Raw genomic sequence first — 115343 nt, 5'->3', positions numbered from 1 at the left:
GAATTAGTTCTACCGGATGTAACAATTATTCACTTTAGGTTGTCTTATGGGTAGAAACCTAGTTTACATGAAAAATATTTTGATGCCGATTGCTTTTCTGGCAGGTACTTTCAGTTTTGCCCAGGCCGGAAAGGATACCCTTCAATCAAAAGAAAAAGCCATCGAAGCCGTTACCGTAACAGTGCGCAAGCCAACCATCGAATCCAAAGTCGACAGAACCGTCTTTAATGTGGCCAACAGTTCCGTCCTGGCAGGAAATACCACCTGGGACGTCCTGAGAATGACCCCACTCGTAAGCATTGATAACAACGATGCCATCAAAGCGGAAGGTGAAACCGTGACCGTTTACATTAACGACAGGAAATCCGTATTCACCGGAAAAGAACTGAAGGAATATTTAAAAACCATCCCTGCCGACAACCTGATGAAGATTGAAGTGATTACCAGCCCGTCTTCAAGATACGAAGCCACCGGATCCGTCATTAATATCGTGCTGAAAAAACGGGATGATGAAGGATTTAAAGGAAGTATTACCTTAAATAACCGTCAGAATACAAAAAATTCCCAATACACCAATTTTAACGTTAATTACCATAAGAAAAACTTTACCCAGACCGTGATCGGAGGCTATGGCAACAATATCAATGTACAGAGCAATTCCAGTATACAAACGACCTATGACGATAATTCCACCACGTACCGGGATTCCAGAACCGTCATGGAATCCAGAAGCCCTTCCCTGTCCTCCACTTCGGAATTTGAGCTGAACAGCAAGAATACGGTAGGGGTGATTCTCGAATATTACCAAAGCAATTCGTTATCCGGTTCCGAAGCCAGCGGAATGAAAAACAAAAACGGTGAAGAATTTGTCAACTCTTACACCCAAAGCCAAAACACTACTTCCCTCAACCGGAACTTCGGCACCAACCTTTTCTACAAATGGTACGATAAGGAAAAGAACAAGATTCTGGATGTCAACCTCGGGAGCAATTATTACGGTAATTCGAGTGACGATTACTTTAATAAAAATATCATTGAGGCGACAACGCCCAATCTGGTTAAGAATCAGGAAATCGGCGTTCTGACCGATACCGAAAACCGCAACTATTATCTGAAGGTGGATTACACTCAGCCTCTGGGAAAGTCTGGCGGGAACTTTGAAGTCGGGGGGAAAATGGACTTCAACAACAATGCCGTGCCGAACAGCCTTTACGGCAATATGCCGGCAGGGCTCAGCAGCCGGGATGTTTTTCATTATGAAGACAACATCAATTCGCTTTATGCCAACTACAGCAAAACTTTTTTCAAAAAACTGGAAACCCGGATCGGACTGCGTTATGAGCACATCGATTATAAAATCCGCCAGGATGTTGCTGGAACTTCCCGGAAAGATGCTTACGGCAAACTCCTGCCGAACATCCTGCTGAAATATTCGTTTTCGGATAAATATGACCTGAGCTTAACCTACAGTAAGAACATCTGGCGGCCGTGGTATTCGGAATTTAACCCTTTCCTGATTCCGAACAGCGATGGGTTCTACACCCGTGGGAATATCAGCCTGGAACCTAATCCAAGCGACCGGCTTTATATGAAGCTGGGAATTCTTAAAAAATATTTTATCTCGGGAAGGTACATGTTTACCGATCAGGATTACTGGACCAACTATGTTACTGAAGGAGACAAAACCATTTCCCAGGAATCCAACTTTGCCGGAAAGGTGCATAAATATTATGTCTTTGCCAACACGAACCAGACCTTTTTCAAAAATAAATTCACCGTGAATCTAGGAATTGGCTGGTACTATATCGATAACAGCGATTTCAACCGCAGAAACGAGTTGGAGAAAGCCAAAGATTATATCAGCTACCTGAGTGCTTCCACGAATCTCTCCTACACGAATCTTTTCAATAAGAATATTAACATCAGCGCCTGGGTGGAAGTTTCCAACCAGAACAACGGTAATTCGACCACCAACAAGCCCAATATTTTCCATAATATTTCGGCAACCAAAATATTCCCGAAAAGCCAGATGGAAGTCAGCCTGCAGCTGATGAACATCTTCCAGCGCCCGAATTACGATGCGACAACCTATGTCCAGGGCGGAACCTTCAGAAACACCTCTAAATGGGATTGGTACGGTGCTTCGATCTCGTTCGTAAAACGTTTCGGAAACCAGAAAGTGAAGGAAAATACCAAAACCGATGTTGAGAAAAACGGCGGCGGAAAATAATTGAGGAACAGAATGCATTCGGATGAATATTGCGTAACGATCCAACAATTGTATCAGAACAGAAGCAGGCCTTGAATATATTCAGAATATCAGGAAGAAAATCTCTTATTTTCTTCCTGATTTGTTTATCAGCCAGATCGGTCTTCTTTAAAGAATCCGGATCTTTCCGGACGGTTTCTTTAATGGGATGCTTAAATATCCTGAGAAAAAGAAAGATAAGACGTTTAAATTTTAAACCAATAATAGATAACCTGTTCCGGTGAGTTAAACAGTTGAAAAACCAATAGCTTCAGTTGTAATGTCGGGAGGAACGCCCAGCATCCAGTTTCCCTCTTCCAACCCCTCAACCGGTTCACACCAATCCTTCCGGATCCCATTACTTTTAATCAAACCGTAATTTGCATACAACCTTCATGGTTTTGCTTACATCTGCCTGATGATTTCTGCGGAACTTTGTTTAATAAAAATCAGAATATGAATTTAAAACACATTGCATTAGGAAATCAGGGATTGGAAGTGCCTGTCATCGGTCTTGGATGTATGGGAATGACCGGCTTTGAAGAAGCCGATACCTATGGAAAATCCGATGAAAAAGAAGCCATTGCCACCATTCACCGGTCGTTTGAACTCGGGGGAAATTTCCTGGATACCGCGGATCTCTACGGCCCGCTGAAAAACGAGCAGCTGATCGCCAAAGCCATCGGTAAGCAACGCAATCAGTACATCATAGCAACAAAGTTCGGCTGGGAAATCGATGACAGCAACAAAATCACCTGGGCTATCAACGGGAAAAAAGACTATGTGAAAAAAGCGGCGGAAAGATCCCTTAAAAACCTGAATACAGATTACATCGACCTCTATTACATGCACCGGCTGGATAAAAACGTTCCGATAGAAGAGACGGTAGGTGCCATGAGCGAGCTGGTACAGGAAGGAAAAGTAAAATACATCGGTTTATCTGAAGTTTCTTCCGAAACGGTGAAAAGGGCTCATCGGGTTCATCCCGTTACCGCCGTACAAAGCGAATATTCCCTGTTTGAACGAACAGCGGAAGAAAAAGGCGTCCTGAAAACCCTGCAGGAGCTGGGCATCGGTTTTGTAGCGTATTCGCCTTTGGGAAGAGGGTTCCTCTCCGGTCAGATTAAGACTGTTGATGATCTGCCGGAACATGATTTCCGGAGAGCCATTCCACGTTTTCAGGGTGATTATTTTCAGAAGAATATTGAATTGGTGGAAGCGATAGAAAAAATGGCTGCTGAAAAAAACATCACGTCTTCCCAGCTTGCCCTGGCATGGATCATGAGCAAAGGCATTGTACCGATCCCCGGAACCAAGCGCAGGAAATACATTGAGCAGAACATGGCATCAGCTTCGGTAGAATTAAGTGAAAATGATCTCGGGAAACTGGAAAGTATCGTACCTTTAGGAACCGATACCGGAGACCCGTACGACGAATTCAGCATGGGACTTCTGGATTATTAACTAAATTGACAGACTATGAATACCATTCAGTCGCTTTCCGCTTTTCACCGCCTGTTGCGCTTACCGGAACCGAAACATCCGCTGGTGAGTGTCATCAATTTATCGGAAGCGGTTTTTGAAGAAGATGAAATGTGGAAAGGCTTTGTCAGCCGCTTTTACTGTATTGCCCTTAAACGGGAAGCCACCGGAAAGATCCGGTATGGCCAGCAGCATTATGATTATGACAAAGGGATGTTAAGCTTTACGGCACCCAACCAGGTGCAGTATCTGGACATCCATTCGATGGACTGCCATGGCAAAGGCTATCTTCTGGTGTTTCATGAGGACTTCCTGCTGAAACATTCTCTTGCGCAAACCATTTCCGGCTACGGATTTTTTTCTTATGCTGTAAACGAAGCCCTTCATTTATCGGAAGATGAAGAAAATGACCTGATGGAAATTCTTTTTAAAATCGATAAAGAATGCCGCCATATCGACCGTTATACCCAGGAAATCATTTTGTCCCAGATCGATCTGCTGCTGAATTTTTCCCTACGCTTTTATGAAAGACAGTTTATCACGAGAAAAAGCGGGAACCACCGGCTGCTGGCTAAATTTGAGCAGTACCTCATTGATTACCTCCGTGAAGAAAATCCGGAAAAAGGGATTTTAACGGTACATCAGGTGGCGGAAGCCATGAATTTATCCCCGAATTACCTGAGCGATCTTCTGCGCATCCATACCGGGCAGAATACGCAGCAGCATATTCATGAGAAACTTATCGGGAAGGCAAAAGAGAAACTGTCTGCCACACAGATGTCGATCGGTGAAATTGCTTATGCCTTAGGATTCGAGCATCCGCAGTCTTTCAGCACCTTGTTTAAAAAGAAAACAAATATGGCACCGCTGGAATTCAGGATGAAATTCAAGTTTAATTAATTAACGGTTCACGGTTTTGGCAGTATTGTCCTATCCCGTGGAAAGCCGTTCTACGTCGGGTTCTCGTTAATTGAAAGCGAAAGAAACCGGATGCTGAGGTTTTAGATTTCTCTAAACCTGAGCATCCGGTTTTCTTCCGGCCTGTACAATAGGGTTCACCTTATTTATTGCTTACGGATGCGGTACAGTTTGCCGCCATCGGTTACCGTATACAAATTATTGTCAAGGCCCTGGGTAATATCCCTGAAACGCTGGTTTTCTCCGGCAAGCAGCCGTTCCTCCCCGACTACTTTATTGTTTTCAATCACCAGTCTGGCGATGTGCATTCCGCTTAAGGAAGCTACAAAAAGATTGTTCTGCCATTCCGGAATCGTATTTCCTTTGTAGAAGGTAATTCCGCTTGGCGAAATAACAGGATCCCAGTAATACACCGGCTGTTCCATGCCTGCCTGCTGCTGGATTCCGTTTCCGATGGTCGCCCCGCTGTATTCGATACCGTAGGTAATGGTCGGCCAGCCGTAATTTTTACCGGCCTGTACCCTGTTGATCTCATCACCGCCTCTCGGTCCGTGTTCACTCTGCCACAGTTCCCCGGTTACCGGATGGATGGCAATCCCCTGCGGATTCCTGTGCCCGATGCTGTACAGTTCAGGTAATGCTCCCGACTGCGTAAAGGAAGGATTTCCCGGTGCCGGCTGTCCGCTTGTGGTAATTCTTAAAATCTTCCCTAAAGCTGCCGTTACCGACTGGGCCAAAGGTCTTGTCGAAAGATCAGAACGCTCTCCGGTACTTACAAACAGATTTCCGGTATTGTCAAACAGGATCCTTCCGCCGTAGTGAAGGTTTCCGACATTGGCCGAAGGTGCCGCCCTGTAGATGACCACCGGATTTTCAATGGTTGTTTCATTGTTTGAAAGTCTTCCTTTGGCTACCGAAGTCATATTCCCTCCGGAAACATTTTCAGAGAACACCCAGTATACCATCCGGTTGGAAGAAAACTGCGGGTCTGCACAAACGCCCAGTAATCCGCCCTGGCCGCCCGAATTGACAGCAGGAAGCCCTGTAATGGCCCCGCTCACTGTCCCGGTAGTGCTGACGATTCTCATGGTTCCTGCTTTTTCTGTAATCAGTAAACGGCCGTCCGGTAAACCGGTAATTCCCCAGGGTGCAGAAAGGGATGAGGTCAATACTTCCCCAACATAAGCAGTAGACGTCCTCACCCCGTTTGCGCGGGTCTGTCCTGCAAATGCAGGCTGATAATTGGTGTTGGCCGCATTATTTTCCACCGGGGGCAATACAGGCCCGCTGTTTTCGTTTTCATCGATGGTTTCGGAGCATCCTGTAAACAGCATGGATGCTGCGATCAGCATTTGGTAAGTGGTTGTTTTCATAATTCAAATTTTGGTGATTTGTAATAATTTCATTTTTGGTGTAACAAATTTTTTGCCGCAAATCATTTTTGGATAACTTTTTGCTAAGTATAATCAATTGGCTGCACAGAATCATTTTATTAAATAAAAGAAAAATAATGTTCAGCCTGATTAATTGGATTTATCCTAAAAAATTAAAGTTTCCGAAATTCTTTTTAATGACGTCCGGAACAATTATAATTAAAGACAAGAGAATTACAGTAATTTTCAGATAATTAATGATTATGGCATGAATATTATTGTTATACAGCAAACACCCTAAGCGATGGAAAACTTATCAGAAAACAAAGAATTAATCAACAAGTATATCAACTATATTATTCAGCAGCAGTTCAGTGCACCGGTTGATCTTACCGGCGAATATACTTTTACAGAGAATCTGGTTTCAAGAAAACCGATTATTGCGACAACCTTCTCAGATAAAATCCTGTCGGACCCTGAGATGAAGAGGTTTCTTACTTCCCTTATTACGGAAATCAACACCGGAAACTGCAGCATACAGTCAATGAAAATGAAGCTTACAAATTTTCCCGGTGAAAACTGGAGTTCATTAAGAAGAATTGTTTAGAACAGAAACTTATATAAAACAGAAGTCCCTGCATCATCTGCAGGGACTTCTGTTTTCAGAAACCTTTGTATTTATTGCAGGTATTGCGCTACTTTATCTTCAAGGTCTTCCAGATTGAAAGGCTTTGCCACATAATCATCCGCCTGCGCCTGCTTGGCCAGGGCCACAATGTCGTTGTTGGCCGTTACATAAATAACAGGAATGGTCTTAAATTCCTCATGGTTCTTCAGAAGCCTGGTAGCCTCCACACCGCCGATCTTCGGAATCCAGTTGTCCATCAGGATAACGTCCGGCTGGTACCGGGCAACTTTCTCCAGAATATCATGCGAGGTTTCTGAAATTTCCACATGATAGCCGTTTTCTTCGAAGATGATCGTAATCACCTCAAGAATGGTCTTATCATCATCGAATATCAGGATTCTCTTTTTACTCATACTTATTTACTGATTTTTATATTTTACTGTAGTTAGGGATTTCACTTTTTATTTTTACAGCCGGTTAATGTAATCTGCTAAGTTACCGGAATTAATAATTAAATCATAATCAATTTCTTCCACCGCCTGTTTCGGCATATAATTTACTTCCGCCGTTTCAGGATCCTGGATCCATACTTTACCTCCGTTCTTTTTAATATAGGCCAGGCCTTCCACTCCATCCGCATTGGCTCCGGAAAGCAGGATACCGATGAGGTTTTCGCCGTAAATCTCCGCTGCCGACCGGAAAGTAACATCAATAGAAGGACGCGAATAATTCATTTTCTCCGAACTGTCCAGCGACATGGTTTTTTTATCTTCAAACAGCAGGTGGTAATCTGCCGGCGCAATGTATATTTTATTGTTCCGAACGTCGGTTTTATCTTCAATTTCAATGACTTCCACCGGAGAAAACTGCTGAAGCAGGGTCTGCAGTATATTGGTCGTATGCGCCTTTCTGTGCACCACCAGCAGAATCGGAAAACCGAGCGGGTCGTCCAGCTTCTTGATCATCTCCATAATGACCTGCAGGCTGCCCGCAGAGCCGCCTATTACAATTAATTCAGTATCCGTGTCATTTACTTTCATGAAAAGAATTTTATTGGTGATCGACCTTTTTCCAGATTTTCTGATCATCAACCTGATGGTAATTCCTGTCTAATTTAGAAAATCTTATCGTTTCTTTTGCACCCAGTGCCAAAAATCCCAGATTTTCCAGACTGTTGTCGAACAACCGGAAGACGCGCTCCTGCAGACCGCGGTCGAAATAAATGAGGACATTGCGGCAGATGATCAACTGAAAACTATTGAATGAACTGTCTGATACCAGATTGTGTGTCGAAAGAATCAGCTTTTCCTGCAGGCTCTTATCAAATTTCACACTGTCGTAGTTGGCGGTGTAATAATCCGAAAAATCTTTCTTACCGCCCGACTGGATGTAGTTTTCGGAATACAGTTTCATCTGCTGCAGCGGAAAAACACCGGCTCTTGCCGTCTCCAGCACCGACGGATTAAGATCCGTTCCGTAAATCAGGGATTTCTGGTACAGATTCGCTTCTTTCAGCAGGATTGCCATCGAATAAGCTTCTTCTCCCGTTGAACATCCCGCTACCCAGATCCGGATAAGCGGATAGGTGCCGAGCTGAGGCAGAATTCTCTCCCTCAGGGTTCTAAAAAACTGGGGATCCCGGAACATTTCGGTTACATTCACGGTAATCTCTTCGATAAACCGTTTCAGATAATCAGCATCATTGAGGATGGTATACCTGAGTTCCGCAAAACTGGTAAACCGGTCAATGAGGCATATCCTGTTTACCCGGCGCTTGAACGAAGCACGGCTGTATTCCGAAAAATCGTAGCCGTACATATCATAGACATCCTTGATCAGATATTCTATTTCTTCATCTTTTATTATACTCGGCTCCAGCATTTACATCAGTTTTTCAATCGCTGTTAACAGTTTATCTACGTCTATCGGCTTGGAAATATAATCCTCCGCTCCGGCGTCCAGGCATTTCTGCCGGTCTTCCGGCATCGCCTGTGCCGTAACTGCGATGATGGGAATATTGCTGAGGGACGGCATTTCCTTAATGATTTTTATAGCCTGGTATCCGTCCATTTCCGGCATCATCATATCCATCAGCACCGCCTGAAACCGGTTGTCTTTTTCCAGGACCGAAATGGCTTCCCGGGCCATGGTACAGCTTTCAGTCTGATAGCCCCGGGCTTTCAGCGTGAGTTTCAGGGCAAATATGTTGCGTGGATCATCGTCCACAATTAAAATTTTCTTATTCATCAGAATTCTGGCTGTTTAACTTTCATATAACCAAACACGAAGCAGGGAGAGCAGCTGGTCGATATCCACCGGTTTTGAGATATAATCCGAAGCTCCTGCCGTAATGCATTTTTCCCGGTCACCGATCATTGATTTTGCGGTGATGGCAATAATGGGGAGTCTTGCAAATTTAGGCATTTTCCTGATCTCCTTTATCGTTTCGTATCCGTCCATTTCCGGCATCATCATGTCCATCAGGATCACATCAACGTCCGGGTTTTCTTTAATCTGCTGCAGGGCATGTTTCCCGTCCATGGCTACTACGGCTTCCACTTTGTACTTCTCCAGGGCTTTCGTCAGGGAGAAAATATTCCGTACATCATCATCGGTAATCAGGATCTTTTTACCGCTCAGTACTTCCGTCAGAGATCCCAGAGCTTTGTTTCTCACGGTATCGATCGCATTGTTCTTTTCTTCAACCAGATGTAAAAACAAGCCTACTTCATCCAGGATTCTCTGGTAAGAATGGGCGGTCTTTACCACGATGGAATCCGCATATTTCTTGATTTTCAGCTCCTCGGATTTGGACAGGTTTCTTTCCGTAAAAATAATGATGGGTAAGTTTTCCAGTCCGTCATAGCTTTTGATGGATTCCACGATCTGGTATTCATTTCCCTTTGAAGAGCCGATGTCCAGGATGACACATTCTACGTGATCGGAAGTCAGGGCTTTCACACTGTCTTCCACATTATTTTCTACCGAAAGCGAAATATTGAAATTGCTCAGGAAATAAGACAAGGCACTGGCATGCTTTGCATTTTCTTCCACAATTAAAACTTTCTGCGGGCCTTTTTTCAGCGCTTCCTCAATGGTTTTGAAGACCGCGGTCATCTGATCGAGGGCTACCGGCTTGCTGATAAAATCGATGGCCCCTTTCATGAGGCTTTCTTTTTTTACATGCAGGGAAGACATCATGTGTACCGGAATATGCTTGGTATCGGTATTGGATTTCAGATCGTCCATGACCTGCCATCCGTCTTTCACCGGCAGCTGTACATCCAGCAGGATCGCATGAGGCCGGTATTGCAGAGCAGCTTCCAGACCACGGTCTCCCCTTACTTCAATTACCGCTTTATAGTTCTGGAGATGCGCATACTTCAGTAAGGCTTTGGCGAAATTGGTATCGTCTTCGATAATCAGGATTACCTTATCCTCTTTTTTGATCCGGTGACGGTCGTCATCCACATTTTCCGGGATTTTAAGCGTATTGACTTCCTCTTTTACTTCTTCATCGCCTTCGTCCAGGATATGCTGGATTTCTTCCACTTCCTCACGGATCGTTTTCACCAGGTTCTGATCATTCTCCGCCGGCTTGATTTCCGTTGCTTCTTTTACAGGAATGATGAGACTGAATTCACTGCCTTCATTTACCTTGCTTTTCAGAATCAGTTCACCGCCAAGCAACCTCGCGATTTCGCGGCTGATGGATAATCCGAGACCGGTTCCCCCGAATTTTCTTTTGGTAGAACCGTCTGCCTGCTGGAACGCTTCGAAAATAATTTTCTGCTTGTCTTCCGCAATTCCGATTCCGGTATCTTTCACCGAGAAAATAATAAAGTCTTTTTTTTCGGGATCTTTTCTGATATGCAGATCGATGCTGCCTTCTTTAGTAAATTTAAGGGCATTCGACAACAGGTTCCTCAGTACCTGGTCCACCCGTAGGCGGTCGGTCTGGATATTTTTCCATACGTCTTTCTCAATATCGATATTAAACAACAGCTTTTTATCCTGGAAAACAGGATTAAAGAGATCTTTCAGTCCCTTTACCACATCATTGACAACAACATCCTGATATTCAAGCGTCATTTTACCGGATTCTATTTTAGCCAGATCCAGGATCTCATCAATTAAGGTCAGAAGGCTGCTTCCTGAGCTTTGGATTACCTTAGCCGATTCAATCTGGTCTTCATTCAGGTTTTCATCCGGATTTTCAGCCATCAACCTGGAAAGAAGAAGAATGGAATTCAGCGGCGTACGCAATTCATGGGACATATTCGCCAGGAATTCCGATTTGTATTTGGTACTGAGAGCAAGCTCTTCCACCTTTTTCTGGATTTCATTGTTGCGTTCGGCAATAAGATGGTTTTTTTCTTCCAGCAGCCTTGAGCGTTCTTCCAGTTCGGCATTGGCCTGCATCAGCTCTTCCTGCTGTACTTTCAGCTCTTCTTCCGAAGCCTGGAGCTTTTGGGTCTGGGCTTCCAGCTCAGTATTGAGATTCTCAAGTTCGGAATGCTGTACCTGCAATTCCTCAGACTGGGCCTGTGTCTCTTCCAGCAGCTGCTGTTCTTTTTCCCGTCCTTTGGCAGCACTTAAGGCAATTCCGATATTCCGGCTGCACTCTACGAAATAATCGATACGGTCCTGCTCGTAGTTGGAAGTTGATCCCAACTCCATAATTCCGATAATGGTCCCGTCGGCAAATATCGGGATCAGCATGATGCCGTAGATCTGGATGGTGCTGCTTGCAAAGGTGACTACAAAATCATCTTCGTGCAGGTTATTGTATACCTGGGTTTTCTCGCTGATGAAAGTCTGGCCCACCATTCCTTCTCCAGGCTCGAAAACTTTCTTCATGTTATTTTCCAGTCCCACTGCTGCCGTCAGCCTTAATAACCCGTCATCATACAGGTAGATCGAACCGTTGATACATTTCCCGTATTCAATCAGCTGCTTCAGCGAAGCGGCAGCAACCTGTTTTACGGTTTTATTGCCTACAAGGGATTCGTTTAAAACGGCAAGGCCCTTCTGTCGCCAGTCGCTTCTGTTGATGGTATCAAAAGAAAATTTCAGTGATTCGGTCATGTGGTTCAATGATTCCACCAGCTCCCCGAGATCATCTTCAGAAGTATCCACCACTTTCTGGCTGTAGTCTCCATTGGCGACCCGGTTGGCAATTTTCTGGATGGCACTTACCCTTCTGGAGATTTCGAGGTCTTTGGCCCTGAGCATCTTTTCCAGTTTTTCCCGCCGGATAAGATCCGACCGCAGTTTAAAATAGAAAAAGGTGGTTACGATGATTGCCGCAATGGCAGAAAATATAATGAACATTACCGTTGTACCTGAAGAACGGTTGAGATCCCTGTTTTTTACGGCAAGCTGGTTTTCTTCATATTGAGAAAATTCTTTAACGATCTGCCGGCTCCGGTCCATATATACTTTACTGTCCAGAATCTGCTCCTGGGTCATCATCAACCCTTTCCTGCGGTTCTGAACAAAAAGCTTCAGACTGGCAATGTTGTGGTCTGCATTTTTTTCCAGCTCATTCAAAAGGCTTTTCTGGTGAGGATCCGTAATTTCCAGGCTTCTGGCATACTGGAAGGTTTTGGAATATTCGGCAACGCTGCGGTTGAAAGGTTCCAGAAAGCTTTCTTTTCCGGTAAGCTGGTATCCCCTGTTTCCGGTTTCGGCATCCAGCAGCGACAGCATGACATCCTTAACAGCAGTTACTGCCCTCCTGCTTTTTCCGACGCTTTCACGGTGGTTCATCTGGTTCTGGATACTGAAATAGGAGGCGATCGAACTTGCAATCAGGATAACAAGTGAAAGTCCGACTCCAAACTGGAGATTTCGTATAATTTTTTTCGGCATGAAAACTAATTTAATGGTAAAGTAAAATAGAATGTTGAACCTTCGTCAACTTTACTGGAAACCCCGATGTTGCCGTGGTGCTGCTTGATGATTTCAGAACAGATGAAAAGGCCGATGCCCATTCCCTGAAACTGTAGGGAAGATTCTTCGACCCGGTAAAATTTATGGAACACGGCCTCCTGTTTATAATCCGGGATCCCGATTCCGAAGTCGGTGACATTCACTTTTATTTCCTGCTCTTCTTTGTCGAGAAAGGTAGTGACGATTACCTGATTGTTATTCGGGGAATATTTAATGGCGTTGGTGAGAAAATTGATCATCACCTGCTCAATACGGATTTCATCAATCGGGATCAGGATATCCGGAAGGATTCCGTCGCGTTTAATTTTCACCCTGTTTTCATCATGAGTCTGCAGAATCGTATCAATCGCATTATTGATGACGTTTGCCAGATTGGTAGGTTTGCGGGTGATTTTCAGTTTACCGTTTTCAATTCTGGAAACATCCAGCAGGTCGGTAATCAGGGTATTGAGTTTTTCAATCTGGTCCTGAACTTTGGTAACGAATCCGGCTTCCGCGCTTTCTTTATCCAGCTTCAGCTTTCTTTCAAGAAGCTGAACGTAGGCTTTTATACTGGTCAAAGGTGTTTTCAGCTCGTGACTGGCTATGCTGAGGAATTCATCTTTTTCCTTCTCCACTTTTTTCTGGTCGTCGATATCCGTAAAGGTCCCGACCCAGTTTTTAATGCTGTTTTCCTCATCTACAGGGGTAATGCGGAGAAGGTGGTACCGGTAATTCCCGGTTTCCCTGTTCCTGATCCGGACTTCCATTTGCAGTGCCTTGCCTTTTTTCCTGCAGCGTTCCAGTTCTTCCCTGATGTTGAAATCGTCAGGATGGGTTTCCGGAAATTCCTTATCGGAATCCGAATACTCGTACCATTTCACGTTCACAAAATCCACAATTCCGTTTTCGTTAAGGGTAAAAGCAATCTGCGGCAAAGATTCGAGCATCAGATGGAAGTGTTCGATCTGGGATTTCATGGTAACCTGGGATTCCCTCCTGCCTTTTACTTCGAGTTCCAGACTTTGCTGCGTTTTTTTCATCGCAATATTCTGTTCCTGGAGATTATAGAAAGTCTTCACCTTCAAAAGCAGAATTTCAGGATCTACAGGTTTCGTTACATAATCCTTTCCGCCTGAAGCATATCCTTTCGTAATGAATTTTTTTTCAGTATTTACTGCAGAAAGAAATATAATCGGCACTTCTTTTGTTTTACTATATCCGGCTAACGTTTCGGCTACTTCGAAACCATCCATGTCGGGCATCTGAACATCCAGAATGATTAGGGCGTAATCGTTTTTAAGAGCTTTCCCGAGTGCTTTTTCACCTGAATCCGCAGTATCTACCTGGAAATTCTTGGATTCAAGCAACTTTTTCAGTGAGTAAAGATTACTTTGGTTATCATCAACAATTAAGATCATAGAAACGTAAAATCAATAATTAATTATTTTAGAGCAGTTTCAAAAATACAGAATATATTGAGAAAAAGCCATTCTGTATCCTGCATCAATAGATATACCAGACTGTTAAAATTGCAGTTATTTTATCACAAAAAAAATGATTAAAAAAGTGGAAATATTTTTTCTTACGCTGTTTCAGGGATTTAAGTGTAAAAATTTAATCAAATAATATATTTCCTTCTAAAATTTTCTTTCATAAAAATTATTCACGGCACGGTGTTTGAATACAAACAGGTAACACTTTTTCACTTAAATATATTTTTCAAATTTAAACCCCTGCTTTTGCGGGGGTTTACTTTTTTGTTTATATATTTGCACCGAATTTCTCATGTTTAATTTGAGTTTTCATGGTTATTAGTTTTTAATCCCCGGCGAAAGTCGGGGATTTTTTTATGATAGTGCCTTCTCATTTTTTACAGATAGTTTCCGGTTCGCCTCAAAATTTTATTCACTAAAAATTCAATTGATTTAAGATTCTACCGGGTATGGCACAACTTGTGATATAGGAGAAGTACACCACTAATATCAATAATACTATGTCGATCAAAATACAAGTCGCTGTATGCACAGAATGCAACGGTTATTTCTCAGCTGCCCCTCTGGAACAAAAAAACGCTACCCACCCGGATATTACCGATCATTTTTTCTATCATGGTGAGCCCTGGTTTACTCTGGACTGTAAAACTTTCGACAAATCCAAAAATCTTGAAAACACAAAGATTATTATTACTGATCTGAAAGAGCATGCAAAAGACGATCACAGGTATTGCCACTGCAAAAAGAAACAGGTTTCAGCCAGAATAAAATATGCCTACGAGCCGCTGGCGACTGAGAAATCCCTTCCTTATCTTGAAAAGAATGAAATGGAAACGGAAATTTATTTTAAGGACCTGTATTACACTTACAATAATTTCCACGGGATTGCAGGCTCGGGCCATCGAAATTCCGGAACCAATTTCCGATAAGATATAATAAAATACAATGAAAATTGCCACCTACAATGTAAATGGCGTAAATGGTCGGCTTCCCGTTCTCCTTCGATGGTTACAGGAAGCCGACTCTGATATTGTATGCCTGCAGGAACTGAAGGCACCGCAGGAAAAATTCCCCTATGCTGAAATAGAAAAGGCCGGTTATCATGCGATATGGAAAGGCCAGAAAAGCTGGAACGGCGTAGCCATCCTTGCTAAAAAAAATTATGAAATTACCGAGGTCCAGAATGAACTGCCGGGTGACGAGGATGATCTCCAAAGCCGTTATCTGGAAGCTATTATTGATCAGATGGTCATCTGCTGCCTTTACCTTCCCAATGGAAATCCCTATCCCGGTCCCAAATTCGATTATAAAATAAACTGGCTGAAACGATTTAAGAAAAGGACGGACGAAATGATAAAAATGGACCTTCCTGCCATACTCACCGGTGATTTCAATATCATCCCTACTCCACTGGATGTGTATAAGCCTGAGCGCTGGGAAGATGATGCCCTGTTCAGGCCTGAAGTACGGAAAGCCTTCGCCAGTCTGATTGAAATTGGATGGACGGATTCCATCCGTACTTTATTTCCAGACGAGAAAATCTACACCTTCTGGGATTATCTCTATAAATCCTTTACGCGGGACGCAGGCATCCGTCTGGATCATCTGTTGCTGAGTCCTTACCTGAAACACAGATTACATTCCGGTGGTGTGGATAAACATGTCCGCGGCTGGGAGAAAAGCAGCGACCATGTTCCGGTTTGGATTGAACTTAAAGATTAACCGGAATTCCGCGTAAATCGGGTGGACTTTTTATTTTCCAATCTGATTTCAAATTATCAACGGCAAAGCAAAAAATAAAGTTATCCTGAAATTCAGAATAACTTTTAATTCATATAAAATCTTTTCGGAAAATACTTATTTCACGGCAGATTTGGCTTTTTCAGACTCCATCAGGTGATGTTCCAGGGTAGGAAGTGTTTTGCTGGCAAAAGATTTCAGCGAAGACTCCATTCCTCCGGAAGCTTCTTTCTTAAATTCAGCGATATCCATTTTGTGATCACTCACCATCAGATCCGTATAGGCACGGTCGAATTCTGCCCCTTTTTTCATTTTCAGGTCATCGTATTTCTTCTGTTGGTCCGCATCAAGGCTGGTTGGCAAGGTATATTTTGCCATGGAAGCCCATGATTTCAATTCTTCATTAGCTTTACCATGGTCTGTAACCATCATTGCACCTAATGATTTTACAGCGGCATTCTGGGCATTGGTTTTGGCCAGTTCTCCCATCATGACTTCCATCATGCCTCCTTTTGCTGCAGCGTCAGCAAATTTTTTGTCCTGATCGTTCAGGGTTGTGCTTGCAGCTGCATTATTCTGATTCATGGTTGAAGCGGAATCGCTTCCGGACATGGCCATTCCTGAATCTGCAGGTGCAGACATCGCTGTACTATCGGCTGATCCGTTTGCAGTTGTCGTTTCGTTTTTCTTACAAGCCACCATTGTTCCAACGGCTAACAGGGCTAAAATTGTCTTTTTCATAATATTAATAAATGGTTGATAAATTTTCAGTGTGTAGTCCCGATAAACTTAACGATAAAACTACCGTTGGTTTATGCGCAGGATCATATTGGTTAATTATTTTTAATAAAGATCGTCATTTCAAGATCAAAAATAAAAGAAGCCCCTTCATTATTGAAGCAGCTTCTTCTATTTATTCTTATACAAAATTATTGTATTTGATATTACCGGTAGCTCCCATAGGAAGATAGACCACTTTTCTTTTGATCATCTTTGCTTTTTCAAGAGCTTTCAATGCTTTCTGGCGTTCAATTTCTCTGTTCAGGGATGATGCAGTCTCCCATTCGTTAAAATTTTTCATACTGTAATATTTAAGTGATTGGTGTGTTGATGTTAAAGCTTTACAGCTATTATTGTCTTTACATAAAACAGGCCATTTTATTTATTTAATGAAAAAAAATACGAATTTTTACCTTTTTAATTAAAATAAAACAGATATGCCGATGATCAGGGGTTTTCTGCCGGTTCTTTCTTCATGAATTTCCGGAAAAAGAAAATATTCCATAAAATGAGTTCATAGCCATAAACGGTATCTTCGACAGGGATGGTCAGGATCCTGATGCCCATAAAATCTTCGGGATTATAGTTAACGATAGGCGACTCCAATCCTGTACCGGTTAAAATTCCGTTTACCATTAAAAATCCAGGCATCAGAAGAAGATAGATAAAGGATGCTTTTCCGATCCAGTTTACTTGTAGGGCAAAATGAAGAACCGCCAGGCTGAATGCAGTTGTAATGAAAGTGATGCTGGTATAAATTTTATCGTTAAAATACATTCCGATAATCAGGGCTATTACAATACAGATGATAACAAACACTTTCTCGCGGAGTGGCTGCCAGTCCAGCTTAAAAAACTTATCCAGGCAGAAGTAGGTGAAAATGCAGGCGAAAGGGATACAGAAAAAGAAGAGAATTTCCTCGACCGGAAGTTTCAGGAATCTGATCCCGAGCATATACTTGTCATTGAACCACCATACCCCTATTTTCGTAAACCAGGCGTCCCATATAATAAAAATCACGGCCACGATAAATGAAGCCGAGAAAAATGCCCCGAAATGCCTGCTGAATTTTATTTTAGGGTGAAAGGAAAAGATAAAACAAATAATGACGGTGAAAAAATTAATCAGAAGGTAAGTATACTGCAGCATCCGTTATTTGTTTTTATTAAAGTACATTTTAAAATATTTTACCGGAACCCAGAGAAAGCCGAAACATTCCCCTTCTTCTTTTCCGGTATGCTTGTGATGTTGCTTATGCGCTCTCCGGATAGCCAGCAGATAAGGATTTTCCGTATTGCGGAGCACCTTTAGGCGCTGATGGATAAAAATGTCATGTACAAAAAAATACGCCATTCCGTAAAGGGCAATTCCCAAAGCGATATAAAACCAGTGGTTGAAGCCCTGTACGGTCCCGTAATACATCAGCATAATCGTAGGAAGAGCAAAGATCAGGAAAAAATAATCGTTTTTTTCCATCGGCCCGTCGTTGCTGTGATCATGATGGTCTTTGTGCAGGACCCAGAGAAATCCGTGCATGATATATTTATGGGTAAGCCAGGTGATTCCTTCCATAACGAAGAATGTGGCGGCCAGGATAAGAAAATTCATATCAGTAGTTTAAGTAATAATTCCAGCTTATAAAAAAGATGTTTTGTATTGTACATAACAGCTCATCATTAAGGAGAGTTTGGCTCCGTTTGAGATCCTTATTCTTTCATTCAGGATTTTGTCTGCTGATTTTCTTTTGATTTTTTTAAACAGGGAAACATAATACTTGTAGGCAAGATACACCCCGAACCGGGATGATGCCGGAAGTTTTTTAATCCCGATAAGAGCCTGTCTGAATTCCTCTTCGATTTCTTTTTCGATTGAAAGCTTGACGTTATTATCAAATGAGGACATGTCCAGATTCGGGAAATAGCTTCTTCCCAAAGTATAATAATCGTCTTTCATATCCCTCAGAAAATTAACTTTCTGAAATGCGGAACCCAGGATCATCGCTGCCGGCTTCAGGGCCTCGTACTGCTTTTTGTCTCCGTTTACAAAGATCTGCAGGCACATGAGCCCGACAACCTCTGCAGAACCCAGGATATACTCTTTATAAAGATCCGAATTGTAGTCAATTTTCTGAAGGTCCATTTCCATGCTTTTCAGAAACTGGATAATCAGCTGCCTGTCGATATCGTATTTATGTACGGTTTCCTGAAAAGACTGCAGGACGGGATTCAGTGAAATATGGTCTTCAAGAGCCTGAAACGTTTCTTCCTTAAATTTTAAAAGCAGTTTTTCTTTATTGTAATCATGAAAGCTGTCTACGATTTCATCTGCCAGACGTACGTACCCGTAGATGGCGTAGATCGGATTTCTGATGGAAGACGAAAGGGCAAGAATCCCTAGCGAAAAGCTTGTACTGTACTGTTGGGTGGTCTGTTTGCTTACTTTATAGCAAAGTTCGTCATATAGTTTTTTCATGTCGGTTAATTTTTAATGGCTTCGGTGGCAGCAATTTTTCCGGATATAATGGAGGGCGGAACTCCCGGTCCGGGAACCGTGAGCTGGCCCGTATAATACAGGTTTTTCACTTTTTTATTTTTCAGGGAAGGCTTCAGCACCGCAGTCTGAGATAAGGTGTTGGCAAGACCATAGGCATTTCCCTGGTAGGCATTGTAATCTTCCTTAAAATCTTTTACACAATAGCTTCTCTTGTAATCGATCTTCAGCAGGAGATCGGAAGCGCCGGTATGTTTTTCCAGCCTGAGAACCATCTCCATAAAATACCGTTCGCGGATTTCCTCGGAGTCTTCGATCCCCGGGGCCACCGGCATCAGCAGAAACACATTCTCACAGCTTTCGGGCGCTACGGACTCATCTGTTTTGGAAGGACAACAGGCATAGAACAAAGGTTTGGTCGGCCACTTCTTATCTTTGTAGATCTCTTCGGTATGAAGACCCAGATCATTCTCAAAAAAAAGGGTATGGTGCTTCAGGTTCGGTATTCTTTCCTTAAATCCAAGATAAAAGATAAGACAGGACGGCGCAAACACCCTTTTCTCCCAGTAATCTTCATCATAATTCCTTAATTCCTGCGGAAGCAGGTTGGATTCGGTATGGTGGTAATCTGAAGAAGCAATAATGGCATCAAAATCGATGTCCTGATTATTAACCGTCAGGGATGATACTTTTTTGTCCCGGACATTGATTTTCTGAACATTGGAATTGACATAAAAATGGGTTCCCTGTGATTCGGCAACATTTTTCATTGCGTCAATAATTTTAGAAAAGCCACCCATCGGATACCAGGTCCCTAACTTGTATCCTCCGTAATTCATTAAACTGTATAACGCAGGAATGTCCTTCGGTGCAGCACCTAAAAATATAACAGGGAACTCCATTAATACAATCAACTTAGGGTCCTTAAAATATTTTCTTACGAAACGCTGAAAATTGGTCAGTAGATCAAGCTTCAGGGCACTTTTTGCAATTTTTGGTGAAAAGAATTCAAACCAGGAATGGCATGGCTTATTAACGAAATCCTGCATTCCCACTTCATATTTATAGCGGGCATCTTCCATAAATTCATCAAGCCTTTTTCCTGCACCCGGTTCCGTACTTTCAAAAAGTGCTTTCATCTCCTGGTAATTCTGCGGAATATTCATTTTGCCATCCGAGAAAACCATTTCAAATTGCGGATCGAGTGGAACAAGATGATAAAAATCCGAAGCTTTTTTACCGAAATCATTGAAAAATGATTCGATAATATCAGGCATCCAATACCAGCTGGGCCCCATATCGAAGGTATAGCCGTTCTCGGTTTTGAAATGCCGTGCCCGGCCACCGATGTCGTTATTTTTTTCGAAAAGATGTACTTCGTGTCCTGCCTTTGAAGCATAAGCTGCTGCAGACAATCCCGAAAACCCTGATCCTATAACCGCAATTTTCTTTTTCATGATTAGTTTTTAAATGGATATTCTTCGTAGACCGTTTTAATGAGATCTTTACTGTCAATATTTCTGGAGAAAATCGGATAATGGAACCGGTCCAGCTTATTCAGGATTCTTATGAGTTCCATCTTTTCATGGTGATTCAGATTTCCTGCAACAATCTCTGTAGCAATCCTGATTTTGCCCATATGCTGTTCGAGTGCGGCAATTCCTGCTTTTGTAATACTGATGAGCTTATTCCTGCGGTCTGCATCGGATTCAGTCTGTTCAATCCATCCATTCTTAAGCAGTCTGGTAATGATGAGCATCCCGACCGGTTTGTCGTGAATATTTTTCTTAATAAGTTCCATTTTAGTGGTCCTGCCGAAAGCTCTGAGATTGATGAGATAGATAAAGTCTTCCTGAGTAGCAAAATCAGAGTCTGCAATGGCGGATTTCGAATAGGTACGCGCATACCGGTTGAGGTGTACAAGCAAAGTACTGATCGCACTTTCAGCAGTTCTGCCGTTTTCTTTTCCTTCCCAGTAGGGTTCATTACTTTTTGCATATTCACTGGATTCTTTGTCGCAGATCCATGCCTTAAAACCTTGAACCGTATCCGGATAATAATGATTGGTGTTTTCTTTTCCGAACTGTTCCAGAAGATCAATTACCTCTTTAGTAAGTTTGTAATTCATGATGAATTTTAATATATAAATAAACTAAGCCTTTTATAGATAGTTTACAAATAAACTTAGCAGCATTTTTTATGCCAAAAATTGTTTAAAAAAAAATTGAGATTCCTGCCGGAATGGGCATGCTTATTGTAAACTATCTAGCACACCAATTAAAAAATTTAATATGAACAACGAAAAAACAGTATCAACATTAAACGATTTACTGAACATCACGAACGACAGAATTGAAGGATTTTCAAAAGTAGAAGAAAAAGTATGGGAAAACCATTCAGGCTTAAAAGCAGATTACGATCAGATGGTTTCTCAGTCTCAGCAGATGAAGTCAGATCTGATCAAGATGATCAATGAGCACGGAGGGGATGCAGATAATACGACAAGTACTGCGGGCGCGTTGCACAGAGCATGGATTGATGTAAAAAATGCATTTTCCGGCGATAACAGCGAATCTACATTAGGGAATGTGGTTTTCGGTGAGAAAGCAGCCATCGACGCTTATCAGGATGCATTGGATAATGAAGGTCTGGATCCTGACTGCGCAAGAACAATCTCTGATCATTTGCACCAATTAAAATCATCTTATGCTAAGTTCGAAAACTTGGATGAGCTAAAATCATAATCTTTATATAAAAGATCATTACCGGGAGGGCCTTTTTAGGTTCTCCTTTTTTTATTTATTTGGTGCTTAAGTTCCTGAAATGACAAACCAATGATTAATCATTTTCACTATCAGGGTGTACCGAATTTTTTGACCCTTATTCTCTTTTCTTTTACTTTAATGACAAAAGGCTTCAGGGTAAGGATCTTTCCGGCTGTCACATCTGCCTCGCTGTCGGTACGTTCTACATAGGTGTTTTCAGGCAGTGAATTCTCATTCAGCTCGATCCTGTATTTTCCGGATTCAAGGAAAAAGACAAATTCTCCGTTATCATCCGTCACCATGCGCTGCAGAAGCTGATCGTTCCTGTAAATATTAAATACAATCCCACCAAACTTAGGATCAAATTCCATGGCTGTTTTCTCATTGAAATCATAGCTGATACTTCCTTTTAAAGTCCCGTTCTGATGCAGGGGGATCTGCAGAACATATTGGTAGTTGTTTAAATCTATTTCCTTTTCATCATAATACCACCCTTTCTGTATAATCTGCCGGAGGGGATACTTTCCGAAGGGAAGGGCTTTATATTGGAGGTATCCTTTACTATCGGTACGGAAGGATACTTTATCCAGCATTACCAGATAGTTTTCCGCTGCCTGATCATCCGCATCATAAATGCCGTTCATATTCCGGTCGTAATAAACAAAAGCGGTAATATTTCCTTTTTTTCCGGGATCCGGAGTATTGGTTTTAAGATTCACCGTTATACCGGCTTCGAGGGTAAGCAGGCTGTTGTTACTGCTTCGTGAGGAATAGTAAAACCACGAGGTATTCAGATAAACGGCACAGGTTTTCCCGGAATATTTCAGATTGACAAAAGCCGACGGTGATTTTCCATAAAAAATATCATCGGTATAAGTCGCACCGGAGGCAACGGCCAGCCGTCTGTCTAAAAAATTTTCATTCACGAATGCGGAGAGTGACAGTTTTTTATAGGTGCTGTTTTCATTAAGCACCTTTGAAAAAGCATACTCAGAAAGGAAATAGCTGCCATATTGATACAGCAGGTTAAAATTAAACCATTTATAGCTGTAATTTCCAAGAGTTTTCATCTGGAATCCGACATATTTACGGTCGGGATATTCCACAAGGCCGCCTTCCAGCCCCAGTACGGCTGAGTGCCGGGCATTATGACTCGACCATGTCATATAATCGGTGACCCTCTGTGCTGTCAGGGTCTTTTTCTCAAGATTGGGTGCCGTAGTAAAAAAATTGTTATAGGCATTGGATTTTTCATCCTGATATTGCACTCCCAGTGTAAAACCGGTATTCCCGATTTTGGGTAAGCTGATCCCGGTATCCACCCTGAAGGTGTCGGAGATCAAATTATTATTGAAAAAATAAAATTTAGGGGAAAAATTAGAGATGAGGATATTTCCATAAACACTGTAATCTTTATTGATATTGGCGGAAATATTCTGTTGTACCTGCAATATTCCGCGCCTGTTTCCGGGATAGTAATCGGTACTGTAGAAATAATTTCCGTTCAGATTAATCTTGCGGATGATTCCAGAATACCGGGATTCGACAGCCATTGAAGGTTTCGTGATATTGATCTGGTCATAGACACTCAGCCCAGAATATACTTTTGCCGTCATGTTCCAGTCTTTATTAAACACGTACTGCATATCGGTTCCCACCAGATTATGCCTAGCTTTTTCATAAGGATCATTCCTGAAAACATAGGTAGCGGAGAAACTTCTGGCCGCATCCTGCATTAAGGAGCCCCGTGCATAAAACCCGTAACCATACTCCAGAAAGGAATGCCGCTCTACAAGACTGAAGGCCTGATCCACAAAACCCAGTTCCAGCTTTTTATCCTTCGCAGAAGAATTCCACGCATATTCCGCCCCTCTTCCGAACATAGACATTTCCATCATCTTGCTGATGTTTCCTATCGTATATTCGTTATTGGTATTACGGTAAGTCACATAGGTGTTGGTAACCACCGGTTCTCCCTGACCGTTTAAGGTATAAATATTTCCCCGCACAGAAACGTATCCCGAAGGCAGATTAAAACTACCGGCTCCCCTCATCTGATACATATTGAGATTCTCTCCTACCCTTCTGTAAGCTGCGGTAATGCTGTTCCTGCTGTAATCGGACAGTACAGTATTCTGTGGATCCTGATACTTCTGTGAGGAGGCGACATTCTGAACGGATACGGAAGCATTTCCGAAAATCTCTTTTTCAGGATCCCTGAAACCGGCAATATTCACGCTGAACTGCGAAGTCCTTGCCAGAGGGCCGGAAGGCATAAATTTGAAAATAAATACAGAATCTTTCTGCATGGATACACTCCCTTTTTTCTCCACAAAAATATTTTCCTGGGTAATTTCCGGAATTTTAAATACCACTGTGATATTCTGCCGGATATTGCCGAGATTGGAAACCCTGGCCCTCACCTCTACCGAGTCCTTCATATTGTTGATATACAATACCGGATTTTCCGCAAGGATTCTCAGGGAAGTATTTTCGGCTACTTTAAAAATGGCTGATTTTTCCGATATGGTATTGTTCTGAAGATCGGTAAGATGGAAAACAATATTTTTTTCGCCCGCCACGGCATTATTGCTGACGATAATTTTTACCGGCAGGAAAACCGTTTCCCCCGGATCGAGCTCCGCTTTAATTCCGTTTGCTGCGGCCCGGATGCCCTCCGGGGTACGAATGTTTATTTTTCCTTTGAACGGAACCTGTTCTTTATTGTGAAGAACAACCGTCAGATCCATAATATGCTGTCCTTCAGTACCGGATTCATTTCTGATTTCCATCTCCACCATCGAAGTGTGCTGTGCAGATACCATCATATAAGCAAACAGGATGAAAAAAACAGGCGTTATTCTTCGGAGAAGGAATCGGAGCATGACGGATAATTACTGTGGGATGATCTCAAACTGCAATGTCGTGGAATAGTCGGCCGCTTTGGCACTGACAAACCGCTGGTCATTGGCATTGGTGGAATAATTGATGTCGAAATAAACGTTGGAACCCTGGGTATAGGATCCTCTCGCTACAAGCTGCGATAAGGAACTTAGAGAGATGGGATATACGGTGGCATTATTTCCGTTAACAGGAACCAATGCAAATTTTACCGCGTCCAGAGGTAGCGTATTACCGGCAGCCGAATTAAAGGTATTCTGGAGGGATCTCATTTTTATCTGATAATTCGTATTGCTGCGGACGGTGAGGGCACTTGCATAGGAAGCACTTACCCCGTTGTTATAGTCAGTCGTGCTGTTGAACTCCAGCAATCCGTTCATCGCAGCTGCTGAAAACTTCAAAGACATTTCAGGGCTGTCCGGAGGAGTTCCGGAAAGCAGGCCGATCTGGAACTGGAATAGATGATCCATCCTCCCGATAACGTTATTATAGCGGTCATAAGCGGTAAACTGTATGGGCGCTGAAAAGGTAGTCCACGCCGGATAGTTGCCTAGATAGGAGCCTCCCGCCAGCGTAACGCTGTATTTGAGCTGAAGGTTATAATAATAGCCGAAAAACAGGATAGGAAGATTATAGAGAGCTGCATTGGACTGAGGAACCAGAAATACCTCCTGCCCTTCCTGCATGATCACATTCAGCGGCATACCGATCTGTGAAATGGTAGGAACTCCGTTGGGGCTGGCATTTCCGGAAGCCGATACGGGACTGAAGGAGATCTTATTGGCCGGCAGGGTATAATTTCCGTCGGCAGAAGTTGCCGGTTGCTTCAGCCTTGCCGATAATCTCCAGTACGGAACATTCAGATAGCCGTTTCCTGAGAAATTTGCCGTGTAGGCGTCCGGAGCGGTATTCCCGCCGTACGAACTGATGGACAGATAACCATTGGTCCACGAATTATAGGATACCTGGCCCGGACTATAGATCCACCATAAAAGCAATACGATCAGTGAAAAATTTTTCTCATTAGTCATACGTAAAGTTTAATTCTCCTAATTCCAGATTATCCCGGTCTCCGTAATCAACAATAACTGAAGCGGTATATTTTCCTTTTTCGAGACCGGCAGGAAGCGGAATACCGATTTCCCTCTTATTTCCCGGCATGGTATAAAAAATAATATTTTCCAGGGTTGTCTTCTTACCATTCCGGGTGTTGACAAGATCCGTGGATATTTTACCGTCTGCCCAGACATCTCCAAGGTTAATGAAGCTCAGATCAAGCATTCCCTTTGATTTCCCATAAGATAAATCCTGGATCTCAAGTTTTTTGTTTTTTGCTGCAGGAAGCTTGTGAAAGATCTTGATTCCCGACCGGATGCTCACTTTAATGTTGGCACCCTTGCTGTCTATATCGTCTACCGGATTTATCTGGCTGACATATAAAACAGCAGTATGGGTTAAAAGTTTATCCGAAAGTGTTGCGGGAACGGTAAGCGTCACGTCAATATCTTTTTTCTGCCCCGGAGCAAGGGTAAAATAATTATCTTCCTTTTTTACAGAAATCCAGCCGGCGCACGAAGCAGGCAGGGTATTGGCTGCAGACATGATATTTTCGCCTTTTTCGTTATACTCCCAGTCACCGAGGCTTACGGCAAGGTCCAGGGAATTCTTGGAACTTACGTTGGTTACCGTTATCTTTTGGGTGCTGCTGCCTCCGGGTCCGGATTCGAAATAGACCCGTGGCGGAGATACGGAAATCCCGGTCTGAGCATCTAAATGACAAAAAATACAGCTTAATGAATAAAGAAGTATATAAAAGAGTTTTTTCATTACTAAGATTTAATACTAAAATACATAAAAAGTGTTACAAGTTAAGTTGTAACACCTTATATATTGTAATATTTCAGTAAGTTTTTTTCAGATTATTGAGGAGTAATAGTGTAGGTAAGCTCGACAGTGTATACCGACACGTTCTGGCCTGCCACATAATTATCCAGGTACGTATTTTGCGATGCTCCTTTATAATCCACACTGATTGTTCTATCTACTCCTCCTGTGGCAGAAGTTACCAATGTAGTTTCAGCACCAAGAGCTGAGAAAGGCGAATATTGCGCTCCGTTTACAGGATTGGTTCCGGCACTGGCTTTTACCTGAATCGTATTGGCCTGAATGCTTTTCGATCCGTTCTGTAAAGCAGAATTTCCGCTTTTAACTTTTACCTGGAATCCTCCGGTACTGTAAACGGTTAAATGATCTGCATTTTGGGAGGTAACTCCGTCTGCATAATCTTGTTTTGTGTTATAGTCTAAATTTACCGTTTTCTGAGCCGTGTTGACAACGAGGGTCTGAATAGGTTTTAATCTAACGTTTAAAGTAGCCGTCTGAGCATTTAAGGAAGCTAGACCGCCAAGGGTAAGAGCGGTAAAAATGAATTTTTTCATGAGGGGGATGATGTTTTTATTATTAGTTAATTGAAATTGTTCTAAATTCTGTTGCAAATTTAAAGACATCATCAAAACACCCATTTGTAAAAAAATGCGCAAAATTTGCAAATATGGTTTTTGGAAAAAATATGAAAATTTTATTGCATTTAAGATAAAAAAGCAAAAAGTAGAATTAAATAATTAATTATAATTACAAATTTCATAACTATATTAATATTATATTAACAATAAATTAATCTTAGCCAACCATTTAACTAATAAAAAGTGGTTTTTTTCACATTTACAATATAATTTACAGCGTGCTTTTTGTTAAAAAATTTATTGAGAAATTAGAGTTAATATAATATCTGCTGAATTTAGGGATTGATCTGCATATATCTCGCGGGAGGTTCTGTTCGTATGATAGTCGATGGCAAAATCTTTATGAGCGGCCCCTTTATTGCTGTTGATCACTTTAAGATTTCCGGCATCACTGGTTCTTCGGTCTACATTAATTTCAAAACCCGTTGTACTGGATACCGTAAAATATTTCTGATCCGCCTTATTTGCAGATTTAGGACCCTCTCCTACAGAAATTATCTGAACAGGATAAAGATTTATCCTGAGATGAACAACGTCTGTCTGTCCTGATATTCTTAAAAAAGCAAACAGCAAAATACCTAATAAAAAAAATCTGCCCCCCATAGCAATTTATTTTTTCACCAATCGGCTACATAAGTAAATATACAATATTTTTCTTATTTATTTCATCTCTGAAGGATTTTTTCCGGTATGCTTTTTGACGAAATTGCTGAAGTTTCCTTCATCGCTGAAACCCAGATCGAAAGAAATTTCCGAAATGGTAGAATTGGTGAAAGCCAGGGTTTTCTTGAACTCGGTAATTACTTTTTCAATAATAATATTCTTCGCCGTTTTGCCCAAAACGTACTCTGTCATCTCCGTTAGTTTCCTGGATGTGATATTAAGTTCACCTGCATAATGGGATACTTTTTTTTCTTTTTTATAATCCCGCTGAAGAAGGACCTTGAAACGATTGACGTAATGAAGATAATCGAACTTCACATCTTTTTTGATTTCCTCATTCGGAATATACAGAAAAGCATCCAGAATCAGTCTTTCAATAGCATTATGCGCAGCAGAGACATAAAGGTTTTCATCTTTCTGCCGGAAAGCTTCCATTCTTTCCATGAAAATAACGCGCATATGCTCGGTATTCGAGAAAGGCGCAATAAAAAAATCGGTATGGTAATTAAAGAACAGCTGGGAATGTAAAAAGAGACTGTCCCTGGAAGATCTTTCATAAAAGCCGGAGGAAAAGGAAATAGACAAGATATGGGCTGCGCTGCCCTTTCCGAACACGATCTGTTTCTGAGGACCCAGAAAGGCAATATGCCCGGCCCTTATCGAGTAGGGGATGTTTTCTACTTCAACTTTAATATTTTCCAGGAAGATATAAATACAATAGTATTCAAGGGTACTGAATTGGCGGTTATTGTTATTCCTTTCGATCAGATGATCCATACGGTTCAAACTGACGCCTAAATTTTTTAGCTGATCTGTTATAATATACATAGTACAACAATAATAAAATTTTCACATATTTGTTTTATAAAATCTTTATTTTAATTATCAAAATATCAACAAATAGATTCTTTTAATATAAGTGAAAATTCCCTGTAATATACATCAAACACTCTGCAAGAACAGGGCCGGGCTGTTTAAAAGGAATTCATCAATACCATTTTTTTCCTGCTTTCCGATGGTTATCCTTAAGCTGTTCTTTCACATTATTTTATTAATATAAAAGAAACTCTCAACTTTTAACGGGGCCCGCTACTCTATCAAATAATTGAATTCTTTTCTGTATTGTGAAGGGCTCTTTTTAACGTATTCCTTAAATGTTTTATTGAAATAGCTGAAGTTATTAAAGCCCGACTCGAAACAGACTTCCGTAATGCTTAAAGGCTGTTCCGCCAATAATTTCAGGGCATGGGTGATCCGGTATTCATTGACGAAATGGGTAAAGGTCTTATTGGTAATCTTCTTAAAATACCTGCAGAAAGAGGGAACTTTCATATTTGCCAGGTCTGCCACCTCTTCCAGTGTTATCTGTTCCCTGAAATGGTCCTTTACATGATTGAAGATAACATTAATCCGGTCATTATCCTCTACCTGGGTCTGCAGGTAGTACTTTCCGGCATTCAGGATCCGGTAATCCTGGGTGGCGGCCAGGTCTTCGAGGATTTCCAGGAAGCAGATCAGCTTTCTGAACGATACGGCTTCATGCATCGCGGCAATTTTCCCGCCCGTTTCTTTTTTTATTTTTTCCCCGAACACGATCCCGGCCTTGGATTTTTCAAGAAGGCCGGCGATTTTCTGCATCTCCGGTGTTTCCCAGATGGGCCCGCCTAAAAAATCAGGCTTGAACTGCAAGACCATCTCATAATCGTTATTGGTATTTTCATTGGTCATCCCGCAATGCGGAAGGTTACTGCCGATGAGCACGAGATCGCCGTCGGAAAAATATGAGATGTTGCTGCCGATCTGCCTTTTTCCCGAACCTTTACAAACGAAAATAAGCTCAATCTCAGGATGATAATGCCAGACATGAGACTTCAGGTTTTCATTTCTAAGGAATTTAAGACTTGTAAAACTGCTCCCGATATCAGGCTTTACCGCTTCGAATGCCGGATGTGTATGTTTCATATATTATTGTTTACCTATGCAAAATTAACAATTAATATTTAATTAACATTCAGCCTATGTTAAAATAGCACATATATATGAAAATTGTATTGTAGAATAAACGTATAACCTGATGTAGATTTGCAGTATAAATTATTGGTAACAAAACTTATCTTTATGACTACATTATTAAAATCCGGTTTTCTTGCAGGTTTCTTATTGGTTTCCTCAAGCATGATGAGTAAAGACAAAGACTTTTCTATTTCGGTAGGAAATGTAACGGCGAAAACAGTGAACTTCGAAATCGCCAACGCAAAAAATGTTTCCCTTTTTGTATACAATGATATCGACGGTGAACTTTTTTCTGAGAAACTGGATGCAGACAACCCCGTAATGAAGTCGTACAACCTTCAGGATCTTGCTTCCGGAACATATTATCTGGTAGCAGAATCCGATACAAAGGTAGAGAAATACAAAATCAGCATCAACAGGCTGAACGGAATGGAAGTGGAAAAGACGCCGGTAAGCTCAGTCAGCAAACCTGAATATACCGTTTCCGGAAACAGAGTGAAACTTCACCTGGCAGATGTAAAAAATACAGTCAATGTTTCAGTATATGATTTTGCCAACAACATGTTTTACAGTGCCAATAAAAATGCTGAGAACGGTGAGCTGGACATGACTTTCGATCTGGATCCCAAAACCTCATCCAATTACATCATCAGGGTAGAAGAAAACGGAAATGTTTTCAACAAGATCATTCCCCTGAAATAATCCCGAATATATTTCACATATATACTATTTTATATAGACTTTCCGGGTCATACCGGATAAAATTTTACGTACAGTTATTTTTTTGAGGCATTTCTTTTTTGTAATCACGAAAAAAGGGGTGCCTCATTTTTTTGATTTAAGATTTAAAGTTTAAAGTTCGATTTTATCTCTGCCACTTCGAGTGTTTTTTAGCACAGCGGAGAAAGATCCATCGGAAATTCTGACTAAAAACCAGGATTTATCTTTTGTCAATTTCTGATATCCTTCCGTCCTATGATAAATCCTTTCGCTACCCAATACTTTACAACAGCTTTCATATAAAAATCTAAAAAAGCATCGCCGGTCGGCGATGCTTTTTATTTATTTTATGTTTCAGATTGTATTATCCTTTCGCTTTTTCATCGGTGAAGAACATGAATCCTTCTTTTGGCCGGATCAGCTGCAGCGGGTAAAGCTGAGGATTGTATTTTCCGTTCACCACTTCATTCAGCGCATGCTTTTTCGATTCCCCGAAGGCTACCACCAGAATGTTTTCGGCTTTGTTGATGACCGGCGCCGTCAGGGTAATCCTGAACATTTCCTGAGGTCTGAGGTAATAGGCATCCACCCATTTTTCCTTTTCTTCCAGAACTTTTTCTCCCGGAAATAAAGACGCGGTGTGGCCGTCATCTCCCATTCCCAAAAGAATAAAATCAAAAACGCCTTCCTCACCCAGTATCTTTCTGATCTGCTTTTCATACTCTTTTGCATACTCTTCAGGCTCTGTTCCTTCTTTATACATCGGGAAAATCTGGTCGCCGTTCACGGGAACCCTGTGCAGGAGGGTTTCAAAGGTCATTTTAGCATTGCTTTTTTCATCATTCAAAGGCACCCAGCGTTCATCGACCCAGAAAAAGAAGACCTTGCCCCACTCAACTTTCTGCGAATATTCCGCCGTAGCCAGCAGGCTGAAAATCGCTTTCGGGGACGATCCTCCGCTTAATGCGACAGTAAAACGGCCCTTTTCGGCAATCGATTCTCCGGCTAATTCTACGAAGGTATCGGCCGCTTTTTTATATAAGGTATCTAAATCGTTAAATACGGTAATCTCCATTTCTCTTCAATTAAATCATTAAACTTACACCCAGTTGTGTCCCTGTCTTTCAACCAGGCTGATGCTGTCTTTAGGTCCCCAGGTTCCGGCCTCGTAATTCGGAAAAAATACGTCCTTGCTGTTTTCCCAGGCTTCCTGTATGGTCTTTACCACATCCCATGCTTCTTCCACCTGATCGGAACGCATGAACAGCGTAAGGTCGCCCATCAGCGCATCCAGCAATAAGGTTTCGTAAGCTTCCGGTGTATCTTCCTGGCAGGCAAAATTATCAAAAATCATTTCAACGGGTTTCAGCACCAGGGATAATCCCGGCTTTTTCGTCATAAACTGCAGTCTGATATCCATCAAAGGCTGGATATTGATAATCAACCGGTTGGCCGACAACTGCTGTTCGCTGTCCGAAAACGTAGAATGCGGAAGCGGCTTGAACTGGATGGTAATGTAAGAATGCTTTTCTTTCATTCTTTTCCCGGTACGCACGTAAAAAGGAACCCCCTGCCATCTTTCGTTATCCAGGTAAAATTTTACAGCGGCAAATGTTTCCGTATTGGAGTTCGGCGCAATGTCTTCTTCCTGGCGGTAGCCTTTTACTTCCACTCCGTTTACAGTTCCTTTTCCGTATTGTCCTCTTACGGCATAATGGTCCACCTTATCCGGGGTAATCCGCCGGATGGATTTCAGGACGTCCACCTTACGGTCCCTGATTTCTCCTGCTTCCAGGGAAACCGGTGGTTCCATCGCCACCATACAGAGGATCTGCAGCAGGTGGTTCTGGATCATATCCCGTAATGCTCCGGTCTGCTCGTAGAAGCTTCCCCTGGTTTCCACGCCCACTTCTTCTGCAACCGTGATCTGTACCGATTCGATGTGTTTGTAATCCCATAGGGGTTCGAAAATAGAATTCCCGAATCTGAAAGCCAGAATATTCTGTACCGTTTCTTTACCCAGATAATGGTCGATGCGGTAAATCTGCTCTTCCTCAAAAGTTTCTGCCAGAAGACTGTTGAGCTCAATCGCCGACTGCTTATCATGCCCGAAAGGTTTTTCGATAATAATGCGGTCCTTTTCAGGATCCGAAGCCAGTGATGAACTTTTGATATGGTTGGAAATCGTAGCTACGAAATTCGGTCCGATGGACAGGTAGAAAAGCCTGTTTCCCCGCATTCCGTAGATCTCATCCAGGCTGTTGAGCTTTTTCTGCAGGCTCTGGTAGGAGCTTTCCTGGTCAAGCTGATGCTGGAAATAGGTAATGTGTGCCTGAAAACCCGCCCATTCCTGCGATGTTACTTTCTTTCTTGAGAAATTTTCAAGGTTTTCCCTGATATAGCTTTTGAAACTTTCATCGGTATTTTCCGATCTTCCTAAAGCTACAATATTGAAGCCTTTGGGCATTCTTCCGTCAATATATAAATTATAAAATGCAGGAAAAAGCTTTCTTTTGGCCAGGTCTCCCGTAGCACCGAAGATAATGATGGTCGTCGGCTGCAATTTTTTATTGTCGTTCATTTTTTTTACCTGAATTTTAATTGTTTGCGCTTTCCCAGGAAGTGTGGAAGATTCCTTCCCGGTCGGTTCTCTGATAGGTATGCGCCCCGAAGTAATCGCGTTGTGCCTGAATCAGGTTTACCGGAAGGGATTCTGTAGTGTAGGCATCAAAATACCCTAAAGCAGTCTGAAGTCCGAGGCTTGAAATCCCGTTGGAAACAGCATAAGCTGCCGTATTCCTTAAAGCTTTGATTTTTGATTTTACGATCCCGGATATTTCTCCGTCCAGCAGGATGTTGCCTAAACGGTCATTTTTAGTATAAGCCGAATAGAATTTCTCCAGCAATAACGAACGGATGATACATCCGCCTCTCCAGATTTTTACCACATCCTTCACAGGAATATCGAAACGGTACTCTTCAGAGGCTTTTACCAGAAGGGCAAGTCCTTGCGCATAGCTGATGAGGGTAGCCAGATATAAGGCATCACCGACTTCCTTAATGAACAATGTTTTATCTTCAGGAGCCGTGATTTCCTTTTCCGTATATAATCGGGAAGCCATAATCCTTTCGTCTTTATAGGCCGATAAAATTCGTGAAGTAACGGCAATATCGATGGTCGGAATAGAAACGCCGATTTCCATCGCCTGCTCGGAAGTCCATTTCCCGGTTCCTTTTGCGCCGGCTTTGTCCAGGATATGATCCACCAGGTAGCCGTCTGCCAGAGAATCTTTCTGATGGAAGATATCTCTCGTGATTTCGATCAGGAAAGAATTCATTTCCCCGTTGTTCAAGTCTCTGAAAACTTCATAAAGCTCGTTATTAGTAAGGCCGGCTCCTTTTTTTAAAAGATCATATGCTTCACTGATGAGTTGCATGATGGCATATTCGATTCCGTTATGGACCATTTTCACATAGTTTCCGGCGGAGCTTTTCCCCATATAGGCCGTACAGGCTTCACCGTCCACTTTGGCAGCGATCGATTCCAGCATCGGTTTCAGCAGGTTGAAAGCTTCCCGGTCACCGCCCGGCATGATGCTCGGTCCTTTTCGCGCCCCTTTTTCACCTCCGGAAACGCCCATACCCATAAAATGCAGGTTTCTGGCAGCCAGATCGGCAATGCGCCTTTCGGTATCCCTGAAGTAGGAATTTCCTGCATCAACCACAATATCCCCTTCGCTCAGGAGCGGCGTCATATTTTCCAGGACGGCATCCACCGGCTTTCCGGCAGGAACCATTAAAATAATTTTTCTTGGAGTTTCCAGTGCGGCAACGAAATCCTCAAGGGAACCGATTCCTTTAAGTTGCATTTCAGAAGTTGCCCCTTCATGCAGTTCGCGCACTTTTTCCGTATCAAGATCGAATCCTGCGATTGAAAAACCGTTCTCTGCAATGTTGTACAGCAGATTTCTTCCCATCACTCCGAGCCCGATCATCCCGTAATTATATCTTTCCATTTTATCCTTATTTATATGAATTCTATTATACGGAGTATAAAATTACGCAAATGCTGTTTAGTAAAAAAATAAATTGGATTAAAAATTATGGGCCATGGAGGTTTAAGACTCATTTACAGGAGGATATATTATTTTCACTGATCACCTTATCATAATTTACAAAGCGGAAAAATCCATTGTTTCAGGGAACTTTTCCATCGGGTTATCGTAGATTGATAATAGGTTGTGATGCCACTCACGGTACGGCAATATTTTTTTTAATACCTTTAATAGAGCAATTCCTATATTGTATAACAGCAATTGGTACTCAGCCTTATTTAAGAGGCTTGTACTCGATCATCTCCTGTAGATTACGCTGGCAGACAGATATTAAAATTATTTTCAAAAATTGAACAAAAATGAAACGGAAACTGAAGTCTTCCTATTACCGGAGCCCCGATGTTGAATTTCTTGCCAAAGATTTGCTGGGTAAAATCCTGTATACCTGTAAAGACGGACAGGTTACCGCAGGCCTTATTACCGAAACGGAAGCTTACTTCGGCGACGAGGACAAAGCTTCCCATGCTTTCGGCAACCGCCGGACGGCAAGAACTGAAATTATGTACGGCCCCGGAGGTTTTGCCTATGTTTATTTATGCTATGGCATCCATTACCTCCTGAATGTGGTGGTTTCCGGCAGTGATGACCCGAAGTGTGTCCTGATCAGAGCTATTGAACCCTATTCCGGACAGGAAATCATGGAAGAACGCAGAAAAATGCCGGTTACCCATACAGCGGTCTCTTCCGGTCCGGGATCCCTTTCAAAAGCGTTAGGCATTGATGTTTCGTTCAACAGAAAAGATCTGACTGAAGATGAGATCTGGATCGAAGATATCGGGAAGCGGTATGCCGCGGATGAAATTGCCGCTGTCCCGCGGGTCGGGATTGCTTATGCCCAGGAACATGCCCATCTGCCGTTGAGGTTTTATTTAAAAGACAACAGATTCGTCAGTAAAAAATTGAAATCGACCTGAAATTATGTTAAATTTTTCTGGAAATGATCTCCTTTAAAAGTAAGGGAATGCCCCTGTTCATAGGCTTCAGGATGCCTGTTACCTTACTGTTTTCCTGATGATTATAAAATATATCCCGGAAGAGTGTACTTCAATTGCCGGAAATTGTTTAACTTCGGAAAGAACCAAATCTTATGTTTATGGAAAATTTAAAAAAAGTCAACAGACAGGCCATGAAGGCCATTACAGGAGGGATTACCTGCCCGGGAGGACAGTTATGTTTTATCAACGGTAAATGGCAATGCAGGCCATACGACGGATGCGGCGGCGGAAACCAGCCTTAATTATGTTTAACCCAAATTCTTTGTTATGAAAAATTATAAAAAAATTTCAAGAGACCAGCTGAAGGGAATCAACGGCGGTGCATTAAGCTGTTCGGAAGAATGCTGCCCGCCTGAAGGGATCAAAAGATGCCCCTGGGTCTACTGCATTATCGCTTGCCCGGTAACCAGTTAGCATCCCGCTTTAAGTACATTAAAATCCTGCAGAAGTATCGATTCTGCAGGATTTTTTTCGATAAAATATCTTACGCCCCGGATTTTCACAATGATCGTGCTGAAGAATTCACTGAAAACTTCCGGCATCCGGCACCCCTCTTCCAGCCTGTTTTCCATCAGCCGAAAAAGCGCTCTCCGATTATTAAAGTTGATAGTTTACAGTTAATTGGGATTGACAACTCAGGTTGTAAGGGCTCATAAGAGATAAAACTCCTCCGGAGTTCATGTTTTGCGGAATTCTGATAATTCCTACACAGATTTTCTCCTCCGGATCAAATTCAACGACTGATTAATCAATTAGCAGGTATAAACTTCCGGCATCCGGCATCCCTCTTCCAGCCTATTCGCCGATATTATGAACCCATTTTATCTTTTCCAGGAACCTGAAACAGGCGTCAAAATCATAATATTTGGTTTTCAGGATTTCAGCCTGGAATTTCAGAGGCAGGTACGGCCCCCATTTGGACAGTTTGATCAGCGCAGGATTCTTTTTCAAAGCCTCGCATAAAGCCTCATTAATCTGATCTTCCGTAAGCCGGATGGCTGCGAGACGGGTAAACGGCTCCTGTTCCGGTGGCCTGCAGATCAATGCGGACGAGTGATCGTCATAGACATATTCTGCACCGGCCAGGTCGAGCAGAAAACCGATCGTTTTATTGATCCTGCTTCCGGCGAACGAATAAAATTTGGTATACCCATTACCAAATAGCAAGGGCCTTTCCTCCTTCAGATTTGTAATCGGGAATACCGAAAATTCTTTACGCATTTCTTTCAGGATCCGTTTAGCTTCCTCGTCCAAAAAATCATATTCCCCATCCGAATACAGGATCTCCAACATCTTTTCCCTGATGCGGTGGACGGTGTCGGCGGCATCCCCGAAAAACAGAGGCTTTTTTCCGTCTTTAGCCGGAATCACTTCAATTCTGGAAGTTTCATAATCAACATATTTAATCTTCCAGATTTTTGCCGAGAGATACACGTTCTCATCTTCCCTGATCTGAGGACTCAGAGGCAGTTCGCCAATTTTTACTCCCTGGCTGGATACTTTGAAGAAAACAGGCGTCTGGAAAAAGCTGTAAAAATCTTTATTATTAACCACTTTTTCACCTTCTACGCCGATAATATACTCGTGGCCTAATTTTTCAAGAAAACCGATTTCCTGTAGATGATTCACGATCTCTTTTGCCTCCCCTTCGCTGATGAGGCTGAAGGTAGGGTTTTCATTGATTTTAGCTAAAAGTTCATGAAGGTATAATCCCGAGCTTCCTTTGATAACGGAAAGGATCTGATGCAGCAGAACATCGTAAGGCTTTTCGATGACCTCGACAGGCTCGATGTACTGCTCCGAATAAAGCAGCCAGCAGGCAAGAGACTGCAAAAGGCTCCACCGGTCGGTTGAATACAGATAAAGATTACTGGCCCTGCCTTCCCTTCTGCCGCTTCTTCCGACCCGCTGGATTAAGGAAGCGATGCTGTTGGTGGCGTCAATCTGCACCACCTCATCCACATTCCCGATATCGATCCCGAGTTCCAGCGTTGAGGTGCAGGAAATGCAGAAATTCTGCAGGCCGGCATTCTTTGCAAAAAATTCCACATATTCTCTTACTTCCTTGTCGACGGACGAATGATGGGAAAAGTAATTCTGATGCCCGCCGACCTTTTCCGAAAGCCTCTTAAGCTTTACCGCCACTTCTTCCACCCTGCCTCTTGCATTGGGAAACACAAGGGCTTTGGAATCACGGGTTCTTACGTAAAGATCTTTCAGTAAGCCGATCGGCAGCTCCTGCGTATCGCTGTGGAAATACCTGAAAACGGCATTGATGGGTTTGGGCGTATGGTCGCGGATGATCTTTGTATTTTCAGTATTGCCTAAAAATCCTTTAAGCTCAACATAAAGATTTACATCGCTTACCGTCGCCGACAGTCCTACAATGCTGAAACGGTCATGATTAATCTGCTGAAGCCTGCTGAGCAGTGATTTCAGATGCATGCCACGGTCCGAGCCGAGAAAAGAATGGATTTCGTCGATGACCACATACTCAAGGGACGCGAAAAGATGGCTGACGTGGTACGGCTTATTCACAAACATCGCCTCGAGAGACTCCGGCGTGATCAGGACAATCCCTTCCGGATTTTTCAGAAGCTGGTCTTTTTTTCCTTTCGATGCTTCGCCGTGCCATTTGGTTACCCTGACGTCCAGATGTTCACAGAGTTTTTCTACCCTTGCAAACTGATCGTTGATCAGTGCAATCAGCGGTGAAATGTATAAAACCTTCACGCCTTCTTCCCGGAAATTCACTTTGGAAAGAATGGGAAGAAAGGCCGCTTCCGTTTTACCGGAAGCGGTTCTGGAAATAAGGACGTAGTTGAGATCCGTATTCAGGATGCGCGGAATGGAAGCTTCCTGTATTTTTCTCAGGCTTTCCCACTTTTGTTCCCGGATGTACTTCCTGATGGGTTCCGACAATAAATCGTAGGCACTCATATCTCTTCAATACTATCGAGAATGGCAAGATCATTGGGCCTTTCGTCTGAAATTTCAATTTCCCCGAAAAGGCGTGCTTTATCCACTTCAGGATTCTGGCGGATGATGTTCAGGATGTTCAGGAAATCGCGGATCACTTCCCGTGGCGTCAGGAACTCCGAAGCGCCGGGCTTGTTGAACATTTCTTCCATGAATGCGGAAATCTCATCATCGGTGATGCTGAGGTCGGTTTTATAATTAAAATCAAAAATTAATTTCAGCTTTTTCAGCAGAACAAAAATTTCATTGTGGTCCAGCGGCTGTAATTTGATGACGGGCTGGGCATAATCCCGGATCCCCTGGCTTTCGAATTTATTGCTTTCCAGTCTTGATTTCAGGGCCTGGTAGCTGAAAAGCCCTCGCCTTTCGTTTTCAAGAAACTCTTTGGTGCCGGCAAAATTGATGAACAGGTTCGCTACTTTACCCTGGAAACAGTCGTTGTAGATCGACAGGATTTTTTCATAATTTTTCTCGCGGGCGGCGGAAGTGGATATTTTATACAGGTTGATGGCCTCATCCAGGTTGATCATAAAACCGCTGTAGCCCATATTCACAAACAGCTTACAGAAGTTTTTCAACATGTCATAATAATTGCCGTCATTGATGATCTCGCGGATGCCCAGATCCTGCCTCGCTTCAGTTTTGGTGGTGTATTCGCCTTTCAGCCACTTCAGCGCGTTTCTCCGTAACAATTCGTCATGATTGATGAAGCCTTCGTAATATTTTACGATGACAAAACCGAAATCGAAGCCGCCGGTTTCTGTGATTTCATTGACGGTTTTCATGATGGCATTCCCGATCAGGGTTCTGTACTGGTCGTTCCGGATATCCATCAACGATATCTTGTTTTCCTCGGCAGTTTTACTGATCACCTGCTCGATCCATTTTTCCAGAAGAACGGGCAGTGCGCCGCCTTCAGGTTTGGTCTGTATCGCAATGTTATCCATAATGGCCGAATACAGGATGACGCTCTTGCCGTCGTTGGCATACAGCCGGTTATCAGGCGTAAAATCGGCATTGGCCACGACAAATTTCTGTTTCATCGCAACAGTATTCAGCAGGTGAAGCATAAAAGACTTGCCGCTCCCAAAATCACCGATCCAGAACTTGGCAATGCTGTGCCCCTGTTTCACTTCTTCCAGAGCAGAGATGGCCGCCTGTACTTCTTCGGAACGGCCGACGGCAATGTGTTGCACCCCTATTTTGGGAACTACGCCTCCGGTGAGCGAATTGATGATGGAAGTGGCTTCTTTCGGTTTGATATTATTGATCATTGTTTAAAAGTTTTTTATAGTATTCGGGGTTGATGGTTAAATAATCATCTTCTTCTTCAATCAGGACATCATCCAGCATATCATAAAGCCGGTCGTTGACGGATTCAATGGCGGCATTCATAAAAAGCTGGCGCGACCTCATATAGTCTTCAAGATCGGATTTCAGGACCGTGAGGCTGTTTTTTTCGAAATACGTCAAAAGATCCGTCTGGGCGTCATTCAGGCCGGGTTCCGGCAGGTATTTCTGAATTCCGGCAGCATCTCCGGTATCGACTACTTCAAATTGAATATCGGCTGTATTTTCCGTAGCGTACAGTTCCGGTGATCCGGTAGGTTCTTCCTCATCGGCCAGCAGGTCACCCAGAATCTGCGAGGTCTGCGAATCCAGCTGCTGTACAAGGTCGATGGCATTCCGGTCAATCATAATTTTTTTCCGCTTCGGCAGATATACGGTATCCAGTTTTTTTGTTGCGGTTGCCAAATCCCGGGTCAGGACAAATTCATTCACGATCCCTTCAAACTCCGCTAACTGTTCCGGTGTGGAAAACAGGTTTTTCCGGATGCTCCTGGTGAGATGTTTACGGTCGGATCTTTTGCTTTGAAGGTCTTTATCAAGGTAATGCAGGTACAGCCTCAGGGCAGCATTCCGGTCGTGGGCACTGATGAATTTTGACGCTTCCAGGTAGATATCGTCCAGAGAAGGATTTTTTACATTCACTTCGGCCAGCCTCCCGATCTCTCTTTCGAAGGCAATGGCATTGGTGTAATCTGAAGTGATAATGGCAAATTTATCTTTCCACCGGTTCGTATGGGTTTCATTCAGGATCAGATTGGTCCTGTAGTCGGCATCCAGGATCAGATGCCGGTGCCGGCTGAGAAATGATTCCACCGGCAGAATGATTTTCTTATGAAACCGGCCTGTGATTTCGGGATGGGTATATTTAAAATCGGTATTGATTTTCCTTTTAATGCCATAATAATCCCTGACGCTGTTTTCGCATAATTTCAGAATGTGGTTAAAGATCTCGGATCTGATGGAATCAATGGTGTACTGATAATTCAGGCTGTCTTTACGGTAGTTGTATTCCAGGACAATAATGATTTCCGAAACCTCATCAATCACTGTGGGATAGGTTTTATTGACGGGAATGCAGTTTCTTTCCAGATATTCGGCCGTCCGCAGAAACTGTCTGATGATCTGGATCCGGCAATAATCGATCTCATTAAACACATTGGTGCTGAAACTTAATTTGTTCACCAGTTCCGTCTGCTTCCCGTCCAGTCCGAGTTTTTTCCTGAATTTTTCACCGGCACTCTGAAAAGGCATTACGGTATCCTTTTCCTGTGCTGCCTTATAAGGTATCGGGATCTCAGCGGCACCGGAAACATCAATAATAAAATCTGACGGATCCTCATTTACCGGGTTCATCTCTCTTTCCATGATTATTTATGTTATCGCATCGATGTTAAACACATTTAACTGCAAGATGCTTATCAACCATTATTCAGTTATCAATAGACTAAGATATAAAAATTCATCGTAGATTGAATTAAAAAATTCAGTTTTGAATTGTATCTGGGAAGTGAATGATGGTTTAGGAAAGAAATGGTGTTTTAGGAAAGGAATGGCGAATTTTGCATTGCAGGTGAGCACGAAGACCACAGAGTTTTTTAATACATTCTGCTTCAAGTCTCACAAAGCCGTTTCACTTGGAAGAGCACACCGGGCTATCGCATACAGATAGTATTGCAAAACGCAGGGCCGCGAAAGGTTTTCAATGCTTTATGTTGTAAGGAAAGAAGATTTTATCTCTGATAAAATTGTGTATCTTTTAGTATTAAGCAATTATCCAACCTTTCCGCCAGACTTTACTGTCCCGGATCTTTATCAACGACCTTGAAAAATAAAAATCAGTAATTTAGCCTTACCAAACTGTACATTTATCATTCATGCAAAACGGAAATCCTTTGAACAGGCAGCCGACCATCGATTTTAAGCTCATCCAACCCGAGGATTCCCTCAGGGATTTTATCTATTGCTTTTCGTCGATGCGTAATTTCTCCGGTATTCAGCAGGCGGTGGTAATTCCCAACGGGAGGATTGATCTGATCTTTTCAAAAACGGAAGACGGCCGGATCAGGGTTGCACTCCTGGGATTGGAAACCATGCCCAAATATCCGGACCACGAATTTTCACACTTCTGCTCGGTCAGTTTCAATCCGCTGGCTACGGAATATGTTTTCGGATTTCCGGTAGCCGGAATGATCAATAACGGAATGCGGATGCCGGATGATTTCTGGGGTTTCGAACCGGACGACCTGAATGATTTTGAGGAATTCTGCCGGAAGATGTCCGGGAAAATAAAATCACTCCTGCCTGAAAAAGTGGATGTACGGAAATGGAAATTATTCGAGCTGGTTTTTGCATCAAACGGTGAAATTCCCATCGCCGAACTCGCAGAAAAAATTTCCTGGAGCCCGCGGCAGATCAACCGGTATTTCAACACCCGGTTCGGCCTTCCGCTGAAAAGCTATTGCAAGATCCTCCGCTTCCAGGCTTCCCTTTCACACATCAAAGACGGAAACCTGTATCCGCAGCTTAATTTTACCGACCAGTCCCATTTCATCAAGGAAATCACCAGACTTTCGGGCGTCTCGCCCAAAGAACTCCACAAAAATGAAAACGGCCGATTTTTACAATTTTTAGTCTATGGCGAAAACTAACTTTGGGGTCTAAATTTAAAATATGATCTTAAAGAATAAAAAAACAGCCATCATCGGCGGCGGTCCCGGCGGACTGACCCTGGCCAAGCTTTTACAGATGGAAGGCGCAGATGTTACCGTTTACGAAAGGGATTCCGACCGTACCGCAAGGGTACAGGGTTCCCCACTCGACCTGCATGAAAATTCGGGACTGGCTGCGATACGCAAAGCCGGACTGCTGGAAGTTTTTAAGGAGAATTATATGCCGGGTGCCGACCGGACCACCATTACCGACCCGCAGGCAAAAATAGTTTTCAGTGACCATGACGCCGGTAAGAATGAGGATTTCGGAGCTGAATATTTCCGTCCTGAAATCGACCGCGGGACGTTACGGAATATTTTACTGGACTCCCTGCAACCCGGGACCGTAGCCTGGGACAGCCATTTCCTCTCCATGGAACCACAGGGGGAAGGCTGGCTGATGCACTTCAGAGACCGTCCTTCAATCTACGCCGACCTGGTGATCGGTGCAGACGGAGCCCGTTCTAAAATCCGGCCGTACATCACGGATATCAAAGCCTTTTATTCAGGCATCACCATGCTGGAAGGCGATATTCCTGATGCTGAAACACGGGTTCCGGAGATCAGCGGATTGCTGCGCGGCGGCAAATTAATGGCCTTCGGAAATGGGAAAAACATTCTCATGGGACAGAAAGCGGATGGGGAGATCGGTTTTTATGCCAGCTTTAAAACCGGGGAACATTGGATCACGGAAAGCGGGCTTAATTTTTCGGACCGCCAACAGGTATTGGAATGGTTTAAAGACGAATACACCGGATGGACTGAAACCTGGTACCCTCTGTTTGAAAGCACTTCCCTGCCGTTTATTCCGAGACCGATTTACTGTATGCCCCTTGACCAGGACTGGCAAACGCTTCCCAATGCCACCCTCATCGGCGATGCAGCCCACGTGATGCCCCCGTTTGCAGGAGAAGGCGTCAATATGGCCATGCGGGATGCCCTGGAACTGAGTGAAAATCTTACTGCTGACACCCATCTTTCCCTGCAGGAAACCATCGCATCTTATGAAAAAAGCATGCGGAAAAGAGCTTCCGGAGCGGCAAAGGAATCGCTGGAAAACGGTGAAACGATGCACAGCGAAAATGCTTTAGCAGTCATGACTCAATTTTTCAGCGGAACGTAAAAGATGCAGGTGCTCATGCAGATTTTGAAGATTCCACAGCTTGTCTGATCAAAAAGCAATATTCATCAGGCATCTGACCCAGATGAAACGCTAGATTTAAGTTTTCAGGAGGCTGAGGCTCTCGAAGCCCGTATATTTTAGAACACATAAGAATAAAAATCAAAGATTTTTATGTCCGTGATTAAATGAAGGCTATTCCGGTGGCTGAATGGAGTCGAAGTCACGCCCCGGTTGCTGATATTTAACCACAAAAGTAGCAAAAGATACTTATGCTGCATCAAAGTTTAATAACCTCGCGCTGAAACAGCGCACAAAAGCTTTTTAAAAACCTCGAAGAGATTCGTGAATTCCTTTGATAATTTAAATAACAGATGAGACAAATCAAGATTTTCATACTTTGTAATCAGATGACGGCTGTTCCGGTGGCTGAACGAGCCGAAGCCATCCCACATTTGTGAAAATCTGTAATTTCCTTAATTATCCACGCGTAATCTTTCCATGCGGATCTCTAATACTATGCTGAGATCAGTACGGAATGACCAACAGGACTTTAAAGTTTTGCTTAAATTAAAATATAAAAACAAAGGCACAGATTCTATCTGTGCCTTTGTTTTAAAATAATCTTTTCATTTTCAGACGGGTAATTATAACTGTAGTTTAAAAAATTTAGTGATGACAGGGCTAACAAACTTCCCTCATCCAACATCCAGCTTCCGGCATCCCTTTTCCAGCTTATACCGGAATCCTCCGTCACATCTCCGGTTCCTGCCCTTTCCAGGTATTGGTGGCAGCAATACCGTTGATCTTCACGGGTTTCCCTTCCCTGGCCGACTGGTAAATGGCTTCCATGATGATATGGTCCTGAAGGCCTTCCTCGCCCGGGGTAAACGGTTTCTTATTGTTCAGGATGCAGTCTGAGAAATGGTCCATTTCTGCGGCAAACTGGTTGTTCTCGGCAAGACCGATTTCTTCGGTACGCTTCATCAGGCCGTCTGCCTTTGAGGTGGTGAGTTTCTGGCCTTTGTAGGCGTAGGCCTGATCGATGTTCATCCATCCGGTTTTACAGTTCACCCGGTAGCGCCGGCTTTCATGGACATCGTAATCGGTGGCGCAGTTGGCAATGACACCGCTGGGAAAACGCATCTGCCAGCTCACCAGTTCCTCGATTTCTTTAAACAGGGGATTTCCGGGGGTGCTGTACTGATAGGCAAACACCTCTACCGGCTCTTCGCCGAGAACAAACCGGGTCGTGTTCAGGCAGTACAGGCCGATGTCCGGCAGCGCTCCTCCGCCGGCCAATGCTTTCTTGTGCCGCCAATGGTTGACGTTGGCGGTACTCTGCGAGTTATGGGCTTCCACGAATTTGGCCACCCCGAATTCTTTTTTCTGAATCATTTCCCGCAGCTTGCGGTTGTGCGGCTGGTAATGGATCCGGTAGGCCACCATCAGCTTGACACCTGCCTTACTGCATGCGGACAGCATGTCCCTGCATTCCGCGGCGGTATTTGCCATGGGCTTTTCGCATAAGATGTGCTTGCCGGCCTGTGCCCCGCGGATCACATATTCTTTATGGAGCCCGTTCGGCAGGACGATGTAAATAACGTCCACTTCTTTGTTGTTTTTGATCTGGTCATAGGTCTGATAGCTGTAGCAGTTTTCCGGAGCAATACCGTACTGTGCGGCTACTTTTTTCAGCTTTTCAGGACTGCCGCTGACCAGTGCCGTCAGCTTCGATTTTTTACAGTTGCTGAGTGCCGGCAGGATTTCTTCCAGCGCAAGATGGCCCAGTCCGACCACGGCATAACCTATTCTCCGGGATGGAGGAAGCGGCGTGGGTGTCGGGGCCGACTGCTGATCGGCATCGGATTTCCATGGTTCGAGCACGATCGGTTCTTCCACGTCGGCCGGGATTTCAGCCGGCGGGGAAAGGGCGACTTTCCGGTCCTGGCCATACGCGTTGTTTGAAATAACGGCACCCAAAGCGAAGGTGCCGGCGGCCCCGGCCAGCGATTTGCCGGTAAGGTTCAGAAATTCTTTACGGGAAAGACGGGATTTTACAGGTGGGTGATCAGAGGATTCCATAAGATTTATTTTTGTGATTGGTTTGATATTGAAAGGAAAAAGATTGGTTATTTCCGGCCTCTCGGGCCTTTCTCAGAAATTCAATAAAAATGCCAATATCATTTTATTCAGATGATTACCCTGATGTGATTCGTCGTGTTTTTTAAACGCAAAGTTGTATGTTTTTACGCATACGTTCAAGGAAGCAGAGAAGGGATCAGCAGGCTGATGTGAAGAAGCAGGTGGCAGCTTCGATCGGGTATAAGTTTATCTCCGGCTTTTAGAACATGTTTAAGTTCACCTTTTATTTTTTAACATGAAGAAATTAAGGTATTTTAGCCTGGAAAAATCAAAGTTTAGGCTACTGAACTTTATTCATTTAATTCGCTGAAACCATCGTTTTAAAGTGAAGAATAAACAAGGTTTATTTAATTCAGAAATTTAAGCGGAATGACTGAAAGGTTTCAGACTTAAGATTCAAACAGGCTTTTAGTGTATTTGATGAATTTCAATTTTTGGCACAAAGCCATACAAAGGTTTCTGTCATGCTTTTGGTTTTTAAGGTAAACAAAGCTGTTCTGCTTAACAAGGAAATACAAAGGGAAAAACAACAGAATAAAACGTCCGCTTCGCGCAACAGATTCATCTGCCTTGGCTTCCTTTAAAATAACCCGCACTGTGACTTAAATTTTGCGTTAAAAATAAAATCTGCGCCATCGGCAAAATCTGCGTGAGTACATTTAAAACCTACCTGTCATTCAAATAAAACGTACGCTTCGCGCAGCAGGTTCATCTGCCTTGGCCTCCTTGAAAATAATCCGCACCGTAATTTAAACTTTGCGTTAAAAATAAAATCTGCGCCATCAGCAAAATCTGCGTGAGCACATCAAAATCGGTCTGAACTTTCTGTAACCTTAAGCGTAAAAGGGCTGCGAAAATGAAAACACGCCCTCAGCCGCTGATAAAAAAAAGCCCGGCAATGCTGAGAATATAAATCAGCAATACCGCCAGGGAATCCATCCCCATCCGGAAGTATTGTTTTTTGGATCTGAAAATCAATCCGATGCTGTAGACCAGGGTCAGCAGGATGGCCACACCGGTCAGGTATAGGTCCGACGGATGTGCCTGCGGAAGGGCCGGCTTTCCTGCAATGGCAGAAGCCAGCAGAAAAAGGACCGGAAGAAATGCATTGCCACCAAGGATGTCGCTCATGGCCAGTTGGTAATCGCCCAGCCGGATGGCTGCCATGCCGGTGGAAATCTCAGGCAGCGAGGTCGCCAGGGCCAGGACTGTTGCCCCGAAGATCAATCCGTCCAGATGGAAATGTTGGGCAATGGCATCCCCGCTGGCTTCAAGCAGAACCCCTGCGATTAAAGTAAACAGGGCACAAAGCAGGAAAACAAAAATGATCTTACCGGTGCTGCCGCTGTTTTTCTTTTGATCCCTGGAAGATGCTTTTTTATCATCTGCAGGCGCTTGCTGCTCATCGGTTTTTTTCCAGGGAAGCCCTTTGCCGGCTTTGTTGATCAGGATCAGACTGAAAACCCACACCCCAACGATGGCAAAGCTCGCCGGTGAAATGTGAAAGACCGAGAGCGACGCCGGCAGCTGGTGGCCGATAACCACCAGGATAAGGACCATCACCAGCACCAAGGATTCCAGCAGCAGCGACATGGATGAGGCCATGTACGTCAGCGCTCCTTTTTTTCCGAGCACCAGGGCATCAAGAAGCACCAGAACGACGGTCTGCAGGGCAATGCCGCCCAGGATATTGCCGATAGCCAGGTCCAGGCTGCCTTTGAGCGCGGCACTGACGGTAATGGCGATTTCAGGCAGATTCGTAACGATAGCCAGCAGAATGGCCCCGCCCAGGGCCTGCCCCAGATGGAAACGTCCGGACAGGGTATCCACCGATTTTGAAAGATGGATGCCTGCTACCCAGATGACGGCGGCAGCGGCGGTAAAGATCAGGAAAAGCAAAGGCAGGGATAAGGTCGTTAGCTCCATGGTGATAAATGGTTGAATGATGATGTAAAAGGCAGGATGGCCTGCCGGACAATTTTAATCAATACCTTCAAAACTAGGACCATCCTGTGGCAGCAGTCTTTGCGCTTTACATTTCCCACAGACGGCACGGATTTTCACAGATCATAGCGTGGCTTCGGCTCCGCTCAGCCACCACCGGTAGGATCATCCTGTGGCAGCAGTCTGTGCGCTTTACATTTCCCACAGATCGCACGGATTTTCACAGATCACAGCATGGCTTCGGCTCCGCTCAGCCACCGTAGCAGTTGTACCAACTATAAAAATCTCTGATTTTTAATGTTATGTGTTCTAAAACACACTCAATGAGAGCCTCTTCCCTCTCATGTGCCTGATGTGTTAATCTGATCCGGTTTAAATTTCCCACAAATCGCCCAGGTTTTCACAGATCATGGCGTGGCTTCGGCTCCGCTCAGCCACCGGAACAGCAGTCATTTAATCAAAAGGTGTAAAAATCTCTGATTTTTTTAAAGCTTTTGTGCACTTTTTTAGCGTGTGCATGAAACTTTTTTTACAACCCGTATGTATTTTGTATCTTTTGTGGTTGACCATCAACACGTTGTGAACTTAGCTTCTGGAGCCTTAGCCTCCTTAGCCTGACTTAAGCTGAACATCTGAAAAGAATCTTTAATTTTTTACTCTGATGTGTTCTAAAATATACGGGCTTCGGGAGCCTAGCCTCCTGAAAACTTAAATCTCATGTGCCTTAGGTGTTAAAGGTTCCCCGTCTGACGTGCGTTTCACGATCAGCCACGCGGCATCCAGCATCTTCATGAGGTGGATGTACGGAACCACGAGCTTCTTTTCTTCTTCGCAACGGAATTCCCCGAGGGAGAAATACGTCACCGTGGCCAGGAAATCCTCCAGTTCTTCCCGGCGGCAGGCTTTGAAGGCACGGCGGAATACCGAGACCGGATCCCGGTATTCTTCCTCCGGAAGCGAATGGAGCAGGATTTCTGAAGCACCGGCTTCCGAAGGGGAAAATACCGGCCCTTTCCCGGCCTTGCCCGCGATCACCTCGCCGGCCCGGACCAGCGAACGCAGCGACTGGTACAGGTGGAAGACTTCGGCAGGATAATCCGTGATCCGGGCTTTTTTCCCTGACCGAACACTGCATCATCGCGCTGAGGACCTCTTTTACGATGGCCAGGTCATTGAACTGGAAGAACGCCTCCAGCAGCTGCAGGGCGGAATGCTTTTTTGTGCCGGACCAGAACCGGGCATCGAAATTTCTTTTTTTCTTTTTCATACAAAAAGGTTTTGTGTTTTTAATTTTTTCATCAGGTCCCGTTCCCGGAACCGTTCTGTCCATCGCCGGCTCTATCCTTCCGGCAAGAGGCAGCCTGCAGGCTACCGGCCTCCGAAACCCGGACTGCAGCTTTCATTATTTGAATGTTTTTACGGCATCGAAGAAAACTTGTCTTGCAAATGTAGTAAAAATTTTAAAATAAGGGCATATATGCCCATAATATTTATTTTTTATAAATGCAAATTGGCTAAAAACATACTGTTAATGGATTTTGATAAAGACCTGCGAATTTTAATTGGAAAACGTATTTCTGAAATTAGAATAAAAAATAACCAGACCCAACACGATTTAGAATTCATAACCGGAATTGATTCAGCTGATATCAGCAAATATGAAAGAGGCAAGAGAAATCTGACGCTTAAGACCATGATTAAATTGGCCATCGCTTTAAAAATCCATCCTAAAGAATTGCTGGATGTGGAATTTGATGTGGAGAAATATGGAATCGACGAATGATCCTGATAAAAGACAGGAGGATGAGGGTATCAGACAACTCATCCATTCCCTGAAAACTAAAAAATTCAAATCACATGAACTGAATTATAACCAGTGAATTCCCAAATAGGGAATGATACAAGCTTCTTTAAAGCATTCATTCATTAATCTAAGTCTGGTTCGGCTGACCATTTACTTTTAAAAATGTGCACAAAAACAATCCAGATTACCAAAAACCATATCGACTGTAAAAATCCCAAGTTGGGAAAGATACAAACTCGCTCCGGCTGAATATTGAACATTCCTCATTGATACACTACTATAATGCACCATAATGTCTGTTAATTTCCGGGAAAATGATCCCAGCTTAGAATCACAGTGGAGAGCGATTATCCTGTTCGGGAAAAATTCGGCAGCCTATAAATTTGCCTTCGGAAAAGCACTGTTGGAACTGGCTTCCAGAGAGACCAATACGGTTTCCCTGAAAGAATTTTCGCCCTTATTTGTCAGTCACATTGTAGAACATCTTAAAAAGAATGATAAACAGGGGAACGCCCAGTCAAGTACCTTTCTGAATGCCTGCCGGAAATACAACAATGAGGAAATCGATTACGACCACCTGTTGCATATGACGGAAAAACATGGATTTACCAATGTTGTCGATGCTTTCCAAAACGTAAACGGCGGAATGATCCCCAATCCGTTTTACAAAAAAGATTACCATGGAACCCGTAAAAACATTGTGATCACCGATGAATTGCTAAAGCTCACGGAAAGTTTCCAGTTCACCAATTTTAATGAGGAAGTGGAAGCCCGTTGGAACCTTGTGGAAACGGCCTGGAATTTAGACCTTAGCCCTCACCTGCTTGAGGTGAAATTTGATGATGACCTGCAGACCCTTTTTATGGAAAGCGATTTTATGAGGAGAAAAAACATCACATCTGCCAGAGCCTCATTAAATGGCTATCAGAAAGGCAAATGCTTTTATTCTTTTCAGGACATCTCGATCAACTCAGGGGATCGGAATCTGTGCGAGGTTGATCATTTTTTCCCTCACGTCCATAAAATTAAAATGGGCCAATCGGGCGCAAATGTCAATGGGATCTGGAACCTGGTCTTATCCGATCAGTGGGTCAATCTTGACAAGGGTACGAAAATTCCTGAATTAAAATACCTTGAACGGCTTTATAAAAGAAATGAATTTTATATTGCCAGCAGGCATCCATTGGGCGAAACGATCATCAATCAGACCGGAGCTACCTCAGCAGACAGGAGACGTTTTTTACAGAAGCAATACGATTTATCCGTAAATTTATCCATCCAAAAATGGAGTCCGTTAACGGAATCCGAACCGCTGTTCTAATGAAAGATTTCACAACTATACCCGCCGGTAAAATCCTGTACCGGGATGATTATTTCTTCATCATCGAAGACGGATTTCCCGTCTCGCCCGGCCACCTTTTGATCATCTCCAACCAGATCCGGACAGATTTTTTTGATCTCACCGAAGAAGAGCAAAATCACCTCCCGCAAGTGATCGAAAAGGCCAAAGCCATTATTTCTGCCACCCATCAACCCGATGCCTACAACATCGGGATGAACTGCGGAGCCGACGCCGGACAAACCGTCTTCCATTTCCACTGCCACCTCATCCCGAGATATAAAGGCGATATGGAGAATCCGAGAGGCGGCGTGAGGCATGTGATTGCGGGGAAAGGGGATTATTGAATAAAAATTTTGTTGATAATCCGAATGAAAGCTAAGACTGCTATCGCATAAAAACCAATTAATTCATTTCTTAAAAACTAAACTATGAACCATTCAGATGAATAACAATCAAATCACCATTATAAAAAGCCCAAATAGGGAAAGATACAAATTCATTCTATCCCTGTCTCTTTAATCTTAATTTGAAATTCAGCTAAAGAGAAATTACATCTCTTTAAAAATTGACATTATAAATAACTCAACTACTCAAACGAAACAAGCGGAAAAATCCCAAGTTGGGAAAGAAACTGAACTACTCTAGCAATATCTTGATTTTATTTCAAAAACTCGAGAAAATTGTTTTCAAGAATCAAAAAACTAAATAATTATAATTTACTATGAACTATCTTATTATAACTGAGAACGATGAATCACAATGGGATGATAAAACCGGCGAATATTATCATTTCCCCTCTAAGTATAAAAACAAGCTCGTTAAGGGCTCGAAAGTTATCTATTACAAAGGGAAAAGAAAGAATAAAAACTTTGTAAGATTATCCAATGATCCTCATTACTTTGGAATTGCAGAAATTGGTGATATCGAGAAAGATCTGTCAGAAAATTCAAAAAATTCGTTTTATGCACGCATAGAAAATTATCAACCCTTTATTTCTGCTGTTGATTTTAAAGATGCAAACGGAACTTATCTCGAAAACGTCCTTACTAAAAATTATTTTAGAGATGGAGTAAGAGTAATTGATGACACAATTTATTCTAAAATATTGGTAGCGACTAATTTATTTAAAGACTCAAGTCCTGAAGAAGAAATTACGGGTAAAAGTTTTGTCAGTTTTGGAATAGAAGGTAGAAAAAAAGTGAGGTACAGCACCACATACGAACGAGATTTGAAATTGCGTAATGCAGCCATTGCCATACATGGTACAACATGCAAATGTTGTCATTTCAACTTTGAAAAATCTTATGGTGATCTCGGCAAAGACTTTATACATGTACACCACATAAAACCAATTTCTGAATCCGGTGAAACAATTGTTAATCCTGAAACCGATCTTACGGTCCTCTGTCCCAATTGTCATTATATGATTCACAGAAAACGTAATTATACGTTATCCGTTGAAGAACTTAAAGATATGTTGTTACATAGTATTCGCTATTAAGCTTCCTAAAAAGTTATTTCAACTTCTTATTCGAAAAGATTGTAATTTAAAAATAGTACAAAAACAAGGGACTTATATTTTATCATCCTTTCGATATGTACTGAATACTTCTAATGTAATTTTTGCAACTCTTCTATTATTAAATTAATAATTTCAGCCTTACGGTTTACCGTAAGGCTATCTTATTTTATTTGAGTAATTTTGATCATATTTTACCAAATATATACAAGAATAATCGATTATAAATAAATTTAAAGAATTTTATTTATTGTTATGATTTTATTTATAAATTGCGAATACTAATACATATATCATGAAAGCCAAATATAAAATTCTTATTTAACAAACAGTTATTAATTGTTTTACAAACATACATTTATAAGATTATCGCTTTAACATATTAACGAAAAAGGAGTTATTGTATTATTATCAATAAAAATATATAAAATACAAATACCGCTTAATAGAAAATGAAATCAACTCGCTGAAATGACAGACATTCCTCAACTCCTAAACACACTAAACACTTCCCCGAGTGTTGAGCTGTTGCGTTTACGAAACAGAACAATGATTGTTGAATTTCTTGTAAATACTTTTTTAAACAAGCAAGGTGCAATTTCTTTCGAAAATATGCATACGCAATTAGCGGATTTTTTGGAAGGACACGAAATCGAGAATGACGAAGAAAGCGAAATCAGTGTGTTCGATACATATGAAGTAAAAGCCAAAAAATACATTCAGAAATGGACAAATAGTGGTTTTTTAACGAATTATCCCGATGAACAAGGCGAGGTTTTCTATGACCTATCTTCCCATTCAAGTAAAACCATAGACTGGTTAGCAAGTTTGAAGAAAGAGGAATTTGTCGGTACGGAATCAAAATTCAACAATGTTCTAAATCAGTTGAAAGAACTGGTGGAGTTTACCAACGAAGATGCAGAGAAGCGTATTCAATTACTGGAAGAAAAGAAACTAGAAATTGAACAACAAATTCAACGCATAAAAATTGGCGAAGACGTAAAGGTGTTTGAAGAATTTGAAATCATTCCACGTTTCAATCAGCTCAATCAGTCAGCAAAAGAATTGTTATCCGACTTCAAGGAAGTAGAGGACAACTTTAAAGAAATAACAAAAGGAATTTATCAAAAACACGCAGAAGGAAGTTTAACGAAAAGCGATATCCTGTCTTTTACTTTCGATGCTCTTGATGAACTGAAAGACAGCCAGCAAGGAAAAAGTTTTTACGCTTTTTGGTTATTTATTCTTAATCCTGACTTGCAAAACAAATGGGAAAGTTTGACTAAAGAATTGTATGACACTTTAGAAGAAAAATCTATTCCTGTCAACGATTCATTTCTTAAAGGAATGAAAAACCATTTGTACAATTCGGGAAGAAAAGTCTATAAAGCCAATGATAAGATGGCTGAAAAACTAAGTCGTATCATTCGGGAAACTGAAAGCACAAAATCAGAAGCCACGAAAAAGTTAATTCAGGAAATCAAAAAAAAATTGATAGAAATTAGCAAAACAAAAAAGAAGCCTAATGTTTCGTTTGAATTGGAAACCGAAATTGAAATCAATATCCCATTTGATCGTAAATTAACCACCGAACAAACTGAAGAAATTACCTACACCAACAAACCAAAAATAGCAGACGAAGACATTACGACCTCCAATCATTTAGGGAAATTGTTTTCACAATCCAACATTGACAAAGAGTTGCTAAGGAAAAGAATAAAAGATATTTTAAAAGAAAAATCGCAAACAACACTTTTAGACGTGGTTGAAAATTATGGTGGACTCGAAAAAGGATTGCCCGAACTGTTCGGATATATTGGAATTGTAAAAGAGTTTAAACACGTTATCAATCCCGAAAAAACACAGAATATAATCTTCGATGTGAAAAGAGGGAAACACATAAAAATTCCTGAAATAATTTTGACCAAATGAGTAGTTTAGAACAACATATTACCCCATATAGCAAAGCAATTGTGAGATTGCTTAAATCGTCAGTTGAACGTACATCAAACGTATGGGATGATATCATTCTTTATCAAAATGAAATTCAGGATTATATCAGCCAAATTGGTTTAGAACTTATCGTAAAGAAAGACGAAGGATTTGCTTTTGTAAAACAATTGGAAAACAGCGAAGGTAAAACGCTTGGCTTGGTAACAAGACGACAAATTGGTTTTGAAACATCCATAGTTTTGGTCGTTTTAAGACAAAGTTTAGAAGATTTTGATAGCAATCCAACACAATTGGCAAGCGAGAAATTTATTACTGATACAGAAATTAAAGATGAATTAGAACTTTTTCTGCAAGAGGGTTATAATAAATTGAAATTTCAAAAAGATTTAGATAAATATATTCGGAGTGTTGTAGAATTAGGTTTTTTAAAGGAAATCAGCAAAAAAGAGAACGAAACAAAATACCAGATACACCGCATTATCAAAGAAAAAATAACACTGGATATATTACAGGATTTTCAAACAAAACTGAAAGAATATGTTGAGTCTGTTTAGTACAAGTTCCGACAAAGCAGGTTTCAGACTTCAATATATGGAAGTTTACAACTGGGGAACATTTAACGAAAAGGTTTTCAGAATCAATCCGCAGGGAAATAATTCATTGTTGACAGGAGCAAACGCTTCGGGAAAAAGCACCTACATTGATGCCTTGTTGACGTTAATTGTTCCCGCAAAAAAAGACCGTTTTTACAATCAATCATCCGGTGTTGATAGGAAAGGCGACCGAACCGAAGAAACGTATGTATTAGGGCATTACGGAAACATTCAGGAAGAAGGAAAAACATCCTCTTCTACACAAAAACTGCGTGATACCAATACCTACTCGGTTATTCTTGCTCATTTTGAAAATACTGACCAAAAGAGGATTACATTGTTTCAAGTTCGTTGGTTTTCTAATAATGAATTGAGAAGGCAATTTGGAATTGCCCACATTCCACTTACAGTAGAAAAAGATTTCCGTGATTTTGATGCCAAAGGTTTGTGGAAAAGAAGATTGGATAAAATTTACAATGCGAACGCAACTAAAAATAAAATTGAATTTAAAGAAACAATAACCGATTATGCTAATAGAGTGGTTGATTTATTCGGTATGCGTTCTATTAAAGCATTGAGCTTGTTTAATCAAGTTGTGGGTGTAAAAGTTTTGGAAGATTTGGATGAATTTATCAGAACAAATATGTTGGAAGAACAAGATGCAGAAGCCGAATTTATCCAACTGAAAGATAGTTTTTTGACTTTAATGGATGCCAAAACCAATATTGAAAAAGCCAAAGAACAAATCAAACAACTTACACCAATTAACGATACTGCAAACAAATTAAATGAAATTCAAAATGATTTACAGCAATTAGACTCATCAAAAGAAACGGCTGTGTATTGGTTTGCCAAAAAAGGTGTTGAACTGGGCGAAAAGGAATTGGAAAAATATAAAGAAGCATTACAACTTTCACAGGATAAATTAGCCGAGTTGCGAGCGAAAGAAAATGACTTAAAACAAGAAGAAAGAACCATTTCTATTGCTATTGAAAAAGATGAAGTTGGAAGTAAAATAAAAGATTTAGAAAAGGAAATAAGAAATTTCCAAACTTTAAAAGACAACAGAAGTAAAAAACTTGACGAGTACAATAAAATCGCTCAAAGTATAAAGCTAAACACCAATCCAGGTGAAGAAACTTTTATTGAAAACCGGGAAAAAGCAAAACAATTAAAACAAAGTATTCAACAAAAAATAGAAGAAGAAAATGAAAATCTTCGTGCCTTTAAAAATGAAGAAGACAAACTAAAACAGGATACGGAGGAGTTAGTAAAAACTATTCAAACACTTCAAGAAAACAAAAATAACATCGCTGGTCGTGAAGCAGAAATCAGAGATGAAATGATTGCGCACATTGGAGCAAGTAGAGAATTGATTCCTTTTATTGGCGAATTGATTAAAGTAAAAGAAGATGAACTGCATTGGGAATCTTCTATCGAAAAAGTGTTGCATAATTTTGCTTTGCGTTTGATTGTTCCGGCAAAATATTATTCACAAGTAAATAAATATGTGAACAGCCACAATCTGAAAGGTAGAATCCGTTATGATAAATATGAAGAACAAGATTATCTCAAAAATTTTCAAAATAAAAATATCGGAGAAAAATCCTTAGTTCATAAAATTGACATAAAACCCAAAACTATTTATGCCGATTGGATTGAAAACTATTTGGAAGCACAATTTAATTTTTCTTGTGTAGATAATCTTTCGGAATTTGAGCGTCATTCGGAAATGGCAATCACTCAAAACGGATTGATAAAATTCAAAAGAGGGAAACACGAAAAAGACGACCGTCCGCACATTTCAAGAAAGGAAAACTATGTTTTGGGTTGGGATAACAAAGAAAAAACAGCTGTTTTAAAGAAAGAATTAAATAGTCTGCAAAATCAACAGTCCCAAAATAAAAAAGCAATTTCAACCAAAAATATTGAGATTAAAAACTTAGGAACTTTCAGAGACGAATGTCATAATTTGTTTTCAAAGTTTGACAAATACGATGAGATAAACTGGCAATTTTATGCCAATGAAATTCAGGAAAAAACAGAACAAAAAGAAGGATTAGAAAAAACAAACGACCGGGTAAAACAGTTGCAAGACCAATTGAAGAAGGTGCAAACCAACTTAAAACATCTTGTTGAAGTTGATATTTTCAATAAGGGACAGGAAATTTTTATCAAAAAAAATGAGATTGAAAACATTGAACAATCTGTGAAGAGCAACAAAGCCATTATTGAACCATTTGGAGATATTGATGTAATTATATTTGAAGTTCAAAATTCGGATTTGCTTAATATCGAATACGCAAACTTTGAAATAACACGTAAAAATTTTCAAGAGGAAAACCAACGCCAAACATCTGAGCTTTATAAACATAAAAATCAGAAAGAAAGTGAAATAAGAATTAAAATCAATGCTTTCAAACAACCGAACGAAACCATCACCAACAGATTCAAAGATTGGCGTTCGGATGTTAATTCATTGCCCGATTCTACAAATCTAGATTTAATCAGTGAATATCAAACCTATTTAGAAAGGTTAGAGAAAGACAATCTACCGAAATTTGAGAAGAAATTCAACGACTATTTACAGGAAACCATTACTATCAAAGTGGGCGACTTCAGAATGTTTTTTCAAAACTGGTCGGATTCTATAAAAGATAATATTCAACATCTGAACACATCCTTAAAAGAGATTGATTTCAAAAGCAATCCTAAGACCTACATTCAAATCGTTGCACCTAATAAGATCAGCGATGAAGTAAAAGAATTCAGAAGACTGTTGGATAATGCTGTTCCGAATGTGCATCAGATGAACGCTACGATTGACGGAAGAAAGCATCATTTTAATGAGAACATTCAACCTTTTATTGAAAAATTAGACAAAGAAGAATGGCGTAAAAAAGTAATGGATGTTCGTTCTTGGTTCAGTTACAAAGCCGAAGAGTTTTACAAAGAAAACCACCATAAATTCAAAACCTATGAAGCTATGGGACAACTTTCCGGTGGAGAAAAAGCACAACTTACCTACACGATTTTAGGTTCTGCCATTGCATATCAATTTGGTTTGACAAAAGAAGGGTTGCAAAGTAATTCGTTTCGTTTTATCGCTATTGATGAAGCGTTCAAGGCTCAGGACGAAGACAAAGCCAGATACCTGATTACGCTTTGCAAACAGCTTCATTTGCAGTTGTTGGTAGTTACACCAAGCGACAACATTCACATTGTAGAAAATGATATTTCATTCGTTCATTTTGTAGAACGTAAAGAAGAACGACATTCTTGGCTGTACGATATGCCGATTGAACAATTCAAAGAAGAAAAATCCAATTACTTGAACCAATGATTACAGCACAGGAAATAAGAAACAAAACCAATAAAAAGTACATTTCTTTTCTTCAATCATTGGTAGAACAGAGACCTTTTGAAAAATTGGTTATTCGTGGGGATAAATCATACACAAAATCATCATTACCTGAATTTGAAAAAGAAATTCAGCAAATCGTGAGTCGATCAAAAGAGAAAAAAGGGTTTGGTTACACATTGAAATTTCAATTAGTAAAAACAAAATTTTTAGCCTCACAAAACATACCCATTTCCATTTATTTCGACACAGAAAAGGATTTTTTGAAATTTTTGGACAAAGAGAAGGAAACAGAATTATTCAAGTCAGATGTTGAAAAAATTACCAATTTGTTTCCTAAATTAAAAGAATGGATAATCAAAAATCCTTTGCGAGTAATTACAAATCAAACAGAATGGGATAACGTTTTGAAAGTTTGCCAATATTTCATGGAAACACCCCGGCCCAACCTTTACCTACGGCAGCTACCCATCGAGATTCACACAAAATTTATTGAAGAAAATAATGCGCTAATTCAATCTTTACTCGATTTCTTGATTCCAGATCATGTGCGTTCAACTCAACAAAAACGTTTTGCCGAGCGATTCTTTTTGCGGTACGATGAACCATTGATTAGGCTCCGCTTTCTGGATGAAAACCCGCATCCGGATTTCAAATTCAGAGACATCAGCATTCCACTCTCCGATTTCGAAGCCCTTGAACTGCCTGCAGAAAACATTCTGATCGCAGAGAATAAAATGAATTTTTTAACCTTACCACTATTACGATTCACTGTCGCCATCTGGAGCGGAGGTGGGTTTAATATTTCTTATATCAAAAATGCAACTTGGCTGTCAGATAAAAAAATATGGTACTGGGGCGACATCGATGAACACGGTTTTCAAATCTTACATCAATTAAGATCATATTATCCTCATACAAAAAGTGTCTTGATGAATCGAGAAACTTTTGAAAATTTTCAAAACTATACGATAAAAGGTGCAAGAAATAAAGTTCAAATATTAAACCTCCTGACCAAAGAGGAAAATGATCTTTTTCAGCATTTAAAAAGTATAGATAAAAATAGGCTAGAACAAGAAAAAATCACTCAAGCATATGCCGACGAATATTTAAAAAACTTATTTGAGCAATAGTAGATAAATTAAATAAATGATATAAGTCTTATAGCTATTTCGTGTAAATAGTGTTACTAAACTCATTCATTTATTTTACTACCAAATTCAAAAATCCTCCCCGGCCCACCCACCAAAAAAACCTGGACCGCTCACGAAACCAACTTGCTTCAAAACCCCTTACCTTTGAATTATGAACAACATCACAAAAATACAATTGGGACAGGACGGTCCCTGGGTAGCGGGGCTTGGATTGGGCTGCATGCGGATGTCTTCGATCTGGGGCGGACCGGTGCCGGATGAGGCGGAAGGTATAGCCACGATCCGGCAGGCACTCGACAATGGCATCCGTTTCCTGAACACCGGCGATTTTTACGGGGCCGGGCACAATGAGCTGCTGATCGGAAAGGCGATCAAGGGCAGAAGAGACGAAGCGTTTATCAGCGTGAAATTCGGGGCGGTCTTCCACAACGGGCAGCCGATCGGGATGGACCTCCGGCCGGTTTCGATCAGGAATTTCATCAATTATTCCCTCACCCGGCTGGGGACCGATACGATCGACCTCTACCAGCCGAGCCGGATGGACGGCAGTGTGCCCATCGAAGACATCATCGGCACCGTAGCCGACCTGGTACAGGAAGGAAAGGTAAGACACATCGGCGTTTCGGAAATCACCGCCGACCAGCTCCGGAAAGCCAACGGAATCCATCCCATCAGCGCACTGGAAATCGGTTATTCCCTGGCCGACCGCCAGATCGAGAAAGACCTGCTGCCTGTAGCGGAAGAGCTGGGCATTGCCGTTGTCGCCTTCGCCAACACGGCCGAAGGACTGCTGACCGGCACCCTAAAGGCTCCGCTGCCGTCAGATGATTACCGCAACGCCTTTTCCCGGTTCCGGGGCGAGAACCTGGTTCACAACCTGGAAAAAGCGGAACTGCTGAAGCAGCTGGCCGGGCAGAAAGGCTGCACGGCGACCCAGCTGGCCATTGCATGGGTAAAAGACCAGGGCCGGAACATCATGCCTTTGGTGAGCATGAGCCGGCCGTCGAGGCTTCCGGAGAACATCGCAGCGGTCCAGATGACCCTCACGGCGGAGGAACTGGCGTTCTTAGACCAGGCCTTTGCCATCGGCGAAATCCGTGGCGACACCTATTTACAACGGTAAACACCATTTGTTTTCAGCAGCTAACATGAGAAAATGAGCATTCATTTCAACGTGAACCCGGAATAGCAGCCGGGCTGAAGGACTTGAGGGCTGGAAGTGGGAAGCCGGATGCCGGAAGTCTCTCCTGTCAAAAATATAATGAATGGCTTGATCATCAAACTAAACATTTTACCATTCTATCAGAGGAAATTCTCGTTTAATCCTGAATAAACAGCCTTAAATCATGATCTGATTTATATTGTTTTAAAATCCCGAAGGGATGACTTATTACAGGATAGGATAAAATCCCGTCAGAAGCGTAAACCGTTTATTCATTTTACCAAGAGCAATTCTATCCATCATCCCGACTGAATCAGCATTAATTTATTTTTAAACAATTAAAAGACTGAATATAAGTCAAATACTACCGGATTCACGTTAATTGAACTGAATAACGCCGGGCCGCCGGGCATTGATTTTTCAAGCTACAATACCTTAAATTATCAGAGCCTGTTTAAATTTCAACTCAGAAAGTTTTTCGTCATTTCTCTTCATCTTAATTTTCTGAATCAAAATAAACTTTGTTTATTCTTAACTTTTACCATTGCATAACCTTTTGCCTGAATCTAAGTTAATAAATTTAAAATCAATAAATTGGCTATTTATAAGCTAAAAGATCTTAATCGCTTAATGTTAAAAAGAACTCAAAATTTAAACAGGCTCTTCATGTTAAAATATAAATGGTAAATTTATACAGGCTTTAAATATGTTTAACCTTATTTTAACCGGAGGTACATCCGGCACCCCACTTCTGGCCTTTTACCATGAGCGATAAAATACAATGGATATGACCGACAGTCCGCAGGAGATCCTGCCAGGCGTTATTTTCTATTCTTACCTTTCGGCGGTGCGCACGGAAAAGGTTTTCCTGTGGAACCACCCCACCCTGATCTTCCAGGTGTCGGGGCACTTTACCCTGGAAACTTCTGCGCAGACGGTATTCATCAACGGCGGGGAACTGCTGCTGATCGGGAAAAACCAGGTCGGCACCATGACCAAGGTTCCGCCGACCGGCGCACCGTATGAGACCATCGTCATTTCCCTGCAGGAAAGCTTACTGCGCACCATCGCCCTGGAAGAAGGCATCCAGCCTGACGGCGTTGATCATGGGTTGCCCAACCGGCAAATCCCCGTCAATGATTTCCTTAAAGGCTATCTGCAGTCGGTGGTTCCGTACGCCCGCCATGCCGGACCGGAAATCACCGATGCCCTGGGCCTCCTGAAAGTGAAAGAGGTCATCCTTCTCCTTCTCCAAACCTTACCGGAACTCCGGAATTCCCTGTTCGACTTTTCGGCACCGCATAAAATCGACCTTGAAAAGTTTATGCTGAACAACTTCAGGTTCAACATTCCCCTGGACCAGTTCGCGCAACTGACCGGCCGCAGCCTGTCGGCCTTCAAACGGGATTTCCGTCAGGTCTTTGGTTCGGCACCCCGGCAGTGGCTGCAGGACAAAAGGCTGGACCAGGCCCGATACCTCATCGGCACCAGGAAGAGGAAAGCCTCGGAAGTGTATCTGGAGGTGGGCTTTCAGAGCCTGTCGCATTTTTCTTATGCGTTTAAAAAGAAGTTCGGGCATCCACCTTCGGGAAGGGTTGCTCCGTAACTGCAGAAGATTAACACATGAGTCACATGAGATGGAAAAGCTTTAAAAAAAATTAAGATTTTTTATGCTGTGATTAAATGACGGCTGTTCCGGTGGCTGAGCGGAGCCAAAGCCACGGTCACAGTGCCCAGATATTTAACCACAAAGCAACAAAAGACATTGATGCTGTAAAAAAGCCTTTTCCAACCTGTCAATCCAGGTTTTTCTTGGGGTCTCAGTTAAATACGGCTTATTGTTCCATATCTTCCATTTTAAGATACAGGCCGGATAACCTGAGCAACGGTTTTGGCTGATTTTCCTGGCCATATAGGGTAAGATCCATTTTCAACATCGCATTTTCTTTACCGGGATTGTTGATCTGCAGCCATTCATTGACAGCGGCAGCCAAAGGTTCTGAAATTCCAGGATGAGGTGCATGCCGGTTGTCCGGGCCGGTAAGCACGCCTACGGGTCTCAGCACTACAGGAAGCTGAACGGGAATCCCGGTACCGGCGATCGTATATTCGTAGCTGACAACCAGTTGGAAATACAGCTTAGGATGCTCATTCTTCTGCAACAACCCGGTGAACAAATGGCTGAGGTGCTCCGGCAACGTATATTTCTTACCTTTATCGGGAGCAAAGGAAGCCATATCAAGGGCATCGGGACAGTCGATCATCATGGAAAAAGCAGGCAATAGACCCGCCGGACCGGTCATCTGAAATACAGGATTTACTTTTTTGCCGGGAACAAGCTCCAGGTTCCTTTTTATCACGGCTGATACCGCAAGATCAGAGTGGCAGGTGATATTCAGGGTGCTGAAAATCAGGGTGCGGGAAATGATGCCGGCCGCTTCAGCTTCTGCAAAGGATAATGGCTTCCCGTCCCGGGTGAAATAATAAGTCCCGCTGCCCGGGATAACTTCAGTATTTTTATGCAAGACCGTCTGGTATGCTTCAATTTCTATTTCGGGAAATCCGTATTTTTCAGTGTCTTCTGTTGACAGGGCAATGGTGACCGTCACAGCATCTTCCGTATTCCCGATGGTGGTAATGCCTTCTTTAAGGGTAAAGGAAAACAGCCCTTCCGGAGCGCCATTTTCGTAGCCGGAAAGATTGACTCCCCAGAAATCGTCAATGGCAATATGATTAATGAAGTTTTCTACCAGTCCCGTGTACGCATTCAGCATCACTTTTGCTGCGGAAACGGCATCATCCGGACTTTCCCCGGTGATACCGGTAAGCGCGCCGATAGTTTCCTGCATCCGGGGCTGCAGGTGAAGGAGCTGGGCCAGATCATCGAAGGCCCCGAAGTTCTTCTGTCCGGAACCGCTTTCGAAAGGTTCGGGCTGATGATCGTAAACCGTGAAATCCATACGGTCGTGCCGGTTAATTCGGGAATAAGAAAAACGGAATTCCCATTGCAGGAGACCGGCCAGGTTTCCGTCTCTGAAATCCACAGCGTTTCCGGATGGCGAATGTAGTAACGGCGCAACCGGACACCGGCTTAAAGGAAGCGGGACCCGTTCCGGGAGGGCCGGAAGTTTTCTCGCCGACAGGAGCGGATTGTCCTTTGTGAAAAACGCCAGCGACACCGGCGGCGCGTCTCCGGTTTCCGGCTCTACCCTGCAATTTTCCAGCGAAGTAACCTGATAGGAAAGATCTGCAGGAACCGGGAGGTCTGGGAGATCTTCCGATATTTCCGGGCTGTACAGCATGACCTGCAGGCCGGCGGTTCCGGCCGGATGCAGCGGCAGGTCTGAAGCGGCGGTCCTGATTTCAGGAATACGGCCATATTCAGGCTGATCCGCAAAAATATGTCCTGATAAGCATCCCGCAATAAGATTATTGGGAGCTATTTCGGCACTTAGCTGCAGCACCGATTTCAGCTCATAAAAATGGGACAGCCTTTCCGACACTGCTTTTCCGAACGCCTCCTGGGCATCTCCGGCAAAAACGGTTTCCTTCTCAAAAACGGGAACGAGCAGGTTTTTAAGGCGATCCGCCAATCTTTCGCGCTGCCCTTCCAGCTTTTCCCGGAACGTCATCCCCTGATCTGCAGGGCCTTCTTTTAATTCCAGAGCTCCGGCATAGGCAGGATCCGACAGCGAATCAAAATACCGGAAGAAATCCCGGAACCATTCGTTCAGGTCAATATCATTGAAAGCCATCGTGCGGCCTTCGCTGAAATCCAGTCCGTTAACCGGATCAAACACAGGAAGCGGAACATTGCTTTTGCCAAGCAGGTTGTTGAAAACGGGTTTGGGTGCGAGAACAACGGCCGCTTTATCTTCTATTTGATACCCGATAAAAGGCTGCGAATCCTCTGCAATGATCCGGATCGCCCAGGCTGAAGGATCTTCACTGCGGTCCTTTCCAAAGGCTACCTTCAGTCCGTTCTTGGGCAGGAAGATCTTCTCAAATTCTTCTACAAATCCGGCACGGCCCGAATCTCCGTCCGGAAAACCGGATAAAGGTTTGATCTTTATCATCTTTCCACCTGACAATGCTTTCAGATTGCCATCCGTAAGGTAAGGCGTAAGAAAAAGTTCGAGCACGCTTTTTTTATCTGCCGAAGCAGGATCTACGGGAAAAGTAAATTTGTACGTCCGTTCAGGGATTTCATTAACCGGACCTCCCTTCAGGCGGGCTTCCAGGAACAGAACAATATGTTTTAGCCAAAGATGAAAACCGGCCTCATTAAGGGTAAAGGCCTGCTCCGGAAAAAGGCTGGCTTTCAGTACGACCGTAACGGGTTGTCTGGGATCAAAACATGTTGAACTTCCCTCATACAGGTTTTTAGCGGCTGGCATTTCAGCATTTAATAGAGAAATATCTTTAAATTCAGCATCTGTAGAAAAGCCGGCCGAACCGGAATACGTATCTTTTATTCCGGTAAATTCCATTTCGTTTACCCAGAGGGTAGCCACCCCGTCCTCCGGGATCTGGCCGACCGCAATATCAACCGAATTTTTATCGTCATTCAGCGTAATGCCGAGGATGCTGATGTCTGCATCAAAAGAATACCGGGCTTTGTCAACGGCCGCATCCGGATCCGGGGGTAAGGTGTAGGCAACCGTCAGTATCTTTTTCTCCGGATCCTTGAGAACAACATTCAGGAGGCCATAGTATTCCGTTTCATTAAAGAGAAAATCAATTTCCAGCGACGGTTTGTTGTCGATCAATGTGATGTTCCAGCCGGTTTTCATAGCAGGCCAGTTGTTGAAATCCGCAATAGGATCAATGAGGGTGATTTCTGTTTCAGACATAAAGTATGGATTTGAGCAGGTTATTTATTTTTAATCATGAACAGGCTTTTCAGCCTGCTGAACGGTCGGGTTAAATGATCGGTGTACTTCTTTCGGGAGCAACTCCGGCCGGGAACCGTTTAAGGATCTGTTCCGTTTCCGGAATGCTGAAGTTTATGGGATGAAATTAAGCAAAGATATCGGCATGGGCAATGTATTTTTATCTCATTGTCAATGGTTAACCGGTATCCTGAACTTTTCATTCGTCTGAACGGGGATATGAAACAGGAACCGACCGAAATTGGCTTGTATCTGCACGTTGCGTCTGTGCTTAACCGGATTAATTTTTAAACACACAATTTATTTTTCCTGATGCATAATTTAACGGGGATTCGAGATACAAACCGCAATATAAAGGCTGGAAGAGGAAAACCGGATGCCGGAAGTTTCTCTTGCCAGATACAGGATCAAAGGTACTGATCATCAAACTGAATAGGTTACCGCTTTATCAGAGGAGTTCTAATTCAACCCTTAATAACCAGCCATTTTTTCAATCAGGGGACGGATTTCTTTTGTTTTTAAAGTCCTGGAAGAACGGCTTAGTACAGGATAGGATAAAACCCTGTCTGAAGCATAAACCGTGTATTTGTTCCGTCAAGATGAGTGTTATTTAAAAGCCCGACTGCATCAGTCTCATTTTTATTTTCTAATTAAATAATCGACTGCATATGATGTTGATACGGTCGAATCCACGTTAATTCAACGGGAATTCGGAAGAGAAACCCGATTAAAGGGCTGGAAGAGGGAAGCCGGATGGCAGAAATTTTCAGTTAAAATGCTTCCGGTGGCTTGAATATCAAAATAATTTTCTTTGCTCCCTTAAGAATACGCGCAGCAAACATAAAACTCTGCATTAAATTATTTCTTAATTCATCATTAAAGATCGCACCGAATTTAAACAACCCTCTGCCTGCAACAGCCCTAATCAATTGGAACGGGTTAACCTGCCCTAACCTATTCACTATGAAAAAAATTTCAGCTGAAAATTACCTGAATCTGTTGAATATAAAACCATATGAATTACGAAAGGCCGGCGTTCTTTTTTTTCAGATAGCCTTTTATATACAGATCATTGACCAGTACGAAAATAACGGCCAGCAAAGGAGTGGCCATAAAAAGCCCGATCCCGCCCAGGAAAATTCCAAGGAACACCTGCCAGGCCAGCGTCAGAGCCGGCGGAAGGTCTACGGCTTTCTTGTTGATGTACGGCGTAATGAGATAACTTTCCAAAGTCTGGACAATCATATAAAGTGCAGCTGCATACAGGGCCTGCTCGGGCCCGTTTACCAACCCGATCAGCATCGCCGGAACCATCGCAATGATCGGTCCGATGTTGGGAATAAAGGTCAGGACCATCGCAATAAGTGAAAGTACGAGTGGGATCGGAAAATCTAAAATAATGAGTCCGATATACGTCAGCACCCCTACGACCATCATCGACAGGAATTTCCCTTTGAGCCAGTTGGCCAGGGTTTCATAGCATTTGTTAATGAGTTCATCCGTCTTCCGTACCGACCGGTCCGGGATCAGGTACAGGAACCCTTTCTTATACAGATGCGGATCTGCGGCAAAGAACAGCGCGATGACCAGCACCACAAACGTATTGGCCAAAGAGGATAGCGTAGCCGAAAATACGGCGGTCGTGCTATTCACAATATCTTTTTTATTGTCATTTACCATTTCACCCGGATCCTTGATGTTTTTCAGCAGGTCTTTTCCCCAGGACGTGTGGGATAAATTCTCCCTGAGCTGATCCACCGACTGCGGAATGTCCTTCTGCAGCTGTGCAGCCTGTTCGTTAAGCGAAGGATAGATCAGGAAGCCGGTTCCGGCAGTGAGGACAACAATCAGCAGCACGGTGATAGTCAGTGCAAAACCGTATTTTATTTTCAGCCAGCCTTTCATTTTCATAGCAATCGAAATGAGCAGTACCGCCAGAACGACCGAGGCAAAAAGCATAAAAAAGAAATCGATTCCGAAGGTAGCCAGAAGAACGGCCACGACCAGCGAAATCACGAGAATACAGCGTTGGGTAAAGGTTTTAAAATCCAAAATTCAGTTTTTTAATATTTATATGATAAAATGTATGAATGTCTGTGGATCATCTTAAGATCATCATTTTATATCTGCCGCAAATAAAAGGGTTTAAAAAGCTAAAAATCAATGGTATCTGATCTATTAAACCTGTATCTGCAGTTTGATGCCCCTATGATCTTTCAGACCGGATAAAAGAGCAGGAATTATAAAACACCTTTATTCCGGCACCTGCGGATACGTGCAATTACTATGCCCCTGTAAGCAGTGAAGCAGTGAGCCGCCATTATACATTATCGAATTAATCAGGTTTAAATGCATGAATAATAGAGGGTTTGACCTATCCGGGATAAAGGGCTGCTGCCGAAACTTGCCTGTCCCTTTTTTTAAACGCAACGTTTATTTTTACCAATACATAATCTAAGGAAGCAAAGAAAGGATCAGCAGGCTGATCTGATAAAGCGAGCGGAATATGTACATACTTTTCCGGCAGCTTGCCGCCTGCTTTGCTCCCTTAAAAACAGACGCAGTACCCATAACGTGAATTCGGCCATATTAATATCATATCCGGGCATTTATTCAATTCAGAAATAAAATTTAGGCCGGTAGTCTGGATTATGAATAGAATACCTCTGGATAAAATGAGTAAACGGTTAACGCTTCTGATAGGATTTTGTCCTATCCTGTAATAAGCCATTCCTCCGGGATTTTAAAACAATATAAACCAGATCTTGGTTTAAGGCTGTTTATTCAGGATTAAGTAATAATTTTCCTGATAGAATAGCAAAATGTTTAGTTTGATTATCAAGACCTATCATTATATTTTTGACAGGAGATACTTCCGGCATCCGGCTTCTCTCTTCCAGCCTGTTTACTTCGTTTCTTCTTCGAGTTTACGTTAACCATAAAACTTTACATTAAATTATTCCTCGCAATTTATCATTAAAAGATCAGGCTGAATTTACATCAACAACCGTCTGTGTGCGACAGCCGTAATCAATTGGAACGGGTTTTACCCATTCGGCCGGAAAATAAAATTCATCTTATAAAATTTAGGCATTGGATTGCGGTTTGCATTCCAACTGATCATGAACTTCAGACCATTTAAAATCATACGATGACGAATGAAAAAAACAACACCAGCGATCATCTGGCGAACGAACGCACTTTCCTTGCCTGGCTAAGGACTTCCGTGGCCCTGATGGGTTTCGGGTTTATCCTGGTGAAATTTTCCCTGTTCCTGAAACAGATTGCTTTGCTGAATACCGCACAGCACCTGGTGCATTACCAGAAAGAGTATTCCGGGGTGACCGGACTGGTCCTGGTAGCCGCCGGTGTCATCATTCTGCTCCTCTCCTACCTGAATTACCGGAAAACCAGGAAACGGATCATGGAGAATGTATCCGTGGGAAACAATTCCCTGATTTTGATCGTAACGGTCCTGATCATGTCCATCAGCATTTTCCTGATCGGTTATCTGTTTAGCAGCCTGTAAGGCGATCAGCAGAAACCGTTGTTCCGCCCGTCCGGGACGCTGGCATACATTTGGTAAAGCTTACTTTTTAATATATAGCCTGAGTATCCCTTATTTTATTACCATCCATGGCCAATAACCGCAAATCCATTTACAGTGCCCTCGCCGCCAATCTGCTGATTGCAGTGACCAAATTTATCGCAGGGGGATTTACCAACAGTTCTTCCATGATCTCCGAAGGAATCCATTCTACGGTGGATACCACCAACCAGATCCTGTTGCTGTACGGAATCAAAAGGAGCAAAAAAGCGGCTGACGAATCGCACCCTTTCGGCTATGGCAAAGAACTGTATTTCTGGTCTTTTGTGGTTTCGATCCTGATCTTCGGCCTTGGGGGCGCCCTTTCCGTTTACCAGGGAATTCTGCACATCATTGAACCCGAAGTAATGAAAGACCCGTTCTGGAACTATATTGTCCTCATTCTTTCGCTGATTTTCGAAGGTACCTCGCTGATTATTTCCGTAAAGGAATTCAACAAGACCCGCAACGGTGTACGGTGGTGGGATGCGATCATCAAAAGCAAAGACCCGTCGAGCTTCCTGGTGGTTTTTGAAGATGGTGCGGCGGTAGCAGGTCTGACGGTCGTGATGATCCTGATGGGCATCAGCCATGCATTCGGGATTCCGGAACTGGACGGGGTGGCATCGATTATCGTCGGGCTGATTCTGGTCTTCGTGTCATTGATCCTGGCGCGGGAAAGCAGAAGCCTGCTGATGGGTGAAGGAATATCGCCTGAGACCAGGGAAAAAATCACCCGACTGGCAGAGCAGGATGATGCGGTCGTCAGGACAAAAAATATTTTATCCACTTACCAGTCGCCGGAAGAGATCGTGCTGGTTCTGATCATCGACTTTGAAGACCATCTCGATACGGAAGAAATTACCGAGGCCGTCCTTCGCATCCGCCAAACAGTAAAACATGCGTTTCCATTGGTCCGGTATGTGATCATTCAGCCGGAATAATCACAGACTGAGGGGGGTTGTTCTAAATCTTAAAGTTTGATTCCAAAATAAACCTTTTAAACCTGTTGAATTTTATTGGTTGAACTATAGACTTATAGCCGTATTCCAAAGGTTTTCCGGAAATATGTTTTGCCGGTATTGAAAATAATCCTATATTTGCACCACTGAAAACAACGGCAATCCCGGTGTTGAAGGAGAAATGGCAGAGTGGTCGATTGCGATAGTCTTGAAAACTATTGACTGTAACAGGTCCGGGGGTTCGAATCCCTCTTTCTCCGCAAAAAATTAGTCCTGTACGGTATCCGTGCAGGATTTTTTATGTAAAGACCTTCGTTTAAATATTTTCATGTTTAAAACTTTTATTATATTTAATGCCGGGGACTTAAGCACAAATTTTACCTAATTATGAAACTGCCTACCGACATAGAGGACCGATACCTTAACGAAGTTCTTGCCAACCGATCTCTCGAAGATCTTCCTGATGAAGAATGGAAACTGATCGAAGATTTCGAGAACTATGCCATTTCAAATTACGGCCGGATCAAGAGTCTTGAACGTATAGTAATCAATTCAACGGGCGGCGTATGGAGAATGAAAGATACGATTAAGAAACTTCGTGTCTACAAATATTTCAACAAACAACTGAATAAGGATTTTTACACGGTCCGGGGTAGTTTGTGTTCAGAAGGAAAGGATTACGGAAAGTCGATTCCCCGTCTGGTGTACTATCATTTTGTCGAAAAATTTGATATGGAAGACCGGTCATTTCTTATATCGTTTAAAGACAACAACCAGTTTCACGTACATGCTGATAACCTGGAAAAATTATCCGTCAGTGAGCTGCATTATAAAACCATGAAGCTCAAAAGGGGTAAAAAAAGGGATTTTGACCGGCCCGTAAGCCAGTATACGGTGGAGGGTGATTTTGTTGCTTCTTACGACAATATGGATGCTGCCGCAGACAGCGTGGGCATCAGCCGGACCAACATTCTGGATGTCATTGAAAAAGAACATCTTACCGCAGGGCAATTCCGGTGGTTTTTAAAAGGTGATGGTCCTTCGGAAAAGGATCTGATACCGGCTGCCAAAAAAAAGCCGGATAAAATCCTGAATACTTCTGTCTGGAACAGGCTCGGCCGGCCTGACATTGATATGAACAATCCGCCGGCATGCATGAACCTTTCCCTTGCAGATCTTCCGGATGAGGTATGGAAGCCGATTCCCGGGATAGAGGACCGGTTTCACATTTCCAGTAAAGGAAGGATAAAGCGCCTTAATACCTGGACCCATGCTAAGTGCAAAAGATTTATAAGTGAGCACATTATGGCTCTTTATCTGAATTTCTATTCGGATGAAATCTATTACTTTTTTGTCGATCTCAACTATAAGGGCAAACGCGTCCAGGTAAGGATCAATAAATACCTTTATTATTGTTTTATAGGAGAGTTTGATCTGAAAAACCGCACCAACGTCGTCATCAATGAAAGTAAACCGCTGTGGAATATCGATCTGGCCCACCTTTCTTTACGTCATATTTCTTCGCATCTCAACAAAAAGAAAACAGAATAAATAAAGTTTTTCCCATACTTTGGTAATGGCTCAGGATCTTTCCTGATTAATCGGTATTAAACTCCCCTGGCCGTAAAGCTCAGCGGATGACATGATCAAATTGCAGATGATCATATTAAAGCCTTACCGGTCTGCAAAGACCTGTGTGGTTTATTTGTTTCAATATTTCTGATGTACACCGAACCCGTTTCATCTGCATTCATTTGGTTATCAAAGTAAAAATCAGGTTCTGAATAAAGATGGAAACAAAGCCTATCCCGGATAAGGCAGTTAATGATTTCACAGAGCAATCAATAACTTTAATCGTAATTTTGACCTAAGGAACTGCCGGCGTCAGGCATTCCTCTTCCAGCTTCTACTTTAGGTTCAAGTTATTTATTCCGGCACTCTACGGAAACCCGTAAAAACCGCTTTTTAAATATCCCTACCTTTAAAAAAATAAAATTACTAACCGAAAACAATCTGATTATATGGGATTTAGTTACAGAAAAAGAGTGAAACTGATGCCGGGTGTCCACCTGAATATCAGCCAAAAGGGTGTTAATACCACGATCGGTAAACGGGGTGCCAGTGTCAATTTCAGTTCGCGGGGAACACGGGTGAATAATAAATGGGTCAGCCTTTTCAGGAAGCTGTTTTGATTTTTGTTTGTTTGACAAAGGCCGTATCCTATTGATCACGGCCTTTTATAACTTGCATCGGCTTAAAAAAGTCACCGAACGCTCAGATTTAAAATTCAGGAATTTGAATTTTACTTAAAACCGTTTTATTTTCTTTCAATTGCTGTACCAGCTGCGTATCCGCTTTAAAAAATTCCGTTTGCAAAAAAAGGTCTTCATAATACGCAATTCCTTTCAGCAGGTTACCTTTAAATGTATTCCATTTTTTGATCTGCGAATTCGTTAGGGTTCCCGAAAAATCCCCGATTTCTTTTACCAGGTGATCGATATACATTTTCAATTCATTGATAAACATATTAGGACGGCCGGCGGTGCCCAGAACATTGTCATTCCCATAGATATGCTTCACCATTCTGGAAAGTGAGATTTGTTTATTGAAATAGGCAAGATTGGGTCCCGGACAGATCACCACACCCTGTTTTTCGCCTTTGATCTCAAGGCCGTTTTCCAGATAGGCCGCGTTTACCAGCCCGACACAAAGGCAGGCTTTTTCTGCAATTATTTCTCTTTTCTTTTTATAAAGCGTCGCAGAAATCTGTTCTTTTTCCTGTTCCAGTTCAGCAAATTTAAGGTCCTGGTATTTTTTTGAGGCAGTACACATTCCTTCCGGAGAATACTCTCTGCTTAAGGCCAGCAGTTTCTTCGGGCACGAACTTCCGAAACGGTCTTTCTTTTGCCTTTCGTGTCTGAATCTTTCATTCGAAGTTCCTGTTACGGTATTGAAAGGTACGCCCAGCGGTGAAAGGTTGCTGAGGTAAAAATCCTGTTCTTTGGAAACGGCCAGCAGCTCCCTGGTTTCCTCATCTACCGAAGTAGCTTCCGGAACCAGAAGGAAAGGCGATCCCCAGCCGATACTGTCGGCACCGTATTGCTTCAGCAGAAACGCGTGTTCTTCGGCGGTTCCTACCCCGCCCTGCACGGTAATCTTCATCTGAAGAGGTTCTGCTACCATGTTCCTGCCTTTTTCTTCCAGTGCTTTTATCATCAGCGAATGGGCAGAAGTTAAAAGTTCTGTTTTCTTATGTCTGAATTCTTCCATGATCGGCCCCAGCAGGAGGCCTTCGGTAGCAAAAGCATGGCCACCGCAGTTCAGCCCGGATTCCACCCGGTATTCAGAAACCCAGAGCCCTTTTTTGGCCAGGAAATTCCCCTGGATCATGGCCGACCGGAAATCACTCACTTTCAGGATAATCTTCTTTTTTAACTGTCCGGATTCATCCGGGAAAAAATCGTCGAATTCTTCCAGGTAGCTGTATAAACGCGGATTCATGCCTGCCGAAAGGACCACAGACGAAGACAACCTGCTGTTGGCAAAACCCCTTAACGAAGCATGGGCATCATTATAAATAACGGGAAGCGGCTCCCCGTCCCGGAAGTTTTCTTTATCCACTTTCGTCATGATATTGACGTCGATACTGCCTTTCGTAAAATGGTTATCGATGAAGATTTTCAGCGATGAGGAAATGCGTTCCCTACAGTTCAGGAACGGCGCCAGGTTTTCTTTCAGTGCGGAGGTATCGGGAAGCATCTCGATAAAGCTTTTCAGGGCCGTCCGGTTTCTGGAAATTTCTTCTTTGAAAGCTTCGAATTTTTCATTCACAATGTCGTCCATCATGTCCAGATACGCCGTAATTCTTTTTGCACGGCAATCATCCGTCTTTGCTGAAATACGGGGGTAATTCAGGTTGAACTTTTCATTGTAAAAATTTTTCATTTTCTCTATGATCTCATCATCGATAATAGAGACTACGGATGAAATACCGTATTGTGCTACACGGATAGGGCTGTCTATCGTGTACGCCAATCCCATCACGGGAATATGGAAACTGTGTAAAGGTTTGCTGTTCATTATGACATGAATTAAATATTACTTACCTCTAAATTCCCATTAACTGATTCCCTGCAAAAATACCGGTTTCCTACCAATTATGCAGTAAATAATAAATAATTCTTTCAAATAACGATAAAAATCATTCCGTCACCGGACAAAATTTACTCATGTAAAAAGATAAGCATGATCTGAAATATTCAGCATAATTCATTAACCAACGTCGGTCACCAAAGAATAAATCATTATGTAAACCTTTATTAAATTTGTTTAAACTGCGCAAAAAAATATAATTTCCGTTTTATTATTGTTACATTTACAGATTATTGATATTTAGAGCGAAAAATTACAAATGTATGACCAGTAAAATCACCGGGACCGGCAATTATATTCCTTCAGAAACCATCACCAATCTGTTTTTTGATCAGCATGTTTTCATGAGTGATGACGGTGTTATCCTTAAAGAAGACAATGCTTCCATCACCAGCAAGCTGCAAAAAATCACCGGTATTGAAGAAAGAAGATATGCAGGCAGCGGACAGGTTACTTCAGACCTCGGGCTGATTGCCGCCCAGGCAGCTATTGAAGATGCGGGAATAGATCCGGAAACCCTCGACTATATTATTTTTGCCCATAATTTCGGTGATGTAAAAGCAGGAACGGTTCAGTCCGATGCAGTGCCGAGCCTTGCGGCCAGGGTAAAACACTTTTTGAAAATAAAGAATAATTTCTGTGTGGCTTACGATGTCCTTTTCGGCTGTCCCGGATGGATCGAAGGCGTCATCCAGGCTAATGCGTTTATCAAAGCCGGAATTGCGAAGAGATGCCTGGTCATAGGGGCGGAAACACTTTCCCGCGTCGTGGATATCCATGATCGGGACAGCATGATCTATGCCGACGGAGCCGGCGCTGTAATCCTGGAAAGCAGTGAGGACGGATCAGGACTACTCTCTCATCTTTCGGCTTCCCATACTTTTAAGGAAAAGGATTTCCTGTATTTCGGTAAGTCTTACAATAATGAAAGCTGTCCTGATACCCGCTACATCAAGATGGACGGAAGGAAAATTTATGAATTTGCCCTGGTGCACGTCCCTGAAGCGATGAAGCAATGCCTTGACAAAAGCGGCTGCTCCATTGACCAGCTGGATAAAATTATCATTCACCAGGCTAATGAAAAAATGGATGAAGCTATTGTCAACCGTTTTTATCAGCTCTACAATACTCCTGTTCCGGACGGTATTATGCCGATGGTCATCAATAAGCTCGGGAACAGCAGTGTGGCCACAATCCCGACCCTGCTGACGATGATCCTGAAAAACGAACTTGAAAACCACACGATCGGAAAAGGCGATCTTGTGCTGTTTGCTTCCGTAGGAGCCGGCATGAACATCAATGCCATTGTCTATAAATTTTAAAAATAAAATCCGGGATCAGTTTTGATTCCGGATTTTATTTATTTTCAAATGTCTGTAAAACGTAAAGAAGTTTCTTCTAACTGATCTGATTTTTTCCTGATTTTCTGGATTTTAAGAACAGATACGTTATGCCAAGCCCAAGCCCGGTTAGTAAAGCTATTTTTGTTTTTCTGGAAGGAACGGGAAGAATCGTTTCCCCGTAAATGCGGTGAGGCGAAGGAGAAGGTTTCAGCACATTCCCTGAATCCGAAGGGGCTTTTTTTAATTTCATCATCAGCCTCATTCCGGCAGAAGCGGTATTGATGACCGGTTTCGGAAAAAACTTGTACATCCCGGTGAGTACTCTGGACATAACATCGGGAAACATTTCCTTTCTCGGTTTTTTTGCCAGTTCCACCATTTTGGCAGCCGTATCCCGTGGATCTGCGGCAAATGGCGGAATCTTAAAATCGAGTCCCGAATATTTTGCGGAATGCATATTCCCGGTAGAACGCTGGATCTGAGGAAACAGGTTACAGATGTAGACCTCGGGGAAATCTGAAATTTCACCATGAAGGCATTCCATCATTCCCCTGATTCCGAATTTTGTTGCCGAATATACGGCACTGTAAGGTGCCGGCATAAATCCGCCGATGGAGATATTGTTGATTAAAATTCCGTCATTCTGCTTTTTAAAGACCGGCAATACGCTGTAAGCACCGTGCATATAGCCGAAAAGATTGGTTTTGATAACCTGCTCGTTAAGGTCCATCGGGATATCTTCAAATTTCCCGCTGGCCATTACGCCCGCATTGTTGATCCAGATATCGATCCGGCCGTTGAACTGCAGCGCTTTATTGGCAAGGTTCTGAACTTCACTGGCAATAGACACGTCCGTAGGTACCGCCATCGCCGAAACTTCAAGGTCACGGCATAAAGCAACAGTTTCTTCCAGTGCTTCTTTCCCTCTGGCAGCCACCACAATATTACAGCCTTCGAGGGCAAAAGCTTCGGCAGCAGCCCGTCCTACCCCACTGCTTCCTCCGGTAATCACAACGGTTTTCCCTCTGAGGCTTTTTTCTGATTGGTCTTTTAATTCCATCTCGTGATTGGTATTTTTGATTAATTACCTAAAAGGCACCTATTTTTATGCCAAGAACCGGTTTAAAAGTACTTTCAAACTTATTATTTCACCACAGCTTCAAAGGCTTTCATAAATGATAAAGTTACTCGGGATCTGCTCAGCCACCGGAATTGCTTTTCGTCTAAACAATGGAACATAAGTTTAAAGCGATTGCAGGTTGTTATGAACACAGGGCACACAAAGAAAAAATTCATGTATACTGCTGAAAGGTTCACAGAGCCATTTCATTTATAATGAGCTCACTGAGATTTATCAACTTAAGCATGTAAGTTTTATTAACCACGGATTTACGCAGATTTTCACAGATGATTGTGTGGTTTCGGATACGCTCACCGGAACAACCTTTGTTTAATCACAGCATATAAAAATCTTGATTTGTCTCATCTGTCATTTAAATTATCGAAGGAATTCGCGAACCTCTTCGAGGTTTTTAAAAAGCTTTTGTGCGCTGTTTAGCGTAAAGTATCAAACTTTTTTACAGCATGAATATCTTTTGTTGCTTTGTGGTTAAATATCAGCGGCCGGTACGTGGCTTCGGATCCGCTTAGCCACCTTACCGAAGTTAAGACATACACCTAAAAAATCTTCGATTTTTTAATCTCATGTGTTCTAAATATACGGGCTTCGAGAGCCTCAGCCTCCTGAAAACTTAAATCTCATGTGCCTTATGTGTTTAATCCCTTACAATTACAGCATCCGTTGGTATAAAAAAAGCTGTCTCATATAAGAAACAGCCTGATGAATTGATTACAAATCAAGTTTTAATGTCCGGATTTGGCGTCAGCATCCTGCTTGACATGGCCAAGATATTTCGTACAGTAGCCCCCGAAAATAAGGATGACCACATAACAGAATACCGGAATGATAAACGAGTGCTGAACCCCGAACTGATCTGCCAGAAAACCCTGGAAAATCGGAACGATGGCACCGCCCAGAATCGCCATCACCACCAGTGAGGAACCCTGACTCGTATATTTGCCCAATCCTGAAATGGCCAGCGTGTAAATGTTGGAGAACATAATGGAGTTGAAAATCCCGATGCCCAAAATGCTGTACATCGCCAGTCCCCCGTGATTCAGCATGGCCGAAATCAGCAGAAGAACGTTAACTGCTGCAAAAATGGAAAGCGTTCTTGCCGGAGCTGATTTTCCGATGAAGAAAGCGATAAAATTTAAAGCAATAAATACCAGGAAAAAGCTGATCTGCGAAAAGGTAAGATCCACAATACTGAAGATCACCAGGAAAACCGCAGCGGCTGCACCCAGCATATACAAAGCCTTTTTCCCCTGGCTGATGGAATGATTCAGGGAGATGGCTCCCAGGAACCGCCCGATCATCGCACCGCCCCAATACAGGGAAAGGTAATTTTTACTTACTACTTCCGAAAGGTTCATCACCTGAGGCTGTTCCAGGAAACTGATGATAAAGCTTCCCACGGCCACTTCCCCGCCGACGTAGCAAAACATCGCCAGTACGCCGAATTTTAAATGGTTATGTTCTAAGGCACCAAAGCCTTTTACCACTTCTTCCCCCGCCACTTTAAAGTCCGGAAGCTTTACTCTTGAAATGATCAGTGCAACCAACAGCAGGATTCCTGCAAAGATCAGGTATGGAATTTTCGTGGCTGCTGCCGAAAAAGAACCGTCGGGGGCAGAAAACAATTCGAAAATCAGGTGCCCGCCTAACACAGGGGCAATCGTTGTTCCGAAAGCATTGAAAGCCTGCGTCATGTTCAGACGGCTTGAAGCGGAATCTTCAGGTCCCAGGAGGGACACATAGGCATTCGCCGTAATCTGCAATACCGTAAACCCAAGCCCTAAAATAAACAGTGCTCCTAAAAACAAAGGATAGGAAGCCAGGCTGGCCGCCGGGTAAAACAGGACACAGCCGAAAGCTGCAAGGAAAATCCCAAAAAGGATTCCTTTCTTGTACCCTACTTTATCGATAGGGTCTCCGCTGCTCGTTGAGATAAAAAAGTAAATCAGGGAACCGATAAAATAGGCCCCGAAAAAACAGAACTGCACCAGCATCGATTCAAAGAACGTCAGGCTGAACAGCTGTTTCAGGTAAGGAATAAGGATGTCGTTCATACACGTGATGAATCCCCACATAAAAAATAAAAGCGTAATGGTAATCAGCGGAACGGTATAGCTCCGGCCTTTGGTCTTCACTTCATTGATCATAACAGTCATTTTTTTTAAAGACGCTAAAGATACTCTGTTTTACTGATAAAATCTCAATTTGAGACATCAAATCTTAAGGGACTTATCATAATTTTTACAAAACAAACCTTGGGATGATAAACCGGGATTTAAGAAGTCTTTTGAGATCAGGACCGATTTATCATTATATTTACCTATCAGAAGGTTTTAATTAAAATTGATCAGATGAAGACAAGCGCGGGAATTTTGTTATTTAAAAGAGAAAATGAAAAATTTTTCTATTTCCTGGTACATCCGGGAGGACCTTTCTGGAAAAGCAAGGACCTCGGTGCCTGGTCGGTTCCGAAAGGGGAAGCTTCTGAAGAGGAGAGCCTGATGGAACGCGCCTTACAGGAATTTTACGAAGAAACAGGAAAGAAAATCAGCGGAAATTTCATTGAACTGAGGCCTGTAAAACAGAAAGCAGGAAAAACCGTTCATGCCTGGGCATTGGAAAGCGATCTGGAAACGGACGGACTGTACAGCAATACCATCAGCATCAGCTGGCCGCCAAAATCCGGAAAAGCTATTGAAATCCCGGAAGTCGACCGTTGGGAGTGGTTTGAATCCGGGGAGGCTAAAAAGAAGATTAACTCTGCTCAATGTGATTTCATCCTTCAGTTGGAAGAAATACTTAATCCTGACCATCGTTAATCTAAACCTAGTTTAATTTAAATCAGTTCAGGAGATGAAGTAAATATTTCTCACAAAAACTTCCGGCCTCCATTTTCCCTTATCCAGACTGCCAATTCTAATCGTTACCCGTTTCCTTTTTGAAACTCACTACTTCGTATTCGTCATCGGAACTGTATTGCCGGCAGCTTTCATCGTCAAACGATTCGGGGGATTTTAAAAAGTCTTCGATAAATTTTGCACTTTCGTCCGTATTGGCCGGTGTGATCACGATGTGAAAAAGTTTGGCTACGGATTCATCCGCATTCTGCTCGGATTCTTTTTTGTGCTGAAGGGCTTCCTGGTAATTCATAATTTTAATTTTTAGATTAGGAGGCGTAATGAATAAATTATGCCAGCAGTCCGTTTTTAAACGATCTGTGGTATCCTTCGTGTTTTAATGCAGTTGCCATGGCTTGATTTTAGATGGGTGTAGAATATTTATGCTAAAATTAAAGGATCATGGAACGGTTTAAAAAATTAACGCTGAAAATTCTGAAATGGGCCGGCATTTCTATTGCTTCTCTTCTTTTTCTGATGTTTATTATCCCCATCTTGTTTCCCGGGACCATTTCCGCACAGGTAAAAATCTTTGCCAACAAACACCTGGCAGGCAAGCTCGACTATAAAAAGACGCATCTTACTTTTTTCAGGCACTTTCCTTCCCTTACGGTTTCGGTGGATGATTTCCTGCTGAAAGGATCCAGACCTTTTGAAAACGACACCCTGCTGGCCGCACGGGAAGTATCGGTGGGCATCAACCTGAAAAACCTGATCTTCGACCGTCAGGTAAAAATCGATGAGATTTATGTAACCGACGCTTACGGAAATGTTTTCGTGAACAGCAAAGGAGAAGCGAATTACAATGTCTATGTTTCAAAACCCTCTTCCCAGCCAAAAGATACAACCGGTTCGGGCACTTCCGTAAAACTGGACCTGATTAAATTAAAAAACTGGAACATTACCTACCGGGACCATTCGGCAAAGGTTCTGGTAGATGCCAAAGGCCTGAACTATACCGGGAAAGGCGGACTCAGCGAAGATATTTTCGATCTGGAGACGGATCTGGATATCAGCAAACTGGATTTGAGCCTCAACAGGATTTATTATGCCCGGCAGAAAACCCTGCATGCCGATCTGATCACAAGAATCAATACCAACGCGCTGACCTTCGTATTAAGAAAAAATGAATTACGGATCAACGATCTGCCATTAAAATTCAATGGCTTCTTAAGTATTTTAAAAGACGGCTATAACCTGAACATCAATGCGGCTTCCGAAAAAACAACGATCCGTGACATGATTTCGGTACTGCCGCCGCAATATCTGGATTGGGCAAAGGATACCAGGATTGAAGGAAACAGCGATCTCTTTTTCAGCCTGAAAGGAAGATTCAGCGAGCAGAGAAACCTGAAGCCCAGATTACAGGCAAGGCTGCTGGTAAGCGACGGATTTATTTCCAACGGCAAAGCGCCGGTACCCATGAAAAATTTCAATATGAACCTGAATGTGGACCTGCCTGACCTCGACACGGATCAGCTCGGCATCCATTTTAAGACGCTCGGATTCGATCTGGGGCCTAACAATAATTTCAGAGCGGTGGTAAAGACAAAAGGGCTGGAAGAAATGCAGATTGATGCCAAAATAAAAGGCGCAGTAGATCTTTACACCCTGAATCAGGCATTAGGATTAAAAAATATAGAGGTCCGCGGTCTTCTGAACACGGATATTAAAGCCAACGGGATTTTCAGCCTGGACAAAAAGCTTTTCCCGAAGACCAACGGAAGCCTTAATTTGAAGAACGGCTGGCTGAAAACCCAATATTATCCGAACCCGATCAAGAATATCAATATTGCTGCGAATATCATCAATACCGACGGAACTTTCAGGAGCCTGGGCATAAAGCTCAATCCTTTTCAGTTTGATTTCGAGGGCAACCCGGTTTTCGTCAATGCTGATCTACAGAATTTTGAAGATGTCCTGTATAAGGTAAGGGCAAAAGGCGTCCTGAATGTCGGAAGGATTTACCGGGTCTTTGCAAAGAAGGGACTCGATGTCAGCGGGCTGATCATGGCCGATCTTTCCCTGAACGGACGGCAGAGCTACGCGACAACGGGACAATACAGCAAGCTCGATAACAAGGGAACTTTAATCCTGAAAAATATTAAAGCCACCACCGCCTACCTTCCCAAATCATTTTATATAAAAGAAGGGAACTTCCGGTTTGAAAATGAAAAAATGTGGTTTCAGAAGTTTTTTGCCACCTATGGAAAATCCGATTTTGCTTTGAACGGTTACCTGCTCAATACGATCAATTATTTTATTGAACGCCAGGGAACCCTTCACGGGAAGTTCGGGCTGAACTCGAATTACATCCTGATCGATGAATTTATGGCTCTGAAAAAAGGGGATAACAAAGATCAGTCGATTGATGTGGAATATGCCAAAGTAGAAAATCCTAAAAGCAGCGGTGTGGTGATGATTCCTAAAAACCTCGATGTTGCCCTGGGCGTCAATGCCAGAAAAGTGGAATTTAAAGGGTTAGGCTTAAACCATGTAAAAGGAACCGCCTCCGTGCAAAAAGGAATGGTCTACCTGAAGAATACTTCATTTGACATCATAGGAAGCCGGATGGGTATTGATGCCCGGTACCAGAATGAATCCCCGCTCACCGCGAATTATGATGTTGCCCTGAAAGTGCTGGATTTTGACGTTCAGCGTGCTTACAAGGAAATCGATATGGTAAGGGAAATGGCAACCGCAGCCAAAAACGTAAAAGGCATCGTATCGATAGACTATAAACTGAAAGGTGATCTTGATAAAAATATGAAGCCGATCTATCCTTCCCTTGAGGGCGGCGGCATCGTCAATCTCCGGGATGTGGAAGTGAAAAATTTAAAAATGCTTTCGGCCGTCGGCGACAATATCGGAGCAAGGGCTTTCAATGATCCGGATATGAAAGGGGTGAATATCGAGACCCATATTAAAAATAATCTGATCCACGTAGACAAATTTACGTTTAAAGTTTCTATCTTAAGGCCCACAATCAGCGGTACGACAAGTTTCAACGGCCTGCTCGACCTGAGGATCCGGGTGGGCATCCTTCCCGGCGGAATTATCGGCTTCCCGGTGGTGGTAACCGGTACCCATGAACATCCGAAAGTGAAAATTTTCAGCAAAAAAGGCCAGGGCATTCTCGAGGCGCTCTACAACAGGAAAACCAATAAAGTCATCCGCCAGGAGCGCCGCGCCGAGAAAAAAACGAAACGGCAGCAAAGGAAGGAAAAAAGAGCACAGGAACAGAAAGCAAAAGAAGCGGAACAGCAAGTTAATAAAGATCTTAAAGAAAAATAATTAGGTTACGTGAGTCAGTTAAGTTTATTTGATGAAGATGAATACTACCGGTTTCCGGAAGAATTGCTGGACTATACCGGAAATTTTCTCCCGCAGGCCGCAGCATCCAGGCTTGAGGAAAAGCTGCTGAAGGATACGCCCTGGAAACAGTCTACACAGAAAATATATAATAAAACGGTGATCACCCCTCGTCTGACAGCCTGGTATGGTGACGAAAGCAAAAATTATCATCTGGAAGGAAACGAATTCGGTGTCAACCAATGGTCACCGGAGCTGCTGAACCTGAAACTTAAAATCGAAAAACATTCCGGATACAAGTTCAATTCCGTTCTGCTGAATCTTTACCGCGACGGCAATGATTCGGTAGCCTGGCACCGTGATAAAGACAGTGAGCTGGGCGACCGGCCGGTGATTGCTTCCGTAAGCCTTGGGCAGGTACGGAATTTCGATTTCCGGAATGTTGAAAACCATCAGCTGAAACACAGCCTGGCCCTGAAACACGGTTCATTGCTCATCATGAAGGGTGACCTGCAGGTACATTGGGAACACCGCATCGCAAAATCCACAAAACCGATGAAACCCAGAATTAATCTTACTTTTCGCCTTATCAGGGAATTGTCAGTACCGGAATCATAGATCTGGCTATTAAATTTCATCATAATTAAAAAATAATATAAATTTTAACAAAATTTGGCAGACTAATTGCCTATATGAATTTGAAACGATTAAAAAACAGCAGCTATGAACATTTCATATTACGATTTTAAAAATATGCCAAACCAGGAGCAATGCAGTTTTGTAATGAATGAGGGACGAGTCATGAATGAAAGGATGGTGAAAACAACGAAATACATTCTTTATGAAGTTTCGCATTTTTCCGTTGAGGTTATCTATAATACGGTAAATAATAAAATTGAAGGCATCAACGTCTATCAGAACCGCGGGGCCTATGCTATCTAATAAGTCACTACTTTCGTTATAAATGTAGGAATGGTTTTGTAAGCCATTCCTTTTTTATTTTTCCGATTGTTTTTGCAGCAGATGAACCCGCCAGGTTTATTGTATACCAGTTCCCCGATTCTGAGAACAGCCGCATACTACTGATCCTAAATCTTGAAGACAGAGCAAAAGATCAGACTAAACTTCATCAGAAGAGGTCGGTTGAAAAAAACGATAAGCTGATAAGGGATCAGTTACAAAAGTTGGGAGAGAAAATTTTAAACGCTATCGAAGTTAAGAACAGATTACATTAAAAGCGCAGATTTCTCGTTCACAAAGGTCTTCGACGAGCTCAGCATGATACATTACCTTCAGCAATTGATCATTGTGAATATTATTCCGAAATTATAAATTCCGGAAATGACGATATCGTTTAGTGGAATAAGATGAAAGTCGCTTTTATCTTTCCAATTAATAAACCTTTTTCACTATTACCCAACTTTTGAGCTTGACCCGTTTCCTTTCCTGATTTTTATAGTCCGTTACAAAACAAAAAATCCTCAGAAAGAATCTGAGGATAAAAACTAATAACCATGAAAACTCAAATTAAACATGAGTTACATAACTACATTAAAATATTGTGCCATTTAAATTTTAAAGTTAAAATTTTAAGTTTATTTAAGAGTTTTTAAGAAAAAATAAGAAAATTCTCTTTGGCACGGTTTATTCTCTATCTCGAACAACATAAAAAATAACAATCATGGCACATAAAATTTTCAGCAGGGAGGATTTCAGGAAAGATGAAACCGGAATATATATTCTTGAAGTCCCTAAAGAAATCGTAGGTATCGGCGCCAATCTGATCATCGAAAGACAGACCGCAGACGGAACGTATGAAATTGTACAGGCCGATATGCATCGGCACAACGAAAGCATCCTGATTAAATGGAGCGAGCCCTTTAATGGCAGATTGCTTTATGACGAATAAAATTACAAAGACTGTCTATCCGGACAGTCTTTGTAATTTAAGGCTCTAATACGTATTATTCAGGCCGCCATCCAGCGGGATGCTCGTTCCGGTAAGGTAAGCGGCATAATCCGAAGCCAGGAAGGCCACCAAATGGCCATACTCTTCCGGTCTACCCAAGCGCTTCATCGGAATTTTTTCTTCTTTTTTCTTTTTGATTTCTTCAGCAGAAACACCTGTTTCTTTGGCTTCATGGTCAATGAGATCCTTAATCCTGTTGGTATCAAAGGATCCTGTCAGGATGTTATTGATGGTGACCTGATACTGGGCGACTTCAGTAGCCAAAGTTTTCGACCAGGCGATCACTGCCGAACGAATGGAGTTGGAAAGTGCCAGATTAGGAATAGGCTCTTTAACCGATAGGGAGGAGACATTGATAATCCGGCCTCTCCCCTTTTTAATCATGTAAGGCAGTGCCAGGTTCGTGGTTTCACAAACGGTCTGGAAAAGCAGGTTAAAAGCCGATTGGTAATCTTCCGTACTTTTTTCTGATGCCAATCCCGGATTCGGGCCATTGGTATTGTTGACGAGAATATCGACGTCATGATCCCGGAAATAGCCCTTAATAATTTTTTGAAAGCTTTCAAAATCTGAAAAATCAGCTACCAGGTACCCATGTTTCTGACCGTCGGTTATAACAGGAAGCGAAAGTACGAAATCCTTCAGTTTTTCTTCATTACGTGCCATGACGGTAACGTTGGCCCCGCACCGGGCCAGCTCCGTGGCAATGCCGGCTCCTATTCCCTGGGTAGCAGCACCGACCAAGGCGTTCTTTGAATTTAAATGGATATTCATGTATTTTGGTGTTAATATGTTGTACAAATGTATTATTAATTTAATCGTGCGGATTGATGGATCAATGATTTTTTACAATAGAGAGATTGGGTGGTTAAGCACAAAGTCTGCGAAGATTTTTTAACTATTAAATGTTTTTAAATTTGAAGGCGTCTGACTTCGTCGAATCTTTGATTTCACTTCGTTAAGATCGCAAGAATTTTCGATGAATAGTTTTTATAATATGGTCCGGCAGCCTGTCAAAACCCTGCTGATTGCATAACCTCTTTTGAACATGAAGCTCACAAAGATATTTTTTACGAATACTTCTTTTTAATTTTCACAGAGTTACTTCAACACACTAATTGAAGGTTTCTTAGCTATATAAATCGTAGAATTTGAATTTTTAAAAAATTTAATACTAGTTAATGGCAACAGATCTTATAAAGCTTTCTGACGAATCTCTATTTAATTATAAAATCCAACAGAAAAAGATGTCCGGCGAGCGGACAGCTTTTTTTGTCTGATGGTCATTTTTTATGGCTGGCCGCTTCCTCCTGCTGCACCGTAGATATGCCCTGTAGTGAAGCTGGCGCTGTTATCGGCTAGTTGTACGAATATGGATGCCAGTTCGGCAGGTTGTCCCGGCCTCCCCAGCGGTGTTTCTTCACCAAATTTCTCGATATTTTCCTGGGTCTGTCCACCACTTACTTCCAGGGCGGTCCATACCGGTCCCGGTGCTACGCCGTTCACCCGGATGCCTTTCGGCCCCAGCTGCTTGGCCAGCGACTTTACATAGCTGGTGGTTGCCGCTTTGGTCTGGGCATAATCATACAGGTTTTCCGACGGGTCGTAAGCCTGGACGGAAGATAGCCCGATGATCGACGAGCCGGGTTTCAGGTGCGGTAAAGCTGCTTTGATAATCCAGAACGGTGCGTAGATGTTGGTTTTCATTGTCCTTTCAAATTCTTCGGTGCTGATGTCGAGAATAGATTCGTGGGTTTTCTGATGTCCTGCATTGTTCACCAGGGTGTCAAGCCCGCCCAGTTCCTGAACCGCCCGGGCAACCAATGTTTTACAGAATTCCTCCGTCCTGATATCTCCCGGGATAGCCACGGCTTTACGGCCGGCCTGACGGATCAGTGCAACAACTTCTTTAGCATCCGGTTCTTCTTCCGGAAGATAGTTGATGGCCACATCGGCTCCTTCTCTGGCATAAGCAATAGCCGCTGCCCTTCCTATTCCGGAATCTCCTCCGGTAATCAGCGCTTTTCTTCCCATCAGCCTGCCTGATCCCACATAGGTTTTTTCACCATGATCCGGAATGGGATCCATTTTGCCGGCCAGTCCCGGAAACGGCTGAAACTGTCTTTTAAAAGGAGGTCTCGGATATTTGGTCGTCGGGTCCGTAAGATCCGGCCCCATCGCAGGATTCGTCTTTTTGTTCTGGGATTGTGCAAAGGCTGCCGGTGCTACAGCTGCTACTGCAATTGTTGTTGCAATTTTCCCCAATGCATTTCTTCTTGTGATTTGCTTTTCCATTATTTTATATTTTGTGTGATTGGTATTCAGAATAAATTTCTGCTCCGTCGCAGGAATAACGGTGTTATTTCTGCAAGTATGGGACCATCCGCAAAAAAATCTGTTTTATATAAAAAATTATGATATTTAAATTTAATGGATACGCCTGATCAAAGAATAAAGATTCAGCGACTGTCAGATATTAATTTAATATGCAAACACAGATTTTGCAGACTGCGCAGATTTATTTGTATCAATCATTGGCTTCTGATCCCTTGTTCTTTCAGGTTGATTTAAAGGAATTTTAGTCAGTATAAATTACCAGTCAGAATATGATTTTATTTTCATCATAAAAAACCTGAAGATTTACGAATGAAGAGATGGCGTAGCGTATGCATCGAGGAAAGATGAATAGGCTTGATCGTTAGGTTAGAATTTTAAATAAGAACGCTCCCAGATAGAATGACAAAAGATTTGCTTTGATCCTGTTTTGACAGAAGAAATTTCCGGCATCCGGCTTCCCTTTTCCAACCTGTTAATCCAAATTCTTTTTCGGGTTCACGTTGAATAGTTCCTTGGAGCTCTGGAAATACCTTTATTTTTAACTTTTGCTGAAAAAATCCGGCTTATTAATTTTTAAATACATACCACACAACCGGCCACCGGCTTTGCTTGGCAGATTATTTGTTTGGGTAATGAAAATTGTTGTTATGAATACTAAAATAAAAGTAGCCTTAGGCTTAATCGCAGGCGGTTCTCTGATTTATTTCGGATTGAAAAAGAAAAAGGGAGAAACGAAAACATTTACTGCACCGGACGGAAATACCTATGGTGAAAATCAGCTTTACCGTACGTTTGACAATAAGACGTACAAAAACGGAAAGGAAGTCCATTTCAACATTCCTGAATCACAGGGTAAAATCAATGTATCCAACCATTACGAGCCGAATACTGAAAAACTGAATAAGAACTACCAGGCAGCAAATCAGGGGGTGAACTACCATCAGAAAGGGGTTAGGCATCGTTGATTATTCTACCATAAAAAATCTCCGCTTATAAATGATTTATAAGCGGAGATTTTTTGTGTCCTGTTTTTTAAAATTTAAAGAACAGTGAAATGTTTTATTTCAGATTAATTTAACTTGAATTCAACCGTATCGACATCATATCCAACCGATTAATTAACTCAGAAATAAAATCAGAATGATTCGGTCGGGATTTTGGATACCACTTATCTTGGTAGAACAAGGAAACGGTTCATGTTTCCGACAGGATTTTATCCTATCCTGTACCAAGCCGGCCCTTCAGGACTTTAAAACGATATTAATCCGTCTCTGAATGAAAAATAACCGAAACCGGTTATTGAGGATTACATAAAAAATTTTCTGATAACCTATTCGGTTTGATGATCAGGACCTTTCATCATGTATTTGACAAGAGAAACTTCCGGCACCCTTCTCCCACCCGCTTAATCAAGGTTCTTCTTCGGGTTCACGTTAATTTAGGAACCGGGAACCATATTGTTTTCCTCCCGTAATTATTAATTGACAAAAGTTAAGAGAAAGCCCAGGCTTCGATCAGTTTTAAATATTATCTTCGATCAGTTTTAAATATTATTCTGTCATCACCTGACCCTTACCGGATTTCTTCCTCGGAAGGGTAAACCAGAATGTGCTTCCCTCGCCCATCTTACTGATTACACCTATTTTTCCGGAATGCTTTTTAATAATCTCCGAGCAGATATAAAGTCCCAGCCCGAGCCCGGAATAGGATTTTCCGATATGCTCCGCTCGGTAATAGCGGTCGAAAAGATGCGGAATAACCGCTTCCGGAATTCCCTGTCCGAAATCACGTACCGAAACTCTTATACAGTCGGGTTCAGCTTCTGTAAAAAGGTGTATCTCATTCGAGCCTTTGGCATATTTTACGGCATTATTAAGGAGATTGATCACCACCTGTTCGATCCTATGTTCGTCAGCATAAATTTCCAGCGACTTGTCACCTGATACCGAAACCTGATTCTTTCCTTCCAGCAGGATATGGTGACAGCTTTTGTCCAGCATTTCATAAAGATTGAAATGGTGGTATTCCAGCATCAGCTGATCCTGGCCCAGCCGGCTCATGTTCAGCAAATCATCGATGAGTACACACATCTTTTCAATGCCTTTGTCGGACTGCTCGATCAGCCGGATATGCGTCTGGGAATACGGTTTTTCCTTAATCCGGTTCAGCAGCTGTATAGATGCCCTTACTGCGGTAAGCGGGGTTTTCAGCTCATGACTGGCGACACTCAGGAAATCATCTTTACGCTGCTCGGCCAGTTTCTTATCGGTAACATCGGCATTCATCCCTACCATCCGGTCGGCTACTCCGTCTTTGTTGAATCTCGGCATTCCGTGGGCCTGAATCCAGTGGATGGAACCGTCTTTCCATTTTACCGGATATTCCGCCTTATATACTTCATTGTTTTTAATGGAATCTTTCACCAGGTCTTTAATACGCCTCCGGTATTCCGGCAGGATCGACTGGTACAGGTCCAAATAAGTAAATTCATCTTCCGTCCGGTAGCCGTAATTGTATTTAAACTGATTGGTACTGTCCATTCTTCCGGTTGAAAGGTTGATTTCCGTAGAACCCAACCGGCTGGCATCCAGCGCAATTTCCAACCGGTTTTTAATTTCAACGATGGACTCACGGGCCTGTACCTGTTCGGTAACATCAGTGGCAACCACCAGAATAGAAACGGTTTCATTATTTTCATCTAAAATAGGCTGATATACAAAATTAAGGTAGCATTCCGTCAGTTCGCTGCTTCTCTCCAGCATGATTTTTAATTCTTTGCCGAAATAAGGCTTTCCGGTAGCGTATACTTCTTCAAGAATACCGATAAAAGGCTGATTCTTCAGTTCGGGAAGTGCTTCGGATAAGGGCATCCCTACCACCGACCGGTCTTTATTCCAGATCCGGAGTGCTTTATCATTTACGATATCCACTTCAAAGTTTTCTCCCTGTAATGAAGCCATAGCAACGGGCGATTTCTCAACCAGTGTTTTAAACCGTTTTTCATTTTCCGCCAGGGTATGGTTGGCTGTCAGCAATTCTTTTTTTATTCTTAAAAGTTCACTATTGGCATTAAAAAGTTCTTCATGTTTGGAAATAAGGTCTTCGTTTGTAACATGGTATTCGGCATTAAGTGCCGACAGGTCATCAATAAGCTTCTGCTCCGACCTGGATTTTTCCTCTACCATTTTCAGAGCTTCTCTCCGTTCGGTAACTTCAGAGGCTGTATGCAGGATATATTTTGTTTTTCCGTCAGGACCTAAAATCGCCCTGTATTCGAAATCAAAATAAAACTGTTCCGGAAAACCATTGGTCAGCAGGACGGCAGGATAATCTTTGGCAATAAAGGTTTCTCCGGACAGCCAGACCTTTCTCAGAATTTCAAAAAAAGGCTGCCCATCCAGTTCAGGCAAAGCAGAACAGAAATCCCTTCCGATAATTTCCCGGCTTTTCCCCCAGAATTTAAGCATGGCTTCATTGGCGCTCAAGATCTTTACATCCTCGTCTTGATATACCGCGGTCGCATTAGGAGAATAAAATAAGACAGACAGGAGTTCGCCTGCGTGAATCTGATCAGGGAAATTCATATTTATTTAGATTAATCAAAGATAACCATAAAAATATCATACCACACTTCGTTACGATAGATTTTAATCTTTTTAATTATAGCCTTATTGAAACCGAAGGATACATCAGGTAATAGCTGGGAAAAGGAAACCGGATGCCGGAAATTCTTTTGTCAAAATACAATCAGAAGGTGTTGCTGATCAGGCGAAATATTTGTCATTCTATCAAAGAGAATTCTCTTAAAAAAAACCTGACTGAATTAACCTGATTTTTTTTACTAAACAGCTAAATTTAAATTAAATACGGTCGAATTCACGTTATTTTAACAGAAGACCAAACCGAATTCCGGCTGGATGTAGTTGAATACCGTTCAAGTTACCATACAGTAAAAAATGATTAACAGGTGTAGCAAAACAAACCTCTACTGACACCCCCTTGTCACGGGACCTGCTTATCTTTGGTGCATAATTTTAAAAATCAGAAAAATGAAATTAACTTCCCTGCGTATTATTACGGCTGATGCCAGCAGCCTGGCCGGTTTTTATGAAAAAGTAACGGGCCTTGAGGCGATACGGTATACCGAAGATTTTGCAGAAATAAAGACACCGGTGGCCACTCTCGCGATCGGGAGCACCCGTACCCTGCAGTTATTCGGTGGTGAGGACATTGCAGAAGCTGCTGCGAACCGAACGGCTATTATCGAGTTTTTAGTGGATGATGTGGATGAAGTGTCTGACCGGCTGAAAAACGACGCATCCATTCCGGTAGTTCAGGAACCCACCACGATGCCCTGGGGAAACCGGTCGCTTCTTGTCAGGGATCCCGACGGTAACCTGGTGAATTTCTTTACGCCGGTCTCTAAGGAAGCGGTGGAGAAATTCGGAGCGTAATTTTTTAGAATTAGAAATCAGATGATTTGGCTGGGAGATGGAAGCTTTTTTCACTCACATTCCATAGCCTTAAGGTACCCATCTACTATCTGGCTTCAGATACGCTAAAACCATTAAGAGCTGATAAGATATTTAGGAAAACTGAGGATCAGATTTGCTTAAGCTTCACGCTAAATAAAAATCCTTGATTTTTCTTAATCACATTTTAATTCCTTCATCTCTCTTGGTGGTTAAAGCTGCGTTACCGTTCAAATTCATTTCAACGCATGACTGAATCTGACCTGAAAAAGGCTGCTTATCCTGTGATAGCAGCCTCTTTGTCTTATTTGCTTTTGTAATGGACAACCGGAAGGCTTTTCAGTACCCCGGCACTCTGTTCCGGGGTGATATCCCGTTGCGGCTCGGCCAGCATTTCGTAACCGACCATGAATTTCTTCACTTCTGCATTCCGCAGCAGCGGAGGATAAAAATGCATGTGGAAATGCCATTCCGGATGCGGTTTCCCATCGGTGGGCGACTGGTGGATCCCGGCTGAATAGGGAAATGAAATCTCAAAAAGATTATCATACTTAGTGGTTAAATCCTTAATCATCGAGGCCAGGGAAACCTTCCCGGCTTCGGAAAAATGCAGGATATTTTCAATTTTACGTTTGCTTACAATCATCGTCTCGTACGGCCAGACGGCCCAGAAAGGAACGACTGCTACAAAATCTTCATTTTCCAGAATAATCCTTTCCCCGGCCTCAAGTTCCTTTTTAACATAATCCTCCAACAGCGAAGTGCCGTTTTTTTCAAAGTATTTCTTCAGGTTTTCCTGGGTTTTTGAAATGATGGAAGGAATGGAAGACTGCGCCCAGATCTGGCCGTGCGGATGCGGGTTGCTGCAGCCCATCATCTGGCCTTTGTTCTCAAAAATCTGGACATGGTTGATGTAATCAAGACTTCCCAGTTCTTCATACTGCCTTTGCCAGACCTCAACAACGTTTTTTATAGCATCCGGTTCCATTTCAGGCAGTGTGAGGCTATGGTTGTCGGAAAAGCAGATCACCCGGTTGATTCCCCGTTCCGGCTGTAAAGTAAAGAAGCCCGAGGATTCTACGGAAGCGTCTACCTCCTCTTTCATCAGCGAACCGAAGTCGTTGTTAAAGACATAAACACCTTTGTATTCCGGATTCCTTTCACCATTGACGCGGACATTGCCCGGACACAGGTAGCAGTTTTCATCATGTGCCGGAAGGGATTCCTCCGTTTTCTCTTCGGTCTGACCCTGCCATGGCCGGTTGGCACGTTGCGGAGACACCAGGATCCATTCATCCAAAAGCGGATTGTATCTTCTGTGCGGATGCTGTTTCTGATTAAAGGATGTGTTCATTTCTACTGTATTCATTGATTCCGTCCGATATTTTTACCCGGTATACTTTCATTTCAATACCGAAAGCAGCTTTGTATTTTACTGATATACTTTCGATTACTTCATTTACATATTCATCCCTGATCAGGTTGATGCTGCATCCGCCGAAGCCGCCGCCCATCATTCTTGCTCCCGTAACACCGGTATGTTTTATTGTTTCCCCTACCATAAAATCAAGCTCTTCACAGCTTACCTCAAATTCCGTGGAAAGCCCGGTGTGGGTTTCGTTCAGAAGCTTACCCAGATATCCGGCATTGCCTTCCGATAAAGCTTTTGCAGCTTCTTCTACCCTTTTGATTTCCTTTAAAAGGTAAAAACATCTTTTGTAAGCAACCTCTCCCATTTCCGTTCTCGCTTCGTCCAGCATTTCAAAACTGAAATCCCTGAATTTGCTTGCGGAAGGGAACTTTTCCCACAATATTTTTTTTCCCAGGTCTACATCTTTCCGCCGGTTGTTGTAGCCGGAAGTAAGGTGCGTATGTTTCACGCAGCTGTCGAAAAGGACAAGGCTGTACCCTTTGAGATTGGCTTCAAAATACTGATGGTCCAGGGAATGACAGTCCAGCATCATCACCTGATGTTCCTTTCCAAAAACGGATGAAAACTGATCCATGATCCCGCAGTTTACGCCGACAAAGGTATGTTCGGATTTCTGACCGATGAGGGCCAGTTCCTTTTTGGTAAAATTCAGATTAAAAAGTTCATTCAGGATGTAGGCAAACCCGCATTCCAAAGCTGCTGAAGAAGACAGCCCCGAACCCATCGGGATGCTACTGCTGAAAGCAATCTGCAGGCCTCCGATCTCTTTGCCCGACTCCTGGATGGCGTTGAAAACCCCCAATAAATAATTAACCCACATCTGAGCAACCGGAACCTGTTTTTCGCTAACCTGAAAGCTGAAAGACTCGTTAAAATCTTTGGCATAAAAAGTACAGGTTCCGGAATCTTCCGTCTGCTTCACGGCAAAACAGATGTATTTGTCGATAGCCGCCGGCAGTACAAAACCATCGCTGTAATCCACGTGTTCACCGATGATGTTAATTCTTCCCGGAGCCAGGAAAAGACGTTCCGGTTCCGATTGGAATACCGACCGGAATGCTTCCGAAGTATCGTTGATTAATTGTTCCTGCATAAACCTGCTTTATATTTGGATGGAAAATTTAAGTTTTAAAATAAGGGCTAAAGGTAGCTATTTCTGAGCAATTGAAAGCGTCACATATCCGGAAATACGATTCCGGCAAGATCCCGTATTTTATCTAAAGTCTTCATCAGCAAAATACTGTAATCATGAGGAACCACCATAGTTTCAGCACTTCCTTCTAAAAGACAGCCGGTCGCATGCCGGGCTTCATACTGATAGCCCAAACCCTCTTCTTTCTCTGTCATGATAAAGTTCTTTTTTCCATCAGCCTCATGTTCCAGAACAGATGCTGAATCGTAGAAAGGTGCCGTTAATTTCAGCCGGCCCAGCGTTCCGCAGATTTCCACTTCCGTTTCCACATTTGCAGAAATTGACGAAAATAAGCTGGCCATCGCTCCACTGTTGTACTTAAAGACAACAGCGCATTGTTCGTCGATCCCCTGTTCCGTAGCATTGATGCTGACACTGATCTCATCCGGCTCTCCCAGAATGTCCAAAGCGGTGAACACGTTGTAAATCCCGATATCCATCAGCGAGCCGCCGCCCATTTCAGGATTTAACAGACGGGAATCCGGTTCCGCATTGGCCTGAAAACCGAAATTGGCACGGACCATTTTTATAGCTCCCAGCTTCCCGCTTCTGACCATTTCCAGCATTTTCTGATAATGGGGGAGAAACTTTGTCCACAAGGCATCCATCAGAAATATATTTTTCCGACGGGCCAGCGTTATCATTTCCGAAGCCTGTCGTGCATTCAGGGCAAACGGTTTTTCACAGAGCACGGCTTTTCCATGGTTCAGGCAAAGTAAAGTATTGGGATGATGGAGATGATTGGGCGTAGCAATATAAACAATGTCGATTTCGTTATGTGCTGCCAGTTCTTCATAGCTTCCGAAACTTAACGGAATATCAAATTCTCTGCAGAAAGCTTCCGCACTCTGCAGCGAACGGGAACCTGCTGCCGTCAGTTCGGCATTTTCCACCCGTTTCAGGTCCGATGCAAACTTATGCGCAATAGTTCCTGTTCCCAGAATGCCCCAACGTATTTTATCCATTCTTTTTTGATGAGTTGATAAACGATTTCACTTAATAAATTCATACCTCCTTTAATTGACAATAGGAAATCCCGGCATCCGGCATCCGGCTATCAATCCGAATTCTACTTCGAGCCTTCGTTGAAATTATGCTTAAAGCCTAATTTCCGTTTCATTACTTTTTTAGCGGCTTTTACGATATCGCCGGCCGTCAATCCATATTTTTCCATCAGCTGGTCAGGCGTTCCGCTTTCTCCGAAACTGTCGTTTACCGCAACATATTCCTGCGGTGCCAGGTGTTCGGTGATGAGAAGCTGTGCTACACTGTCTCCTAAGCCGCCTAACCGGTTGTGTTCTTCAGCAGTAACGATACAGCCTGTTTTTTTAACCGAATTAAGAATGGCTTCCGTATCCAGCGGCTTGATGGTGTGGATGTTGATGATTTCCGCATCAATCCCCTGCTCTTCCAGGATTTCTCCGGCTCTGATGGCTTCCCAAACCAGATGCCCTGTCGCCACAATCGTGACTTCTTTTCCTTCGTTCACCATCCAGGCTTTGCCGATTTCAAAAATCTGGTTTTCATCCGTAAAAACAGGAATCACCGGTCTTCCGAATCTCAGGTACACCGGACCGTCATAATCGGCAATCGCTATAGTAGCCGCTTTGGTCTGGTTGTAATCGCAGGTATTGATGACCGTCATTCCCGGGAGCATCTTCATCAGGCCGATATCTTCCAGGATCTGGTGGGTAGCCCCGTCTTCCCCTAAGGTAAGCCCGGCGTGAGAAGCACAGATTTTCACATTTTTCCCGGAATACGCCACCGACTGACGGATCTGGTCGTAAACGCGTCCCGTGGAAAAGTTGGCAAACGTTCCGGTGAACGGAATTTTACCTTCGATGGCCAGGCCTGCGGCCATTCCGATCATATTGGCTTCGGCAATGCCGACCTGGAAAAACCGTTCAGGTGCTTTCTCGATGAACTTTTCCATTTTCAGGGAACCGATGAGGTCGGCGCAAAGCGCCACGACTTCCTGGTTTTTATCGGCCAGTTCTGCCAGGCCGGCCCCGAAACCGCTCCGGGTATCTTTTTTTTCTGTGTAGGTATATTTTTTCATTGTTTAAATCTGTTGGTTGTTGTTGTTTTTTTTAACGCAAAGCCCGCTAAGGTTTTGTACTACTGACTGTTTTTTTAAGTTCGCAAAGAAGTAACTCAGCAAAGAAATTTCACAACGATTTCAAATTGTTTTGAGAACCGGCGTCATGCATAAGCCCACTGACATTAGCTTTGTTTTTATAAGACCTTTTTGAAATCATAAATATAAATCAGGCTTTCAAATTATTTAATAATCGACAAATCAGTTGGTTGTTGGTTTTTAACGCAAAGCCCGCTAAGGTTTTGTGCTACCGACTTTTTTAAGTTCGCAAAGGCGTAAACTCAGCAAAGGAATTTACCACTTGATAGCTTACCTTTTACAGGACTTTTTCTAAAATAATTAATACAAATCAGGCTTTCGAAATTGTTTAATAATCGTCCAATTTCTTGGTTGCTGTTGGTTTTTAACGCAAAGCCCGCTAAGGTTTTGTGCTACCGACTTTTTTAAGTTCGCAAATCAGCAAAGGACTTTAGACGTAATTGAATAAGAAAATTGCATTTAATGTTTTTTCTGTTTCTACCAGATTTTGAATCATTAATATTAAAACCTGTACAGGTCATCTCTACGAAGTTTTTTGATACTGAATTCTCTAAATCTATTATCAGTTTGATCCTATGGAGCATTTATTATTCTAAGCCTATTAAATTAAAGCCACAGCGTGGCGAACTGTTAATAGAAAAATTGATTCCAGAGCATCAAGCTCCGTAGGGGCGATCTGTAAAAAGTAAACATCAGAGCAAATTCACTTGTCCTTCGAAAAAAATATTTATCTTCTGATTTTTATTATAATCAATTTGTTTGGAACGGCGAATCTATCTCTTTTGATTTATTTTTCTATTTGAATCGATGAATTTCCTTCCCTGATTTCTCGCAGCCCGGCTTGAGTGGAGCTCTTTTTGCAGATTTTAGTGCTGGAAAATGCGTTGGCAAATTTGCAAAAAAGCGGGAACGGAAGACGCATTAAGCTGCCCATATCTTTATTCAATTAATAATCGCCCAGAGTTTCTTCCAGCTGGTCCAGTGCTTTGGCCAGTTGTTCGTCATTCGGGGCTTTTCCGTGCCAGGCGTGGCTTCCCATCATGTAATCGACTCCATAACCCATTCCTGTTTTTAATAAGATACCGATCGGCTGGCCTTTTCCGGCTGATAATTTCGCTTCATCCAGCACGTTCAGGATTTCTTCCATATCGTTTCCGTTTTCCACTTCCAGCACTTTCCAGCCAAAGGCTTCAAGTTTTGTCCTGAGATTGCCTAAAGAAAGTACTTTTGAAGTCGGGCCGTCAATCTGCTGACCGTTGTAATCTACGGTGGCAATCAGGTTATCTACCCTATTGTGGGCAGCATACATGATGGCTTCCCAGTTCTGCCCTTCCTGCAATTCGCCGTCGCCGTGAAGGCTGAAAACGAGATGCGGATCTTTGTTCAGTTTTTTCCCGGCTGCATGACCGATGGCTACCGACATCCCCTGCCCGAGCGAACCCGATGCAATACGGACTCCCGGAAGATGTTCATGGGTCGTCGGGTGGCCCTGAAGCCTGGAATTCAGCTTTCTGAAACTGGCCAGTTCCGATTTACCGAAATAGCCCGCGTGTGCCAGAACGCTGTAAAAAACCGGGGAAATATGGCCGTTTGAAAGATAAAAAACATCTTCCCCTTTTCCCGTCATATCAAAGCCTTCTTTTCTTTCCATCGCATCGAAATACAGAGCGACCAGAAAATCGGTACAGCCCAATGAGCCGCCGGGATGGCCCGACTGGCAGGCATGGACCATTCTTACAATATCCCTCCGGACCTGCGAAGCGATGTCTTTTAATTTTGAAATATCGTGCATCCTGTTACTGCATTTTTTGTGAATCTTTGACGAACTGTTCCAAACCTGAATCTGTCAATGGATGTTTTAGTAATGAAAGTATCGGCTGAATAGGACAAGTCACAACATCAGCACCGATTTTTGCACAGTTGATGATGTGCATCGAGTGGCGGACTGATGCTGCAAGAATTTCAGTTTCATAGCCATAATTATCGAAAATGGTTCTGATTTCCTGAATTAGATTTAAGCTGTCTGTAGAAATATCATCCAGTCTTCCCAGAAACGGAGAAACATAGGTAGCTCCGGCCTTTGCCGCAAGAAGGGCCTGGCCTGCGGAAAAAATCAGCGTACAATTTGTTTTGATTCCTTTGCCGGAGAAATACTTTAAAGCTTTGATTCCATCTTTTATCATTGGGATTTTCACCACAATATTTGAATGGATTTGGGCTAAAATATCGCCTTCTGCAATCATTTCTTCATAGGTTGTAGAAAGAACTTCCGCAGAAATGTCACCATCTACGATGTCGCAGATATCTTTGTAATGTTTTAGAATGGCCTCTTTCCCGCTGATGCCTTCTTTTGCCATAAGTGACGGATTGGTAGTTACACCATCCAGAATTCCCAGGTCATTGGCTTCTTTAATCTGCTCTAAATTGGCCGTGTCGATAAAAAATTTCATTTAATTAAAGTTAGTTTTATATAAGTGTTAATTTTACACTTAATTTAATAAAAAGACAAATCCCTGCTTTTTGCGAAAAGATGAATTGTTTATTTAAAAAATCAGTGCAGCTAAAAATTAAATTTAAATTTTCCGCAGATGGATTTCTGCTTCATCTGCGGAAAAATAGTAGGTATTCATCTGAATTAAAATCCTGATTAATTATGGTGCCCCATATTCAGTTTGATTTTCTTCAGGTCTCCCAGTTCGTTCACCGGACGTTCGATGTCGTACGGAACCGGTCTTTTGGAAAAAGTCTGGAAGTACAGCAGGCAGGCATCTTTCCACCAAACGGCATCTTTTGCCTGGATTTTCAGCCTGGACTGAACTTCGGAGAAACGCTGCTCATCGATGTAAGACTGCATCCGGTCCCAGGTTTTCTGGTATTCCCTTACCTGCTGCACCCCTGAATCGTATTTATAACAGAGCTCATCCCAAAGGGTTTTGCCGTCTTTCATTTTATAATCCCAGGGCACATGATGGAACCAGAGGATCAGGTTTTCCGGGCAGGTCCGGATGTTTCCGTAAATTTCATTCAACGGCGGAAAATACTGGGAAACGGCATTGCTTCCGGTTTGGGTCCGGTCGAAGCCGATTCCCCCGGCATCTGCCTGATGGTAATATACCGGAGACCAGTCGGGCCTTCCCCCTTTATAATCGCCCCATGGTTCAGGACCGTAGTGGTGGTTTCCGGCAAAAATGTGATGAAGGCCCAAAGGCATCATGTAATCCACCACCGTTTCGCGGGAAGTCAGCATCATCTGTTTTACCGGATTTACAAACTCCGGTTTGTCGGTAAAGGTCATCTTAATCCATTCGTCGGCGATCTGCTCTGAAGTCAGTTCATGATTCCAGGCCAGCCTTCCGAAGGCGTACCAGTTGGATTGGGCAAACTGATGGCCGGTCCAGTTGGTATCTTCCCCGATATTGGCCACTGCTGAAATGGCGGTGAGTTTTCCGGGCCTTAAAGTACCGTCGGTAATTTTTGCAATGGTCGATCCTTTTCCGTTGGCATAGGTATCGCTTTCCAGAGTTTCTTTAAACAACGGGGCCAGGTAAGCCAGATGGTTGGCCTGGCCCAGATATTCCTGTGTAATCTGGAACTCTACCATTTCCGGTGTTTTTTTCAACGCTCCGAAAAGCGGGTTAAAAGCTTCTCTCGGCTGAAAATCGATCGGCCCGTTTTTGATCTGGATGATCACATTATCCCTGAATTTTCCGTCCAGCGGAACAAATTCCAGGTAGGCCTGCTTGGCCCGGTCTTCTTTGCTCGGACTGTATACAAACGCCCGCCACATTACGATTCCGCCGTAAGGTTTCAGGATATCGGCCATCATGTTAGCACCGTCGGCATGGGTTCTTCCATAATCCTGTGGTCCCGGCTGCCCTTCGGAATTGGCTTTCACCAAAAATCCTCCGAAGTCCGGGATCAGCTTGTAAATTTCAGCTGCTTTCTCTTTCCACCATTTCTGAACCTCTTTATTCAACGGATCCGAATTCTCTGTTCCGCCCAACACTTTCGGGGAAGAGAAATTTACCGATAGGTATACTTTGATCCCGTAAGGCCTGAAAATATCCGCGAGCACCTTTACTTTTTTCAGGTAGTCTTCACGAAGCATATTCGGAGAAGCGTTCACGTTATTCAATACGGTCGCGTTGATTCCTATTGAAGCATTGGCTCTTGCATATGCTTCATACCTCGGCGAAACCGTATCGGGCAGTTCTTCCCATTTCCATAACGAGTGGCCTGCATATCCGCGCTCGACGCTTCCGTCCAGGTTATCCCAATGGTTCAGGATCCGTACATCGTAAGAAGGCTTTTCGGTAATATTCAGGTTGTTGAGATCCGCGTTGGTCTGCTGCAGCCGAAGAATGTGGTACACGCCGTACAGCAATCCTGATTCCTTCGGTGCTGAAACAACGATCTTTTCAGACGAGGAGGTTATCCGGTAACCGTCTTTCAGGTTTTTCAGGGATTTCTCCAGTCTGAGTTCCACTCCTTGCCCCTGCCAGTGGCCGGTCAGTTCTCTCCGGGCAATATTCAGCATCGGGCTATTGCCTTTAGCCATGATCTTTTCAGGGGATATTCCGTTTTTTGCCGGAAACCGGAGCCAGAGCTGGCTCCCGTCTTCCGCGAAAATCATCATCGGAACCATCAGGAATAAAATAAGATAAGTTCGGAAATGCTGCATCGGGATTTATTGATTTTTTTGATTTGAATTGAACAGGGTCTGCCTGTTGTATTTTTTACCATAGGTTTCACCTATGGCTGTTGTTGTTGAACCCTTCGGGTTCTGATGAAGGAAACAAACTTTGTCAAAGTTTTGAGCTTTGACAAAGTGGATTGCCGGAAAACCTGAAAGGCTGATCAGGTTTACTGATTTTCTTCCAGTCCTTCGATGGTTTTTATTTTACCGTCATTATCATATTCGATTTCCACGACTTTCATGCTTCTAAGCCACGTTCTGCCGCCGCTCGGCACGGAATCATGGAAGAAGAGGTACCATTTCCCTTCAAATTCCACAATGCTGTGATGGGTAGTCCAGCCGACAACCGGCGTCAGGATTTCCCCCTGGAAAGTAAACGGCCCGTACGGATTATCACCGGTCGCATAGCAGATCAGGTGGGTATCTCCCGTAGAATAGGAGAAATAATACTTCCCATTGTATTTGTGCATCCACGAAGCTTCAAAAAAGCGGTGCTGATCACCATGAAGCAATGGATTGCCGTTTTCGTCAAGGATCATCACGTCTTTCGGCTCTTCGCCGAATTCCAGCATATCATTGCTCAGCATCACTACTTTTGATGGGATCGCCGGCTCGTTATCATTCGGGATTACGGCAGATTCAAGGGCTTTGTTGTTCCGGTAACGCTGCAGCTGTCCGCCCCAGATGCCTCCGAAATACATATAATGTTTCCCGTTGTCCTCAAACAGGCAAGGGTCGATGCTGTAGCTTCCCATCATCGGATGTTTTTCCGGAACAAACGGTCCATACGGCTTGTCGCTTACCGCTACGCCGATCCTGAAAATATCGTTCTTATCCTTTAACGGAAAGTACATGTAATATTTACCGTCCTTATGGGCCACGTCACAGTCCCACAACTGTCTACCCGACCATGGAATATCCTTTACCGAAAGGACAACCCCATGATCCGTGATTTCTCCGCTTTCCAAATTATCGAGGGAGAAAACATGGTAATCATTCATATCGAAATGGTCGCCGTTGTCGTTTTCTTCAATGCCGCTTTCACGGTCGTGCGACGGATAGATATAGAGTTTGCCTTCAAAAACATGCACGGAAGGATCCGCCATATAATCTTTCGGGAAAAGGTATTTTGCTTTGTTCATTTTTTATGGTTTACGCTTTTAAATAATAGATTGGTAGATGATACGTCTTGTAATTTAAACCTTCAAGGTTTTGAAAACCTATGAGGTTTGATGGCAGATGATTATTTTTCTTTGGTCAGATCAATAATCTTCTTCACCACGGGTTTTGCCTGGTAGTTTCTATCAAAAAGCAGCGGGTAATCGGTTCTGCCTTTCACGGGGAAATCATTTTTCCAGGACTGGTTGTCGGTAACGCCCCAAAGGGTGACCCTTCTGATTTTATCCTGATGTTTCAGGAACAGCCTGAAGAAATCCAGATAGCGGGTTTCCCATTCCTGCTGCACGTTTTCAGGAAGACCTTTGGTATAAGGGTTCATTTTTGCCTCGTATTCCACTTTATCGGAAACGTTGGCGGAGGTGCCCCATGGTGAAGGAAGGGCACTGATTTCCATTTCGGTAACATTGACCTTTACTCCGGCTGCCGCGTACTCGGTGATGGCTTTTTCATATTCTTCCAGTTTCGGATTGTCGAGTCCGACGTGGGTCTGCATGCCTACTCCATCGATCCGGATTCCTCTGGATTTGAGATCTCTGACGATTTTATTAACGGTCTTTACCTTCTCCGGGAACCATTCATTGTAATCGTTATAGTATAGTTCGGCATTCGGGTCAGCTTCCTGTGCGTACTGAAAAGCTAACGGGATAAATTCCTCACCCAGGATTTCGTAGAACTTCGATTTCCGGTAGGTTCCGTCTTCCATGATGGCTTCGTTCACGACATCCCAGCCTTTTACCCGGCCTTTGTACCGGCCCACCAAAGTGGAGATATGGCTTTTCATCCGCTGTTTCAGGACTTCCGGTGAAACATCTTTCCCGTCTTTGCCTACGAAAAACCATTTCGGCAACTGGGAATGCCAGATCAGGGTATGACCGATGATGAACATCTTGTTTTTCTCTCCGAACGCTACAAATTGATCGGCATCACCAAAGAAAAACTTACCTTCCTGCGGCTGGATGAACATGGATTTCATACAGTTTTCAGCCACGATGGAACTGAACTGTTTTCTGATAATACCGTCGGATTTTACATCAGTACCGTCGATTTGCGGAAGGCTCATGGCCGTTCCGATATAAAATTTATTTTTAAAGGCATCTCTCAGGGAATCGCCGGAGGACGCGGTCTGGGCCGTTTTACACGAAACCGTAAGGGCTAAGATTCCTAATACTGCAATGGCTTTCTTCATAATTATTTTTTATAATTTATCTATTAACAGGTCGCCTCCGGGAGGCTTAATTGATGGCATGCTGGTATTGCTATTAACAGGTCGCTCCTACGGAGCTTAAAGTATCAATCCTCCTTTCTCCTTCTATATTTAAGATCCTGCTCGATCTGCACTTCCATCTTTTTATTGATTTTATAGAAAAACAGCAGGCCGCAGGATAGGAAGAACGGAATGGCCGGGAAAATACTCACCAGCATTTTGGCTCCGGCAGCTACGGTTTCCGGCTGTACCACATTCTGAGCTCCTTCGGAAGAAATGTAGCCATAATGCCCGATAATGGAAGAGACCAGTGAACTTCCGATGCTCAGTCCGACCTTTAGCCCGACCATCATGGCTGAAAAGATAATTGCGGTTGCGCGTCTGTTGTTTTTCCACTCGGAATAGTCGGCCACATCGGCAATCATGGCCCAAAGGAGCGGGGTGCTGATCCCGTAAAAGAATCCGTGAAAGATCTGGGACAGGAACATCAATCCTACCGACTCCGGCGGATATAAGATGAAAGCCAGGACGAATAAAGTGGAAATAAACAAGGAAGCGATGAAAGCATCTCTTTTCCCGTATTTATCGGCAAATCTTTTGGAGAAGGTAATGCCGACAATCATCATGATAATTCCTCCGGCATTAAAAAGACCGAATCCTGCTGATCTCGGATCTTCGCCAAAGAAATTCATCCCGATGGAATTGAAAAAGTTCGTGATCGGTGAAATAAAAGAGGCCAGAGCCGGTTCATCCACGTAATTGTTGAAGTAGTAAACATACGAACCACCTTTCATCGCCAGGGTAATGAAAATCAGTGCCGTTACGGTAAGCATAATGATCCACGGCTTATTTCTGGAAAGGTCTTTCAGGTCTTCTTTCAGGCTTGATTTCTGATCGGAAGTCGGAATGATCCTTTCTTTCGTAGTGAAAAAAGTAATCAGCAACATCACCGAACCGATGATGGCCAGCCAGGTCATCACCGTTTCAATACCGGCAGCCTTATCTCCATGTCCTGCAGAAAGGATAATCGGCAGCATAAATACCTGCACGAAAAACTGGGCAAACATTACCGCTACGAAACGGTAGGAAGAAATACTGTTACGTTCTCCCATGTCACCGGTAATTACCCCGCTCAATGCGGCGTACGGCAGGTTATTAGCTGCATAAAGCAATAAGAGCAGGGAATAAGTAGCCGCTGCATAGATCATTTTTCCTTTATATGAAAAACCGGGTGTGCTGAATGCGAGTAAGGCTGCAATTCCCAGGGGAACGGCCGTAAATAAAATCCACGGACGGAATTTTCCCCATTTGGTTTTGGTACGGTCTGCCAGAGCGCCAATGACCGGATTGAATCCGAATCCTGCAATGAGACCTACGATTAAGGTGATGATGGAAGCATCTTCCGGCTTCAGTCCGTAAATATCGGTATAAAAATAAGCGAGGTACGTCACCAGGGTCTGAAAAACAAGATTGGCCGCAAGGTCACCTAAGCTGTAGCCTATTTTTTCTGTTACTGATATTTTCTGTGGATGATTATTCATTTTTAAAATATGAAGATTAAATTAATTTTTTTCTGTTGTAAACGGTGAAGCAGGAAGCCCGGCTGTATTTCTGAGGTTGCCGTCCGGATTATCTGCCCAGTCGTAGCGTACGGCAACCGGATGGCTGACCTTATCGCTCCAGACAACAACTTTATTGCCCTCCGTTTTGGCTTTCGCCCATTGGTATTTACCGTCCTGACCTTTGACGGCAAAGCCTTTCAGTTCTGAAACAGATGCCAGCTGAGCGGTTCCGGGTTTAAAGGAAAGGATGACCTTGCTGCCTTCGGTTTTCATGGATTCGTACACGGGTCCGTCGGCTACGATATTTTTTTTATCGGCGATTTTAAGGGCCTGTAAAGCCAGGCGGTCACCGACTGCTTTTTTATTCAGCGGATGGATGTCATTCCACTCCCCTACGTCGATGGTTACGGCCAGGCCTGCATTCGGCACGGTCTGGGAAACCAGGCGTTGCTGGTCTCTGAGTTCCGCCCAGTTGCTTTCGATCGGCTGGCTCCTGGATTCCATGAAGTTGGCGAGCTGCACAATAAGGAACGGAGCATTCTGCTCATTCCATTTATTGCGCCAGTCGGTGATCATGGTGGTCAGCAGGTCGCCGTATTCTTTCGGTTTTCCGGTATTGCTTTCGCCCTGATACCAAAGGAATCCTTTTACTTTATAGTTAGTGAGCGGATTGATCATCGAATTGTACAGTCCGGTAGGTTTCCACCGGATAAAGGTCTGCCCGGGAGCCACGCCCGACATTTTTGCCCCGACTTTATATTTCCAGTTTCCGGTAAGGTCTATCTTCTGACCTCCGATTTCCAGGTAATACGGTTTATCGGCAATGAACTGCCCTCTTCCGCTTCCATTGGTAATCCGTACGGTAATGATGTTTTTTCCGTCCTTCAGTACACCTGCCGGAACGTCGTACCAACGCGGAGGATATTCATAGGTTACATTTCCGACTTTCACGCCGTTGATGTAAGTAACATCGGCATCTTTGATCCTTCCTAAATTCAAAAAGGCCGTTTTCGCAGATGATCCGGCCGGCACATTGATTTCTTTTCTCAGCCAGACCGTTCCGTCGAACGATCCTTCCTGGTCTTCCCAGGATCCGGGAACTTTCATGGTTTTCCATGCTGAATCATCAACTTCCGCTTTTTCCCAGTGTTGCGCTATTCCGGGATCGTTACGGTCAAGTTCGCTGTACCAGGCTCTGCTGGCTAGCTGCTCGCCGGATTCAGTAGATTTGATCAGATCATCATCCTGCCATTTTTTGGCTTCTTCCAGGTATTCAGGATACTTTTTCAGGGAATTGGTATCCATCCAGGCCTGAACCGGAGATCCTCCGAGACTGGTGTGGATGATGCCTACCGGAACTTTATTTTCGGTATTGATTTCTTTAGCAAAAAAATAAGCCACTCCGGAAAAATCCAGGATGGTCTGTGGATCGGCAGACTGCCACTTTCCGCCGTCGAGCTCCGTCTGCGGCATTTTGAAATTGTATTTTTGGGGCACCGTAAAGAACCGGATGCTTTTATTGTTGGCCTTCTTTATCTCTTCACTATACAAAGGCGTCAGCCTCCGCATCGGAAGCTCCATATTGGATTGTCCGGAAGCTACCCATACATCACCGATCAGGATATCTTTCAGCGTGATTTCATTGATGGTCATTACATACGGTCCGCCGGCCTTTAATTGGGGAAGCATGATGTTCCAGTTTCCGCTTTTGTCGGCATTGGTCGTATAGGTCTTGTTTAAAAACTTCACGTTCACCTTTTCACCGGCATCGGCAGAACCCCAGATTTTCAGCGGCATGTTCCGCTGCAGGATCATCCCGTCCGAAACCAGGGCAGGAAGCTTTACTTTAGCTTCCATCATGGAGAGGCTGAAGAGACTGACGATCAGAAAAGAGGCTTTTTTAGACTTATGGATATTCATGGAATGATAGGTTCTGTTATTGGATTTACTGAATGGATTTTTCATAGTTTTGGGTAAGAAGGCGGACTTCAATAATCCTTGAGGTCGTGGCCTGATCCTCCGCAGAGAATTTTACCGTAAGGCTTTCTTTGTTCTTTTCGGAATCCGGCACCGGCAAAAGAAGGTACTGCGGTGAATTTCCGGCTTTGCCTTCGAGTTTTTTAGCAACGATTTTCTTTCCGTTGATTTCGGCATTTAACATACGTCCGGCATTATTGTCGAAATAGAGAACATACAGGAAAGCTGCGTTTTTTCCGGGATTTTTCATGCGATAACTGAACCAGCCTTTGGCATCACGGAAATGGCGGTCTTCCATATATCCGGTGTTGGAATCCTTGCTTTCAAAGAAATGATCGGATTCCGGCTGCTGCTCTCCCAGCTGGATTTTATCGGCAGTAATCAGGTCAAGCTTTCTTGTTTCGGCTTCTTCCTGTGCTCTCTGTTTCTGTAAGGCCTGTATCTTGTCCCGGTCTGCCTGCGGCCAGTAAATGATATACCGTTCTTCCCGGATGGTATAAAACGGAACCAGCCGAAGCCCATTGCCGAATTTTTCGGAAGGATACAATCCGTTGACGCTGAACGAAAGGTTTGTGCCGTTTACCGGCTGAATATGATCCAGTACTTCGGAAGCATTGCCTTCGATCACCGGAATTTCATTTAAAGGGATTTGTGGACCGTGGGCAATATGCCCGCCGCGGCTTTCGTCGGCCAGAAGCCCCTGCTGGTTTTCTTTTCCGTAGGGAGCGGCCAGAACCACGGGACCATATTTAAAAGCATAATAATCCGAATGATCCGGCAGCTGCTCCGCCGTAAGATGCATCGGCATTTTCATTTCCACGGCATCGCCTTTTTTCCATTTCTTTTTGATGTTGATGTAGCCATCGGAGTCGACAGATACCTTTATATTTTCTGAATTAATGGAAACGGTTATTTGTGAAGCATTCGTCCATTCCGGCACCCTCAGTTTAAGGTTGATTCCGGATTTCGGAGCGACTTCAAAAACCAATTTTGTAGAAGGATTCTGCGGGAAATTGTTTTCCTGTTTCAGCACCATTTTCTTCTCCGCCCATTTCAGGACGGATGGGATAAAAAGGTTTACATACAGGTCGTTGTCCGTGTGCGCATAAATCATTTCGCCGTATTTGGCATGGTTCTCCATTCCTGATCCGACACAGCACCAGAAGCTCGTCTGCGGCTGAGAATATACTCTGTAATGTCCGGGACGCATCGGTGTAAAATACACGAACCCGCCTCTGTCATGATTTTCCGTAGACAGGATATGGTTGTACAGGGCCCGCTCATAGTAATCCATATAATAGGATTTAGGCAGGGTGGCAAAAAGCTGTCCCGTAAGCTTCAGCATATTGTAGGTATTGCAGGTTTCAGGGCCTTCAATGCTTTTGATCATGCTGCTGAAATCGCTGACCGGATTGAAATGCTCGCTTACACTGTTTCCCCCGATGGCGGAAGATCTTTTTTCAGTGACGTTATGCCAGAAAAAATCGGTGGCCGCATTCCAGGAAGCATTATTTTCAAGATCGGCAATGCGTTTGTAGCCGATGACTTTCGGGATCTGCGTATTGGCATGGATTCCCGTAAGTTGATCTTCACCGTTCAGCAGCGGGTTCAGGATCGCCTGGTGCGAAAACTGGTGTGCCAGCTGAAGGTATTTTTTATTCTTGGTCATATCGTAAACATCGGCGAAGACTTCATTCAGTCCGCCGTGCTCACTTCGGAGCATATCCTGGATCTGCCCGTCGGAAAGACCGGAGACTTCATTCGCCATCCAGTCCGTTAATCGTATCAGCATCTCTTTTGCCTTCTGATTTCCGGCATACCAATAGGCATCGCGAAGTCCGGAATAGGTTTTATGGATATTGTATAAAGGTACCCAGCGGTCATTCAGTCCGAACCCGGAAGCCCGGATATTTCCTGCGGCAATTTCGTTCCAGATTTTTTTGCCGTTCGGAACTCCGGAAACATAACCGTTTCCTGAAGCTTTCTGGCATCGTTCCAGCTCATCGATCATGTAGTCAAGACGCTGCTTTACCCGGGTATCGCCTGTAGAGGCATACATCAGTGCCAGGGCTGATAGATAATGTCCGCCGATATGGCCGTCCAGTCCCGTATTTTCCCAGTTGGGATAATTCGCAGCCTTGGCGGAGAGGCCGGCCTCCTTCAGGTAAGGTGCCAGCAACCGGTCCGGTTCTATTGCCATGATGTACCTTTTATCCGCCTGCATGGCTTTGTTGAAGACACTTTCTGTCAGCTGCACGGTATTCAATGGAAAATACCGGATGTTCTTCTTTACCTGAGCAAAGGTAACAGCCGTAAAACCCAGGAATAATAAAGACAGTTTTTTATTCATTAATAAATGTTATTTCAACATTTCTAAAATAACGGAAAGAATCTATATACAAAACATTTTACAGGAATGAGGGAACAGACCGTTAGCGGAATGTGTTTTTACAAGGCGTGGAAACAGACAAAACCGCCATGCCTTATCATAAAAAATAAGATTATTAAAAACAGGGTATATCAGATCGATACCCCGAAACCGGCACTATTTAAAACAGATAAGAAGTATTTATAGAAAATCATTAATTATATCCGGAATTACTTATCGTATTTTTAAGATTAAGTATGAAAAGGCTTTTCCGGTAAGCTACATTTACAAATTGTTAAACTTTAACACAATTTTAACATTACGTTCATATAGATTTAATGGGTTTTGAATGATTTTTTCAGATTCCGGCTGCATTATTTATTCCCAAAAATGGTTCTCAGACCCGGTATTTTAAAAAATTACAGAATATTCTACATAAAAGTGTAAAAAGCACATTTGTTTCCGGACTTCCCGTCATAAAGCTTTATCTTTGTATAAAATAATACGATGGAACAGGATTATTCACAATATCCCAGACATTTGGTTGCAGTAGACTGCATTATATTCGGATTTGACGGTGAGCACCTGAAGATTCTTCTGGTTAAAAGGAATTTCGAGCCCCAGCTGGGAGAATGGTCGCTGATGGGAGGTTTTGTCGGGAATGAAGAAAATGCCGATGAAGCGGCTCAAAGGGTTCTCCATACCCTTACCGGGCTTGAAAACATATACCTGGAACAGCTGAATTCCTATACCGAAATCCATCGCGAACCCACGGCACGGATTATTTCCATCTCGTACTATGCCCTGATCCATATTGAAAAAGATCTTCAGATCAATGAAAACTACAGTGCGCAATGGTTTGACCTTCAGAATGCACCGGATCTTATTTTCGACCACAATGAAATGGTAAAAGATGCGGTCCTGAGGCTGAGAAGAAGGGCTTCCACACGGCCGATCGGATTCGAGCTGCTGCCCCCAAAATTTACCATGAAAGATCTTCAGAACCTGTATGAAGCGATCTTCAGTGAAACCTTCGATAAACGGAACTTTACCAGCAAGATCAACGGAATGGACATCCTCGTGAAAACGGATGAGAAAGATATGACCTCATCGAAAAAAGGGTCTTTCCTCTATCGTTTCGATGAGAAAAAATACAATAAAAAGATTTCGCAGGGATTTATGTTTAAAATGTAGATGTTTTTTTGCACATAAGACACATTAGATTTTAGTGTAATGTATTTCGTCTATTTTTAGATCACATAAGATGAAACCCCTTCGAGGTTTCTGCGATTCACATATTACAAAGATGGTTGAGGCAAAATCGAAATTTTATTAACGTCATCATTCAACTATTGCCCCGGTGACTGAGCGAAGCCAAAGCCACGCCATCATTTGTAAAATCTGACTATCCTGTTTCTAATATCTAGATTTTAAATAAGTTAACAGCCTCCAAATAAAAATCCTTTCAATTAAAGTTCTGAAAGGATTTTTAGATATTCCAAGGTTAAATTAACGTGTATTTGACCATACTAACGTCATATTCTGATATTTTCTAAATTCAAAAAAATAAAATTAAGGCTGATTCAGTAAATAAAATGAATTTTTATAGCATGACGAAAGATGCAGTTTGATCATCAGGACCGGTTGATCATACTGACATGAGAAACTTCCGGCATCCTGCATCCCTCTTCCAGCCATTTTATCCGAATTTTACTTCGAGTTCACATAAATCATAATCTTTCCATCATCATTTTTCTCGGTCCCATATCCACTTCCTGTTTCAGGAGTTCTCGGGTTCTGCTGTCGATATAATAGGTATTCAATGCTTTATTTTGTGAGATATCATCCGTTACGGAAACCATCCACACCGGCTTGTTTTTGTACATCCCTTTTTTTGTTCCGGTAACATGCGCTTTCATGATGCCTTTCCCCGATGCAGGATTGTAATCGAAGATGGCCATTTCGGTCGTGTAGCCCTCTTTCAGTGGAAGCCAGCGGATCAGCTGTGTATACAGATTACTGTCGAAAAATTTTCCTTCAGTGGTTTCATTGATTTCAGTCCTGTTATTTTTCTTCTTATCGAGATAATATCCGGTCACTGTATTTTTCTTTCCAAAGTCCAGCATCATATCGCGCTGAACATTGAAAGAGGTGTGTTTCACCGGAGCAAAACCGGGATACGTTGCTACGGTTTCGTCTTTCCAGTCCGGCATATTTTTCATTTTAACCGTCGTATGTACGGTAATACGGTTATCCGATTTCATGATTTTGGTCTCCACTTTTCCGATTTCCACTTTTGTCGTATCCTTCTGTGCATACCAAACCATTGAATAATCTTCGTTTTTAACCAGAGAGCGGTCTACCTGATTTTTTTCCGGTGTCTGAATGGTCTGCTGGGCATTTGAGAAGGCCGGTTGAAAAAAAAGCAACAGAGGAAGAAACTTCAATAATTTCATAAGTTTATTTTTAATAATTAGTGAAGAAACCTTTTGAATTGTTACAGAATTCTGAAATTTAATATTGTTCTATTTTATTTTGTAGAGATAAATCTTCTAATTTTGCAAGATCAATTGTGCATGATTTAATGGTGAGAACGTTGCTGCTATTTGAGGGCTTGTTCATGACTATTGTTTTCGATTATCGGGCTATACCCAATGCTGATTTAAGTCGCCCTTTCAGAACTTTCTGTTTATTATAAAAACTATTTTTCATAGAAAAAATCAACTTCTAACGGCATTGAAATCAGGACAGGCTTCCTGTGAATTTCATCCGGATGCCCTGCTGGAAATTGCTGATGGTTTTAAAAATCTCAGTCAGCGTTACGCGTTCGATTTTGGTGAGCCGGCTGATCTCAATGTAATTGTCCGGCATTTTCTTTTCAATATTGATCTGATACACCTGGTTTTTCAGGCGCAGTGCCATCAGGTAATAATAGGAATGGTGAAGCTCCTGGTACTGTTCCCTGGTAAAGACCCCGGCACTGAGAAGTTCCTTCATGCGTTCGCCGGTATTTTCACTGTTGATGCCGTTTTTTAAAGCATAGACCCGGAGCAGGTCTACGATCGGGCTCATGGCGGTTTTGATGTCGAAAACCTCTGCTTTACCGATGGTCTGGGTCTTAATCCGTTTGAAAAAAGTCAGGGGTGCTTCGTACTGGAGGGCATTTTTTGCAATAAAGGTAAAAAACCTTTCGTTCGGAATCCGAAGCTGATCCTGAATAAAATCTTTCAGTTCGTTGATGATGTTTTCTTCCCCGTAGATATACCGGCAGTCGAAAAGGGTGGAAAACTTCATGGCATTTTCGGGAACGGTCTCATTGATCCACTCTTCGTAATTCCGTTTCCAGTGGGACAGCGAATGCGTCCATTTCGGATTGCTGGCCATGAATTCACCTTTGCAATAGACAAAACCGATGGTATTCAGGTCATCCGAAACCCTTTTGGCAAAAGCAAGAAAGTATTCACGCACCATTTCGCGGTGTTCATTGGCTTTGTCTTCGTAGATGATGCCGTTGTCCTGATCGGTGCTCAGCGTCTGCTCTTTCCGTCCTTCGCTTCCGGTAACCATGAAAACGAATTTGGCCGGTGGCCTACCGATCTGGCGGATCACATTTTCAATAACTTTTACCGTAATGGTATCGGCAATTGTGGTGATGATCTGACTGGCAATTTCCCCATGGACGCCGCGGCCCAGGAGCTGGTTGATCATATCGGGAACCTGAAGCCATTTTTTTCTGAGTTCCGCCGGAGTTGCGGCCTGCTTTACCGACTGGATAAAGACCAGCGGCGACTGTGCCTGCTCGCTCAGCAAACGGTTTCTGCTCAGAAATCCGGCCATTTCACCATCTTTTTCTACCAGCAGATACCGGGTTTTGGTTTTAAACATCATCAGCACTGCTTCGTACAGATAAGCCTCACTGGAAATGGAAACAATGGGATTATCCATCACTTGGGCCACCGCCTTTTGCGGATCAATACATCGGGCAATCACATTGTCGCGAAGGGTGATATCCGTAACGTAACCGGTAATTTTCTGATCGTTCAGGCGACGGATAAATAAACAGCTTACCTTATTTTTCGCCATAATCCGGGCCGCTTCAAAAATTGGGGTACTCTCCGTACACGAAACGATATCTTTAAAGGCAATGCTTGCTATTTTCCTGGAATACAGCTGGTCTGCAGCAAAATAGCTTTCTTCAAAAGATGCCGGGGTCTTCACAAAATGCGCGAATTCTTCATCCAGCATTTTCTTACCGAAATCCGATGTAAAATAATGAAAGAAATCTTCATAGGCATTGCAGAGTTCCGTGAATTCCTTTTTGGGCAAAGTATAGACAACAGTTCCTTTTTTTGCCATTACCGACTTCAGCGCACGCACCCTGTTCAGCACTACGGAAATTCCGCCAAAACAATAAGGCGAATGGTGAATTTCTACGCACCTTTTATTCTGGGAAGCGTCAAAGAAAAAAGTCTGGTATTCACCTTGCATGATCACATCCACCCCCTGCATTTCGGTGACTTCCTGATGGTAGGCTAATGTTTCTTTATGAAATATTCTTTTCTGCATGCTTTCGGAAACTTCCTGCAGCACGCTTTCAGGCAAAAGGCTGAAAGGCGGGGTCCTTTGTAAAAGCGGGATCAGATGTTCCATGAATTTATCGGGATTTTAAAACGGGAAAATGTAAGGCAGCAGCGATCATCCGGTGTTTTTCCTTAAGATCGATTTCGGTAATGCGCTTTTGCCTGCGGATTTCGAAAAAGCAGCGGGCGGTCATTCCGGCATCAACAATAGCATTATGGGAAGGTTCCGCCGTTTCATTCAGCAGATAACAACAGAACTCCGGTAAGCGCATACCGGTTTTCGCGGTTCCGGACGTATATTCCCTGCTTTTCAGCATCGTACAGTAAAAACGATGGTCTCCGAACGGATTAGTCAAACCTGCTCTCAGAAAATCTGCTGACAGGATATGCAGGTCGAATTCCAGGAAATGCCCTATGATCAAAGGATGGTATTTTACAAGATCTCCGGCAAGATCAGCCAGTACTTCCCTTCTGCTCCTTCCTCTGGATCTAAGAAATTCTTCGGTGATGCCATGTACCCTGAACGATTCGTCACTGATCACCAGATCCTGCTCAAAAATATACCGGTCTGCCCTTTTGATCTCCGTTCCGTCTTCGAAACAGAGAATCCAGGACACCTGAACCGCAGAAGGCCAGTTTCCGGTGTCAGCGTACGGAAGGTCCCAGCGTTTGGGAACGGCCGTGGTTTCCGTATCGATAAATAAGAGGTAAGGATTCACTGGAAATGTTTATACAAATGTAAGTATTAATCGTATTTCATTCTGTTTCGGAAGTAAAAATTTTCAAACAGTCAATAAAGATTTTATTGTCTCATACCGTTTGGATATCCCTGTTTCGGATTTAATCTTTTTTCCCGATCCATCCCAGGTGGGTGTGCCTGAAATCATCACTGAATTTTAATCCGTATCCAAAAATCCGATCCATGGACGAGTGGCCTAATAGTATAATTCCTGCTAGTTCAACAAGTCGAATATTAAATGAGAATCCGGCCATCAAAACAAGAATAGCCACCAGTTTGTGGTGGAAAAAATTGTAAGAA

Annotated in this window: 91 protein-coding genes and 1 tRNA gene; 37 read left to right on the top strand and 55 right to left on the bottom strand. The window is 42.9% G+C overall.

Annotated elements, in window-relative coordinates; translation table 11 throughout:
* Positions 1-67: 67 nt before the first annotated feature.
* From CHA01nite_RS00440 to CHA01nite_RS00430, 3 genes are all read left to right on the top strand, one after another.
* Complete coding sequence (locus CHA01nite_RS00440; protein ID WP_146939252.1) at positions 68-2230, top strand: outer membrane beta-barrel protein; 2163 nt, start codon at positions 68-70, stop codon at positions 2228-2230.
* A 474-nt stretch (positions 2231-2704) separates the two neighbouring features.
* Positions 2705-3712, top strand: a complete 1008-nt coding sequence (locus tag CHA01nite_RS00435) for an aldo/keto reductase (RefSeq protein WP_146939251.1) — start codon at positions 2705-2707, stop codon at positions 3710-3712.
* A 15-nt stretch (positions 3713-3727) separates the two neighbouring features.
* Complete coding sequence (locus tag CHA01nite_RS00430) at positions 3728-4630, top strand: helix-turn-helix domain-containing protein (protein WP_146939250.1); 903 nt, start codon at positions 3728-3730, stop codon at positions 4628-4630.
* Between the two features lie 164 nt (positions 4631-4794).
* Here the strand turns inward: CHA01nite_RS00430 and CHA01nite_RS00425 are convergent, their stop codons facing one another.
* Positions 4795-6021: a PQQ-dependent sugar dehydrogenase gene (locus tag CHA01nite_RS00425; protein WP_146939249.1), complete on the bottom strand. Its 1227-nt coding sequence runs from the start codon at positions 6019-6021 to the stop codon at positions 4795-4797.
* Positions 6022-6325: 304 nt separating this feature from the next.
* On the opposite strand from CHA01nite_RS00425, the gene CHA01nite_RS00420 reads away from it, so the two are divergent.
* A complete protein-coding gene (locus tag CHA01nite_RS00420; protein WP_146939248.1) occupies positions 6326-6628 on the top strand; it encodes a hypothetical protein in 303 nt (100 codons plus the stop codon).
* A 71-nt stretch (positions 6629-6699) separates the two neighbouring features.
* Here CHA01nite_RS00420 and CHA01nite_RS00415 read toward each other — a convergent pair whose 3' ends face one another.
* Genes CHA01nite_RS00415 through CHA01nite_RS00390 form a run of 6 tightly spaced genes read right to left on the bottom strand, consistent with a single transcriptional unit; the run spans position 6700 to position 14004 of the window.
* A complete protein-coding gene (locus CHA01nite_RS00415; protein ID WP_146939247.1) occupies positions 6700-7062 on the bottom strand; it encodes a response regulator in 363 nt (120 codons plus the stop codon).
* Positions 7063-7116: 54 nt separating this feature from the next.
* Complete coding sequence (locus CHA01nite_RS00410) at positions 7117-7689, bottom strand: chemotaxis protein CheB (RefSeq protein ID WP_146939246.1); 573 nt, start codon at positions 7687-7689, stop codon at positions 7117-7119.
* Between the two features lie 10 nt (positions 7690-7699).
* Positions 7700-8530 carry a CheR family methyltransferase gene (locus CHA01nite_RS00405; RefSeq protein WP_146939245.1) on the bottom strand — a complete coding sequence of 277 codons (831 nt, stop codon included), beginning with the start codon at positions 8528-8530 and terminating at the stop codon, positions 7700-7702.
* Positions 8531-8896 carry a response regulator gene (locus CHA01nite_RS00400; RefSeq protein ID WP_174771801.1) on the bottom strand — a complete coding sequence of 122 codons (366 nt, stop codon included), beginning with the start codon at positions 8894-8896 and terminating at the stop codon, positions 8531-8533.
* Positions 8897-8911: 15 nt separating this feature from the next.
* Positions 8912-12523 carry a hybrid sensor histidine kinase/response regulator gene (locus tag CHA01nite_RS00395; protein WP_146939243.1) on the bottom strand — a complete coding sequence of 1204 codons (3612 nt, stop codon included), beginning with the start codon at positions 12521-12523 and terminating at the stop codon, positions 8912-8914.
* 5 nt (positions 12524-12528) lie between these two features.
* Positions 12529-14004, bottom strand: a complete 1476-nt coding sequence (locus tag CHA01nite_RS00390; RefSeq protein WP_146939242.1) for a hybrid sensor histidine kinase/response regulator — start codon at positions 14002-14004, stop codon at positions 12529-12531.
* Positions 14005-14579: 575 nt separating this feature from the next.
* Here CHA01nite_RS00390 and CHA01nite_RS00385 point away from each other — a divergent pair.
* Together CHA01nite_RS00385 and xth are read left to right on the top strand one after the other, a co-directional pair.
* Entirely contained in the window at positions 14580-15008 is a 429-nt protein-coding gene (locus CHA01nite_RS00385) for a hypothetical protein (RefSeq protein WP_146939241.1), read from the top strand.
* A gap of 16 nt (positions 15009-15024) precedes the next feature.
* Complete coding sequence (gene xth / locus CHA01nite_RS00380; RefSeq protein ID WP_146939240.1) at positions 15025-15801, top strand: exodeoxyribonuclease III; 777 nt, start codon at positions 15025-15027, stop codon at positions 15799-15801.
* Between the two features lie 135 nt (positions 15802-15936).
* On the opposite strand, the gene CHA01nite_RS00375 is transcribed toward xth, so the two are convergent.
* The 7 genes from CHA01nite_RS00375 to CHA01nite_RS00350 form a co-directional block, all read right to left on the bottom strand.
* Complete coding sequence (locus CHA01nite_RS00375) at positions 15937-16560, bottom strand: DUF4142 domain-containing protein (protein ID WP_146939239.1); 624 nt, start codon at positions 16558-16560, stop codon at positions 15937-15939.
* 178 nt (positions 16561-16738) lie between these two features.
* Positions 16739-16900: a hypothetical protein gene (locus CHA01nite_RS20420; RefSeq protein ID WP_170234659.1), complete on the bottom strand. Its 162-nt coding sequence runs from the start codon at positions 16898-16900 to the stop codon at positions 16739-16741.
* Positions 16901-17046: 146 nt separating this feature from the next.
* Positions 17047-17748, bottom strand: a complete 702-nt coding sequence (locus CHA01nite_RS00370; RefSeq protein WP_146939238.1) for a lycopene cyclase domain-containing protein — start codon at positions 17746-17748, stop codon at positions 17047-17049.
* 3 nt (positions 17749-17751) lie between these two features.
* The gene (locus tag CHA01nite_RS00365) at positions 17752-18207 is read right to left on the bottom strand and encodes a sterol desaturase family protein (RefSeq protein WP_146939237.1); all 456 of its coding nucleotides are present in this window, start codon (positions 18205-18207) and stop codon (positions 17752-17754) included.
* Between the two features lie 27 nt (positions 18208-18234).
* Positions 18235-19071: a phytoene/squalene synthase family protein gene (locus tag CHA01nite_RS00360; RefSeq protein ID WP_146939236.1), complete on the bottom strand. Its 837-nt coding sequence runs from the start codon at positions 19069-19071 to the stop codon at positions 18235-18237.
* 5 nt (positions 19072-19076) lie between these two features.
* On the bottom strand, positions 19077-20546 hold the full coding sequence (gene crtID / locus CHA01nite_RS00355) for a bifunctional phytoene desaturase/3,4-desaturase (RefSeq protein WP_146939235.1): 1470 nt from the start codon (positions 20544-20546) through the stop codon (positions 19077-19079).
* 2 nt (positions 20547-20548) lie between these two features.
* Positions 20549-21217 carry a MarR family winged helix-turn-helix transcriptional regulator gene (locus CHA01nite_RS00350; protein ID WP_146939234.1) on the bottom strand — a complete coding sequence of 223 codons (669 nt, stop codon included), beginning with the start codon at positions 21215-21217 and terminating at the stop codon, positions 20549-20551.
* Positions 21218-21380: 163 nt separating this feature from the next.
* Here CHA01nite_RS00350 and CHA01nite_RS00345 point away from each other — a divergent pair, with 163 nt between their 5' ends.
* Positions 21381-21833, top strand: a complete 453-nt coding sequence (locus CHA01nite_RS00345; RefSeq protein WP_146939233.1) for a PA2169 family four-helix-bundle protein — start codon at positions 21381-21383, stop codon at positions 21831-21833.
* Between the two features lie 110 nt (positions 21834-21943).
* Here CHA01nite_RS00345 and CHA01nite_RS00340 read toward each other — a convergent pair whose 3' ends face one another.
* The 6 genes from CHA01nite_RS00340 to CHA01nite_RS00315 all read right to left on the bottom strand — a co-directional run bounded on the left by CHA01nite_RS00340 (position 21944) and on the right by CHA01nite_RS00315 (position 29902).
* Positions 21944-24739 (bottom strand): COG1470 family protein, encoded by a 2796-nt coding sequence (locus tag CHA01nite_RS00340; RefSeq protein WP_146939232.1) that lies wholly within the window; start codon positions 24737-24739, stop codon positions 21944-21946.
* A gap of 9 nt (positions 24740-24748) precedes the next feature.
* Positions 24749-25786 (bottom strand): hypothetical protein, encoded by a 1038-nt coding sequence (locus CHA01nite_RS00335; RefSeq protein ID WP_146939231.1) that lies wholly within the window; start codon positions 25784-25786, stop codon positions 24749-24751.
* The gene (locus CHA01nite_RS00330) at positions 25779-26582 is read right to left on the bottom strand and encodes a fimbrial biogenesis chaperone (protein ID WP_146939230.1); all 804 of its coding nucleotides are present in this window, start codon (positions 26580-26582) and stop codon (positions 25779-25781) included. The genes CHA01nite_RS00335 and CHA01nite_RS00330 overlap by 8 nt, the downstream gene beginning before the upstream one ends.
* Positions 26583-26674: 92 nt before the next feature.
* Entirely contained in the window at positions 26675-27193 is a 519-nt protein-coding gene (locus CHA01nite_RS00325; RefSeq protein WP_146939229.1) for a hypothetical protein, read from the bottom strand.
* A 744-nt stretch (positions 27194-27937) separates the two neighbouring features.
* Entirely contained in the window at positions 27938-28717 is a 780-nt protein-coding gene (locus CHA01nite_RS00320; RefSeq protein ID WP_170234658.1) for a helix-turn-helix domain-containing protein, read from the bottom strand.
* Positions 28718-29029: 312 nt separating this feature from the next.
* The gene (locus tag CHA01nite_RS00315) at positions 29030-29902 is read right to left on the bottom strand and encodes an AraC family transcriptional regulator (protein WP_146939227.1); all 873 of its coding nucleotides are present in this window, start codon (positions 29900-29902) and stop codon (positions 29030-29032) included.
* A gap of 156 nt (positions 29903-30058) precedes the next feature.
* Here CHA01nite_RS00315 and CHA01nite_RS00310 point away from each other — a divergent pair, with 156 nt between their 5' ends.
* Positions 30059-30655, top strand: a complete 597-nt coding sequence (locus CHA01nite_RS00310; protein WP_146939226.1) for a hypothetical protein — start codon at positions 30059-30061, stop codon at positions 30653-30655.
* Positions 30656-31037: 382 nt separating this feature from the next.
* Here CHA01nite_RS00310 and pgl read toward each other — a convergent pair whose 3' ends face one another.
* The 3 genes from pgl to gnd are packed head-to-tail and all read right to left on the bottom strand — an operon-like array spanning position 31038 to position 34689.
* Positions 31038-31748 carry a 6-phosphogluconolactonase gene (gene pgl, locus CHA01nite_RS00305; protein WP_146939225.1) on the bottom strand — a complete coding sequence of 237 codons (711 nt, stop codon included), beginning with the start codon at positions 31746-31748 and terminating at the stop codon, positions 31038-31040.
* A gap of 24 nt (positions 31749-31772) precedes the next feature.
* The gene (zwf, locus tag CHA01nite_RS00300) at positions 31773-33254 is read right to left on the bottom strand and encodes a glucose-6-phosphate dehydrogenase (RefSeq protein ID WP_146939224.1); all 1482 of its coding nucleotides are present in this window, start codon (positions 33252-33254) and stop codon (positions 31773-31775) included.
* A gap of 16 nt (positions 33255-33270) precedes the next feature.
* Complete coding sequence (gene gnd, locus CHA01nite_RS00295) at positions 33271-34689, bottom strand: NADP-dependent phosphogluconate dehydrogenase (protein ID WP_146939223.1); 1419 nt, start codon at positions 34687-34689, stop codon at positions 33271-33273.
* A gap of 398 nt (positions 34690-35087) precedes the next feature.
* On the opposite strand from gnd, the gene CHA01nite_RS00290 reads away from it, so the two are divergent.
* The 3 genes from CHA01nite_RS00290 (at position 35088) to CHA01nite_RS20410 (ending at position 36197) form a co-directional block, all read left to right on the top strand.
* On the top strand, positions 35088-35702 hold the full coding sequence (locus CHA01nite_RS00290; RefSeq protein ID WP_146939222.1) for a DNA-3-methyladenine glycosylase: 615 nt from the start codon (positions 35088-35090) through the stop codon (positions 35700-35702).
* 179 nt (positions 35703-35881) lie between these two features.
* Positions 35882-36025 carry a bacteriocin-like protein gene (locus CHA01nite_RS20415; protein ID WP_170234657.1) on the top strand — a complete coding sequence of 48 codons (144 nt, stop codon included), beginning with the start codon at positions 35882-35884 and terminating at the stop codon, positions 36023-36025.
* A gap of 25 nt (positions 36026-36050) precedes the next feature.
* A complete protein-coding gene (locus CHA01nite_RS20410) occupies positions 36051-36197 on the top strand; it encodes a bacteriocin-like protein (RefSeq protein ID WP_170234656.1) in 147 nt (48 codons plus the stop codon).
* Positions 36198-36578: 381 nt separating this feature from the next.
* On the opposite strand, the gene CHA01nite_RS00285 is transcribed toward CHA01nite_RS20410, so the two are convergent.
* From CHA01nite_RS00285 to CHA01nite_RS00275, 3 genes are read right to left on the bottom strand one after another with little or no spacing between them, the layout of a single operon-like run.
* On the bottom strand, positions 36579-38723 hold the full coding sequence (locus CHA01nite_RS00285) for a DEAD/DEAH box helicase (protein WP_146939221.1): 2145 nt from the start codon (positions 38721-38723) through the stop codon (positions 36579-36581).
* Complete coding sequence (locus tag CHA01nite_RS00280) at positions 38720-40036, bottom strand: ATP-binding protein (RefSeq protein WP_146939220.1); 1317 nt, start codon at positions 40034-40036, stop codon at positions 38720-38722. The genes CHA01nite_RS00285 and CHA01nite_RS00280 overlap by 4 nt, the downstream gene beginning before the upstream one ends.
* Complete coding sequence (locus CHA01nite_RS00275; RefSeq protein ID WP_146939219.1) at positions 40026-41477, bottom strand: tellurite resistance TerB C-terminal domain-containing protein; 1452 nt, start codon at positions 41475-41477, stop codon at positions 40026-40028. Before CHA01nite_RS00275 ends, CHA01nite_RS00280 begins: the two co-directional genes overlap by 11 nt.
* A 509-nt stretch (positions 41478-41986) precedes the next feature.
* On the opposite strand from CHA01nite_RS00275, the gene CHA01nite_RS00270 reads away from it, so the two are divergent.
* Complete coding sequence (locus CHA01nite_RS00270; RefSeq protein ID WP_146939218.1) at positions 41987-42760, top strand: helix-turn-helix domain-containing protein; 774 nt, start codon at positions 41987-41989, stop codon at positions 42758-42760.
* Positions 42761-42782: 22 nt separating this feature from the next.
* Positions 42783-43943 (top strand): FAD-dependent oxidoreductase, encoded by a 1161-nt coding sequence (locus CHA01nite_RS00265; protein WP_146939217.1) that lies wholly within the window; start codon positions 42783-42785, stop codon positions 43941-43943.
* Positions 43944-44693: 750 nt separating this feature from the next.
* On the opposite strand, the gene CHA01nite_RS00260 is transcribed toward CHA01nite_RS00265, so the two are convergent.
* The 3 genes from CHA01nite_RS00260 to CHA01nite_RS00250 all read right to left on the bottom strand — a co-directional run bounded on the left by CHA01nite_RS00260 (position 44694) and on the right by CHA01nite_RS00250 (position 49064).
* Complete coding sequence (locus CHA01nite_RS00260; RefSeq protein ID WP_146939216.1) at positions 44694-46025, bottom strand: Gfo/Idh/MocA family protein; 1332 nt, start codon at positions 46023-46025, stop codon at positions 44694-44696.
* A 930-nt stretch (positions 46026-46955) separates the two neighbouring features.
* The gene (locus tag CHA01nite_RS00255) at positions 46956-48011 is read right to left on the bottom strand and encodes a sodium:calcium antiporter (protein WP_146939215.1); all 1056 of its coding nucleotides are present in this window, start codon (positions 48009-48011) and stop codon (positions 46956-46958) included.
* A gap of 726 nt (positions 48012-48737) precedes the next feature.
* Complete coding sequence (locus CHA01nite_RS00250; protein WP_146939214.1) at positions 48738-49064, bottom strand: hypothetical protein; 327 nt, start codon at positions 49062-49064, stop codon at positions 48738-48740.
* A 496-nt stretch (positions 49065-49560) separates the two neighbouring features.
* Here CHA01nite_RS00250 and CHA01nite_RS00245 point away from each other — a divergent pair, with 496 nt between their 5' ends.
* The 10 genes from CHA01nite_RS00245 (at position 49561) to CHA01nite_RS00200 (ending at position 62523) form a co-directional block, all read left to right on the top strand.
* Entirely contained in the window at positions 49561-49812 is a 252-nt protein-coding gene (locus CHA01nite_RS00245) for a helix-turn-helix domain-containing protein (protein WP_146939213.1), read from the top strand.
* 313 nt (positions 49813-50125) lie between these two features.
* Positions 50126-51154 (top strand): HNH endonuclease family protein, encoded by a 1029-nt coding sequence (locus CHA01nite_RS00240; protein ID WP_146939212.1) that lies wholly within the window; start codon positions 50126-50128, stop codon positions 51152-51154.
* Positions 51154-51519 (top strand): HIT family protein, encoded by a 366-nt coding sequence (locus CHA01nite_RS00235; protein ID WP_146939211.1) that lies wholly within the window; start codon positions 51154-51156, stop codon positions 51517-51519. The genes CHA01nite_RS00240 and CHA01nite_RS00235 overlap by 1 nt, the downstream gene beginning before the upstream one ends.
* Before the next feature lie 377 nt (positions 51520-51896).
* Positions 51897-52676: an HNH endonuclease gene (locus CHA01nite_RS00230; protein ID WP_146939210.1), complete on the top strand. Its 780-nt coding sequence runs from the start codon at positions 51897-51899 to the stop codon at positions 52674-52676.
* A 489-nt stretch (positions 52677-53165) separates the two neighbouring features.
* Positions 53166-54626: a DUF3375 domain-containing protein gene (locus tag CHA01nite_RS00225; RefSeq protein ID WP_146939209.1), complete on the top strand. Its 1461-nt coding sequence runs from the start codon at positions 53166-53168 to the stop codon at positions 54624-54626.
* Positions 54623-55201, top strand: a complete 579-nt coding sequence (locus CHA01nite_RS00220; RefSeq protein WP_146939208.1) for a DUF4194 domain-containing protein — start codon at positions 54623-54625, stop codon at positions 55199-55201. The genes CHA01nite_RS00225 and CHA01nite_RS00220 overlap by 4 nt, the downstream gene beginning before the upstream one ends.
* 37 nt (positions 55202-55238) lie before the next feature.
* Positions 55239-58583, top strand: coding sequence for an ATP-binding protein (locus CHA01nite_RS00215; protein WP_262712126.1), 3345 nt, complete (start codon positions 55239-55241; stop codon positions 58581-58583).
* On the top strand, positions 58580-59734 hold the full coding sequence (locus tag CHA01nite_RS00210) for a Wadjet anti-phage system protein JetD domain-containing protein (protein ID WP_146939206.1): 1155 nt from the start codon (positions 58580-58582) through the stop codon (positions 59732-59734). The genes CHA01nite_RS00215 and CHA01nite_RS00210 overlap by 4 nt, the downstream gene beginning before the upstream one ends.
* A 172-nt stretch (positions 59735-59906) precedes the next feature.
* On the top strand, positions 59907-60878 hold the full coding sequence (locus tag CHA01nite_RS00205; protein WP_146939205.1) for an aldo/keto reductase: 972 nt from the start codon (positions 59907-59909) through the stop codon (positions 60876-60878).
* A gap of 826 nt (positions 60879-61704) precedes the next feature.
* Complete coding sequence (locus tag CHA01nite_RS00200) at positions 61705-62523, top strand: helix-turn-helix domain-containing protein (RefSeq protein ID WP_146939204.1); 819 nt, start codon at positions 61705-61707, stop codon at positions 62521-62523.
* A gap of 229 nt (positions 62524-62752) precedes the next feature.
* Here the strand turns inward: CHA01nite_RS00200 and CHA01nite_RS00195 are convergent, their stop codons facing one another.
* The 3 genes from CHA01nite_RS00195 to CHA01nite_RS00190 form a co-directional block, all read right to left on the bottom strand.
* On the bottom strand, positions 62753-65770 hold the full coding sequence (locus CHA01nite_RS00195) for a hypothetical protein (protein WP_146939203.1): 3018 nt from the start codon (positions 65768-65770) through the stop codon (positions 62753-62755).
* 809 nt (positions 65771-66579) lie between these two features.
* On the bottom strand, positions 66580-66771 hold the full coding sequence (locus CHA01nite_RS20405; protein ID WP_170234655.1) for a hypothetical protein: 192 nt from the start codon (positions 66769-66771) through the stop codon (positions 66580-66582).
* Between the two features lie 58 nt (positions 66772-66829).
* The gene (locus tag CHA01nite_RS00190) at positions 66830-67861 is read right to left on the bottom strand and encodes an AI-2E family transporter (protein ID WP_170234654.1); all 1032 of its coding nucleotides are present in this window, start codon (positions 67859-67861) and stop codon (positions 66830-66832) included.
* 1099 nt (positions 67862-68960) lie between these two features.
* Here CHA01nite_RS00190 and CHA01nite_RS00185 point away from each other — a divergent pair.
* The 5 genes from CHA01nite_RS00185 to CHA01nite_RS00165 all read left to right on the top strand — a co-directional run bounded on the left by CHA01nite_RS00185 (position 68961) and on the right by CHA01nite_RS00165 (position 72549).
* Positions 68961-69338: a YidH family protein gene (locus CHA01nite_RS00185; protein ID WP_146939201.1), complete on the top strand. Its 378-nt coding sequence runs from the start codon at positions 68961-68963 to the stop codon at positions 69336-69338.
* A 107-nt stretch (positions 69339-69445) separates the two neighbouring features.
* Positions 69446-70339 carry a cation diffusion facilitator family transporter gene (locus tag CHA01nite_RS00180; RefSeq protein WP_146939200.1) on the top strand — a complete coding sequence of 298 codons (894 nt, stop codon included), beginning with the start codon at positions 69446-69448 and terminating at the stop codon, positions 70337-70339.
* A gap of 193 nt (positions 70340-70532) precedes the next feature.
* Positions 70533-70617: transfer RNA gene (locus CHA01nite_RS00175), tRNA-Ser, on the top strand.
* Positions 70618-70744: 127 nt separating this feature from the next.
* On the top strand, positions 70745-71908 hold the full coding sequence (locus tag CHA01nite_RS00170; protein ID WP_146939199.1) for an NUMOD4 domain-containing protein: 1164 nt from the start codon (positions 70745-70747) through the stop codon (positions 71906-71908).
* A 470-nt stretch (positions 71909-72378) separates the two neighbouring features.
* Positions 72379-72549 (top strand): DUF4236 domain-containing protein, encoded by a 171-nt coding sequence (locus CHA01nite_RS00165; protein WP_146939198.1) that lies wholly within the window; start codon positions 72379-72381, stop codon positions 72547-72549.
* 88 nt (positions 72550-72637) lie between these two features.
* Here the strand turns inward: CHA01nite_RS00165 and CHA01nite_RS00160 are convergent, their stop codons facing one another.
* Positions 72638-74437 (bottom strand): hypothetical protein, encoded by a 1800-nt coding sequence (locus CHA01nite_RS00160; RefSeq protein ID WP_146939197.1) that lies wholly within the window; start codon positions 74435-74437, stop codon positions 72638-72640.
* A gap of 335 nt (positions 74438-74772) precedes the next feature.
* On the opposite strand from CHA01nite_RS00160, the gene CHA01nite_RS00155 reads away from it, so the two are divergent.
* On the top strand, positions 74773-75831 hold the full coding sequence (locus tag CHA01nite_RS00155) for a 3-oxoacyl-ACP synthase III family protein (protein ID WP_146939196.1): 1059 nt from the start codon (positions 74773-74775) through the stop codon (positions 75829-75831).
* Positions 75832-75907: 76 nt separating this feature from the next.
* Here the strand turns inward: CHA01nite_RS00155 and CHA01nite_RS00150 are convergent, their stop codons facing one another.
* On the bottom strand, positions 75908-76912 hold the full coding sequence (locus tag CHA01nite_RS00150; protein WP_146939195.1) for an SDR family oxidoreductase: 1005 nt from the start codon (positions 76910-76912) through the stop codon (positions 75908-75910).
* 803 nt (positions 76913-77715) lie between these two features.
* Positions 77716-79146 carry a sugar MFS transporter gene (locus tag CHA01nite_RS00145; RefSeq protein WP_146939194.1) on the bottom strand — a complete coding sequence of 477 codons (1431 nt, stop codon included), beginning with the start codon at positions 79144-79146 and terminating at the stop codon, positions 77716-77718.
* A gap of 195 nt (positions 79147-79341) precedes the next feature.
* On the opposite strand from CHA01nite_RS00145, the gene CHA01nite_RS00140 reads away from it, so the two are divergent.
* Positions 79342-79809: an NUDIX hydrolase gene (locus CHA01nite_RS00140; RefSeq protein ID WP_146939193.1), complete on the top strand. Its 468-nt coding sequence runs from the start codon at positions 79342-79344 to the stop codon at positions 79807-79809.
* Between the two features lie 97 nt (positions 79810-79906).
* On the opposite strand, the gene CHA01nite_RS00135 is transcribed toward CHA01nite_RS00140, so the two are convergent.
* Positions 79907-80140 (bottom strand): hypothetical protein, encoded by a 234-nt coding sequence (locus tag CHA01nite_RS00135; protein WP_146939192.1) that lies wholly within the window; start codon positions 80138-80140, stop codon positions 79907-79909.
* A 149-nt stretch (positions 80141-80289) separates the two neighbouring features.
* On the opposite strand from CHA01nite_RS00135, the gene CHA01nite_RS00130 reads away from it, so the two are divergent.
* The 4 genes from CHA01nite_RS00130 to CHA01nite_RS00115 all read left to right on the top strand — a co-directional run bounded on the left by CHA01nite_RS00130 (position 80290) and on the right by CHA01nite_RS00115 (position 85108).
* Complete coding sequence (locus CHA01nite_RS00130; protein ID WP_146939191.1) at positions 80290-83181, top strand: AsmA-like C-terminal region-containing protein; 2892 nt, start codon at positions 80290-80292, stop codon at positions 83179-83181.
* 9 nt (positions 83182-83190) lie between these two features.
* Positions 83191-83817, top strand: a complete 627-nt coding sequence (locus CHA01nite_RS00125) for an alpha-ketoglutarate-dependent dioxygenase AlkB family protein (RefSeq protein WP_146939190.1) — start codon at positions 83191-83193, stop codon at positions 83815-83817.
* Between the two features lie 105 nt (positions 83818-83922).
* Positions 83923-84141 (top strand): hypothetical protein, encoded by a 219-nt coding sequence (locus CHA01nite_RS00120; protein ID WP_146939189.1) that lies wholly within the window; start codon positions 83923-83925, stop codon positions 84139-84141.
* A 739-nt stretch (positions 84142-84880) separates the two neighbouring features.
* Positions 84881-85108: a glutathione synthase gene (locus tag CHA01nite_RS00115; RefSeq protein WP_146939188.1), complete on the top strand. Its 228-nt coding sequence runs from the start codon at positions 84881-84883 to the stop codon at positions 85106-85108.
* Between the two features lie 45 nt (positions 85109-85153).
* Here the strand turns inward: CHA01nite_RS00115 and CHA01nite_RS00110 are convergent, their stop codons facing one another.
* Complete coding sequence (locus tag CHA01nite_RS00110; protein WP_146939187.1) at positions 85154-85942, bottom strand: SDR family oxidoreductase; 789 nt, start codon at positions 85940-85942, stop codon at positions 85154-85156.
* A gap of 516 nt (positions 85943-86458) precedes the next feature.
* The gene (locus CHA01nite_RS00105; RefSeq protein ID WP_146939186.1) at positions 86459-87463 is read right to left on the bottom strand and encodes an SDR family oxidoreductase; all 1005 of its coding nucleotides are present in this window, start codon (positions 87461-87463) and stop codon (positions 86459-86461) included.
* A 689-nt stretch (positions 87464-88152) separates the two neighbouring features.
* On the opposite strand from CHA01nite_RS00105, the gene CHA01nite_RS00100 reads away from it, so the two are divergent.
* Complete coding sequence (locus tag CHA01nite_RS00100) at positions 88153-88470, top strand: hypothetical protein (protein ID WP_146939185.1); 318 nt, start codon at positions 88153-88155, stop codon at positions 88468-88470.
* A 585-nt stretch (positions 88471-89055) separates the two neighbouring features.
* Here CHA01nite_RS00100 and CHA01nite_RS00095 read toward each other — a convergent pair.
* A complete protein-coding gene (locus CHA01nite_RS00095; RefSeq protein WP_146939184.1) occupies positions 89056-91089 on the bottom strand; it encodes a PAS domain-containing sensor histidine kinase in 2034 nt (677 codons plus the stop codon).
* A gap of 465 nt (positions 91090-91554) precedes the next feature.
* Here CHA01nite_RS00095 and CHA01nite_RS00090 point away from each other — a divergent pair, with 465 nt between their 5' ends.
* Positions 91555-91959 carry a VOC family protein gene (locus CHA01nite_RS00090; RefSeq protein ID WP_146939183.1) on the top strand — a complete coding sequence of 135 codons (405 nt, stop codon included), beginning with the start codon at positions 91555-91557 and terminating at the stop codon, positions 91957-91959.
* Positions 91960-92281: 322 nt separating this feature from the next.
* Here CHA01nite_RS00090 and CHA01nite_RS00085 read toward each other — a convergent pair whose 3' ends face one another.
* The 12 genes from CHA01nite_RS00085 to CHA01nite_RS00030 all read right to left on the bottom strand — a co-directional run bounded on the left by CHA01nite_RS00085 (position 92282) and on the right by CHA01nite_RS00030 (position 109706).
* The gene (locus CHA01nite_RS00085) at positions 92282-93346 is read right to left on the bottom strand and encodes a UDP-glucose--hexose-1-phosphate uridylyltransferase (RefSeq protein WP_228458300.1); all 1065 of its coding nucleotides are present in this window, start codon (positions 93344-93346) and stop codon (positions 92282-92284) included.
* Complete coding sequence (gene galK / locus CHA01nite_RS00080) at positions 93315-94502, bottom strand: galactokinase (RefSeq protein ID WP_146939182.1); 1188 nt, start codon at positions 94500-94502, stop codon at positions 93315-93317. Before galK ends, CHA01nite_RS00085 begins: the two co-directional genes overlap by 32 nt.
* 80 nt (positions 94503-94582) lie before the next feature.
* A complete protein-coding gene (locus CHA01nite_RS00075) occupies positions 94583-95566 on the bottom strand; it encodes a Gfo/Idh/MocA family protein (protein ID WP_146939181.1) in 984 nt (327 codons plus the stop codon).
* A 104-nt stretch (positions 95567-95670) separates the two neighbouring features.
* On the bottom strand, positions 95671-96660 hold the full coding sequence (locus CHA01nite_RS00070) for a transketolase family protein (RefSeq protein ID WP_146939180.1): 990 nt from the start codon (positions 96658-96660) through the stop codon (positions 95671-95673).
* Positions 96661-97684: 1024 nt separating this feature from the next.
* Positions 97685-98530, bottom strand: coding sequence for a transketolase (locus CHA01nite_RS00065; RefSeq protein ID WP_146939179.1), 846 nt, complete (start codon positions 98528-98530; stop codon positions 97685-97687).
* A gap of 4 nt (positions 98531-98534) precedes the next feature.
* Positions 98535-99188: a fructose-6-phosphate aldolase gene (gene fsa / locus CHA01nite_RS00060; RefSeq protein WP_146939178.1), complete on the bottom strand. Its 654-nt coding sequence runs from the start codon at positions 99186-99188 to the stop codon at positions 98535-98537.
* A 197-nt stretch (positions 99189-99385) separates the two neighbouring features.
* Entirely contained in the window at positions 99386-101419 is a 2034-nt protein-coding gene (locus CHA01nite_RS00055; RefSeq protein ID WP_146939177.1) for an alpha-glucuronidase, read from the bottom strand.
* Between the two features lie 182 nt (positions 101420-101601).
* Positions 101602-102576, bottom strand: a complete 975-nt coding sequence (locus CHA01nite_RS00050) for a glycoside hydrolase family 43 protein (protein ID WP_146939176.1) — start codon at positions 102574-102576, stop codon at positions 101602-101604.
* 101 nt (positions 102577-102677) lie between these two features.
* On the bottom strand, positions 102678-103799 hold the full coding sequence (locus tag CHA01nite_RS00045) for an endo-1,4-beta-xylanase (protein ID WP_146939175.1): 1122 nt from the start codon (positions 103797-103799) through the stop codon (positions 102678-102680).
* A 104-nt stretch (positions 103800-103903) separates the two neighbouring features.
* The gene (locus CHA01nite_RS00040) at positions 103904-105358 is read right to left on the bottom strand and encodes an MFS transporter (protein ID WP_146939174.1); all 1455 of its coding nucleotides are present in this window, start codon (positions 105356-105358) and stop codon (positions 103904-103906) included.
* A gap of 21 nt (positions 105359-105379) precedes the next feature.
* Positions 105380-107344, bottom strand: a complete 1965-nt coding sequence (locus CHA01nite_RS00035) for a sialate O-acetylesterase (RefSeq protein WP_228458299.1) — start codon at positions 107342-107344, stop codon at positions 105380-105382.
* Entirely contained in the window at positions 107325-109706 is a 2382-nt protein-coding gene (locus CHA01nite_RS00030) for a glycoside hydrolase family 127 protein (protein WP_146939173.1), read from the bottom strand. Before CHA01nite_RS00030 ends, CHA01nite_RS00035 begins: the two co-directional genes overlap by 20 nt.
* A gap of 525 nt (positions 109707-110231) precedes the next feature.
* On the opposite strand from CHA01nite_RS00030, the gene CHA01nite_RS00025 reads away from it, so the two are divergent.
* Positions 110232-110918, top strand: a complete 687-nt coding sequence (locus CHA01nite_RS00025) for an NUDIX hydrolase (protein ID WP_146939172.1) — start codon at positions 110232-110234, stop codon at positions 110916-110918.
* 536 nt (positions 110919-111454) lie between these two features.
* Here the strand turns inward: CHA01nite_RS00025 and CHA01nite_RS00020 are convergent.
* The 4 genes from CHA01nite_RS00020 to CHA01nite_RS00005 form a co-directional block, all read right to left on the bottom strand.
* Positions 111455-112180, bottom strand: coding sequence for a DUF3108 domain-containing protein (locus CHA01nite_RS00020; protein WP_146939171.1), 726 nt, complete (start codon positions 112178-112180; stop codon positions 111455-111457).
* Between the two features lie 286 nt (positions 112181-112466).
* Positions 112467-114374, bottom strand: coding sequence for a DUF294 nucleotidyltransferase-like domain-containing protein (locus CHA01nite_RS00015; protein WP_146939170.1), 1908 nt, complete (start codon positions 114372-114374; stop codon positions 112467-112469).
* A 4-nt stretch (positions 114375-114378) separates the two neighbouring features.
* Entirely contained in the window at positions 114379-115023 is a 645-nt protein-coding gene (locus CHA01nite_RS00010) for a 3'-5' exonuclease (protein ID WP_146939169.1), read from the bottom strand.
* Between the two features lie 121 nt (positions 115024-115144).
* Positions 115145-115343, bottom strand: a 199-nt coding sequence (locus CHA01nite_RS00005) for a DUF4260 family protein (protein ID WP_146939168.1), incomplete at its 5' end; no start/stop codon positions are given.

The organism is Chryseobacterium hagamense (assembly GCF_007991455.1).
Taxonomy (GTDB): domain Bacteria; phylum Bacteroidota; class Bacteroidia; order Flavobacteriales; family Weeksellaceae; genus Chryseobacterium; species Chryseobacterium hagamense.
The sequence above is the reverse complement of the archived record's forward strand: the minus strand, read 5'-3'. Positions and strand labels throughout refer to the sequence as shown.

What these genes read in the sequence shown, in the direction of transcription:
- CHA01nite_RS00335 (WP_146939231.1), bottom strand. Translation starts at nt 25,786, where the DNA reads ATGACTAATGAGAAAAATTTTTCACTGATCGTATTGCTTTTATGGTGG.
- CHA01nite_RS00260 (WP_146939216.1), bottom strand. Translation starts at nt 46,025, where the DNA reads ATGGAATCCTCTGATCACCCACCTGTAAAATCCCGTCTTTCCCGTAAA.
- CHA01nite_RS00345 (WP_146939233.1), top strand. Translation starts at nt 21,381, where the DNA reads ATGAACAACGAAAAAACAGTATCAACATTAAACGATTTACTGAACATC.
- CHA01nite_RS00265 (WP_146939217.1), top strand. Translation starts at nt 42,783, where the DNA reads ATGATCTTAAAGAATAAAAAAACAGCCATCATCGGCGGCGGTCCCGGC.
- CHA01nite_RS00375 (WP_146939239.1), bottom strand. Translation starts at nt 16,560, where the DNA reads ATGAAAAAGACAATTTTAGCCCTGTTAGCCGTTGGAACAATGGTGGCT.
- CHA01nite_RS00225 (WP_146939209.1), top strand. Translation starts at nt 53,166, where the DNA reads ATGACAGACATTCCTCAACTCCTAAACACACTAAACACTTCCCCGAGT.
- CHA01nite_RS00245 (WP_146939213.1), top strand. Translation starts at nt 49,561, where the DNA reads ATGGATTTTGATAAAGACCTGCGAATTTTAATTGGAAAACGTATTTCT.
- crtID (WP_146939235.1), bottom strand. Translation starts at nt 20,546, where the DNA reads ATGAAAAAGAAAATTGCGGTTATAGGATCAGGGTTTTCGGGATTGTCT.
- xth (WP_146939240.1), top strand. Translation starts at nt 15,025, where the DNA reads ATGAAAATTGCCACCTACAATGTAAATGGCGTAAATGGTCGGCTTCCC.
- CHA01nite_RS00280 (WP_146939220.1), bottom strand. Translation starts at nt 40,036, where the DNA reads ATGATCAATAATATCAAACCGAAAGAAGCCACTTCCATCATCAATTCG.
- CHA01nite_RS00130 (WP_146939191.1), top strand. Translation starts at nt 80,290, where the DNA reads ATGGAACGGTTTAAAAAATTAACGCTGAAAATTCTGAAATGGGCCGGC.
- CHA01nite_RS00015 (WP_146939170.1), bottom strand. Translation starts at nt 114,374, where the DNA reads ATGGAACATCTGATCCCGCTTTTACAAAGGACCCCGCCTTTCAGCCTT.
- CHA01nite_RS00075 (WP_146939181.1), bottom strand. Translation starts at nt 95,566, where the DNA reads ATGGATAAAATACGTTGGGGCATTCTGGGAACAGGAACTATTGCGCAT.
- CHA01nite_RS00310 (WP_146939226.1), top strand. Translation starts at nt 30,059, where the DNA reads ATGACTACATTATTAAAATCCGGTTTTCTTGCAGGTTTCTTATTGGTT.
- CHA01nite_RS00195 (WP_146939203.1), bottom strand. Translation starts at nt 65,770, where the DNA reads ATGTCTGAAACAGAAATCACCCTCATTGATCCTATTGCGGATTTCAAC.
- CHA01nite_RS00110 (WP_146939187.1), bottom strand. Translation starts at nt 85,942, where the DNA reads ATGAATATCCATTTAAATTCAAAGAACGCCTTGGTCGGTGCTGCTACC.
- CHA01nite_RS00165 (WP_146939198.1), top strand. Translation starts at nt 72,379, where the DNA reads ATGGGATTTAGTTACAGAAAAAGAGTGAAACTGATGCCGGGTGTCCAC.
- CHA01nite_RS00140 (WP_146939193.1), top strand. Translation starts at nt 79,342, where the DNA reads ATGAAGACAAGCGCGGGAATTTTGTTATTTAAAAGAGAAAATGAAAAA.
- CHA01nite_RS00120 (WP_146939189.1), top strand. Translation starts at nt 83,923, where the DNA reads ATGAACATTTCATATTACGATTTTAAAAATATGCCAAACCAGGAGCAA.
- CHA01nite_RS00235 (WP_146939211.1), top strand. Translation starts at nt 51,154, where the DNA reads ATGAAAGATTTCACAACTATACCCGCCGGTAAAATCCTGTACCGGGAT.
- CHA01nite_RS00020 (WP_146939171.1), bottom strand. Translation starts at nt 112,180, where the DNA reads ATGAAATTATTGAAGTTTCTTCCTCTGTTGCTTTTTTTTCAACCGGCC.
- CHA01nite_RS00055 (WP_146939177.1), bottom strand. Translation starts at nt 101,419, where the DNA reads ATGCAGCATTTCCGAACTTATCTTATTTTATTCCTGATGGTTCCGATG.
- CHA01nite_RS00230 (WP_146939210.1), top strand. Translation starts at nt 51,897, where the DNA reads ATGAACTATCTTATTATAACTGAGAACGATGAATCACAATGGGATGAT.
- CHA01nite_RS00065 (WP_146939179.1), bottom strand. Translation starts at nt 98,530, where the DNA reads ATGCACGATATTTCAAAATTAAAAGACATCGCTTCGCAGGTCCGGAGG.
- CHA01nite_RS00030 (WP_146939173.1), bottom strand. Translation starts at nt 109,706, where the DNA reads ATGAATAAAAAACTGTCTTTATTATTCCTGGGTTTTACGGCTGTTACC.
- CHA01nite_RS00025 (WP_146939172.1), top strand. Translation starts at nt 110,232, where the DNA reads ATGGAACAGGATTATTCACAATATCCCAGACATTTGGTTGCAGTAGAC.
- CHA01nite_RS00430 (WP_146939250.1), top strand. Translation starts at nt 3,728, where the DNA reads ATGAATACCATTCAGTCGCTTTCCGCTTTTCACCGCCTGTTGCGCTTA.
- CHA01nite_RS00150 (WP_146939195.1), bottom strand. Translation starts at nt 76,912, where the DNA reads ATGGAATTAAAAGACCAATCAGAAAAAAGCCTCAGAGGGAAAACCGTT.
- CHA01nite_RS00385 (WP_146939241.1), top strand. Translation starts at nt 14,580, where the DNA reads ATGTCGATCAAAATACAAGTCGCTGTATGCACAGAATGCAACGGTTAT.
- CHA01nite_RS20410 (WP_170234656.1), top strand. Translation starts at nt 36,051, where the DNA reads ATGAAAAATTATAAAAAAATTTCAAGAGACCAGCTGAAGGGAATCAAC.
- CHA01nite_RS00330 (WP_146939230.1), bottom strand. Translation starts at nt 26,582, where the DNA reads ATGAAAAAACTCTTTTATATACTTCTTTATTCATTAAGCTGTATTTTT.
- CHA01nite_RS00360 (WP_146939236.1), bottom strand. Translation starts at nt 19,071, where the DNA reads ATGAAAAAACTATATGACGAACTTTGCTATAAAGTAAGCAAACAGACC.
- CHA01nite_RS00070 (WP_146939180.1), bottom strand. Translation starts at nt 96,660, where the DNA reads ATGAAAAAATATACCTACACAGAAAAAAAAGATACCCGGAGCGGTTTC.
- CHA01nite_RS00405 (WP_146939245.1), bottom strand. Translation starts at nt 8,530, where the DNA reads ATGCTGGAGCCGAGTATAATAAAAGATGAAGAAATAGAATATCTGATC.
- CHA01nite_RS20420 (WP_170234659.1), bottom strand. Translation starts at nt 16,900, where the DNA reads ATGAAAAATTTTAACGAATGGGAGACTGCATCATCCCTGAACAGAGAA.
- CHA01nite_RS00050 (WP_146939176.1), bottom strand. Translation starts at nt 102,576, where the DNA reads ATGAACAAAGCAAAATACCTTTTCCCGAAAGATTATATGGCGGATCCT.
- CHA01nite_RS00085 (WP_228458300.1), bottom strand. Translation starts at nt 93,346, where the DNA reads ATGAATACAGTAGAAATGAACACATCCTTTAATCAGAAACAGCATCCG.
- CHA01nite_RS00115 (WP_146939188.1), top strand. Translation starts at nt 84,881, where the DNA reads ATGGCACATAAAATTTTCAGCAGGGAGGATTTCAGGAAAGATGAAACC.
- CHA01nite_RS00415 (WP_146939247.1), bottom strand. Translation starts at nt 7,062, where the DNA reads ATGAGTAAAAAGAGAATCCTGATATTCGATGATGATAAGACCATTCTT.
- CHA01nite_RS00410 (WP_146939246.1), bottom strand. Translation starts at nt 7,689, where the DNA reads ATGAAAGTAAATGACACGGATACTGAATTAATTGTAATAGGCGGCTCT.
- CHA01nite_RS00240 (WP_146939212.1), top strand. Translation starts at nt 50,126, where the DNA reads ATGTCTGTTAATTTCCGGGAAAATGATCCCAGCTTAGAATCACAGTGG.
- CHA01nite_RS00035 (WP_228458299.1), bottom strand. Translation starts at nt 107,344, where the DNA reads ATGAAAAATCCATTCAGTAAATCCAATAACAGAACCTATCATTCCATG.
- CHA01nite_RS00090 (WP_146939183.1), top strand. Translation starts at nt 91,555, where the DNA reads ATGAAATTAACTTCCCTGCGTATTATTACGGCTGATGCCAGCAGCCTG.
- CHA01nite_RS00340 (WP_146939232.1), bottom strand. Translation starts at nt 24,739, where the DNA reads ATGCTCCGATTCCTTCTCCGAAGAATAACGCCTGTTTTTTTCATCCTG.
- CHA01nite_RS00185 (WP_146939201.1), top strand. Translation starts at nt 68,961, where the DNA reads ATGACGAATGAAAAAAACAACACCAGCGATCATCTGGCGAACGAACGC.
- CHA01nite_RS00435 (WP_146939251.1), top strand. Translation starts at nt 2,705, where the DNA reads ATGAATTTAAAACACATTGCATTAGGAAATCAGGGATTGGAAGTGCCT.
- CHA01nite_RS00420 (WP_146939248.1), top strand. Translation starts at nt 6,326, where the DNA reads ATGGAAAACTTATCAGAAAACAAAGAATTAATCAACAAGTATATCAAC.
- CHA01nite_RS00215 (WP_262712126.1), top strand. Translation starts at nt 55,239, where the DNA reads ATGGAAGTTTACAACTGGGGAACATTTAACGAAAAGGTTTTCAGAATC.
- CHA01nite_RS00325 (WP_146939229.1), bottom strand. Translation starts at nt 27,193, where the DNA reads ATGAAAAAATTCATTTTTACCGCTCTTACCCTTGGCGGTCTAGCTTCC.
- fsa (WP_146939178.1), bottom strand. Translation starts at nt 99,188, where the DNA reads ATGAAATTTTTTATCGACACGGCCAATTTAGAGCAGATTAAAGAAGCC.
- CHA01nite_RS00350 (WP_146939234.1), bottom strand. Translation starts at nt 21,217, where the DNA reads ATGAATTACAAACTTACTAAAGAGGTAATTGATCTTCTGGAACAGTTC.
- CHA01nite_RS00270 (WP_146939218.1), top strand. Translation starts at nt 41,987, where the DNA reads ATGCAAAACGGAAATCCTTTGAACAGGCAGCCGACCATCGATTTTAAG.
- CHA01nite_RS00200 (WP_146939204.1), top strand. Translation starts at nt 61,705, where the DNA reads ATGACCGACAGTCCGCAGGAGATCCTGCCAGGCGTTATTTTCTATTCT.
- CHA01nite_RS00400 (WP_174771801.1), bottom strand. Translation starts at nt 8,896, where the DNA reads ATGAATAAGAAAATTTTAATTGTGGACGATGATCCACGCAACATATTT.
- gnd (WP_146939223.1), bottom strand. Translation starts at nt 34,689, where the DNA reads ATGGAAAGATATAATTACGGGATGATCGGGCTCGGAGTGATGGGAAGA.
- CHA01nite_RS00040 (WP_146939174.1), bottom strand. Translation starts at nt 105,358, where the DNA reads ATGAATAATCATCCACAGAAAATATCAGTAACAGAAAAAATAGGCTAC.
- CHA01nite_RS00320 (WP_170234658.1), bottom strand. Translation starts at nt 28,717, where the DNA reads ATGGATCATCTGATCGAAAGGAATAACAATAACCGCCAATTCAGTACC.
- CHA01nite_RS00135 (WP_146939192.1), bottom strand. Translation starts at nt 80,140, where the DNA reads ATGAATTACCAGGAAGCCCTTCAGCACAAAAAAGAATCCGAGCAGAAT.
- CHA01nite_RS00145 (WP_146939194.1), bottom strand. Translation starts at nt 79,146, where the DNA reads ATGACTGTTATGATCAATGAAGTGAAGACCAAAGGCCGGAGCTATACC.
- CHA01nite_RS00285 (WP_146939221.1), bottom strand. Translation starts at nt 38,723, where the DNA reads ATGAGTGCCTACGATTTATTGTCGGAACCCATCAGGAAGTACATCCGG.
- CHA01nite_RS00205 (WP_146939205.1), top strand. Translation starts at nt 59,907, where the DNA reads ATGAACAACATCACAAAAATACAATTGGGACAGGACGGTCCCTGGGTA.
- CHA01nite_RS00395 (WP_146939243.1), bottom strand. Translation starts at nt 12,523, where the DNA reads ATGCCGAAAAAAATTATACGAAATCTCCAGTTTGGAGTCGGACTTTCA.
- CHA01nite_RS00170 (WP_146939199.1), top strand. Translation starts at nt 70,745, where the DNA reads ATGAAACTGCCTACCGACATAGAGGACCGATACCTTAACGAAGTTCTT.
- CHA01nite_RS00275 (WP_146939219.1), bottom strand. Translation starts at nt 41,477, where the DNA reads ATGGAAAGAGAGATGAACCCGGTAAATGAGGATCCGTCAGATTTTATT.
- CHA01nite_RS20415 (WP_170234657.1), top strand. Translation starts at nt 35,882, where the DNA reads ATGGAAAATTTAAAAAAAGTCAACAGACAGGCCATGAAGGCCATTACA.
- galK (WP_146939182.1), bottom strand. Translation starts at nt 94,502, where the DNA reads ATGCAGGAACAATTAATCAACGATACTTCGGAAGCATTCCGGTCGGTA.
- CHA01nite_RS00045 (WP_146939175.1), bottom strand. Translation starts at nt 103,799, where the DNA reads ATGAAGAAAGCCATTGCAGTATTAGGAATCTTAGCCCTTACGGTTTCG.
- zwf (WP_146939224.1), bottom strand. Translation starts at nt 33,254, where the DNA reads ATGAACGACAATAAAAAATTGCAGCCGACGACCATCATTATCTTCGGT.
- CHA01nite_RS00155 (WP_146939196.1), top strand. Translation starts at nt 74,773, where the DNA reads ATGACCAGTAAAATCACCGGGACCGGCAATTATATTCCTTCAGAAACC.
- CHA01nite_RS00290 (WP_146939222.1), top strand. Translation starts at nt 35,088, where the DNA reads ATGAAACGGAAACTGAAGTCTTCCTATTACCGGAGCCCCGATGTTGAA.
- CHA01nite_RS00100 (WP_146939185.1), top strand. Translation starts at nt 88,153, where the DNA reads ATGAATACTAAAATAAAAGTAGCCTTAGGCTTAATCGCAGGCGGTTCT.
- CHA01nite_RS00370 (WP_146939238.1), bottom strand. Translation starts at nt 17,748, where the DNA reads ATGCTGCAGTATACTTACCTTCTGATTAATTTTTTCACCGTCATTATT.
- CHA01nite_RS00180 (WP_146939200.1), top strand. Translation starts at nt 69,446, where the DNA reads ATGGCCAATAACCGCAAATCCATTTACAGTGCCCTCGCCGCCAATCTG.
- pgl (WP_146939225.1), bottom strand. Translation starts at nt 31,748, where the DNA reads ATGGAGATTACCGTATTTAACGATTTAGATACCTTATATAAAAAAGCG.
- CHA01nite_RS00365 (WP_146939237.1), bottom strand. Translation starts at nt 18,207, where the DNA reads ATGAATTTTCTTATCCTGGCCGCCACATTCTTCGTTATGGAAGGAATC.
- CHA01nite_RS00425 (WP_146939249.1), bottom strand. Translation starts at nt 6,021, where the DNA reads ATGAAAACAACCACTTACCAAATGCTGATCGCAGCATCCATGCTGTTT.
- CHA01nite_RS00210 (WP_146939206.1), top strand. Translation starts at nt 58,580, where the DNA reads ATGATTACAGCACAGGAAATAAGAAACAAAACCAATAAAAAGTACATT.
- CHA01nite_RS00095 (WP_146939184.1), bottom strand. Translation starts at nt 91,089, where the DNA reads ATGAATTTCCCTGATCAGATTCACGCAGGCGAACTCCTGTCTGTCTTA.
- CHA01nite_RS00160 (WP_146939197.1), bottom strand. Translation starts at nt 74,437, where the DNA reads ATGAACAGCAAACCTTTACACAGTTTCCATATTCCCGTGATGGGATTG.
- CHA01nite_RS00105 (WP_146939186.1), bottom strand. Translation starts at nt 87,463, where the DNA reads ATGGAAAAGCAAATCACAAGAAGAAATGCATTGGGGAAAATTGCAACA.
- CHA01nite_RS00440 (WP_146939252.1), top strand. Translation starts at nt 68, where the DNA reads ATGAAAAATATTTTGATGCCGATTGCTTTTCTGGCAGGTACTTTCAGT.
- CHA01nite_RS00390 (WP_146939242.1), bottom strand. Translation starts at nt 14,004, where the DNA reads ATGATCTTAATTGTTGATGATAACCAAAGTAATCTTTACTCACTGAAA.
- CHA01nite_RS00255 (WP_146939215.1), bottom strand. Translation starts at nt 48,011, where the DNA reads ATGGAGCTAACGACCTTATCCCTGCCTTTGCTTTTCCTGATCTTTACC.
- CHA01nite_RS00315 (WP_146939227.1), bottom strand. Translation starts at nt 29,902, where the DNA reads ATGAAACATACACATCCGGCATTCGAAGCGGTAAAGCCTGATATCGGG.
- CHA01nite_RS00220 (WP_146939208.1), top strand. Translation starts at nt 54,623, where the DNA reads ATGAGTAGTTTAGAACAACATATTACCCCATATAGCAAAGCAATTGTG.